Source organism: Blastococcus mobilis (genome assembly GCF_900188025.1).
Classification (GTDB): Bacteria; Actinomycetota; Actinomycetes; order Mycobacteriales; family Geodermatophilaceae; genus Blastococcus_B; species Blastococcus_B mobilis.
Genome location: NZ_FZNO01000017.1, coordinates 1 through 115,343 on the forward strand (window position 1 = coordinate 1; position 115,343 = coordinate 115,343).

The 115,343-nt window shown below is 72.4% G+C and carries 107 protein-coding genes and 2 pseudogenes (1 of these 109 running past the window's edge); 53 read left to right on the top strand and 56 right to left on the bottom strand.

From position 1 onward, the window contains the following. The first annotated feature begins 266 nt into the window (after positions 1–266). Entirely contained in the window at positions 267–1,133 is an 867-nt protein-coding gene (locus CHB94_RS15205) for an IS3 family transposase (RefSeq protein WP_089337420.1), read from the top strand. On the opposite strand, the gene CHB94_RS15210 is transcribed toward CHB94_RS15205, so the two are convergent. The 10 genes from CHB94_RS15210 to CHB94_RS15255 form a co-directional block, all read right to left on the bottom strand. Beyond that, on the bottom strand, positions 1,103–1,441 hold the full coding sequence (locus CHB94_RS15210) for a tyrosine-type recombinase/integrase (RefSeq protein ID WP_217899323.1): 339 nt from the start codon (positions 1,439–1,441) through the stop codon (positions 1,103–1,105). The two genes, CHB94_RS15205 and CHB94_RS15210, sit on opposite strands and share 31 nt — an antisense overlap. Before the next feature lie 178 nt (positions 1,442–1,619). Continuing rightward, a complete protein-coding gene (locus CHB94_RS15215; RefSeq protein ID WP_089337421.1) occupies positions 1,620–2,966 on the bottom strand; it encodes a glutamine synthetase family protein in 1,347 nt (448 codons plus the stop codon). Then, entirely contained in the window at positions 2,963–4,726 is a 1,764-nt protein-coding gene (locus CHB94_RS15220; protein WP_089337422.1) for an IucA/IucC family protein, read from the bottom strand. Before CHB94_RS15220 ends, CHB94_RS15215 begins: the two co-directional genes overlap by 4 nt. After that, on the bottom strand, positions 4,710–5,963 hold the full coding sequence (locus CHB94_RS15225; RefSeq protein WP_089337423.1) for an MFS transporter: 1,254 nt from the start codon (positions 5,961–5,963) through the stop codon (positions 4,710–4,712). Before CHB94_RS15225 ends, CHB94_RS15220 begins: the two co-directional genes overlap by 17 nt. After that, complete coding sequence (locus CHB94_RS15230) at positions 5,960–7,240, bottom strand: lysine N(6)-hydroxylase/L-ornithine N(5)-oxygenase family protein (protein WP_089337424.1); 1,281 nt, start codon at positions 7,238–7,240, stop codon at positions 5,960–5,962. The genes CHB94_RS15225 and CHB94_RS15230 overlap by 4 nt, the downstream gene beginning before the upstream one ends. 74 nt (positions 7,241–7,314) lie before the next feature. Then, positions 7,315–9,021: an IucA/IucC family protein gene (locus CHB94_RS15235; protein ID WP_217899324.1), complete on the bottom strand. Its 1,707-nt coding sequence runs from the start codon at positions 9,019–9,021 to the stop codon at positions 7,315–7,317. Further along, a complete protein-coding gene (locus CHB94_RS15240) occupies positions 9,018–10,430 on the bottom strand; it encodes a pyridoxal phosphate-dependent decarboxylase family protein (protein ID WP_089337425.1) in 1,413 nt (470 codons plus the stop codon). The genes CHB94_RS15235 and CHB94_RS15240 overlap by 4 nt, the downstream gene beginning before the upstream one ends. Beyond that, positions 10,427–11,809: a diaminobutyrate--2-oxoglutarate transaminase family protein gene (locus tag CHB94_RS15245; RefSeq protein WP_089337426.1), complete on the bottom strand. Its 1,383-nt coding sequence runs from the start codon at positions 11,807–11,809 to the stop codon at positions 10,427–10,429. The genes CHB94_RS15240 and CHB94_RS15245 overlap by 4 nt, the downstream gene beginning before the upstream one ends. Next, the gene (locus CHB94_RS15250; protein WP_217899325.1) at positions 11,806–13,116 is read right to left on the bottom strand and encodes an alanine racemase; all 1,311 of its coding nucleotides are present in this window, start codon (positions 13,114–13,116) and stop codon (positions 11,806–11,808) included. Before CHB94_RS15250 ends, CHB94_RS15245 begins: the two co-directional genes overlap by 4 nt. A 204-nt stretch (positions 13,117–13,320) precedes the next feature. Continuing rightward, entirely contained in the window at positions 13,321–14,259 is a 939-nt protein-coding gene (locus tag CHB94_RS15255) for an ABC transporter substrate-binding protein (RefSeq protein ID WP_089337427.1), read from the bottom strand. A gap of 267 nt (positions 14,260–14,526) precedes the next feature. Between CHB94_RS15255 and CHB94_RS15260 the strand changes: the two genes are divergently transcribed. Next, entirely contained in the window at positions 14,527–15,270 is a 744-nt protein-coding gene (locus CHB94_RS15260; RefSeq protein ID WP_089337428.1) for an MFS transporter, read from the top strand. Positions 15,271–15,372: 102 nt separating this feature from the next. Here the strand turns inward: CHB94_RS15260 and CHB94_RS26215 are convergent, their stop codons facing one another. The 6 genes from CHB94_RS26215 to CHB94_RS15275 form a co-directional block, all read right to left on the bottom strand. Beyond that, positions 15,373–15,579, bottom strand: a complete 207-nt coding sequence (locus tag CHB94_RS26215) for a relaxase domain-containing protein (RefSeq protein WP_254920674.1) — start codon at positions 15,577–15,579, stop codon at positions 15,373–15,375. Then, positions 15,576–15,962, bottom strand: a complete 387-nt coding sequence (locus tag CHB94_RS26220) for a hypothetical protein (RefSeq protein ID WP_254920675.1) — start codon at positions 15,960–15,962, stop codon at positions 15,576–15,578. Before CHB94_RS26220 ends, CHB94_RS26215 begins: the two co-directional genes overlap by 4 nt. Next, positions 15,959–16,108 (bottom strand): hypothetical protein, encoded by a 150-nt coding sequence (locus CHB94_RS26225; RefSeq protein WP_254920676.1) that lies wholly within the window; start codon positions 16,106–16,108, stop codon positions 15,959–15,961. The genes CHB94_RS26220 and CHB94_RS26225 overlap by 4 nt, the downstream gene beginning before the upstream one ends. Before the next feature lie 319 nt (positions 16,109–16,427). Next, on the bottom strand, positions 16,428–17,192 hold the full coding sequence (locus CHB94_RS15270) for an esterase/lipase family protein (RefSeq protein ID WP_089337429.1): 765 nt from the start codon (positions 17,190–17,192) through the stop codon (positions 16,428–16,430). An 81-nt stretch (positions 17,193–17,273) separates the two neighbouring features. Continuing rightward, positions 17,274–17,447: a hypothetical protein gene (locus CHB94_RS25245; protein WP_176445577.1), complete on the bottom strand. Its 174-nt coding sequence runs from the start codon at positions 17,445–17,447 to the stop codon at positions 17,274–17,276. A 252-nt stretch (positions 17,448–17,699) separates the two neighbouring features. Next, positions 17,700–20,099: a bifunctional diguanylate cyclase/phosphodiesterase gene (locus CHB94_RS15275; RefSeq protein ID WP_176445578.1), complete on the bottom strand. Its 2,400-nt coding sequence runs from the start codon at positions 20,097–20,099 to the stop codon at positions 17,700–17,702. A gap of 538 nt (positions 20,100–20,637) precedes the next feature. On the opposite strand from CHB94_RS15275, the gene CHB94_RS25250 reads away from it, so the two are divergent. The 5 genes from CHB94_RS25250 to CHB94_RS15290 all read left to right on the top strand — a co-directional run bounded on the left by CHB94_RS25250 (position 20,638) and on the right by CHB94_RS15290 (position 24,376). After that, positions 20,638–21,006 (top strand): hypothetical protein, encoded by a 369-nt coding sequence (locus CHB94_RS25250; RefSeq protein WP_176445579.1) that lies wholly within the window; start codon positions 20,638–20,640, stop codon positions 21,004–21,006. A gap of 59 nt (positions 21,007–21,065) precedes the next feature. Then, a complete protein-coding gene (locus CHB94_RS25255) occupies positions 21,066–21,755 on the top strand; it encodes a signal peptidase I (RefSeq protein WP_176445580.1) in 690 nt (229 codons plus the stop codon). Further along, the gene (locus tag CHB94_RS25260; RefSeq protein ID WP_176445581.1) at positions 21,653–22,615 is read left to right on the top strand and encodes a hypothetical protein; all 963 of its coding nucleotides are present in this window, start codon (positions 21,653–21,655) and stop codon (positions 22,613–22,615) included. The genes CHB94_RS25255 and CHB94_RS25260 overlap by 103 nt, the downstream gene beginning before the upstream one ends. 528 nt (positions 22,616–23,143) lie before the next feature. After that, positions 23,144–23,764, top strand: coding sequence for a hypothetical protein (locus CHB94_RS15285; protein ID WP_089337431.1), 621 nt, complete (start codon positions 23,144–23,146; stop codon positions 23,762–23,764). Positions 23,765–23,887: 123 nt separating this feature from the next. Continuing rightward, positions 23,888–24,376, top strand: coding sequence for a DUF4396 domain-containing protein (locus CHB94_RS15290; RefSeq protein ID WP_217899326.1), 489 nt, complete (start codon positions 23,888–23,890; stop codon positions 24,374–24,376). A 17-nt stretch (positions 24,377–24,393) separates the two neighbouring features. On the opposite strand, the gene CHB94_RS25265 is transcribed toward CHB94_RS15290, so the two are convergent. The 9 genes from CHB94_RS25265 to CHB94_RS15320 all read right to left on the bottom strand — a co-directional run bounded on the left by CHB94_RS25265 (position 24,394) and on the right by CHB94_RS15320 (position 31,168). Then, positions 24,394–24,555: a hypothetical protein gene (locus CHB94_RS25265; RefSeq protein ID WP_176445582.1), complete on the bottom strand. Its 162-nt coding sequence runs from the start codon at positions 24,553–24,555 to the stop codon at positions 24,394–24,396. 69 nt (positions 24,556–24,624) lie between these two features. Then, positions 24,625–25,413 (bottom strand): poly(3-hydroxyalkanoate) depolymerase, encoded by a 789-nt coding sequence (phaZ, locus tag CHB94_RS15295; RefSeq protein ID WP_089337432.1) that lies wholly within the window; start codon positions 25,411–25,413, stop codon positions 24,625–24,627. A 43-nt stretch (positions 25,414–25,456) separates the two neighbouring features. Further along, positions 25,457–27,232, bottom strand: a complete 1,776-nt coding sequence (locus CHB94_RS15300) for a PHA/PHB synthase family protein (protein WP_089337433.1) — start codon at positions 27,230–27,232, stop codon at positions 25,457–25,459. A 122-nt stretch (positions 27,233–27,354) separates the two neighbouring features. Beyond that, positions 27,355–28,002, bottom strand: coding sequence for a phosphatase PAP2 family protein (locus tag CHB94_RS15305; protein ID WP_089337434.1), 648 nt, complete (start codon positions 28,000–28,002; stop codon positions 27,355–27,357). After that, a complete protein-coding gene (locus CHB94_RS15310; RefSeq protein WP_254920677.1) occupies positions 28,002–28,802 on the bottom strand; it encodes a lysylphosphatidylglycerol synthase transmembrane domain-containing protein in 801 nt (266 codons plus the stop codon). Before CHB94_RS15310 ends, CHB94_RS15305 begins: the two co-directional genes overlap by 1 nt. Further along, positions 28,757–29,110: a hypothetical protein gene (locus CHB94_RS26230; RefSeq protein WP_254920678.1), complete on the bottom strand. Its 354-nt coding sequence runs from the start codon at positions 29,108–29,110 to the stop codon at positions 28,757–28,759. Before CHB94_RS26230 ends, CHB94_RS15310 begins: the two co-directional genes overlap by 46 nt. Continuing rightward, positions 29,107–29,721, bottom strand: coding sequence for a hypothetical protein (locus CHB94_RS15315; protein ID WP_254920679.1), 615 nt, complete (start codon positions 29,719–29,721; stop codon positions 29,107–29,109). The genes CHB94_RS26230 and CHB94_RS15315 overlap by 4 nt, the downstream gene beginning before the upstream one ends. After that, positions 29,718–30,158 carry a BUD32 family EKC/KEOPS complex subunit gene (locus CHB94_RS26235; protein WP_254920680.1) on the bottom strand — a complete coding sequence of 147 codons (441 nt, stop codon included), beginning with the start codon at positions 30,156–30,158 and terminating at the stop codon, positions 29,718–29,720. Before CHB94_RS26235 ends, CHB94_RS15315 begins: the two co-directional genes overlap by 4 nt. Then, the gene (locus CHB94_RS15320) at positions 30,098–31,168 is read right to left on the bottom strand and encodes a phosphatase PAP2 family protein (protein ID WP_254920681.1); all 1,071 of its coding nucleotides are present in this window, start codon (positions 31,166–31,168) and stop codon (positions 30,098–30,100) included. The genes CHB94_RS26235 and CHB94_RS15320 overlap by 61 nt, the downstream gene beginning before the upstream one ends. A gap of 287 nt (positions 31,169–31,455) precedes the next feature. Here CHB94_RS15320 and CHB94_RS15325 point away from each other — a divergent pair, with 287 nt between their 5' ends. Continuing rightward, positions 31,456–32,355: an ABC transporter substrate-binding protein gene (locus CHB94_RS15325; protein ID WP_089337435.1), complete on the top strand. Its 900-nt coding sequence runs from the start codon at positions 31,456–31,458 to the stop codon at positions 32,353–32,355. 166 nt (positions 32,356–32,521) lie between these two features. Here the strand turns inward: CHB94_RS15325 and CHB94_RS15330 are convergent, their stop codons facing one another. Then, positions 32,522–33,706 (bottom strand): acyl-CoA dehydrogenase family protein, encoded by a 1,185-nt coding sequence (locus tag CHB94_RS15330; RefSeq protein WP_089337436.1) that lies wholly within the window; start codon positions 33,704–33,706, stop codon positions 32,522–32,524. A gap of 128 nt (positions 33,707–33,834) precedes the next feature. On the opposite strand from CHB94_RS15330, the gene CHB94_RS15335 reads away from it, so the two are divergent. Beyond that, positions 33,835–34,542 (top strand): hemerythrin domain-containing protein, encoded by a 708-nt coding sequence (locus CHB94_RS15335; protein ID WP_089337437.1) that lies wholly within the window; start codon positions 33,835–33,837, stop codon positions 34,540–34,542. 123 nt (positions 34,543–34,665) lie between these two features. Here the strand turns inward: CHB94_RS15335 and CHB94_RS15340 are convergent, their stop codons facing one another. Together CHB94_RS15340 and CHB94_RS15345 are read right to left on the bottom strand one after the other, a co-directional pair. Continuing rightward, positions 34,666–35,718 carry a YihY/virulence factor BrkB family protein gene (locus CHB94_RS15340; RefSeq protein ID WP_089337438.1) on the bottom strand — a complete coding sequence of 351 codons (1,053 nt, stop codon included), beginning with the start codon at positions 35,716–35,718 and terminating at the stop codon, positions 34,666–34,668. 83 nt (positions 35,719–35,801) lie between these two features. Next, positions 35,802–37,307: an MFS transporter gene (locus CHB94_RS15345; RefSeq protein ID WP_254920682.1), complete on the bottom strand. Its 1,506-nt coding sequence runs from the start codon at positions 37,305–37,307 to the stop codon at positions 35,802–35,804. A gap of 198 nt (positions 37,308–37,505) precedes the next feature. Between CHB94_RS15345 and CHB94_RS25270 the strand changes: the two genes are divergently transcribed. Next, positions 37,506–37,670 (top strand): hypothetical protein, encoded by a 165-nt coding sequence (locus tag CHB94_RS25270; RefSeq protein ID WP_176445584.1) that lies wholly within the window; start codon positions 37,506–37,508, stop codon positions 37,668–37,670. Positions 37,671–37,747: 77 nt separating this feature from the next. On the opposite strand, the gene CHB94_RS15350 is transcribed toward CHB94_RS25270, so the two are convergent. Continuing rightward, entirely contained in the window at positions 37,748–39,544 is a 1,797-nt protein-coding gene (locus CHB94_RS15350; RefSeq protein WP_089337440.1) for an acyl-CoA dehydrogenase, read from the bottom strand. Between the two features lie 375 nt (positions 39,545–39,919). Between CHB94_RS15350 and CHB94_RS15355 the strand changes: the two genes are divergently transcribed. Then, positions 39,920–41,845 (top strand): putative bifunctional diguanylate cyclase/phosphodiesterase, encoded by a 1,926-nt coding sequence (locus tag CHB94_RS15355; protein WP_176445585.1) that lies wholly within the window; start codon positions 39,920–39,922, stop codon positions 41,843–41,845. Positions 41,846–41,929: 84 nt separating this feature from the next. Here the strand turns inward: CHB94_RS15355 and CHB94_RS15360 are convergent, their stop codons facing one another. Further along, the gene (locus tag CHB94_RS15360) at positions 41,930–43,726 is read right to left on the bottom strand and encodes an MDR family MFS transporter (protein ID WP_089337442.1); all 1,797 of its coding nucleotides are present in this window, start codon (positions 43,724–43,726) and stop codon (positions 41,930–41,932) included. Next, complete coding sequence (locus CHB94_RS15365) at positions 43,723–44,241, bottom strand: MarR family winged helix-turn-helix transcriptional regulator (RefSeq protein WP_089337443.1); 519 nt, start codon at positions 44,239–44,241, stop codon at positions 43,723–43,725. The genes CHB94_RS15360 and CHB94_RS15365 overlap by 4 nt, the downstream gene beginning before the upstream one ends. A 174-nt stretch (positions 44,242–44,415) precedes the next feature. Here CHB94_RS15365 and hrpA point away from each other — a divergent pair, with 174 nt between their 5' ends. Further along, complete coding sequence (gene hrpA, locus CHB94_RS15370; protein WP_089337444.1) at positions 44,416–48,372, top strand: ATP-dependent RNA helicase HrpA; 3,957 nt, start codon at positions 44,416–44,418, stop codon at positions 48,370–48,372. A 36-nt stretch (positions 48,373–48,408) separates the two neighbouring features. Here hrpA and CHB94_RS15375 read toward each other — a convergent pair whose 3' ends face one another. Then, positions 48,409–49,026, bottom strand: coding sequence for a TetR/AcrR family transcriptional regulator (locus CHB94_RS15375; RefSeq protein WP_176445586.1), 618 nt, complete (start codon positions 49,024–49,026; stop codon positions 48,409–48,411). Positions 49,027–49,412: 386 nt separating this feature from the next. Here CHB94_RS15375 and CHB94_RS15380 point away from each other — a divergent pair, with 386 nt between their 5' ends. From CHB94_RS15380 to CHB94_RS15460, 17 genes are all read left to right on the top strand, one after another. Beyond that, positions 49,413–51,011, top strand: coding sequence for an ABC transporter substrate-binding protein (locus CHB94_RS15380; protein WP_141137516.1), 1,599 nt, complete (start codon positions 49,413–49,415; stop codon positions 51,009–51,011). 114 nt (positions 51,012–51,125) lie between these two features. Continuing rightward, positions 51,126–52,076 carry an ABC transporter permease gene (locus CHB94_RS15385; RefSeq protein WP_089337447.1) on the top strand — a complete coding sequence of 317 codons (951 nt, stop codon included), beginning with the start codon at positions 51,126–51,128 and terminating at the stop codon, positions 52,074–52,076. Next, on the top strand, positions 52,073–52,987 hold the full coding sequence (locus CHB94_RS15390; protein ID WP_089337448.1) for an ABC transporter permease: 915 nt from the start codon (positions 52,073–52,075) through the stop codon (positions 52,985–52,987). Before CHB94_RS15385 ends, CHB94_RS15390 begins: the two co-directional genes overlap by 4 nt. Before the next feature lie 17 nt (positions 52,988–53,004). Beyond that, complete coding sequence (locus CHB94_RS15395) at positions 53,005–54,054, top strand: ABC transporter ATP-binding protein (protein WP_089337449.1); 1,050 nt, start codon at positions 53,005–53,007, stop codon at positions 54,052–54,054. Beyond that, positions 54,051–55,103: an ABC transporter ATP-binding protein gene (locus tag CHB94_RS15400; protein ID WP_176445587.1), complete on the top strand. Its 1,053-nt coding sequence runs from the start codon at positions 54,051–54,053 to the stop codon at positions 55,101–55,103. Before CHB94_RS15395 ends, CHB94_RS15400 begins: the two co-directional genes overlap by 4 nt. A gap of 76 nt (positions 55,104–55,179) precedes the next feature. Then, positions 55,180–55,938: an SDR family NAD(P)-dependent oxidoreductase gene (locus CHB94_RS15405; RefSeq protein WP_089337451.1), complete on the top strand. Its 759-nt coding sequence runs from the start codon at positions 55,180–55,182 to the stop codon at positions 55,936–55,938. Between the two features lie 40 nt (positions 55,939–55,978). Continuing rightward, positions 55,979–56,968 (top strand): zinc-binding dehydrogenase, encoded by a 990-nt coding sequence (locus CHB94_RS15410; RefSeq protein ID WP_089337452.1) that lies wholly within the window; start codon positions 55,979–55,981, stop codon positions 56,966–56,968. Next, on the top strand, positions 56,965–59,106 hold the full coding sequence (locus CHB94_RS15415) for an acetate--CoA ligase family protein (RefSeq protein ID WP_089337453.1): 2,142 nt from the start codon (positions 56,965–56,967) through the stop codon (positions 59,104–59,106). Before CHB94_RS15410 ends, CHB94_RS15415 begins: the two co-directional genes overlap by 4 nt. A gap of 12 nt (positions 59,107–59,118) precedes the next feature. Further along, a complete protein-coding gene (locus CHB94_RS15420) occupies positions 59,119–60,294 on the top strand; it encodes an acyl-CoA dehydrogenase family protein (protein WP_089337454.1) in 1,176 nt (391 codons plus the stop codon). Continuing rightward, positions 60,291–61,340 carry an acyl-CoA dehydrogenase family protein gene (locus tag CHB94_RS15425; RefSeq protein ID WP_089337455.1) on the top strand — a complete coding sequence of 350 codons (1,050 nt, stop codon included), beginning with the start codon at positions 60,291–60,293 and terminating at the stop codon, positions 61,338–61,340. The genes CHB94_RS15420 and CHB94_RS15425 overlap by 4 nt, the downstream gene beginning before the upstream one ends. A 33-nt stretch (positions 61,341–61,373) precedes the next feature. Beyond that, positions 61,374–62,165: an enoyl-CoA hydratase/isomerase family protein gene (locus CHB94_RS15430; RefSeq protein WP_089337456.1), complete on the top strand. Its 792-nt coding sequence runs from the start codon at positions 61,374–61,376 to the stop codon at positions 62,163–62,165. Between the two features lie 89 nt (positions 62,166–62,254). Continuing rightward, complete coding sequence (locus tag CHB94_RS15435) at positions 62,255–63,100, top strand: enoyl-CoA hydratase-related protein (protein ID WP_089337457.1); 846 nt, start codon at positions 62,255–62,257, stop codon at positions 63,098–63,100. Beyond that, positions 63,097–63,870, top strand: a complete 774-nt coding sequence (locus CHB94_RS15440; RefSeq protein WP_089337458.1) for an SDR family NAD(P)-dependent oxidoreductase — start codon at positions 63,097–63,099, stop codon at positions 63,868–63,870. The genes CHB94_RS15435 and CHB94_RS15440 overlap by 4 nt, the downstream gene beginning before the upstream one ends. Before the next feature lie 52 nt (positions 63,871–63,922). Then, positions 63,923–64,921: an alcohol dehydrogenase catalytic domain-containing protein gene (locus CHB94_RS15445; protein ID WP_089337459.1), complete on the top strand. Its 999-nt coding sequence runs from the start codon at positions 63,923–63,925 to the stop codon at positions 64,919–64,921. Continuing rightward, complete coding sequence (locus tag CHB94_RS15450) at positions 64,914–65,933, top strand: MBL fold metallo-hydrolase (RefSeq protein WP_089337460.1); 1,020 nt, start codon at positions 64,914–64,916, stop codon at positions 65,931–65,933. The genes CHB94_RS15445 and CHB94_RS15450 overlap by 8 nt, the downstream gene beginning before the upstream one ends. Positions 65,934–65,989: 56 nt before the next feature. Further along, on the top strand, positions 65,990–67,231 hold the full coding sequence (locus CHB94_RS15455; protein WP_176445588.1) for an MFS transporter: 1,242 nt from the start codon (positions 65,990–65,992) through the stop codon (positions 67,229–67,231). Beyond that, a complete protein-coding gene (locus CHB94_RS15460; RefSeq protein WP_089337462.1) occupies positions 67,231–68,943 on the top strand; it encodes a thiamine pyrophosphate-binding protein in 1,713 nt (570 codons plus the stop codon). The genes CHB94_RS15455 and CHB94_RS15460 overlap by 1 nt, the downstream gene beginning before the upstream one ends. Positions 68,944–68,982: 39 nt before the next feature. Here the strand turns inward: CHB94_RS15460 and CHB94_RS15465 are convergent, their stop codons facing one another. Continuing rightward, the gene (locus tag CHB94_RS15465; RefSeq protein ID WP_141137517.1) at positions 68,983–69,384 is read right to left on the bottom strand and encodes a VOC family protein; all 402 of its coding nucleotides are present in this window, start codon (positions 69,382–69,384) and stop codon (positions 68,983–68,985) included. 292 nt (positions 69,385–69,676) lie between these two features. Between CHB94_RS15465 and CHB94_RS25275 the strand changes: the two genes are divergently transcribed. Both CHB94_RS25275 and CHB94_RS15475 read left to right on the top strand, forming a co-directional pair. Then, positions 69,677–69,847, top strand: coding sequence for a hypothetical protein (locus tag CHB94_RS25275; protein WP_176445589.1), 171 nt, complete (start codon positions 69,677–69,679; stop codon positions 69,845–69,847). A 73-nt stretch (positions 69,848–69,920) separates the two neighbouring features. Then, positions 69,921–71,270, top strand: a complete 1,350-nt coding sequence (locus CHB94_RS15475; protein ID WP_089337464.1) for a cytochrome P450 — start codon at positions 69,921–69,923, stop codon at positions 71,268–71,270. Between the two features lie 103 nt (positions 71,271–71,373). Here the strand turns inward: CHB94_RS15475 and CHB94_RS15480 are convergent, their stop codons facing one another. The 7 genes from CHB94_RS15480 to CHB94_RS15510 form a co-directional block, all read right to left on the bottom strand. Beyond that, on the bottom strand, positions 71,374–72,099 hold the full coding sequence (locus tag CHB94_RS15480) for a GntR family transcriptional regulator (protein ID WP_089337465.1): 726 nt from the start codon (positions 72,097–72,099) through the stop codon (positions 71,374–71,376). Between the two features lie 9 nt (positions 72,100–72,108). Then, positions 72,109–73,161 carry a proline racemase family protein gene (locus tag CHB94_RS15485; protein ID WP_254920683.1) on the bottom strand — a complete coding sequence of 351 codons (1,053 nt, stop codon included), beginning with the start codon at positions 73,159–73,161 and terminating at the stop codon, positions 72,109–72,111. Further along, entirely contained in the window at positions 73,158–73,886 is a 729-nt protein-coding gene (locus CHB94_RS15490) for an ABC transporter ATP-binding protein (protein WP_089337467.1), read from the bottom strand. The genes CHB94_RS15485 and CHB94_RS15490 overlap by 4 nt, the downstream gene beginning before the upstream one ends. Beyond that, the gene (locus CHB94_RS15495; protein ID WP_089337468.1) at positions 73,879–74,715 is read right to left on the bottom strand and encodes an ABC transporter ATP-binding protein; all 837 of its coding nucleotides are present in this window, start codon (positions 74,713–74,715) and stop codon (positions 73,879–73,881) included. The genes CHB94_RS15490 and CHB94_RS15495 overlap by 8 nt, the downstream gene beginning before the upstream one ends. Beyond that, positions 74,703–75,734: a branched-chain amino acid ABC transporter permease gene (locus CHB94_RS15500; RefSeq protein WP_089337469.1), complete on the bottom strand. Its 1,032-nt coding sequence runs from the start codon at positions 75,732–75,734 to the stop codon at positions 74,703–74,705. The genes CHB94_RS15495 and CHB94_RS15500 overlap by 13 nt, the downstream gene beginning before the upstream one ends. Then, on the bottom strand, positions 75,734–76,627 hold the full coding sequence (locus tag CHB94_RS15505) for a branched-chain amino acid ABC transporter permease (RefSeq protein WP_089337470.1): 894 nt from the start codon (positions 76,625–76,627) through the stop codon (positions 75,734–75,736). The genes CHB94_RS15500 and CHB94_RS15505 overlap by 1 nt, the downstream gene beginning before the upstream one ends. A 64-nt stretch (positions 76,628–76,691) precedes the next feature. After that, entirely contained in the window at positions 76,692–77,870 is a 1,179-nt protein-coding gene (locus tag CHB94_RS15510) for a branched-chain amino acid ABC transporter substrate-binding protein (RefSeq protein WP_089337471.1), read from the bottom strand. A gap of 217 nt (positions 77,871–78,087) precedes the next feature. Here CHB94_RS15510 and CHB94_RS15515 point away from each other — a divergent pair, with 217 nt between their 5' ends. Genes CHB94_RS15515 through CHB94_RS15555 form a run of 9 tightly spaced genes read left to right on the top strand, consistent with a single transcriptional unit; the run spans position 78,088 to position 86,938 of the window. Next, positions 78,088–79,014, top strand: a complete 927-nt coding sequence (locus CHB94_RS15515) for a dihydrodipicolinate synthase family protein (RefSeq protein ID WP_089337472.1) — start codon at positions 78,088–78,090, stop codon at positions 79,012–79,014. A gap of 3 nt (positions 79,015–79,017) precedes the next feature. Then, positions 79,018–80,022: a proline racemase family protein gene (locus CHB94_RS15520; RefSeq protein ID WP_089337473.1), complete on the top strand. Its 1,005-nt coding sequence runs from the start codon at positions 79,018–79,020 to the stop codon at positions 80,020–80,022. Between the two features lie 28 nt (positions 80,023–80,050). Continuing rightward, positions 80,051–81,451 (top strand): aldehyde dehydrogenase family protein, encoded by a 1,401-nt coding sequence (locus CHB94_RS15525; protein WP_089337474.1) that lies wholly within the window; start codon positions 80,051–80,053, stop codon positions 81,449–81,451. Further along, positions 81,448–82,731, top strand: coding sequence for an aconitase X (locus CHB94_RS15530; RefSeq protein ID WP_089337475.1), 1,284 nt, complete (start codon positions 81,448–81,450; stop codon positions 82,729–82,731). Before CHB94_RS15525 ends, CHB94_RS15530 begins: the two co-directional genes overlap by 4 nt. Next, positions 82,712–83,170 (top strand): aconitase X swivel domain-containing protein, encoded by a 459-nt coding sequence (locus tag CHB94_RS15535; RefSeq protein WP_089337476.1) that lies wholly within the window; start codon positions 82,712–82,714, stop codon positions 83,168–83,170. The genes CHB94_RS15530 and CHB94_RS15535 overlap by 20 nt, the downstream gene beginning before the upstream one ends. Further along, entirely contained in the window at positions 83,167–84,102 is a 936-nt protein-coding gene (locus CHB94_RS15540; protein ID WP_217899328.1) for an ornithine cyclodeaminase family protein, read from the top strand. Before CHB94_RS15535 ends, CHB94_RS15540 begins: the two co-directional genes overlap by 4 nt. Further along, the gene (locus tag CHB94_RS15545; protein WP_089337478.1) at positions 84,095–85,255 is read left to right on the top strand and encodes an NAD(P)/FAD-dependent oxidoreductase; all 1,161 of its coding nucleotides are present in this window, start codon (positions 84,095–84,097) and stop codon (positions 85,253–85,255) included. Before CHB94_RS15540 ends, CHB94_RS15545 begins: the two co-directional genes overlap by 8 nt. Then, the gene (locus CHB94_RS15550) at positions 85,252–85,527 is read left to right on the top strand and encodes a (2Fe-2S)-binding protein (protein ID WP_089337479.1); all 276 of its coding nucleotides are present in this window, start codon (positions 85,252–85,254) and stop codon (positions 85,525–85,527) included. The genes CHB94_RS15545 and CHB94_RS15550 overlap by 4 nt, the downstream gene beginning before the upstream one ends. Next, positions 85,508–86,938, top strand: a complete 1,431-nt coding sequence (locus tag CHB94_RS15555; RefSeq protein ID WP_089337480.1) for an FAD/NAD(P)-dependent oxidoreductase — start codon at positions 85,508–85,510, stop codon at positions 86,936–86,938. Before CHB94_RS15550 ends, CHB94_RS15555 begins: the two co-directional genes overlap by 20 nt. 8 nt (positions 86,939–86,946) lie before the next feature. Here CHB94_RS15555 and CHB94_RS15560 read toward each other — a convergent pair whose 3' ends face one another. The 7 genes from CHB94_RS15560 to CHB94_RS15590 form a co-directional block, all read right to left on the bottom strand. Continuing rightward, a complete protein-coding gene (locus CHB94_RS15560) occupies positions 86,947–88,317 on the bottom strand; it encodes a sulfate adenylyltransferase subunit 1 (protein ID WP_089337481.1) in 1,371 nt (456 codons plus the stop codon). Next, positions 88,317–89,225, bottom strand: a complete 909-nt coding sequence (cysD, locus tag CHB94_RS15565; protein WP_089337482.1) for a sulfate adenylyltransferase subunit CysD — start codon at positions 89,223–89,225, stop codon at positions 88,317–88,319. The genes CHB94_RS15560 and cysD overlap by 1 nt, the downstream gene beginning before the upstream one ends. Positions 89,226–89,387: 162 nt before the next feature. Next, positions 89,388–90,125: an inositol monophosphatase family protein gene (locus CHB94_RS15570; protein ID WP_089337483.1), complete on the bottom strand. Its 738-nt coding sequence runs from the start codon at positions 90,123–90,125 to the stop codon at positions 89,388–89,390. A 4-nt stretch (positions 90,126–90,129) separates the two neighbouring features. Further along, a complete protein-coding gene (locus CHB94_RS15575; protein WP_089337484.1) occupies positions 90,130–90,858 on the bottom strand; it encodes a PaaI family thioesterase in 729 nt (242 codons plus the stop codon). 21 nt (positions 90,859–90,879) lie between these two features. Then, positions 90,880–92,412: a sensor histidine kinase gene (locus tag CHB94_RS15580; protein ID WP_089337485.1), complete on the bottom strand. Its 1,533-nt coding sequence runs from the start codon at positions 92,410–92,412 to the stop codon at positions 90,880–90,882. A 43-nt stretch (positions 92,413–92,455) separates the two neighbouring features. Further along, positions 92,456–93,181, bottom strand: a complete 726-nt coding sequence (locus CHB94_RS15585) for a response regulator transcription factor (RefSeq protein WP_438264943.1) — start codon at positions 93,179–93,181, stop codon at positions 92,456–92,458. A gap of 100 nt (positions 93,182–93,281) precedes the next feature. Next, positions 93,282–94,067 carry a siderophore-interacting protein gene (locus CHB94_RS15590; protein ID WP_089337486.1) on the bottom strand — a complete coding sequence of 262 codons (786 nt, stop codon included), beginning with the start codon at positions 94,065–94,067 and terminating at the stop codon, positions 93,282–93,284. 299 nt (positions 94,068–94,366) lie between these two features. On the opposite strand from CHB94_RS15590, the gene CHB94_RS15595 reads away from it, so the two are divergent. Together CHB94_RS15595 and CHB94_RS15600 are read left to right on the top strand one after the other, a co-directional pair. Further along, the gene (locus CHB94_RS15595; RefSeq protein WP_089337487.1) at positions 94,367–94,588 is read left to right on the top strand and encodes a hypervirulence associated TUDOR domain-containing protein; all 222 of its coding nucleotides are present in this window, start codon (positions 94,367–94,369) and stop codon (positions 94,586–94,588) included. A 78-nt stretch (positions 94,589–94,666) separates the two neighbouring features. Further along, positions 94,667–95,098 carry a DUF2795 domain-containing protein gene (locus CHB94_RS15600; protein WP_089337488.1) on the top strand — a complete coding sequence of 144 codons (432 nt, stop codon included), beginning with the start codon at positions 94,667–94,669 and terminating at the stop codon, positions 95,096–95,098. A 28-nt stretch (positions 95,099–95,126) separates the two neighbouring features. On the opposite strand, the gene CHB94_RS15605 is transcribed toward CHB94_RS15600, so the two are convergent. Beyond that, positions 95,127–96,065, bottom strand: coding sequence for a hypothetical protein (locus tag CHB94_RS15605; RefSeq protein WP_254920684.1), 939 nt, complete (start codon positions 96,063–96,065; stop codon positions 95,127–95,129). 234 nt (positions 96,066–96,299) lie between these two features. On the opposite strand from CHB94_RS15605, the gene CHB94_RS15610 reads away from it, so the two are divergent. Then, positions 96,300–98,246 (top strand): LCP family protein, encoded by a 1,947-nt coding sequence (locus CHB94_RS15610; protein WP_089337489.1) that lies wholly within the window; start codon positions 96,300–96,302, stop codon positions 98,244–98,246. Positions 98,247–98,315: 69 nt separating this feature from the next. Further along, entirely contained in the window at positions 98,316–98,555 is a 240-nt protein-coding gene (locus CHB94_RS15615; RefSeq protein ID WP_089337490.1) for a hypothetical protein, read from the top strand. Positions 98,556–98,560: 5 nt separating this feature from the next. On the opposite strand, the gene pstB is transcribed toward CHB94_RS15615, so the two are convergent. From pstB to pstS, 4 genes are all read right to left on the bottom strand, one after another. After that, positions 98,561–99,340, bottom strand: coding sequence for a phosphate ABC transporter ATP-binding protein PstB (gene pstB / locus CHB94_RS15620; RefSeq protein ID WP_089337491.1), 780 nt, complete (start codon positions 99,338–99,340; stop codon positions 98,561–98,563). A gap of 24 nt (positions 99,341–99,364) precedes the next feature. After that, positions 99,365–100,438, bottom strand: a complete 1,074-nt coding sequence (pstA, locus tag CHB94_RS15625) for a phosphate ABC transporter permease PstA (RefSeq protein WP_089337492.1) — start codon at positions 100,436–100,438, stop codon at positions 99,365–99,367. After that, positions 100,438–101,388 carry a phosphate ABC transporter permease subunit PstC gene (gene pstC / locus CHB94_RS15630; protein WP_217899330.1) on the bottom strand — a complete coding sequence of 317 codons (951 nt, stop codon included), beginning with the start codon at positions 101,386–101,388 and terminating at the stop codon, positions 100,438–100,440. The genes pstA and pstC overlap by 1 nt, the downstream gene beginning before the upstream one ends. Positions 101,389–101,517: 129 nt before the next feature. Then, entirely contained in the window at positions 101,518–102,627 is a 1,110-nt protein-coding gene (gene pstS, locus CHB94_RS15635) for a phosphate ABC transporter substrate-binding protein PstS (protein ID WP_089337509.1), read from the bottom strand. 582 nt (positions 102,628–103,209) lie between these two features. Here pstS and CHB94_RS26760 point away from each other — a divergent pair. Together CHB94_RS26760 and CHB94_RS15645 are read left to right on the top strand one after the other, a co-directional pair. Then, positions 103,210–103,467, top strand: a pseudogene (locus tag CHB94_RS26760) (CHAD domain-containing protein); the annotation flags it as partial. Between the two features lie 143 nt (positions 103,468–103,610). Then, on the top strand, positions 103,611–104,126 hold the full coding sequence (locus tag CHB94_RS15645; protein WP_089337494.1) for a hypothetical protein: 516 nt from the start codon (positions 103,611–103,613) through the stop codon (positions 104,124–104,126). Between the two features lie 79 nt (positions 104,127–104,205). Here CHB94_RS15645 and ppk2 read toward each other — a convergent pair whose 3' ends face one another. Beyond that, on the bottom strand, positions 104,206–105,168 hold the full coding sequence (gene ppk2 / locus CHB94_RS15650; RefSeq protein ID WP_254920685.1) for a polyphosphate kinase 2: 963 nt from the start codon (positions 105,166–105,168) through the stop codon (positions 104,206–104,208). A 246-nt stretch (positions 105,169–105,414) separates the two neighbouring features. Here ppk2 and CHB94_RS15655 point away from each other — a divergent pair, with 246 nt between their 5' ends. Further along, on the top strand, positions 105,415–105,747 hold the full coding sequence (locus CHB94_RS15655) for a hypothetical protein (RefSeq protein ID WP_089337495.1): 333 nt from the start codon (positions 105,415–105,417) through the stop codon (positions 105,745–105,747). Between the two features lie 104 nt (positions 105,748–105,851). On the opposite strand, the gene CHB94_RS15660 is transcribed toward CHB94_RS15655, so the two are convergent. Then, positions 105,852–106,493 (bottom strand): flavodoxin domain-containing protein, encoded by a 642-nt coding sequence (locus tag CHB94_RS15660; protein ID WP_089337496.1) that lies wholly within the window; start codon positions 106,491–106,493, stop codon positions 105,852–105,854. A 201-nt stretch (positions 106,494–106,694) separates the two neighbouring features. Between CHB94_RS15660 and CHB94_RS15665 the strand changes: the two genes are divergently transcribed. The 6 genes and pseudogenes from CHB94_RS15665 to CHB94_RS15690 all read left to right on the top strand — a co-directional run bounded on the left by CHB94_RS15665 (position 106,695) and on the right by CHB94_RS15690 (position 113,464). Then, positions 106,695–108,185, top strand: coding sequence for a PhoX family protein (locus tag CHB94_RS15665; RefSeq protein ID WP_089337497.1), 1,491 nt, complete (start codon positions 106,695–106,697; stop codon positions 108,183–108,185). A gap of 91 nt (positions 108,186–108,276) precedes the next feature. Further along, positions 108,277–108,555, top strand: coding sequence for a twin-arginine translocase TatA/TatE family subunit (locus CHB94_RS15670; RefSeq protein ID WP_089337511.1), 279 nt, complete (start codon positions 108,277–108,279; stop codon positions 108,553–108,555). A gap of 55 nt (positions 108,556–108,610) precedes the next feature. Further along, entirely contained in the window at positions 108,611–108,871 is a 261-nt protein-coding gene (tatA, locus tag CHB94_RS15675; protein ID WP_089337498.1) for a Sec-independent protein translocase subunit TatA, read from the top strand. A 16-nt stretch (positions 108,872–108,887) separates the two neighbouring features. Next, positions 108,888–109,784, top strand: a complete 897-nt coding sequence (gene tatC / locus CHB94_RS15680; protein WP_254920686.1) for a twin-arginine translocase subunit TatC — start codon at positions 108,888–108,890, stop codon at positions 109,782–109,784. A gap of 677 nt (positions 109,785–110,461) precedes the next feature. Further along, the gene (ltrA, locus tag CHB94_RS15685; protein ID WP_217899331.1) at positions 110,462–111,586 is read left to right on the top strand and encodes a group II intron reverse transcriptase/maturase; all 1,125 of its coding nucleotides are present in this window, start codon (positions 110,462–110,464) and stop codon (positions 111,584–111,586) included. Between the two features lie 467 nt (positions 111,587–112,053). Continuing rightward, positions 112,054–113,464: pseudogene (locus CHB94_RS15690) on the top strand (IS1380 family transposase). A 279-nt stretch (positions 113,465–113,743) separates the two neighbouring features. Here CHB94_RS15690 and CHB94_RS15695 read toward each other — a convergent pair. Beyond that, the gene (locus CHB94_RS15695) at positions 113,744–114,802 is read right to left on the bottom strand and encodes a hypothetical protein (RefSeq protein WP_089337499.1); all 1,059 of its coding nucleotides are present in this window, start codon (positions 114,800–114,802) and stop codon (positions 113,744–113,746) included. A 402-nt stretch (positions 114,803–115,204) separates the two neighbouring features. Beyond that, positions 115,205–115,343: part of a transposase coding region (locus CHB94_RS15700; RefSeq protein WP_254920687.1), annotated on the bottom strand (this coding region is incomplete at its 5' end). 213 nt of the annotated region lie beyond the right edge of the window; the window shows 139 of its 352 annotated nt.

Genomic DNA, 115,343 nt, shown 5'->3' on the forward strand with positions numbered 1-115,343 from the left:
TCGTCTGGATCAGATGACAAGAGCCGTGTGACGGGAGACTGTCACGCACGGTTCTGTGGGAGCCCGGGGGTGCAATTCCCCCGGGCTACCCGACTCAACATCTGGCGGCGCGATAACCCGGAGCCGGTTCCGGACTTGAGCCCTGTGGAGCGCGCCCGCGTGAAAGAAATGGAAGACGAGATCCGCCGGCTGCGGATGGAGAACGAGTTCCTGAAAAAAGCGGCGGCCTTCTTCGCGCGGACGCAGCCGTAGCCGAGCGCTGCGCTGTGATCGATGCGGAGAAGGCCAACTATCCGATCGCGTTCATGTGTCGGCTGCTGCGGGTGCCGCGGTCGAGCTTCTACGCCTGGGCCGGCCGGGTGGAGACCCCGACGCAGGCGCGCCGCCGCGCGCTGGCTGTCGAGGTGACCGCGGAGTTCGAGGCTTCCCGGCAGACCTCGGGGTGCCGGCGGATCACCGCCGCGCTCAACCGGCGGGGCATCGAGTGCTCGGTCGGGCTCGTCGCGGGCATGATGCGGGAGCTGGGCCTGGCCGCGGTCCAGCCGCGCGCCTACAAGCGCACAACGCTGCCCGGAACCGCGCCGCAGCCGGCACCGGACCTGATCGCTCGGGAGTTCACCGCGCCCGCGCCGGGACAGCGGCTGGTCTCCGACATCACCTACCTGCGCACCGGTGAAGGCTGGCTGTACCTGGCCACCGTGATCGACCTGGCCACCCGGATGGTCGTGGGCTGGCAGACCGCCGCGCACATGCGCACCGCCCTGGTCACCGACGCCCTGCAGATGGCCATCGACGCCGGCCACGTCACCGATGGTGCGATCTTTCATTCCGATCGCGGAACGCAATATACGTCCGCCGAGTTCGACGCCTTCACCATCAAGAACGGCATCCGTCGGAGCCTGGGGCGAACCGGCGTGTGCTGGGACAACGCCGCGGCTGAGTCATTCTTCGCCACCTTGAAGAACGAGATGTACTACCGACAGACATTTGCCACCCGGGCGCGGGCCCGCTTCGCTGTCGCCGAATACATCGAGGTCTTCCACAACCGCCGGCGGCTGCACTCCACCCTCGGCTACCGCACCCCGTTCGAAGCCCTCACCGACTACCGCACCGCGGCGACCGTCGCGGCGTGATCGACCGAGGACCTGTCCAAGATCCTTGACACAGCCCAGTAGACGTCCATCGTCATGCTGGCGCGCTTGTGTCCGAGCTGGTTGGCGACCTCGCGAGGTGAGGTGTTCGGGTCCGCGTCCATCCACGTCGCCGCCGTCTTTCGGAACGTGTGCCCCACCGCCCCGTCGAAGCCGGCCACGTCGAGAAGCTTGCGGACGTGCTTGGTCGTGTTCGACGTGTCGCGCAGCTTTCCCGTGGCCGAGCAGAACACGACGTCCCACTCGTTCGGCACCGCGTTGACCTCTCGGTCCAGGAGGCGGGAGACCAACCACGGCGGCTCTCCGTGCCTGACAGAACGGAGACGTGCGACGGTGGTGATCTTGATATCTCCGGGCCAGCCGGGTTGGGACGACGCCGTTCGCATGGCAATGAGAACCAACGCTGCCGTCCTGGGGGCGGCCTGTCATGCGGGCGACACAAGGAGGTACAGCATCGGACCGTGAGTGTCACCGACGTTCGAAGCCTCGAGCCCGTTCCCACTCGGTGACGGTCCGCGAGTACGCGGTCCACTCAGCGCGTGCGGCCGCGATGAGGGCGTCGACGACGCCGTCCCCGAGGCCCTTGCGTGCGATCTCACTGCGGTCGAGGAGATCGGCGGCCTCGGCCAGGGAGGTCGGCAACGTCGGCGCCTCCGGACCGGGCGCGCCCTGCACCGAGTCGGCCAGCGGCACGTCTGCCTCGATGCCGTGCCGGGCGGCGAGGAGCACGGCGGCCAGGGCCAAGTGGGGGTCGGCGTCGCCACCCGGGACGCGGTGCTCGATGCGCAGAGACGGGCCGGAACCGACCAGGCGCAGCGCGGCCAGCCGGTTGTCCCGTCCCCACGCCACCGAGGTGGGGGCGAAGGCGCCCGGGCTGAGCCGCTTGTAGGCGTTGACCGTGGGGGCGAACAGCAGGATCAGCTCCCGGAGACAGGCGAGCTGGCCGGCGAGGACCCGGCGTAGCAGCGGGGACTCCCCGTGTGCGCCGTCCCCGGCGAGGACGGGCGTGCCGTCGGGGCTGCGGAGGCTGACGTGCAGGTGACAGGAGTTCCCCTCGGCGGCGTCGTACTTGGGCATGAACGTCAGCGCCATGCCCTCCTGCGCGGCGATCTGCTTCGCGGCCGTCTTGTAGAACGCTGCCGCGTCGGCGGCGGCCAGGGCCTCGTCGTAGCGAAAGACGATCTCGTACTGGCCGGGGGCGCACTCCCCACGGGCCGACTCGAGGCGCAGCCCGGCGGCGACGGTCTCCCGGCGCAGCCGGCGGGTGAGCCCGTCCATGCGCTCGAGCCCGACCAGCGCATAATCGACGCCACTACGGGTGGCGGGGGTGAGCCGGGACCATCCCGCCGTCTCCGCGACCGCATAGGACTCGGTGAAGACCCGGAACTCCAGCTCCACCCCGGCCAGCGGGACCAGCCCGTGCGCGGCGAGCGCGTCGACCTGCGTCCGCAGCACCTGCCGCGGCGCGACCTGCACCGGGCTGCCGTCGGGATGGCGGGCGTCGGCGAGCACCAGGACGGTGCCGGGGTCCCAGGGCAGCGGCCGCAGCGTGGCCAGGTCCGGGGCGAGGACCATGTCGCCGTAGCCGGTGCCCTCCGGGTCGAGCTCGGCCGAGGGGGCGGTGACCTCCATGTCGACGTCCGTGGTCAGCAGGTAAGTGCAGGCACCGAACCCGTCGGTCACGGTGCTGTCCAGGAAGTGCCGCGCCGACAGCCGGGTGCCCTGCAGCCGGCCGGCGAGGTCGGGCAGCGCCAGGACGACCTCGTCGACCCGGCCGGCGTCGACGTCGGCGCGCAGCTGGTCGAGCGTGATCACGCCGGCACCTCCGCGGGAACGGCGGCCAGCGGGTTGGGCGCGAAGCCGTGCACGACGTCGGGGGCGGCGTCGCGGTCGGCGCGGTCGTGGAACCCGCCCCCGGTCAGGTGCTCCCGGTTGAGCGCGACCCGCTCGACCTCGGGCGCGAGCAGGCCCAGGTCGTCGAAGGCCTCGGCGAGGTCGGGGTGACCGGCTCGCCACCTGAGCAGGGTCTTCCGTACCAGCGCCCAGAAGGTCTCCTCCGGAACGCCGAGGTGGTCCTCGGCCACGCCGGCCAGGAAGCGGAAGTGCCCGGCGAGGACGGCGCTGGTGATGCTGTGCGCCATCTCCTCCGCCGGCCAGCGCACCAGCACCCCATCGGCCCGCTCGGACAGCCCCGGGTAGTCGCGGCCGGGCAGCAGCGTGACGTCCTCGGCGAAGTCCTTGACCAGCACCCGCACCGGAACGTCGCCGGTGTCGTAGACGACCACGGTGTTCTCCCCGTGCGGGCAGAAGGCCACGCCGTGGCGGGTGAGGCAGATCAGCAGCCCCGGCAGCAGCGCCTCGCACAGCCGGCCGAGCCAGTCCTGCGGGGACAGGCCGGAGCGGGCGACGAGCTCGGTGAGGACCGCCCGGCCGGTCGGGTCGACGTGCAGCAGGGCCGCGAGCGACCGCGCGCGTTCCCCCGGCCGCAGGTGCGCGGCGACCGGCTCGCGCCACACCGCGCCGAGCAGCTCCCGGTAGCGGTAGGGCACGTCGTCCACCTCGTCGAACAGGTCGTGGGAGACGACCACGCTGGCGACCTCGCCGAGCAGCCCCAGCCCGGTGGCCCGCAACTCGGGGTCCCCGGCCGGGAGGGTCGCCAGCCAGGCGCTGACGTCGGGGGCGGCCGCGGTCGCGCGGGTCCCGAGCCCCCGCCACACCAGGGTGTTGCGCATCAGCAGCGGCGTCTTGACGTCCCGGTGGCCGGGCGCCACCAGCGTGCGCACCGACTGGACCGGCCGGTAGTCCGTCGGGCCCTCGCCGAGCGGCACCAGCCGCCGGTCGGCCAGGTACCGGGCGAACAGGGTGCGCACGACCGTCTCGTCCTGGTACGGGTGCACGGGCAGCCAGACGTAGGCGGCCGGGTCGGGAACGCGGTCGGCGAGCGTGGCGGTGAACGCCTGCCGGGTGGCCGGGTCGAGCTCCTCGGCGAGCAGCCGCGCGTGGTCGAGCCCGGGCACCCCCTGGAAGCCGGCGACGGAGGGGTGCGCGGCGTACCACCGGAGCCGGACGGTGCCGCGGGACTCGGGTGCGTACCGGTCCAGGTCGGCGGCGTCGAACCCCAGCCGGCCCTTGTTGAGCACCAGCACCGGGTGGCCGGTCAGGTGCTGCTCCAGCTCGGCGTAGGGCAGGTCGGCCAGCGCCGCAGCGGGTCGGCCGTCGGCGAGCAGCCGCGCCTCGGCGGCGTGCGTCGCGGTCAGCTCGCGTACCACCTCGGCGGTCGTCGGACCGTCGAGGCCGAGCACCGGGCGGGCGTCGAGCAGGAAGCGCATCGGGTCCAGCGCCGGCCTGTCGCCCCGGACGACGCTGCCGGGGTCGACCCGCCAGGTGCCGAAACCGCCCCGGCGGGCGCGGAACCGGTGGACCGGCGCACCCGGGAGCTCCAGCCGCCAGCTCCCCGGTCCGTCGGGGACCGGGCTGAGCAGCTGTTCGTAGGACAGCTCGGCCAGCGCCTTGGCCACCAGGCGCCGGCCGGCGTCCTGCCAGGTCGGGTCGGCGATGTCAGCGGGCGGGTTCATCCAGGACCTCCGGGACGGGGACGAGTGCGGGTGCGGCGGGAGTGGGGGAGGGGACGGCGGGCGGAGGGGTGGCGTCCCGCAGCAGCGGAGACACCAGGGCGGCCGCCGCCATGAGGACCGCGGCGGCCGCCAGCGGTGCGGGCAGCGCGACCGCCGCGGTGGTGGTGGCGAGCAGCGGAGCGGCCAGCAGGGCGCCGGAGCGGGCGGTCTCCACGGCGGTGAAGCCGGGCCCGTCGGTGCCGACGGCGGCGAACACCCGCAGGTCCAGGGCGACCGCCAGCAGCCCGAGGCCCAGGCCGAAGACCACCCTGCCGGCGGTGAGCGCGGTCAGCCCGGCATGGCCGAGGGTGGCGCTGAGCGCCTGCAGCCCAAGCCCGCCGGCCGCCAGTGCCGCGCTGGCCGGCAGCAGCCGGCGGCCCCAGCGCCTGGCCAGCGGCCGGGCCGCCGGGAGGACGGCGAGCCCGGCCACGGCCGGCAGGAGGAACAGGACGGCGGCCGCGGTCAGCGAGCCGCCGCCGCGGAGCACGAGCTCGGTGAAGAAGGGGCGGGGGACGGCGGTGCCGAGGTCGACCAGGACGGCCAGCGCGGCCACGCCGAGCAGCGCCCCGGCCGGCAGCCGCCGCCGGACGCCGCCCTCCGCGGGTCCGGTGCCGGCCTCGTCGCCCGGAACGGGGACCGCGGACCGGTACCGGGCGACCACCCGCCACACGGCGACGGCGAGGACGAGGTCGGCGACCGCGAAGGCCGCCAGCCCGGCCCGGGGCTGCGGCAGGGCCACCACACCGGCGCCGACGAGCGTGGCCAGGACGGAGGCGGTGTGGAAGACCGCGGCGTACACGACGACCCCCGACAGCCGGTCGCCGTCCCGCCCGCGGTCGGCCACCGCCACCAGCGCCGGGTAGGCCAGCACCATGGAGCTGCCGGTGGCCACGACCCCGGCGGACAGGGCGGTGAACAGCGTGAGGGACGGCGCCAGCGCGAGCCCGAGGTCGAACACCGCCGAGCCGAGCAGCCCGGCCACGAGCAGGTGCGGCAGCGGCCAGCGGCGGGCCGCGAGCCCCCACAGCGGCAGGGCCGCCAGCCCGGCGACCCGGCAGACGGTGAGGTAGGTGCCGGTGGCGGCGAGCTCCTCCACGCCGAAGAGGGTGCGCAGCAGCAGCGGCCAGTACGGCGTCAGCGCCGTCTCGGCGACCAGTTGCAGTGCGACGACCAGCGCCAGGACGACCCGGGCCCTCACGGCGCGCCGAAGGTGGTGAACGCCCCCTGCTGCGGGACGTCGACCAGCGGTCGCCCCGTGACCGCGCCCAGGATGGTCGCGCTGCGCCAGGCGCCCAGCCCCAGGTCGGGTGCTCCGACCCCGTGAGTGTGGGTCTCGGCGTTCTGCACGTAGAGCCCGCCGGGGCAGCGCAGGGCCACCCGGTGGTCGGCGTCGACCCGGTACCGGCCCCGCCCGTCGAGGTCCAGCATGGGCAGCAGCGGGTCGAGCAGGGCCGGCCGTCGGGCGGCGTAGCCGGTCGCCAGCACCACGGCGTCGGTGGGCACGGAGAAGGTGCGGTCCTGCTGCACCTGACGGCAGTCGAGCACGTAGCCGTCCCCCTCGGCGCGGGCCGACTCCACGGCGACGGCCGGCTGCAGGACCGCGTCGGCCTGCCGGCCCCCCACGGTGCGCTCGTAGAGCAGGTCGTAGAGCTCGGCGATCGTGGCGGCGCTGATGCCCTTGTACAGCTGCCACTGCGCCGGCAGCAGCGTGTCCCGCGTCGGCTCGGGCAGCCCGTGGAAGTAGGCGGTGTAGTCCGGCGTGAAGTGCTCCAGGCCGAGCTTGGAGTACTCCATGGGCGCGAAGGCCGGCGTGCGGGTCAGCCAGCGCAGCTGCGCCCCGGTCTCCGGTTGGGCGCGCAGCAGGTCGAGGAAGACCTCCGCGCCGGACTGCCCGGACCCCACGACGGTCACCGAGCCGGCCTCGAGCAGGGATGGCCGGGCGTCGAGGTACTGGCCGGCGTGCACCACGCGCTTGCCCAGCAGGTTCGCGAACGGCGCCGGGACGACCGGCTCGGTGCCCACGCCGAGGACGACGGTGCGGGCGCGCAGGGTGCTGCGGCGGGACGTCGCGGTGTCGGTGACCGTGGCGACGAAGGCCTCGCCGTCCCACTCCACGGCGTCCACCCGCCGGCCGAACCGGCAGCTGGGCAGCGACTCGGCGACCCAGCGCAGGTAGTCGTCGTACTCCACGCGCGGCACCTGGAACCGTTCGGCGAGGTAGAAGCGGAACAGTCGGCCGTGGGCCCGGAGGTAGGCCAGGTAGGACCACGGGCTGGTCGGATCCACCAGGGTGACCAGGTCGGCGAGGAAGGGCACCTGCAGGGTCGCCCCCTCCAGGAGCAGCCCCGGGTGCCAGGACATGGCGGGCCGCTGGTCGAGGAAGACGGCGTCGAGGTCCTCGACCCCGTCGGCGAGGGCGGCCAGCGACAGGCCGAAGGGCCCCAGGCCGATCCCGAGCAGGTCGTGCGTGGTCACGGGGATCTCCTCGCTGGCGCTCGTCGTCCCCGTGCCCGGGGGTGCTGTGTCTCTGGGTGCCCTCGCGAGCTCGGTCACCTCTGCACCTCTCCCAGCGGGTTGGGGATCTGCACGTAGACGGACTGGGCGGCGACCGGGCCGTCGAGCTCGTCGCGGCCGTCGACGCCGGTGAGCAGGTTGGCCTTGACCGGCAGCCGGTCGGCCTCCAGCAGCAGCGCGGCGGCCGGGGACGGGAAGGGCCTGGCCAAGTGGTCGCGCAGCACGTCGGCGAGCACGCCGAGCAGGTCCGTCTCGTCGGCGAGCCCCGCGCCGGCGAGGGCGGCGGCGCAGCCGATCAGGTTGTTGACCCCCAGGTAGTAGACGACCCGGTCGGTGACCAGCGCGTCGTCGAACACCAGGCCGGTCTCCCCGGCGATCCCGGGCAGCAGGTCCTCCAGCTCCGGGGCCCGGGAGGCGGCGGCGTACCAGCCCTGGTTGTCCCGGTACCAGCCGCGGTCGGGCAGCCCGTCGCCGTCGAGCCCGACGAGCACGTTCTGCAGGTGCGCCTCCAGGCCGATGCCCCAGCGGCCGTGCAGCCACAGCAGGGGCGCGGCGACGGCGTCGAGCCACCGGCGGTACCAGAGCTCCGCCGCCCGCGGCACCGGCTGGCCGGTCCGGGCCGCGAGCGCGTGCACCAGGTCGGCGGCCGGCGGGCGGCCCCGGTCGGGGCGGGCGTCGAGGAGGGCGCCGGCGCAGGACACCCGGTCGGCCGCCCGGAACGGCTGCTCGCGGACCACGGTGTCCAGCCCGACCGGTCCATCGGGTCCGTCGACCCCCACCCAGGCCGGGTCGCGGATCAGCCCGAAGCCCGGGTGCGCCGCGGCCAGCGCGGCGCCGAGGCCGCCGTCCACCAGTTCGGCGGTGCGGACGCCGAGCCGCAGCTCACCGCGCAGGTTCTCCCGGCGGCTGTTGGTGACCCGCAGTCCGAGGCTGAGCTTGAGCATCACCGGCGCGTCCGGGCGGGCGACGGTGCGCAGCGAGGAGGTGGCCCACCACGGGGGCCCGGCCGGCCCCAGGTCGACCAGGTCCCCGCGTTCCAGCAGGGCCGCCGCGCCGGGCCGCGCCGCCAGCCGGGCCGCCTGCCACGGGTGCGCGGGGACCGGGAGGAACCCGGCCGGCACCTCGAGGTCGCCGGCCAGCTCGCGGAGCAGCGTGGGGACGTCGCCGGCGGCGCTGCCGGTCGCGACGACCTCCCGCCGTGCGGCGAACCAGTGCAGCGGGAACCGCCCGCGGGTCTCGGGTGCGTAGGTGGCGTCCTCGGCGTCGGGCAGTCCGTCGCGGCTCTTGGTCATCGGGTGCCAGGGGTGCCCGGCCAGCAGTCCCTGCTCGGCGGCCAGCCACGGCGGCAGGCCGGCCGGCGGCTCGGGGTCCGTGGCCCGCAGCAGCGCGTACCCCGCGGCCCGGTGGGCGGACTCGGTGATCCGGGTCCGGGCGTCCTGGCCGTGGCCGGCGGGCAGTCCGGTGCGGGCGGCGGCCTCGGCGGTGAGCCACCCGGCGACCGCGTCGACGTCGAGGGGGGCGCCGTCGGGCGTGGTGACCGCGCCCAGGTCGTGCCGTCCGCTGGGGGAGCGGCGGAGGACGTCCACCACGAGGGCCCGCCCGGTGGCCGGGAGGTCCACGCGGACCGGGCCGGGACCGGGCACCGGGGTGCCGGTCTCCCGCAGCCAGCAGCGCACCAGCACGTCGAGGGCGCCGGCCCGGGCCTGCTGGGCGGGGGAGATCAGGGTCGGGGCGGCGGTCACGCGGCGGCCTCCTCGGCGGAGCCGGCGGCGAGGACCAGGTCGAGCAGCGCGTCGACGCCGGCCGGGGTAGCCGCCGGGTTGAGCAGGGTGAGTTTGAGGTGCACCCGCCCGTCCAGCTCGGTCCGGCCCACGACCGCGCGCCCCTCGCGCAGCAGCCGGCGACGCAGGCCGCCGTTGACCGCGTCACCGCCGCGGTGGCGGAACACCACGGTGCTCAGCACCGGGGCCGCGGCGAGCTCCAGTCGGGGTTCGGCCTGCACCCGCGCCGCGGCGTACGCGGCCAGGTCGCAGCAGGCGTCGACCATCGCGCCGAGACCGGTCCGCCCGAGCGCCCGCAGCGTGACGGCGATCTTCAGGACGTCGGCGCGGCGCGTCGTGCGCAGTGACCGGCCGAGCAGGCTGGGGTACCCGGCCGCCTCGTCGTCCGCCGGGTTGAGGTAGGCCGCCCGCCGGGCCAGCGGGGCGAACGCGGCCGCGTCCCGGGTGAGCAGCACCCCCGCGGCGGCCGGCTGCCAGCCGAACTTGTGCAGGTCCAGGGAGACGCTGTCGGCCTGCTCGAGGCCGGCCAGCAGGTGCCGGCGGCGGCCGGAGAACAGCAGACCCCCGCCGTAGGCGGCGTCGACGTGCAGCCACCCGGCGTGGCGGCGGACCAGCGCGGCCACGGCCGGGAGCGGGTCGATCGTCCCCAGGTCGGTGGTGCCGGCCGTGGCGACCACGACGGGGCGCTCGCCTGCGGGTGCATCGCGCAGCAGCGCGGCCAGCGCGGCGAGGTCCAGGGCCCGGTCGGCCGCCGACGGCACCGCGACGACGGCCGGCAGCCCCAGCAGGTGTGCCGCCCGCTCCACGGAGAAGTGCGCGGCCGCACCGGCGTACAGCCGAACCGGTCCCGGGGCGGCGTCGCGGGCCAGCAGCAGGGCGGTGTAGGTCGACCCCGTCCCGCCGGTGGTCACCACCCCGCCGCCACCGGGCAGGCCGGCCAGCTCGGCGAGCGCGGCGACGACCCGATCCTCGAGCACCGTGGCGGCGGGCGCCTGGTCCCAGCTGTCCAGCGACTGGTTCAGCGCGCTGGCGGCCAGGTCGGCCGCGACCGCGACCGGCAGCGGCGGGCAGTGCAGGTGGGCCGCGCACCGGGGGTCGGCCGGGTCGGCGGCGCCCGCGGCGACGGTGCTCACCAGCCCGACGAGGGCGGCCCGCTCACCGATCCCGTCCTGCGGCAGGACGCCACCGGTCAGCGCCGCGTCGACGTCCGCGGTCACCTGCCGGGGGTCGCCGGCGGGGACCGGTCCACCCCGTGCCTCCCGTCCGGCGGCGAGCGCGTCGAGCGAGAGCGCCACCAGGTCGGCCAGGTCGTGCCGGCCGGAGCCGCGGAGCCCGTCGGGGGCCGGTCGACCGGGGACGACGGCGGTCATGCCCGGTGCTCCCGCTCGGCGGCGGTCAGGGCGGCGTCGAGGCGGTCGAGGACCGCGCCGGCCTCCTCGTCGGTCATCACCAGCGGCGGCAGCAGCCGGACGACGCTGTCGTGCCGCCCGCCCAGCTCGACGATCAGCCCGCGCCGCAGGCACTCCGCACGGACCGCCACGGCCAGCCCCGGAGCGGCCGGCCGGGCGCCGCAGGCGTCCGGCGCGCCGTCCGGCTCGACCAGCTCGATGCCGTTCATCAGCCCCCGGCCGCGCACCTCGCCGATCGAGGGGTGCGCGCTCGCCAGGGTCGTCAGCCCGGCCCGCAGGCGCCGGCCGAGTGCGTCGGCCCGCTCGGGCAGCCGCTCGGCGAGCACGTGCCGCAGCGTGGCGGCACCGGCCGCCATCGCCAGGGTGGTGCCGCGGAAGGTGCCGGTGTGCGCGCCGGGTGCCCAGGTGTCGAGGTGGTCGGCGTACACCACCACCGCCAGCGGGAGGCTCCCGCCGATCGCCTTGGACAGGACCATGACGTCCGGCTCGACCCCGGCGGCGTCGATCGCCCACATGGTCCCGGTGCGGCCCACGCCGGTCTGCACCTCGTCGACGACCAGCGGAATGCCCCGCTCGGCGGTGATCCGCCGCATCTCCCTCAGCCACGGCAGCGGGGCGGGGACGACGCCGCCCTCGCCCTGCACCGCCTCCAGGATCATCGCGGCGGGCGGCACGATGCCGCCGTTGGGGTCGTCGAGCAGCCGCTCGACGTAGCGCGCCGACACCTCCCCGGAGGAGTCCCCCAGCCCGAACGGGCAGCGGTAGGCGTGCGGGTAGGGCAGCCGGGCCGCCTCGGCGGCCACGCCGGTCATCGGCTCCTTGACCGCCACCCCGCCGGAGGCGGCCAGGGCGCCGGCGGTCATCCCGTGGTAGGCCCCGGTGAACGCCGCCACGCCGCTGCGGCCGGTGGCCGTGCGGGCGAGCTTGAGCGCGGCCTCGACGGCGTCGGTGCCGGCCGGCCCGCAGAAGTGCACCCTGGCGCGCCCGGCCAGCCCGGGCGGCAGCGCGGCGAAGAGCGCGTCGGTGAACTCGTCCTTCTCCGGGGTGGCGATGTCGAGGGCGTGCCAGGGCGCGCCCCGCTCGATGACCCGCTGCACCGCCTCGACGACGACCGGGTGGTTGTGGCCGAGCGCCAGCGTCCCGGCGCCCGACAGGCAGTCGAGGTAGCGGCGGCCGTCCGCGCCGGTCACCGTCATGCCCCGGGCGTGCACCGGCACGATGCGGAAGGTCCGGGCGTAGGTGCGGGCGGCGGACTCGCGGGCCGCCTGCCGGGCGAGCACGCCGACGGGGTCGGGGGGCGCGGTGCGGTCACGGGTGGTGCGGTCGACGGCGAGGCTCACGGGACGACCTCCAGGACGGGGGCGAGGACGGGCGGGGCAGGTGGGATGTCGGCTCCCGGAACGACGACGTCGCGGGTGGCCGGCGGGTGGCCGAGGAAGGACTGCAGGGCGAACTCCCAGCCGTAGGCGCCGGCCTGCGGGATGACCACCAGGTCGCCGGCCCGGACCCGGTTGACGACGACGTCGCGGACCAGGACGTCCTCAGGCGTGCACAGCTCCCCGACGACCGTCACGGGGACGTCGCGGAGCTCGGGACGCGGCAGGGCGGACGGCCAGTCCTCGACCGGGAGCACGGTGAGGGCGAAGGGGAAGTCCTCGGTGCCGGGCAGGGCGAAGCCACCGATGCCGCCGCGCACGAGGACGTACGCGGTCCCGTAGGAGTGCTTGACGTCGACGACCTCGGCGGCGTACCAGCCGCAGTCGGCGACCAGCCAGCGGCCGGGTTCCAGGGCGACCTCCACGCCGGCCGGGGGAGTGAGCCGGTGCAGCTCCTCGCCGAGGAGGTCGACGTCGAGCGGGTCCTCCCCGCCGTAGGCGACGCCCAGCCCACCACCGACGTCGACCCACCGCAGGTCCACCCCGTGCTGCCGCGCAGTCCGCGCCGCCCAGTCCAGGCACCAGCCGACATAGGCGGCGTGCGCCCGGGCGTCGCGGTTGCCGCAGACGGCGTGCACGTGGAAGCCGGCGACATCCAGGCCGGGCAGCGAGCGGGCGAGGGCGAGCACCTCGGGGACGTCGGGCTCGGGGACGCCGAAGGGAGCCGGGCGCCCGCCCATGGCCAGGGTGCCGCGCACCCCGACCGCGGCAGGGTTGACCCGCAGCCCGACCCGCACGGTCCGACCCCGGGCCTGGGCCACCGCGGACAGCCGGACCAGCTCGAGGGGGCTCTCGACGTGCACGACCTCGGTGCCGGCGTCGAGCAGGGCGTCCAGCAGGGCCGGGGCCTTGGCCGGTCCGGCGGCCAGCAGCCGGGGGGACCGGCCGGCGGCGAGCAGCGCGGCCCGGGCGGCGTCGGCCTCGGCGCGCGAGGCGACCTCGAAGCCGTCCACGCCGCCGGACCCGGCCAGCGCGGCGAGCACCGCCGGGAAGCCGTTGGCCTTCGCCGCGAAGAACAGCGACGCCCACGGTGGCAGGACCGCGCGGAGGGCGCGGGCGCGGGCTGCGGCGACCCGTGGGTCGTAGACGTAGCCGCTGACCGTCTCGGCGCGGGTCCGGGCGTGCAGCAGGTGGCGGATGGCGGGGGGGAGGGCGGTGGGCGGCAGGACGTGAGCGCAGTCGGTGCCGGCGGCCGAGGGAGGGGACAGCAACGGACCTCCAGGGAGCTAATTAGGTAAGGCTCACCTTAGTTGCTCCCCTCACTCGATGTGCAAGCGGGGTCACCGACGCGTCACGGCCGCCGGGTGCTGCCGCGTGCCCCCGGGTGGACGCCGGAGCCACCACCCGGGCATGGCGGCGTCACCCACCCCGGCGGACCGTGGCCGGCCGGGGCGGGTGGCGCCGCGGAAGTGCGGTCAGAGGCAGTGGGACCCGGCCAGGGTCGTCTCGACGTCCTCGAGGACGACCTCGGCGCCGAGCAGGCCGATGCCGAGCATCCACTCGTCGTCGTCGACCTCGAAGGCGCAGTCGGGGACCGCCTCGAGGAACTCCCAGACGGCGGTGACGCCACCCTTGGTGGTCGCGCCCGGGTCGCCGTAGGCGGTGGAGAAGACGACGTCGGCATCGGCCTGGCCGATCTCCTCCGCACTGACGTAGGCCATGGAGTACTCGTCGTAGGAAAGCTGCGGCAGGGCGAACCCGACGTCGGTCAGCACGCTTCCGGAGAACGTCTCGGGCCCGTAGATCCGCGTCTCCTCGGGCAGGAAGCGCACGATCGAGGCGGTCGCTCCCTCGGCGCCGACCGCCTCGCCGACCTGGTCGGCCCGCGCGTCGTACCCGGCCAGCGCTTCCGCGCCCTCCTCGGCCCGGTTCAGGGCGTCCGCGGTCGTCGTGAACATTGCCCGCCAGCCCTCCGTGTAGTCGGTGAGGACGGTGGGGGCGATCTGGCTGAGTTGCTCGTAGATCGCCTCGTGGCGGACGCTCGAGGACAGGATCAGGTCCGGCTGCAGCGCCGCGATCGCCTCGAGGTCGGGCTCCTCGATCGTCCCCACGACCTCGATGCCCTCGGTCCGGTCATCCAGGTACTCGGGGAAACCTGTGGCGACGTCGGACTGCACCGAGCCGACCGGAGTGATGTCCAGGGACAGCGCGGTGTCGAGGTGTGGGGTGTCGAGGGTGACGACCCGCTGGGGGTCGACCGGCACCTCCGTGGTCCCCAGGACGTGGTCGACCGACCGGGTCTCCACCGAACCGGACTCCTGTGCGGATGCCTCCTCGGTGTCGTCCGCGGAGGAGCCGCACGAACTGAGGGCCATCGCAGCGACGACGGCGGTGATGAGTGATCGCAGGCGCACGGGGCGCACTTCCTTTCAGCAGGCGGCAGGCGCGGACCGGCCGCATCGATCGAGCAGAACTCAGCCCCACGTCCGGCGGTCCAACGGGAGGCTGAGGACTGGAGACTGCTGAGTTGTATTAGGTAAGGCTTCCCTCAGTCAAATACCGGTAGATTCACGGCGAGCACCGAGCGGACCGGCAAGGCGGTACGCAGCCCGGCGAAGTCGACCCTGCTGGCGCACGCCGCCGGTCCGGTCGGGGTCGGCGCGTTCGCCGGACCGCTGGCCGTGGCCGGCGTCGCGGTACTCACCGGGGTGCTGTGGCCCGCGCTGGCTGTCCTCGCTGTCCCCGGAGTTGCCTCGGTCGCGCTGCTGCTGTGGCTGCGCCGACGGATCGGCGACCCGCTGCGCGAGGAGATCCGCGCGGCCGGCCCGCAGCCGCGCACGTCGCTGCTGCGGGCCGGCCGGGAGCTGCCGCGACCGTTCTGGCTGTTCGCCGCCTCGGCGGGGCTGGCCACCGCCGGGCTGGTCACGTTCGGGGTGATCTCCTCCCACCTCGTGACGGCCGGTCTCATCCCGACCGCGGCGGTGCCGGTCCTGTACGCCGCGGCGATGGCCGCCGAGGCGGTCGTTGCGCTCGTCGTTGGCTGGGGGCACGACCGGTGGGGCGGCAAGGTCCTCGTCGTCCTCCCCGTGCTGGTGGCCGCCGTGCCGGCGCCGGCGTTCTCCAGCGTGTGGACCGTCGCCGTGGCCGGCGTGCTGATCTGGAGCTTCGCGACCGGTCTGCAGGACTTCACCGTCAAGGCACTGGTCGCCCGCCTGGTCCCGGCCGGACGGCGGGCCACCGCCTTCGGCATGTTCGCCACGGTGCAGGGCGCGGCCGCGGTTGCCGGCAGCGCGCTGGCCGGCGCTCTGTCCACCCGTTCGGTGCCCGCGCTGGTTGCCGTCGTCGTCCTACTGCAACTGGCCGCCCTGGCCCTACTCCTCCGCACGCTGCGGACCCCGGCAGCTCGAGCGACCAGTCCGGTCTGAGCGGCCGAAGCCGCCGTTCACGGCACCTGCCCATCCGTCTGCACCTAGCCTGCGCGATGCATGTCGCGGGGCACGACGGCTGCAGACCACATGACCGGCCGTTTATCGGTTCCAACTGGCGCCCCCGGACGGCCAGTGAGAGCAGGGCCGTAGCGACAGCTGCCGCACCCCACCGGCGCCCAGCCGGGTGAAACAGGCGTGCCGCTCCAGCGAAGTCACCGTGTCGGCGACCGCGGCGGCGTGCGCGGCCTCGATCTGCTCGGCCACCTCCCGCGGCGCCAGCGCCCACAGCGCCGAGACCGACTTCACCGGCGAAACGTCGGGTCATAGCCCGCCACCGCGCTCGTCGCCGGACGCGACACCCGGGCCAGGAAGTCCGACAGCTCCCGGGCGTTGGCTGGTGGGCGGCCGTGCTCCTCGGCGAACATGGCCGCGGCCAGCTCGCCGCGGATCCGCGCCCGCTCTCCGACCGGACGCGGTGCGCCGGGCGGCTGGCCGCGGGCGGCGGTGACCGCGGCGAACTCGCGCGCACACCGCGCCCGGAACCCGTCGGCGGCTGGCGGGAAGACCGGAAACGGCTGACCCGGCGCTCCGGCCGCCCGCGCCCGCTCGGGGGCCCGCCCGGCGGCCAGTGCCTCCCGCTCCAGCCGGTCGGCGTCCGGATGGCGCCCGGCGCCGAACAGCGCCGTCATCTGCTCCTCACCGACCGGTCCCCGGCCGCCATCCCGTCCAGGCCGGCCAGGCCGCCACCGGCCCACCGGCCGGCCGACTCCCCCCGCTGGGCGTAGTAGTCACCCAACCCGGCACGGCCCCGGTCGGTGGCGTCGAACGCCGCCACCTGCCGCGTCAGCTACGTGTACGCGTCCCCCAACACCTGTTCGCTGCGCCCTGCGAGTTGACCTCGGGGGTGTCTGACAGGTCGGGAGAGCGAGACCTCTCACGTAGGCGCGCGCTTTCTGACCACCATCGGGCTGTGTTCGGCGTCGCTCGCGCGCACGCCAGCCATTGGTCCCGTAAGCGGCTTGACCAGTGCAGATGTACTCCGGCGGACCGCAGAGCACCCGCGGCCGATGGCTGGGTTATTTCGGCATCGGTCGCCCGGCTCGGGTGTCCCAAGCGGCCCACCTGGCGACGACCTCGAACTGGGCCTGCCTGTGTCATCGACGGCGGGGGAAGAGCAGGCTCAGTCCGAGCGGGGGGCGGAATGGTGTCCAGGCACCCTCGGCCATCCCCAGCCGGTCGGCCAGCAGCCACAGAACCGCCGGGTTGTAGGCAAGGCCGAGGTGGCTGCCGCGTACTTCCACGTTCTCCCGCCGAGAGCGGACCTCGTACCGACACGACGACCAGTGCACGATGCCGTCGGCCCGCGTGTAGACCGACGTCGCGGGCACGCGCAGGGAGCCGCGCTCGGCCCAGGGCCGGGGCAGCGCTGCCGCCCCGCGGAGAAGGCGGGTGCCGCCGTCGACGATCCCCGACGCTGTGCGGAGCCAGGGCGCCGATCGCACCACCGGCGTGCCGAGGGTGACGAGTCCGCGGACGCTGCCCGGCGCGGCTCTGGCCAGTTCCTGTGCGTAGAGCCCGCCGAGACTCCAGCCGACCAGGCTGACCCGCCGTCTGGAGGTTCGGTGCAACCGCTCAAGTTGCGCGCGCAACGTGTCGACGACGCGGCCCGTCGGGCCCCGGTTGATGCCCAGGCTCCAGCCGGACACGTTGTGGCCAAGGGCGCGGAGCGCGGTGCGGAGCACCATGGTGGCCGGGTCGCCGGTCATCAGCCCCGGCAGCACCAGCACCGGGTGGCCGTCACCGCGGCGGGCAGCCGCGAGCAACGGCCAGGCAGCCGCCAGGGCGGCGACGTCCAGACCCGCCCGCGGCGGCTCGGTGAGGAGCAAAGCTCGTGAGGGGTAGCGCTTGACGGCAGGCACCTGAACAGCATCCCTGGCGCGGAACGTTCCAACCCGGCAGGCCGTGCACAGCAGACCTCGACCACCTCGGTAAGGGGCCGGTCACGCGACCGCCTGCGCGGGCTCCAGGACCATGACCCGCCACAGACCGGTGCGGTGCAGCAGCTCCTCGGTGGAGCGGGCGGCGACGCGCAGCACCACGGCACCGCCGCGGGACCGGCAGATGCGGTGTGCCCACAGCAGGACGGCGACGACGGCGTCCGGCAGGCGCTGCACCCGGGAAGGCGCAGGCGTTCTCCCGGTCTAGGTCCTCACTGCTGGCCGCCGGCGGTGAACAGGACATGCGCGATGAAGAACTCCTTCCGAATCTGCCCGCTCAGAAGCAACTCGGCGACCACGTCCCGTCCTGCCATACCGCCACGGGCTCGGGGTTGCCGGAAGGGCTACCGACGGGCTACGGGGAGATCTTTGCCATGCAGCTACCTTGAGCGACTGTTGTCTTGTGCGGCGTAAGGCGCTTGAAGGGGCTCAGGCCTGACCGTGGAGGCGCCGCTCGAGGTTCGGCGAGGCGCCGGCCGAGAGCTGGGGACCGGCGCCACGGCTCGCGCCGGGCTGAGCGCTGGGACGTATGGCGGCGCCGGGCGAGTCCGGCTTCCGGCGCTCCGGTCCGGCATAACCGGCTGGGTGTACGAAGGTGCCGGCAGGGGCCGGTCGGCCGAGGTGGTAGCCCTGCCCGTAAGGAACGCTCAGTGCCTGCAGCGCCGCCAGCTCCTCGGCAGTCTCGATGCCTTCGGCGACGACGTGCGCGCCGATCTGGTCGGCGAAGGTGGTGAGCGCGGCGGCGAGCGCGGCGCGGACGGGATCCCGACCGACGTCGCAGACCAGGGACCGGTCCAGCTTGATCAGATCGGGTGCCAGGGCGAGGACGTGCCGCAGACTGGCGTAGCCGGCTCCGGCGTCGTCGACCGCGAGCCGCAATCCGGCCGAGCGGGCGGGGGCCAGGCGCCGTAGCAGGGCGTCGTAGTCCTCGACCGCCGTGTGTTCGGTGAGTTCCAGGACCAGCCGGTCGACCGGCGCGCTCTCGAGCCGGTCGAGGAACCGGTCCGTCATGACCGTGGCGGGGGAGACGTTGACCGACAGGAACCCGCCGGTGTCCGGGGCGTGCTCGAGGGCCCGCGACAGCGCGGTGAGCTCCAGGTCCAGCTCTAGGCCCACGGCGGCGGCGCCGAACCAGTAGTCCGGGCCGTGCCCGCTGCTGGGGAACCGGCTCAGGGCCTCCACGCCCACCAGGTGGGAGGAGCCGAGCTCCACGATCGGCTGGTAGACCGGCGACGGGTCCCCGGCGGCGTACATGGCATCGAGCAGGGCGCGGGTGTGGCGGCGGGCGTCGGCCTGGACCTCGTCGGCCTCGACGATCTCGGCGACGGCGGCCGCGATGACCCGCAGCACGCCGGCGTCTCGTTCGGTGAGGCGCTCGTCGGGGTCGCGGGCCAGCACGCACAGGCTGCCCCACAGCGCGCCGTTGCGTCGGTGCACCGGGACACCCACGTAGGCCCGCAGCCCCCACTCCACGACCCCGGGCAGCTCGGCCGTCAGCGGGTGGCCGGCGGAATCGGGAACGACACTGCCGATCCGTCCGCTGACCATGAGGTCGCAGTGGGTGCGGTCGCGACGCTGGACGAAGCGCGCGGTCACCGGCAGGTCGACGGTCTTGACGGTGTTGTGGATCAGCCACTCCCCGCCGCGGAACTCACCGAGGAGCGCCACGTCCATGCGCAGCTGCTCGCGGGCGAGCTCCAGCAGCGCGTCAATGCTGCCGTTGCGGGTCAGAGCTGTCGGGACGGCGTGCTCCCCGGTTCCCGGCTCCTCGTCGGCCTCTCCGGCCGACGGTCGAAGGGGGTGTGTGTCTCCTCGGGCATCCGTGGCGCTGCGGGCCGCTTTGATCGCCACCCGGGACGGCGCGGCGCCGTGCCTGGCCCCCTCGGCGTCCCGCCAGGTCTGCTCGATGGACGTGCCCGCGCGCCGGCTGGCGGCGCCCACCGCAGCGGTCACCCCTGCACTCGCCAGCGCCACGCGAACCCGCTCGACGAAGGCGCTCAGCGCCGCGCCGCCCATCCCCGGCAGGAGCACGGCGAACACGTGGTCGCCCACGCGGGCCAGCAGATCGCCGCCCTGGATCTGCAGGACCAGGGCATCGGCGGCGCGGGCGAGCAGCTGTTCGGCGACGTGACTGCCCTGGGCGGCGATGACGTCGTCCAGTCCCCGCACCTCCACGGAGACCACGCTGACCGGCGTTCCGTACCGGCCGGCGCGTACCTGCTCCGTCCGAACCGCGGCCTCCCATGCCGCTCGATCGCGGACCCCGGTCAGGGCGTCGGTCCCGGCATGCGGCGCGGTTCGCTCGGCGTCGCGGGCAGCCTCCGCCAGGCGGAGCTCGTGACGTAGCAGCGTGCCGATCAGGCCGGCGCAGATCTGCACACTCCGGACGTGCGTGGCCAGCTCCGGCCCCCGGGGCGCGCGTCCGACCGCGACGAGGCTGCCCAGCGGTCGGCCGCCGTCACCTGGAATCCGCACCGCCAGCAGGGCGCGGAAGGGCGCAGCCTCGGCGCCGGGGCCCGCGGTGGACGAAGCGTCCACGACCCCTGCAGGCAGCCGTGTGAGGTCGCCGCAGACGGTGGGGGTGTCCCGGTCCACGAGCTGCCACCAGGTACGGAGCCAGGCAAGGGCGGCGTCGGTCGTGACCGCGAGGTCCCCGACGGCGAACGTGGCGAGCGGGTCGGGCTCGTCGGAGTCGGAGCGGACCACCATCCACAGGTCCAGCCCGACTCGGTACTGCAGGTCCTGGAGCGCGGCCTGGACGGCGGACTCGAAGTCCGTCATCACCGGGGCGCCCGAGGACGCATCGCCAGTGGTCCCCCATGCGGTCATGACAAGGAGCATCGGCGGTGTGCTGCGATCCTGGAAATCGCCGCCTGAGGCAGTACCCCGCAAGAGGGAGGGGTGACCCCTCCTCGGCTCGCCGGTTCGCCGCGACATGCCCAGCCCGGGAGCGCCCGGTCCCGTCGGGACAGGGCGAGGGCCTGGGTGGTGAGTCCTGGCGAGCCACGGTCGGCGGGCTACCTCCTCGCCGGCGCGATCGGCGACCCGGGGCGCACGACCGCCCGCCCCCGGGTCAGCCGCGGATGCGGACCGGTCCGTCACGCAGCGTGGTCATGTTGCGCGGAATGTCCGGTCGGCGGCAGGCCGGTGGCCTGGATGCACGCGGATCGATGACCCACTGTGACGAAACCGTATTCCCTGAACCGCCGAAACCGCTAGATCTAGCGGTTCGGCTCCGATCGCTCAAGCACATGTTGTGTTCGGTCGATGTCCTTCGTGTCAGCGACAGGGGTTCCGCGGAGGGGCCCACGAGACCACGGCGGCCACGAGAGTCGGCCGGGCTCCCGAACGAGAAGGAATACTCACCATGCGCAAGATCACTGTTGCCGGCGTGCTCGCTGTCGGCGCGATCGCCCTCGCCGCCGGCTCGGCCTCGACGGCCAGCAACACCGTGCCGAGCAGCGTCGCCGGCTACGGCACCTCGACCGTCTCCGGCGCCACGGCCGAGAGCCTGGAGTACACGCTGAGCGCCGACGGCACCACGATCACCGACGCCGCCCTGGTCTTCACCGGCAACCTCACCGGCCAGACGGTCGAGGCCGGCTTCGGCAGCAACGCGCTGACGGCGTGCAGCGTCGGCACCTACGACTCGGTGAACAACGAGACCCCGGTGACCTGCGCCGGCTTCAGCCAGGCCACGAGCACCTCCTCCACGTTCAACGTCGCCGTCGTCTGATGACCGCGGGTGCTGCGGGCGGTCCAGGAGGAGCCCGCAGCGCCCGCCTTCGTCCTTCCATGCGCACCCGTCAACCCGCCGCCTGGCTGCTCGCCGCCGTCCTCACCGTGGCGGCGTGGGTGGTCCTGGCCCCGCCGTCCATCGGCGGCCAGACCAGCTACGTCGTCACGCGCGGGGAGAGCATGCGGCCTGACTTCCGCACCGGTGACCTGGCGCTGGTGCGGGAGGCTCCCCGCTACGCCGTCGGCGACGTGATCGCGTACCGCAGCCCGACCCTCGACGTCGTGGTCCTGCACCGGATCGTCGCCGCCGAGCCCGGCGGCTTCCGCACCCGGGGGGACAACAACGACTGGACCGATCCCGACCTCGTCCCGGCGGCCCAGGTGATCGGTCGGCTCTGGTTGCACGTCCCCCAGGTCGGCTCCGTGCTCACCGCCACCCGCTCGGCCGTCCCCGTGCTCCTCGCCGGCGCGGCCGCCACCGTCCTCATGGTCCCGGCCGGCCCGGCCCGCCGCAGACGACACCCCGCCAGAAAGGTCCCCTCGTGCACCGGGCTCCCCGCCGCTCCCGCCCATCCCCGCTCCTCGCCGCCGGCGCCGTGGCCCTCGTCGCCGGCACTGCGCTGCTCGCCCTCGGCTCCCGCGCCGTGGTCGACCCCGGGGCACCGGACGCCGGTGCCCTCACCCACCACGTCGACGTCAGCTACGCCGCCACCGCAGACCCGGCCGTGTACCAGGACGGGCAGCTGATCACCGGGGACCCCGTCTTCGTCCAGCTGAACCCCAGCGTTGATGTCCACGTGCGCTACGAGGTCTCCGGGGAAGGAGCCGGGAAGGCGGAGGGCGTCCTCGGCCTGAACGCGCGGCTGAGCGCCGGCAACGGCTGGCAGCGCGTCGTGCCGCTCGACCCCGGCCAGGACTTCCAAGGCGCCGGCGCCGGCCTGCGGGCCTCTCTCGACCTCGTCGCGCTCCGGGACGTGATCACCGCCGCCGAGCAGCGCACCGGCGTCGCCGAGGGCAGCTACCGGCTCGAACTGGAGCCCACCGTGGACGGTACCGTCGACGGGACGGCGATCGAGCTCACCTCGCCGGTTGCCTTCCGGCTCCAGGGCGGGCAGCTGGTGCTCGACGTCGCCGACCACCCCCGCGGGGAACCGGTCACCGGCACCTCCACGCAGGCGAGCCCTGGAGCCCCGCAGCAGACGCCGCGGCTGCAGCTGGCCGGCGCCAGCCTGGACGCCGGGACGGTCCAGCTCGCCGGATGGGGGTGTCTCGCGCTCGCCGCGGTACTGGGCGGCGTCGGCCTCCTCGGACGACGGGACCCCTGGTCCCGGCTGGGTCGGCCCGTGCTCACGGTGGCCTCCGGCGGCGTGCCCGACGGAACCGTCCGGACCGCCTCCCTCGACGAGCTGCTGGACCTCGCCCGGCGGTACGACCGGCCGGTGCTGCACGTGCCCGGGGCCGAGCAGTCGAACTACCTGGTGGAGGAGGCAGGCGTTTGGTACCTACACGTGACCTCACCCCAGCACTCGAAGCGAGTGCGGTGGTCGGACCGCCCGGGCGGGCTCCCCAGCTGGGTCGCAACCGCCCCAACCGCCTCGCAGGATTAGGACGGAGCTACACGGCCGCGCCGGGTCGCCCTGAGGGTGGGCCGAGGCCGGTGCCATCAGCGCTCAAGAGCAGCGATGAATTGCAACGGCGCTGGCCCGGGAGCCCATGACGGTACCCAGTGGTCCCTAGAGGCCTACCGCAGCTCCTAATCCGCGGGTTGTGGGTTCGATCCCCACGGGGCCCACCGGAACATCTACGCACTCCGGGCGTGTGTTGCTCGGGTGTTGGCGAACACGCCGTGCGCCGAGACCGTGCCGCGACATCATCGACGCCTTCATGGGCCGGCTCACGCTCGGCAGGCGTTGATCCTGTCGACATGTGGGGGCCACATCCGGCGGGTCACCGTGTCCGTTCGGCGCCCTTGCAACGATTCGGGAACGCGGGGAGGGCGAACCCGCGAGCAACCGAGGCTGCGGGGCCGGACCACGTACCTTTCTGCCATCCCCGCTGCCGGTTCCCGGCGGTGCGGCGTGGCCGACGCCCTTCCCCAGCGGCGGCCCCACACGGATGTGGAAACGGTGAGTGGCGTGCGTGGTCTGTCCAGCAGTGAGGTCGTCCTCGACGGCGCGGTCCGACAGGGCTGGTGGTTGGTCGTCGACGAGGCGGCCGGTCCCGGACGGATCGTGGCGGGGCCGTTCCCCGACCGCGCCGAGGCCGGCTGGGCCGTCGATGCGCTCGTGGACGGCGGGCCCGACGACGTCCGGTCGATCTACGGGACCGGGCGTGCCGACGGCGGCGTCGACCGCCGGCCGTCGCCGCACGACTGGGCCTGGCTGGCGCACCTGAGTGCGCAGCTCGATCGCCTCCCCGAGGGCTGGGACGCCGGACTTCCCGACGACGACCCGCTCGGCACCCTCGTGGTCGAGGTCGCCGCGGCGCTGGTGGAGGCGGGGTTGTCCGCGCACGACTCCACCGGGACCGACCAGGTCGGCGGTGTCTGCCTGAGTCCCGAGCCCTCACTGGGCGGCATTGTCGTCACGTGGCGTCAGCACGACCGGATGAGCGTCGAGCAGGTCCACGGCGCCGCGGCGGACGTCATGGTGCAGCAGGCGATGAGCCGTGCCCTGGCCGAGGTGCTCCAGGTTCGTGGCTTCGTGGTGGACGCCTTCGGTGGTGCCAGCGGCCACCTGGTCCGCCTGACGGCCTGACGCCGCCAGGGGCGGTCGACCGACCGACGCACTCTCGCTGGCGGGGCGTCGGAACCCTTGCGGCTGGTACCCCCCAGGGGTATACATACCGCTCGTCGATGTCCGACGAGGGGAGTGATCTCGATGGAGATGCACGAGCACCACGGCGTGGCCCCCGACAGCCCCGAGGGGAAGCGCGAGCTCAACCGGCTGGCGATGAGCGCGACCCTGCACTGCCTCACGGGCTGTGCCATCGGTGAGGTGCTGGGCATGGTCATCGGCACGGCGCTGGGCTGGTCCGACACGGCCACGATCGTCCTGGCCGTCGCGCTGGCCTTCTTCTTCGGCTACTTGCTGACGATCGTGCCGGTGCTGCGCTCGGGTCTGGCCCTGGGAGCGGCACTCGGCGTGGCCTTCGCGGCCGACACCCTGTCGATCACGGTCATGGAGATCGTCGACAACGCCATCATGCTGCTCATCCCGGGCGCGATGGAGGCGGGCGTGACCTCGTGGCTGTTCTGGGGATCCCTGGCCGTGGCCCTGGCCGTGGCCTTCGTCGTCACGGTTCCGGTCAACCGGCTGCTGATCAGGCGCGGCAAGGGGCACGCGGTCATGCACCAGTACCACCACTGAGGCCGACAGCCCCGAGGTCAGGCGGCCCCGCGCACGGTCGGACCGGCGTGGGCGGGCACCGGCGGCACCGGCGGCACCAGCAGGGTGCGCCGGTGCCGCAGCCGCGCCGGCAGGCGGCCGGCGCCCCTGGTCTGCGACGGCGCGGTGCCGACGCGACTCCTGGCGCTCGGCTCGTTCACGGTTCTCCTCGTGGTCGATGGAGAACGGAGCCTTGCGCAGGGGTGTGACAACTCCTCGGGTGTCGGTCGTCAGCCGTCGAGGAACTCCTCGATCACCGGAGCCAGCTCGTCGGGCTCGGTGATCAGCGCGATGTGCCCGCCGTGGTAGAGGTGCAGGCGGACGTCCGGGATCAGCCGTGCCATCACCCGGGCGTTGATCGCCGGGATGATCGGGTCGTCGTCCCCGGCGACCAGCAGTGTAGGCTGCCGGATCAGCTTGAGGAACGGCAGGCTGCTCCAGCCCGTGCTGGCGGCCAGCTGGTAGTAGTAGCCCCGCCTGGGGCCCAGGCGGCTCGCGGAGTGCAGGACGCGCGCGGCTCGCGCGGGATCGCTGCGCATCGTCCCGCCGTAGAGCTCACCGGCGATGCTGCGGACGTACTCGGGGTCGCGGTGCCGTCGCGGGGTCAACATGTGGGCCAGCACCCGCGGATTGGCCGGCACCATGAGGGAGCCGGTCCCGGTGGCGGCCAGGACCAGTCGACGGCACCGCCGCCGGTGCTGGACGGCGAAGTGCTGCGCGAGCCCGCCTCCCCAGGACAGCCCGAGGACGTCGACCGAGTCCTCGAACCCGAGCCGGTCGAGCATCCCGGCCACGACCGGGCTGAGCGTCGCCAGGACGTAGGGCACGACGGGACGGGGGGAGCCGCCCACGCCCGGCACGTCGAACCGGATGACGCTGCGCCGGCGGTCGAGCGCGTCGACGAACGGCTGCAGCACCTCGAGGCTGGCGCCGATCCCGTTCATCAGCAGCAGTGGCGGGACGGACTCGTCCGTTCCGGGCCGCACCGACACGCGCAGCGTCCGACCGGCCGCCGTCACGGTTCGTACGAACTCCCTGCTGCCCCGGGAGGGCGGGACCGCCCTACTTGTCGAAGACATAGGTGCCGGGGGCCTCGCCCAGCTCCTCGAGGTCCCCCGGGGTGGTGGGCGCCGGCACCTCGCCGCCGGACCGCTCGCCGACCCAGGTCATGAAGTCCGGCCACCAGGAACCCTTGACCGTCTCCGCCTGCTCCAGCCACTGCTGCGGGTCCGGCGGGGTGGCCTCGGCGACCTGGAAGGTGGACTTCGGGTTGCCCGGCGGGTTGACCAGCGAGGCGATGTGACCGTTCGTGGACAGGATGAACCGGTTGTCCCCGCCCAGCAGCTGGGTGGAGCGGTAGCAGGCCTGCCAGGGGCAGATGTGGTCGGCGACGCCTGCGGTGACGTAGGAGTCGACGGTCACGGCGGAGAGGTCCACCGGCGAGCCGAGCATCGTGGCCCTGCCGGGCTCGGTGAGCGCGTTCCCGACGGCGATCTCGATGAAGTCGCGGTGCAGAGCGGCGCTCATCCGCACGGTGTCGCCGTTCCAGAAGAGGATGTCGAAGTTCGGTGGTGGCTTGCCCTGCAGGTAGTTGTTGACCCAGTAGTTCCACACCAGGTCGTTGGGGCGCAGCCAGGCGAAGACCTCGGCCAGCTGGGCGCCGTCCAGGTAGCCCTTCTTGCGTGACTTCTCCGTCGCGGCCTTGACCGCCTCCTCGTCCATCAGCGCGGAGAGCGTTCCGGCTCGGGACCAGTCCAGGACGGTGACGGCGTAGCTGGCGGCGGTGACGCGGTCCTGCCGTCCGGTGGCGGCGAGGTGCGCCAGCACCATCGCGAGGATGATGCCGCCGGAGCAGAAGGACTGGAAGGCGACCCGCTCGCTGCCCGTGGCCCGCTCGACGGCGTCCATGGCGTCGAGGATGGCCTGCCCGTAGGTGTCCAGGCCCCACTCGGCGTGCCGCTCGTCGGGGTTGCGCCAGGACATCATGAAGACCTGCTGCCCGCTGCCCACGTAGTGCTCGGCGATGCTCCGGCCGGGCGCGAGGTCGGCGATGTAGAACTTGTTGATCGTCGGCGGCACCATGATCAGCGGTACCTCGCGGACGGTCTCCGTCGTCGGCGTGTACCGGATCAGCTCGAACACCGGCGTCCGGAAGACCACCTTCCCCGGAGTGGCGGCGAGGTCCTCCCCGACGGTGAACGCGTCCGGCTCGACCATCGACGGCACGCGCGGCGGGGTCGCCAGGTCGCGGACCAACCGCTTCACGCCCTGGACGGCGCTGCCGCCGCCGGTGTCGATCGCCGCCTTCAGCGACAGCGGGTTGACCACCGGGAGGTTGCTCGGGGCCAGCGCGTCGACGAGGTTCGTCGCGGTGAACCGGATCCGTTCGTCGTCCTGCCAGTCGAGGTCGGCGTCCTCGATGAGCTCCCATGCGGTACGCGCGGTGGCCAGGTGGGCCTGCATGACCCGGCGCAGCAGGGGGTTGCCGGTCCACGCCGGGTCGGCGAAACGCTTGTCCTTCTTGCCCGGCGCGAGCTCGGAGCTGCCGACGGTGATGCGTCCCAGCTCCCGGGCCAGCTCCCCGGTCCGCTTGACGACCGTGCCCGGCTGACGGGCCAGCGCGGCACCGAGGCGGAGGGCCGTCCCCGCGGGCGGGATGACCCGGCGCAGCGGTCCGCGGGCCGCATCCACGAGCACCATGTCCAGGCCGAGGGCGGCCTCGGTGGCCTCCTCCGGCGGATCGGCCGGACGGCCGGTCGCGGGCTTGGCGCCGCCGTCGGTCTTCGGGGCGGGCGGGTCCGTCTTCCCGGCGGGCGGGTCGGTCGCGGGCTGGGCCATCGACAGGTCTCCTTCGAGCTGCGCTGCTCAGGTGCGCGCGGGGACCGGACGAGCACCGTTCCCCCGGCGCGGATGTGACGTCCCTCACTGAACCACAGCTGCCGGAACACGGCAGTCCGGTCTCAGGGCGTCGGTGCGGTCGGATCGCGCTCGTGCCGGATTGCCATCAGCAGCGCCGGCCAGCCCAGGGCCAGCCCCGCGCCCAGCAGGGCGCCCGCCACGGTGTCGGACAGCCAGTGCGCCCTCAGGTACACCCGGGACAAGGCCATCACCGCGGTGAACACCACCGCACGCACCTCCCACCGCCAGCGGCTCGGCCCTGGACGGGCGAGCACCAGGACGAGCCCCACGGCGGTCACCGCCGTCGCGATCGCGTGCCCGGAGGGGAAGGACGCCGCCGTGGTCTCGATCAGGGCCCCCGGAGGACGGGGGCGGTCGGTGAGGGCTTTCACCGGCCCGATGAACAGCTCGCTGGTGACGACGGCGAGGGTGAAGGCGGCCGCCCGCAGCCAGTGCCGGCGCCAGGCCAGCAGCAGCAGGGCGGCGGCCCGCAGCGGCCAGTTGACCTCCGCGCTCCCGAGCCAGGACAGAGCGGTCGCCACGGCGGTGGCGGGCTCGTTGCGGACCGCCCCGGCGACCCGCCACACCGCGTCGTCCACCGCCTGCACCGCGGGTGCCGTCCAGGGGAGGACGACGAGCAGGCCCACCAGGACCGCGCCGGCCAGCAGTGCGCCGCTGACCAGCAGCCCCCGGCGGATGTCGACGAGCATCAGGCCGTCTCCGGCACCAACTCGGTCCGCGGCGCGGTGTTGGGCTCCCGGCGCCACGACCTGTTGCGCCGCCAGAACACGTAGGTGGCCAGCCCCAGCGGGATGGGGAGCACGTAGGTCAGTGCACGGAACGTGAGCACGCCGGCGGCGACCTGTGCACGGGCACCCCCCGCGGCGGACAGCCCCGTGATCAGGGCCAGTTCGATGACTCCCAGCCCGCCGGGGGTGAAGGGGATCGCGGTCAGCAGGCGGGCGAAGGCGAACACCGCGAGCGCCTCGATCCAGCCCACCTGATCGGAGCTCACCCCGACGAACCGCAGGGCCAGGAGCAGCACGACGAACAGCGAGACGTGGCTGACGAGGGTGGCCAGGGTGATCCAGTGCCAGCGGGCGCGCAGCAGCAGCACCGTGCGGTCGCGGAACTTGACCGTCGCCCGGTCCCAGCTCTGCACGGCAGGCCTGCCGAACGGGCGCAGCACGGCGGAGGCGACCCGGCCGGAGAACGTGCCGAGACGCGCGGCACCGTCCCGGCTGCGCAGCAGCAGCGCGAGCGCTCCGAGGACGGCGACGAGCCCGGCGACCCCGGCGACGCCGGCCAGCAGCCGTCCCGCGCTCGGCTGCCCGGCGAACGCCAGCAGGACCAGAGCGACGACCGGCAGGCCCAGCTTGGCGAAGTTGTTCCAGAGTCCGGAGACCAGCAGCGACACCGACGTCCGGGAGCGGGAGAAGCCCCACGAGGAGTTCATCCCGTAGGTCAGGCCGAGAGCGATCGCCGCACCGCCGACCACGGTGTTGGACACGGCTGTCGTCGTCTCGGTCGAGACGGTGGCCTGCCGGAAGGCAGTCCCGGCATCGTGCTGACCACGACGAACTGGTAGGTGGCCAGGTTCCACACGGCCGCCAGCAGCAGGACGCCGACCTCCGTCCAGCTCATGGCCTTCACCGAGGTCCACACGTCGGAGAGGCTGGTGAACTGCGGCAGGAACCAGAAGAAGACCGCCGCCACCAGCACCACCGACAGGAGTGGGCCGGCCAGACGCCGCCACCGGGGCCGGCGGGCACGCTCGGGCGAGGAGCCGGCCCCCACCCGCGCCGGCGCGGCGGTCACGGCCCGCCTCCGCCGTCCACGGGCGGATCCAGCTGGAGCAGCCCGTCACTCTCCTCGCGCACCAGCTCGCGGAGCTCGTCGCGGGAGACGGCGCCGAAGGCCTGGGTGGCGACCGCCAGCCCTTCGCTGCTGGCCCTGCCGCCGAGGTCGAAGGCCACGGTGATGCAGCCTCCGTCGAACAGGTAGAGCCGCCGCCCGACGAAGTCGGGGCTGACCTGGGAGACCAGCTCCAGCCGCGTCATCTCGGCCCGCTCGCTCCGGACCTTGGTCGCGCCCTCGATGCTGCAGGACTCGGTCAGCCGCACCTCGATGGCGTGGGTGGGGTCGTGGGTGGGACCCAGCCAGAAGCTGGCCGAGTCGTTGCGGGCGTCCAGGTCCCTGAACTTCCACCCCAACGGCATCGTCTTCAGACACGGCACCCACGACGCGGTCGGCACCGACTGCGCCATGAGGACGACCCCGTTGGCCGGGCTGCCGTCGTCGCCTTCCTTGCAGGCGACGAGGTCGCTGTTGACCGGCGCGGGCGTGGCCACCGCTCCGCAGCCGGCGAGCAGCACGGGGGCCAGGACGGCCGCGGTCACCGCCACCCGCCGGCGGCAGGGCCGCCTCACAGCGGGGACCGCAGGAGCAGTGGCACCGTCACCGAGGCCATGACGGCGAGAGCGAACAGGGTGACGATGGTGAGCCCGCACCGTCGCCAGGTCCAGCGCTGGATGCGTACCGGCGGCAGCCGGTAGGGAAGCAGCCGGAGGAAGTCCCCGTGCAGGTCACGGCCCTGCTGGCGGAGCATCCGGCGCAGCTGGGACGGCATGGTGAGGCCGCGGGTCGCCGCGAAGGCCTCGGCGATCTCCTCCTCGGAGAACTGCAGCCTGGCCCGCCGGTAGACCTGCTCGGCGTCCGTGCGCAGCGCCAGGACCAGCATCATGTTGGCCAGGTCGACCGCCTGGCGCCACGGGCTGGGACGTACCTCTGCGAATGCGGAGTCGATCAGGAACAGCGTGCCGTCGCGGACCAGCAGGTTGGCCGGCTTGATGTCGCGGTGCGCCATGCCGATGTCCCACATCCGCCGCACCACCGACAGGCCTGGTCGATGACGGAGTCGTCGATCTCGGCCTCACCGGCCTCCTTCGCGCGGACGATGAACTCGGTCACCAGCAGGTACTCGCGCTCGGGCGTGATCTCCACGATCCCGAGCGGGTGCGGCACGGGCAGCCCGGCGTCGGAGAACAGCCGCAGGATGTAGTCCTCGTACTGCACGAGCCGGCGCACGCTGTGGAACGGCTTCTCGTCCTCGAGCTGTCCGTAGAGCAGCGCGCGGCCGAGTTTGTACCAGCGGTCGGAGCGGACGTGCGTGGCCGCGTAGAGCTTCCCGAAGATGCAGCTCTCGCCGTCCCCGGCCGCCGGATCGGCCTTCACGGTGATCTTCAGCGGGGTGGAGCCGCCTGAGCCGGCGAGCCCGAAGGGCTTGACCTCCGTGGCCAGCACGCCCAGCTGGTCCTGCAGGGCGCGGATGATCGCCGCGCCGCGGTCACCGGACACATCGAGGTGCGCCGGCCGGGCGCGGCTGTAGCGGACCGGGTAGACGCTGTTGGGCGTCAGGAGCCGGAACGCCGCCAGAGGCGCGGCCACCCCCAGCACCACTCCGGCGAGGATGCCGGTGGGGTGGTCCTGAGCCAGGTACAGCCGCGAGGCAGCGGTGACGACCAGCAGGACACAGACGACCCACTTGCCGATGGTCCGCCACCGCCCGGGCGGTATCAGGGTGTAGACCGTGCCCACGAGGAACGTGGCGAGGACGGTCATGGGCAGGGACGGCATCGAGAAGCCCGACCAGTCTCCGATCACCTCCACCTCGTAGGGGCGGGGACGCTGGAGCATGGTCGCCAGCTGCGCGCCGATGTCGACCACGAGAAGGCCCAGCCCCGCCCAGATGAGCAGGTGTCGCCACCGTCGGAAGACGGCCAGCAGCGCCAGGTTGGCCAGCCACAGGACCTGGATGGCCTTCCCGGTGGCCAGCACCCCGGCCACCTCGGCGACCTGACGATGACGACGACCCACGCCGCCAGCACCACCGCGCTGAGGCACAGCCAGAACTTGCCGGAGGCGTTGAGTGCCCGGGGGAGCGGCGGCGGCTCCCCGGACGGACGCCGCCGGCTGCGGACGCGAGCGATCGCCGGGGGAGCGGGTCGCGCGACGTCGACCCCGCGGACCGGTCCGGGAAGCGCCTGCGGCAGCGACGCCATGCTCGCTGATGCTGCACCTGGAACGGCATCGGGACCATCCCCTTCCGCGCTCGACCGGCGCTACGGTGGCCCCCGCTCGCCCCGGCCCGGGAGGAGGGGGTCGTGCGCCCTCGACCAGCCCGGCTCCTCGCGGTGCTGCTGCTCGCGGTACTGACCGCCTGCGGATCCGAGACCTCCGCGCCGCCCGTCCCGACGGGAACCATCCGGTTCGCTTCCTACGACTTCCAGGAGAACCAGATCCTGGTCGAGATCTACGCCCAGGCGGCACGGAGGCGGGAGCTACCCGTATCGGTGCAGCACGGCATCGGTACCCGCGAGGTGGTCGCGCCCGCTCTGCAGCAGGGCGTCGTCGACGTGGTGGTGGACTACCTGGGCACGGCACTGCTCTTCGCGCGTCCCGAGTTCCCGGATCCCCCCGACAGACCCGAGGAGATGCACGCCGTCCTCGCGCGGACCCTGGGCGGGCGCGGCGTCTCCGTTCTCGACGAGGCCCGTGCCGAGGACCAGAACGGCTTCGCCGTGACGCAGGACTTCGCCACGCGAAACGGCGTCAACACGTTGTCCGACCTGGTGCCACTGGCGCCCGAGCTCGTCTTCGGTGGGCCGCCCGAGTGCCCGGAGCGCCCGTTGTGTCTGCTCGGCCTCCAGGACGTCTACGGCCTCGAGTTCGGCGAGGTGCTGCCCATGGCCACCCGGCGTGCCACGGTGGAGGCGCTGCAGTCGGGGGTGATCGACGTCGGCCTGCTGGAGACGACCGACGCCCGGCTCGACGTCGCTCCGGTCGTGCTCCTGGCCGACGACCGTGGACTGCAGCCGCACGAGAACGTCGTCCCGCTGGTCCGTACCGAGGTCGCCGAGCGATGGGGCGGTCGGCTGACCGATGCTCTCGACGAGACGAGCGCGCGGCTCACCACCGACGACCTGCGCCGGCTGAACCGGTGGGTCGAGATCGACGGCATGACGCCCGAGGACGCCGCCGCCCGCTGGTGGGACGGCGGCTGAACCGACTCCGACGATGCCCTCGGTCCGACTCCGCGCCTCGGTCCGCTCCTCGCTCGACCACAACGTCGCCTCCGCGGTCGCTCCGGTCCTCGCTCGCTGGCGCTCGCTGCGATGCTCACTCCCTGTCGGCTCCGGGCATCTCGCTGCGATGCTCCCGCGGCTGTCGTCAGACGATCGCGCCGCGGCCGGTGATGGCCCGCCCGACGATCAGGCTGTTCACCTCACGGGTGCCCTCGTAGGAGTAGATCGCCTCCGCGTCGGCGACGTACCGGCCGACGTTGTGGTCCAGCAGGATGCCGTTGCCGCCCATCAGCTCGCGGGCCCAGCCCACGGTTTCCCGCATCCGCACGGTGCTGAACGCCTTGGCCAGGGACGCCTGCTCGTCGGTCATCTGCCCGGCGTCCTGCAGCTGGGAGAGCCGCATGCACAAGGCCGCGGAGGAGGTGATGTTGCCGAGCATCCGCACCAGCAGGTCCTGCACGAGCTGGAAGCTGGCGATCGGCTTGCCGAACTGGGTGCGCTCGTTGGCGTAGCGGAGCGCGTGCTCGTAGGCCCCGCGCGAGCAGCCGACCGCCGACCACGCCACGCCGGCGCGCGTGGTCTTCAGCACCTTGGCGGTGTCCTTGAAGCTGTTGGCCTCCTGGAGCCGGTTCTCCTCCGGAACGCGCACGTCCTCGAGCGTGATGAGGGCGTTCTGCACGGCGCGCAGGGCGATCTTGTCCTCGAGGTCGACGGCGGAGAAACCGTCGGTCCCCTGCTCCACGACGAAGCCCAGCACGCGCTGGGTGTCGACGTCCTGGGCCCAGATGATCACCAGGTCGGCGAAGCTGCCGTTCCCGATCCACTTCTTCTGGCCGTTGAGGACCCAGGTGTCGCCGTCCCGGCGGGCCGTCGTCCGAAGGCCGCGGGCGACGTCGGAGCCGGATTCGGGCTCGGTGAGACCGAAGGCGCCGATGGTCTCCATCCGGGCCAGGGCCGGGAGCCACCGCTCCTTCTGCTCCTCGGAGGCGCACAGGTGCATCGACCCCATGACGAGGCCGCCGTGCACACCCATGAAGGTCGACACCGAGGGGTCGCCCCGGGACAGCTCCATCGAGATCATCCCGTCGAGCAGCGCGGACTTCCCCGGAGAGCCGTAGCCGGAGAACTGCGTGCCGGCGATGCCCAGCTTCGCCAGCCCCGGGATGACCTGCCGGGGGAACTCCGCCCGGGTCCAGTACTCGTTGATGATCGGCTGGACCTCGGTGTTCATGAAGTCGCGAACCCGGTGGAGCAGCGCCCGGTCCTCGTCGTCGAGGAGCGCCTCGAGGTCGTAGAAGTCCGACGTGACGGCCTTGGGATCGGCGTTCATGGGCACTGCCTCTCTGCAGCGGGGGGCGTCCGGCCCCTACCCCGTGACGCCGGTCACTCAACCGGACGAATGGCCGGACCGTCCGGTGGGCAGGAGTCGCGCCCGACCCAGACCTCGGAGGTGTCGCAGTGCCCCGATCCATCGCCCACCAGACCGTCGAGGAGCTGGGCGGGCCCGGCAGCGTCCTGGCCCGGCAGCGCGCGGACCACGTCGAGCTCGACCGCCTCCTGAACGAGCTCGACGGCAGCACCGGCACCGACCAGGAGGAGGTGCTCGGGCGCATCGACCGGCTGGTCTTCAGCCATGCCTTCGCCGAGGAGACCGTGCTCTGGCCGGTGCTGCGCCGGGTCCTCCCCGACGGCGATGCATTGACCCTGCAGGTGGAGAAGGAGCACCAGGAGGTCAACGAGCTGGTCAGTGCGCTCGAGGCCGATGGGCTCGACGACCCGCGCCGGCCGGCCCGGCTGGCCCGCCTGGTCGAGGTGCTCCGCGAGGACGTCCGGGACGAGGAGGACGTGCTCTTCCCGCGACTGCAGGAGGCGGTGACGGTCGAGGAGCTCCGGCGGCTGGGCCGGCGCTGGGAGCTGATGCGGCGGCTCTCGCCGACCCGTCCGCATCCCACGGTGTCCCGCCGTCCGCCGGGCAACGCCCTCTCCGGGCTGCCACTGACCGTGCTGGACCGCACCCGCGACCTGGTCGACGCCGGTGTCCGCCGCGCCCCGGAGCGGCTCGTGCCGGCGGGGAAGGCGGTCAGCCGGGGATTGGCCGGACTCGCCGCTCTCGTGGAGCGAGTGCCCCTGTCGAGAACCGGCGACCGGCCCCCGACGAGTCGATGACACGGCGACCCGCCGGGCCGCACCGCGGCCAGGGACCGTCCCCGGGTCTTGCTGAGCCCACCTGCGATCCCGCGTCGGGAGCCTTCGGCCCCGCGACGCGGGATCGCAGTACGGGTCCGTTCGTCAGGTCGTCTGCTTGTCCTTGGGCTCGCCGCGGGCGTCGAGCTGGATCTCCTTCTCGGCCCTCGGGACGCCCTCCTTCAGCTCCCTGGTCCGCTCGACCTCGGCGTCCAGCTCGATGCCGAACAGCAGCGCGAGGTTGATCAGCCAGAACCAGATCAGGAAGACCACCACGCCGGCCAGCGCGCCGTAGGTCTTGTTGTAGCTGCCGAAGTTGGCGACGTAGAGGGCGAACGCGCCGGAGGCGACGATCGCCACCACGATCGCCACACCGGCGCCGGGGCTCACCCACTTGAAGCCGCGCAGCTTCGCGTTCGGCGTCGAGTAGTAGAGGACGGCGATCATCAACGCCAGGACGACCAGCATCACCGGCCACTTGGCGACGTTCCAGATCGTCAGTGCGGTCTCGCCGATCCCGATGGCGCGCCCGATGGCGTCGACGACCGGCCCGCTGAGCACGAGCATCGAGACGATGAGGGTCGCGAAGAGGATGCCGATCAGGGTCACCAGCAGCTGCAGCGGCTTGAGCTTCCAGATCTTGCGGCCTTCCGGCGTCTCGTAGACGACGTTCGCGGCCCGGGTGAAGGCGCCGACGTAGCCCGAGGCCGACCAGACGGCGCCGGCGAGACCGAGGACGAGGCCGAGCCCGACCGGTGCGGTGTTGCCGGCGAGCTGCTCGATCACCGGGTTGAGGGTCCTGGCGGCCGACGCCGGCACGACCGCGGTGAGCGCGTCGGTGAGGGTCCGCGGGTCGGTCAGCAGGCCGACGATGGACAGCAGCGCGATCAGGGCCGGGAACAGCGCGAGGACGCCGTAGTACGTGAGCGAGGCGGCCCAGTCGGTGAGGTTGTCCTCGCTGAACTCCTTCACCGTGCGCTTGATCGTTCCGCCCGTGGTGGGCGTGGGATCCGCGCCGACGGGGGCGTAGTCGGCGCGGGTTCCGCTGATCTCGTCCGTCTCGGGCGCGGGGTCGCCCGCAGCGGCGGTGTCGGCCGCGCGGTTGCCCTGGAACTGCGTCTCCGCGGTGCGGTCGTTCGAGCCCCTGGCTCGATCCATGTGGTCCTCCGGTCAAGCGATGGGACGTCAGGCTCCCGGTTCCCCGGACGAACCCGTTCCATGCCGGACGCGCCCGTAACGGTTCAGCGGATGCCGGACACCGGCGACCACTCGCCGGCGCGGGCGGTCGCGCCCTCCACGTCGGTCAGCGGGTCGGGTCGGCGGCTCGTGCCTCCGCGCCGGTCGGCGAACAGGCCGACGACGGCCAGGACCACGACCGCCAGGGTCGCGACCGCCCCGATGAGCGCCACGTGCGTGAAGACGCTCGCCCGAGGGAACCCGGTCGCGGGATCGAGGCCGGCCGCGATCAGCGCCACCGCGACGGTGCTGCCGAGGGCCTGCCCGACCGACCGGGCGATGGAGTTCACCGCGTTCGCCACGCCGGTCTCCTCCGCACGCACGGTCTGCACGACCAGCGCCGGGAGGGCGGCGTAGGCGACGGTCACCGACAGCTGGGTGAGCAGCCCGGCCACCACGACCAGCCACGGCTGCCCACGGAGGAACGCCAGCAGGAGGAAGCCGCCGACCCCGAGTGCGGCGCCGGCCAGGAGCGTCGGGAGCGCACCCAGCCGGGTCACCACCCGGCCGGCGAGCGGGGCGATGAGGATCCCGGCGATGCCACCGGGCAGCAGGTAGATCACCGCTGCCTCCAGCATCGAGGCGCCGAAGCCGTACCCGGTGACCTCTCGGGGCGCCTGGACGTACTGCAGAACGGCGAGGAAGGAGGCGAACAACGCGACCCCGGTCATGAGCCCGGCGATGTTCGGAACGATGGTGCGACGGTCGGCGAGCATCGCGGGCCGCACGAGCGGTTGCGCCGTCCGGCGTTGCAGGAGGATCCAGGCGACGAGCACCAGCACCGAGCCGGCCAGGCAGCCCAGGGTCGCCGGCGAGCTCCAGCCCCACGCGTTGCCCTGCGAGACGGGCAGCAGGAGGAGGACGAGACCGGCGGCCAGCACGAGCGCCCCCCACCAGTCGACCCGGCCGGAGGCCGACGGGGCGCGGTGCGGCAGCAGCCGCGCCGTCAGGACCAGGGAGAGCACGGTGACCGCGAGACCGAGCCAGAACGGCCGCCGGTAGTCACCGTTCTCGCCGACCAGCAGGCCGGTGGCCACGAGCCCGGCCACACCGCCGACGGCCAGCGTGCTGCTCACCACCGACATGGCCACGCCGAGCCTCGCCTCGGGCAGCTCGCGGCGCAGCACGCTGATCGACAGGGGGAACAGGCCGTAGGAGGCGCCCTGCAGGACCCTGCCGAGCAGCAGCAGGGGCAGGGACGACGTGACGATGGACAGGAGGGTGCCGACGGCGACCGCGACCAGGATGCCGAGGATCACCGGCCGCTCTCCCCGCAGGTCGCCCAGGCGCCCCAGGACGGGGGTGAGCACCGCGGCCGCCAGGAGGTTGGCCGTCAGCACCCAGCCGGCGGCACCGGGGGAGACGCCGAGCTGGTCCTCGATGGTTCCCAGGACAGGGATTACGAGGCTCTGCAGGAGCGACAAGGTCGTGACGCCGAGGCCGAGGGCCAGGACCAGCACCCCGGCCGGGACAGCCGTGCCCGCGGCAGCTCCAGCGGGACGCACGGGCACGCCGTCGATCAGACCATGCGGCCGGATCGCCCAGGTCAGCCCGCACGGCGACCGATCCGTGTGAACCTGATCACACTCCGTCAGGTGAAGTAGGCGACATGACGATTGAGACCCCGGTTGTCGGGGGACAGAGTCCCCCGACGACGTGCTCCGCCTCTGTCCCGGCGGGGCACACGAACAGCTTGGGGGAGAACGAAGATGATGTTGTGGCCGGCCGTGACCCTGCTCGGGTTCCTGGTCCTGACGGCCCTGGTCATCGCGATGGGCACGCAGTCCACCGCTCGCTACGAGCGAGAGCGCGAGGAACGGAGCACCAACTCGCGGCACGCCGCGGCCGAGGCGGTGGGCGCAGTCCGCGCCTGAGCAAGGACCCCGCTGCCCCCCGCCGCTCGCAAGCTCGCCGCGGGGCCCTGCACCCGGCCCTGTCCGGGGGTCCTGTTTCAGAGCCAGGACGGCGGGGTGTCGAGGACCGTGCGGTCCAGCGACTCCAGCAGGTCGAAGCCGCGGTGCACCCGGGGCAGTTCCCAGCGCCAGAAGAACCGGGCCGCCTGGCGCTTGCCCTGGTGGAAGTCCGAGTCCGACGCGCCGGTGGCCAGCGCCTGCTCCAGCCACAACCATGCGACGACGAGGTGCCCCGCGGCCTCCAGGTAGACGTGCGAGTTGGCCAGCGTGACCTCGGGGTCGCCCGCACTCCAGAGCGTGGCGGTGACCGAGCCCAGCCGGGCGACCGCGGCGTCGAGGTCGGCGGCGAAGGCCGCCCATTCCGTGCCCGCGGCCCGGCTGATCGTGGCGGCGATCGTCTCACCGAGCAGTGCCAGCCCGGCGCCGCCCTGCATGACGACCTTGCGCCCGAGCAGGTCGAGGGACTGGATGCCCTGGGTGCCCTCGTGGATCGGGTTGAGCCGGTTGTCCCGGTAGAACTGCTCGACCGGGTAGTCGCGGGTGTAGCCGTAGCCGCCGTGGACCTGGATGGCGAGGTCGTCGGCCACGGGACCCCACTGCGAGGGCCACGCCTTCGCGATGGGGGTCAGCACGTCCAGCAGGAGGTGGGCGCGGGCGCGGTCGTCGGGGGAGTCCGCGGTCTGCTCCTCGTCCACCAGGCGCGCGCAGTACAGGCCCAGTGCCAGCCCGCCCTCGACGTAGCTCTTGGCGGTCAGCAGCATCCGCCGCACGTCGGCGTGCTCGATGATCGGGACCGGCGGCGACGAGGGGTCCTTCGCTCCGGCCGTCCGCCCCTGGGTGCGTGTGCGGGCGTACTCGAGCGCGTGCAGGTAACCGGTGTAGCCGAGCACGGTCGCACCCATGCCGACGCCGATCCGCGCCTCGTTCATCATGTGGAACATGTAGGTCAGGCCGCGGTGGGCCTCGCCGACCAGGTAGCCGACGGCGCCGGCCCGACCGCCGGGGGTGTGCACCCCCTCGCCGAAGTTCAGCAGGGTGTTCGTCGTCCCGCGGTAGCCCATCTTGTGGTTGAGCCCGGCGAGGACGACGTCGTTGCGCTCGCCGAGTGAGCCGTCCTCGTTCACCAGGAACTTCGGCACGATGAACAGCGAGATGCCCTTCACGCCGGGCGGCCCGCCGGGGATCTTGGCCAGCACCAGGTGGACGATGTTCTCGCTCAGCTCGTGGTCGCCACCGGAGATCCACATCTTGTTGCCGGTCAGCCGGTACGTGCCGTCGTCCTGTGGCTCCGCCCTCGTAGTGATGTCGGCCAGCGACGATCCGGCCTGGGGCTCCGACAGGGCCATCGTGCCGAACCAGCGACCCTCGAGCTCGGGCCGGACGTAGGTGTCGATCTGCTCCTGGCTGCCGTGGGCGAGCAGCAGCCGGGCGTTGCCCATGGTGAGGAACGGGTAGGCCGAGGTGCCAACGTTGGCCGCCTTGAACCAGGCGAACACCGCCTGTCCCACGGTGTGCGGCAGCTGCATGCCGCCGTACTCCTCGTCGAAGGACCCCGCCATCAGCCCGGCGTCGGTGAAGACCCGCAGTGCCCGCGCCACCTCCGGGATCATCTCGACCTTGCCGTCGACCATCCGGGGCTCGTTCTCGTCGGCCTTGCGGTTGTGCGGCGCGAAGTGGTCGGTGGCGATCTCCTCCGCGAGGTCCAGGACCGCGTCGAACGTCTGGCGGGAGTGCTCGGTGAACCGCGGGCGTTTGGTCAGCGACTCGACGTCCAGCCACTCGTGGAGCAGGAAGTCCAGGTCGCGACGGGACAGGATCAACGACGACGAGCGCACGACGCCTCCAGGGGAACGGACGGGTCCCCGGGCGCCTCGCCCGGTCTCGCCACAGTAGGGCGTGCACGGGCGCGAACGGGCTGCCCGCCGGAAACCGCCCTACGATTCCGGACGGTGCGGTCTCGCGGACGGGGCGCTGGAGGCCACCGAACACGGGAGGAGACCGCCGGTGGCGAACGTCCCGGGTCGCCCGCCGCCGGGGACCGACGCGCGATGGCGCACTCGGGTGACCGAGGCCTTGGCGTCGATCAGCGACGCGGTCTACTTCCTCGACGCCGACGACCGGTTCACCTGGGCAATGCCGCGGCGGAGCGGCTGCTCGCCCGTCCGGCGGCGGACCTGGTGGGCCGGACGGTGTGGGAGGTCTTCCCGGACGTGCGCGGCACCGACTTGGAGGCCGCGTACTGCAAGGCCCGGGCGACAGGGCTGGCCCAGGAGGTGGACCTCTTCTCCAGGCTGCTCGACCGGTGGTTCGGGGGAGCGGTGCACTCCGGCCGGGGCGACGAGCTGGTCGTCTTCTTCCGCGACGTGCACGAACGGCGCACCCTCGACGAGGAGCGGGCGGCGGAGTCCTCTCTCATCCGGGCGGTCCTCAACGCGCTACCGGCCCGCACGGCCATCCTCGAGGCCGACGGGACCATCCTCACCACCAATGCTTCCTGGAACGCGGACCCGGGGCCCGCGGGGCGCCTGTCCGCCGGCGAACGGTGCGTCAACTACCTCGAGGCCTGCCGGGCCGCAGCCGCGACCGGTGACCGGGATGCCCAGGCAGCGGTCAGCGGGCTGGAGGCGGTGTTCTCCGGGCGCGCGCCGTCCTTCTCCCTGGACTACGCCCGGGCCGTGCCCGGCGGACGGTCCCGGGGGGAGACCTGGTGGCACATGCAGGCCTTCCCCGTGGACGACCGGCGGCGGGTCGTGGTCACGCACACCGACATCACCGACCGGGTCACCGCAGAGCAGCGTGCGGCCTGGCAGGCCCGGCACGACCACCTGACCTCGTTGCCCAACCGGGTGGCGCTGCACGAGGCGATCACCGAGGCGCTGGCCGAGGACGACGGCGCCGGGCGGGTGACCGTGCTGTACATGGACGTCGACGGCTTCAAGCAGGTCAACGATTCCCTCGGCCACTCGACCGGTGACCTGTTGCTGCGTGAGCTGGCCTACCGGCTGGCGCACCGCACCCGCCCGACCGACGTCGTCGGCCGGCTGGGTGGGGACGAATTCGTGGTGGTCGCTCGCGACTGCGACGCCGAGGGTGGGGAGGCCCTGGCGCGGCGGTTCCACGGCGTCTTCGATGAACCGTTCGAGCTGGCGGGCACCCGGCTGCCGCTCACCGTCAGCATCGGCATCGCCACCTCGGATCCTGCCCACGCCGGTCCGGAGGACCTCCTCCGCGACGCCGACGCCGCGATGTACGCCGCGAAGGCCAGCGGGCCCCACCGGTACCTCGTCTTCACCCCGGCCCTGCGCACGGTGCTCGAGGATCGCTGGCAGATCGCCAGTCGGCTGCGTGAGGCGGCCGCGAACGGTGAGTTCGCGGTGCGCTGGCAGCCGGTGGTGGACCTGCGCAGCGGCGAGGTCACCGGGGCCGAGGCGTTGCTGCGGTGGAACCATCCGCAGCGGGGGCTGATCCCGCCGGAGGAGTTCATCCCCGTCGCGGAGGAGAACGGGCTGATCGTGCCGATCACCCGCTGGCTGCTGCAGGTCACCACCGCCCAGGCCACGGCCTGGGCGCGAGAGGGACTGGACCTGGCGATCGCGGTCAACATCAGCGCCGTGCACCTGGCGTCGGGCACGCTGGTCGACGACGTGCTGGGCGCGGTCGGCGACAACGGGCTCCGGACGACGGGACTGACGGTCGAGCTGACCGAGACCAGCATCGCCCGTGACCCGGAGCAGGCCGTGGAGCAGTTCTCGGTCCTGCGCAAGCACGGGATCCGCGTCGCCATCGACGACTTCGGGAGCGGCTACAGCTCCCTCTCGGCGGTGGCCTCGTTGCCCGTCGACGTCCTGAAGGTGGACCGCGCCCTGGTGGCGGGCGCGCCACCGAAGCGGCTGGCCGCCCCGGAGGCGATCCTCCGTGCGGTCTCCGCCCTCGGATCGGCCCTGGGTCTGCAGGTCCTCGCCGAGGGAGTGGAGACCGTCGAGCAGGTCGACCGCGCCCGCCGGGTCGGGTGCGCGTTCGCCCAGGGATATCAGCTCTCCCGGCCGCTGGCCGCCGAGCACCTGAGCGGGTTGCTGGAGGACAGTCGTCGACGGACCGGCCGGCAGCTGCTCCCCCCACCGAGCGCGCCGGCCTGACGGTCGTTCCTCCCGCGGGCGGGCGGGACATGCCGGAGGCCCCGACCCGCGGGTGCGGGGAGGGGCCTCCGGATCCGTGCGGGGTCAGGCGCGGGGGGTGGCGCCCCCGCTCCGCGTGCCGTCGGTGGTGCTGGGCGCAGCTGTCGGCGGCGCCGAGGTCGGCGCCGCGGCGACGATCGCGCCGGCCGCCTGCCGGCCCGCCATGTCCGCTGCGCTGCCGGGCTCACTCGTCGCCGTCCCGTCGGCCTCCTGTCGCGCCTGGATGCCGGACTTGGTGCTCAGCGCCAGCTGTGGCAGGAACAGGAACACGAAGAACCCGATCGCCACGACGCCCGCCGCGATGAGGAACACCAGGTCGATCGTGTCGGCGAAGCCGACCTTGAACGGCAGGGCCAGCTGGGCCGGCAGCTCCTGGATGAACGAGGTGTCGGACAGGTCGGGCGCCGCGCCGCCGAGCTGGTCGAACTGCGGGGCGAGGCCCGGATCGGCCCGCACGGTGTCCTGGACGGCGTTCCCGATGTCCTGCGGCAGGCGGGTGAACAGGATCGACAGGAACGCTGCCGTCCCGATCGTGCCGCCCATCTGCCGGAAGAAGGTCACCGACGAGGTGGCCACGCCCATTTCGCGGGGGGAGACGGCGTTCTGGACGGCGAGGATCACCGGCTGGAAGTTGAAGCCGAGGCCGAGGCCCAGCAGCACCATGAACGGCACCAGGGCCCAGACCGAGGTGTCGGCGCCGACGATGAACGACATCGAGGCCAGCGCGGTGACCATCAGCGCGATGCCGACCAGCGGGAAGACCTTGTACTTGCCGGTCTTCGAGATCGCGATGCCGGAGCCCATCGCGCCGACCATGATCCCGGCGACGAGCGGGATCATCTGGAGGCCGGCGACCGTGGCGCTCGAGCCCTTGACGATCTGCAGGTACTGGGGCAGCAGGAGCAGGCCGCCGAACATGCCGGCGCCCATGACGATGCTGCCGATGCCGCTGACGGTGAAGCTGCGGTTCCGGAACAGCCGCAGCGGCAGCAGTGCCTCGTCGCGGTACGCCCGCTCGGCGAGGATGAACAGCACGAAGCCGATGGCGCCGATGGCGTAGCAGGTCAGGGCGCGGCCGGAGTCCCAGCCCCAGATGCGGCCCTGCTCGGCGACGATCAGCAGCGGCACCAGGAACGTGATCAGCGCCAGGGCGCCCGGCCAGTCGATGCGGTGGTCCCGGCGCTCGTGCGGCAGGTGCAGCACTCGGGAGACGGCGACGAACGCCAGCGCGCCCAGCGGCACGTTGATCCAGAAGATCCACCGCCACCCGTCCAGACCCAGGATCGACTCCTGGCCGGCGAGGAACCCGCCGATGACCGGGCCGAGCACGCTCGACGTGCCGAAGACGGCCATGAAGTAGCCCTGGTACCGGGAGCGCTCCCGCGGCGGGACGATGTCGCCGATGATCGCCAGCGCCAGGGACATCAGGCCACCCGCGCCGATGCCCTGCAGCGCCCGGAACGCGGCCAGCTGGTACATGGTGTCGGCGATCCCGCAGAGCGCCGAGCCGAGGACGAAGACGGCGATGGCGAACAGGTAGAACGGTCGCCGGCCGTAGATGTCGGAGAGCTTTCCGTAGAGCGGGGTGGCGATTGTCGAGGTGATCAGGAAGGCCGTCGTCGCCCATGCCTGCAGGTCGTAGCCCTGCAGGTCGTCGGCGATGATCCGGATCGCCGTCGCGACGACGGTCTGGTCCAGCGCCGCCAGGAACATCGCCACCATGAGGCCGACGAGGATCGTGACGATCTGGCGGTGCGTGAAACCGCCGCTGGCGTCCGGCGCCGCGGCGGCCGCGCGGGCGTCCCGGCGGCCCGCCGCGCTGGTACGGGTGGACTGGCTCATCGGATCTCTCTCGCTGGGGGGACGAGGGCGGCGCCGGGGGTGGCGGGCGCCTCGGGGGTGCCGGGCAGGGTGGCTGCGATGTCGTCGAGCAGGCGGCCGAAGAGGGTGGTCAGCGTGGCGAGGTCGGCGTCGTCCCAGCCGGCGGTGACCCGCGCGAGGTGGGCCTCGCGCTCCCGCCGCAGGCTCTCCAGGACGGAGTGACCGGCGTCGGTGACCACCAGTCGGCTGGCGCGGCCGTCGGTCTCGTCCGCGACGCGGCGGACCAGCCCTTCCTCCACGAGGGCGGCGACATGCCGGCTGACCGTGGAGGGGTCGGCGTGCACCAGTTCGGCCAGTGCGCCCTGGCGCAGGGGGCCCAGCCGCACCAGGGGGTACAGCAGCACCAGCGCGGCGCGGTCGCGGGCGTCGGTCCGGGCCATCTGGGTCTTCACCGTCTGGATCAGGCGGATGAATTGCGGAAGCTGCTCCGACAGGGTGCGCACCTGGGCGAGCCGGTCGTTCGGCGTCTCGTTCATCGCCGCCGCACCTCCGGGGATCGGGAATGACTTGCACTGTACAACCGGTTGCACGAGGCAAGCAACAAGTTGCGCCCGACACGGGGTGTGATCCGGACGCCAGCCGACCGGTCCACGAACGGCGGAGTGCGATCCTGGAGTGCCCCCGACCGCCGAGAGAACGAGAGTTCGTCCGTGAGTGCCCCGACCGACGACCTGCGGGAACGGCTGTCGGCGCTCACGATCCTCGACGAGCACCGGCTGCGCCGTCGTCTGGACGGTCTGCGCCGCACGCGAGACGCGCAGGCCCGTGCGCGGCAGCGGGAGCGCATCGCTGCGGACGTCGCCGCCGCGGAGGAACGGATGGCTCGCCGCTCGGCCGCCGTGCCGGCGATCCGGTTCCCCGACGAGCTGCCGGTCAGTCAGCGACGGGACGACATCGCCGCCGCGCTGCGGGACCACCAGGTGGTGGTCGTCGCCGGCGAGACCGGCTCCGGCAAGACGACGCAGCTGCCCAAGATCGCCCTGGAGCTCGGTCGTGGGGTCCGCGGTCGCATCGGGCACACCCAGCCCCGCCGGATCGCCGCGCGCAGCGTGGCCGAGCGGATCGCCGAGGAGCTCGAGTCCCCGCTGGGCGAGGTCGTGGGCTTCAAGATGCGCTTCGCCGACCACGTCTCCGACAGCACCCTGGTCAAGCTCATGACCGACGGCGTGCTGCTGGCCGAGATCGCGCAGGACCGGCTGCTGCGGCAGTACGACACGATCATCCTCGACGAGGCACACGAGCGGAGCCTCAACATCGACTTCCTGCTGGGCTACCTCGCCCAGCTGCTGCCGAAGCGGCCGGACCTCAAGCTCGTGATCACGTCGGCGACCATCGACGTCGAACGGGTGGCGGCCCACTTCAGCGGCGCGCCGGTCGTCGAGGTCAGCGGGCGGACGTACCCGGTCGAGGTCCGCTACCGCCCGGTGGTGGACCCGGACGATCCGGATGCCGACCCGGACCGCGACCAGGTGAGCGCGATCGTCGACGCCGTCGACGAGCTCGTCGCCGAGGGCCCGGGCGACATCCTGGTCTTCCTGGCGGGGGAGCGGGAGATCCGGGACACCCAGGACGCCCTGGCCGAACGCGGCCTGCCCCGTACGGAGATCGTCCCGCTCTACTCGCGGCTCTCGGCGGCCGACCAGCACAAGGTCTTCGCGCCGCACACCGGACGGCGCGTCGTCCTGGCCACGAACGTCGCCGAGACATCCCTGACCGTTCCCGGCATCCGCTACGTGATCGATCCCGGGACCGCTCGGATCTCCCGGTACAGCCATCGCACGAAGGTGCAGCGGCTGCCCATCGAACCGGTCAGTCAGGCCTCGGCCCGTCAGCGATCGGGGCGCTGCGGCCGGCTGGGCCCGGGCATCGCCGTCCGGCTCTACACCGAGGCCGATTTCGAGGCCCGGCCGGAGTTCACCGACCCCGAGATCCTGCGCACCAACCTGGCGTCCGTGCTGCTGCAGATGGCGGCTCTCGACCTGGGTGACGTCGCCGACTTCCCGTTCGTCGACCCGCCGGACCGGCGGGCGGTCGCCGACGGTCTGGCGCTGCTCGAGGAGCTGCACGCCCTGGACCAGCACGGGAAGCTCACCGCCACCGGCCGCGCCCTGGCTGCGCTGCCGCTGGACCCGCGCATGGCCCGCATGGTGGTCGAGGCCGACAAGCTCGGCGTGCTGGACGAGGTGCTCGTCATCGCGGCCGGCCTGACGATCCAGGACCCCCGCGAGCGGCCGAGCGAGCACCAGCAGGCCGCCGACCAGTTGCACGCCCGGTTCGCCGACGAGAACTCCGACTTCCTCGCCCTGCTCAACCTGTGGCGCTATCTGGGCGAGCAGCAGGAGACGCTGAGCGGCAACCAGTTCCGTCGCACCGTCAAGCGCGAGTTCCTGCACTACCTGCGCATCCGGGAATGGCAGGACCTGCACGGCCAGCTCCGTGGCACCGCCCGCCGGCTGGGCATGACGGTCGGTGAGCCGGCGACCGAGCCCGACGAGCGCGGCATCCATGCGGCGCTGCTCGCGGGGCTGCTGTCCCACGTCGGCATGCAGATGGAGACCCCGAAGGGCCAGAGTGGCCACAATGGCCGCTCCGGGGCGGATCGGCGGGGGAGTCGCGAGTACCTGGGCACGCGCAACACCAGGTTCGTGATCGCGCCCGGCACCCCGCTGGCGAAGAAGCCGCCGCGCTGGGTCGTGGCCGCCGAGCTCGTCGAGACCAGCCGGCTCTTCGCCCGCACGGTCGCTCGCATCGACCCGGAGACGGTCGAGAAGCTCGCCGCGCACCTGGTCAAGCGGCAGTACTCCGAACCGCGCTGGGACGCCACGCGCGGTTCGGTGGTCGCCACCGAGCGCGTCACCCTCTACGGGCTGCCCCTGGTGGTCGGCCGGCGGGTGCAGTACGGCTCGATCGACCCGGTGGTCTCGCGGGAGCTCTTCATCCGGCACGCGCTCGTCGAGGGGGAGTGGACGACCCACCACCGCTTCTGGGCCGACAACCAGCGGGCCATCCAACAGGTCGCCGCGCTGGAGGAACGCGCCCGGCGGCGGGACATCCGCGTCGACGAGGAGACGCTGTTCGAGCTCTACGACGCGCGCATCCCCGCCGACGTCGTCTCCACCCGGCACTTCGACCGCTGGTGGAAGGCAGCCCGGCGGGACCGGCCGGACCTGCTGACGTTCACGGCGGAGATGCTCACCAACGCTGCCGCCGCGGGACAGGTGCGCGCCGAGGACTATCCCGACGAGGTGCACCTCTCGCAGGGGCTGACCCTGCCGCTGACCTACGCCTTCGCGCCGGGGGCGGCCGAGGACGGGGTCACCGTCGACGTCCCCCTCGCCGTTCTCGACGGGGTCGCGGCGCAGACGTCCGGGGAGTCGCTGGCCTTCACCGTGCCGGGGCTGCGCGAGGAGCTGGTGACCGCGTTGCTGCGGACGCTGCCCAAGCAGCTGCGCCGCGGCCTGGTGCCGATCCCGGACCGGGTGCGCGAGGTGCTGCCGAACATCGACCCCGGCGAGCCGTTGCTCCCGGCGCTGGAGCGTGAGCTGCGCCGGGCGACCGCGGTGACCATCCCGCCCGACGCCTGGGCCCCCGACCAGGTGCCCGACCACCTGCGGGCGACCTTCCGGGTGCTCGACGACCAGCGGCGGCCCCTGGCGACGGGCAAGGACCTGGCCGCGCTGCGTGCGCAGGTGGCGCCGAAGGCGCGGGCGAGCCTGGCGCGGGCCGCCTCGGACCTGGAGCGCACGGGTCTGACGTCGTGGGACATCGGCACCCTTCCGCGCACCGTCGATGTGCGGCGGGGGGCACACCTGGTCACGGCGTTCCCCGCCCTGGTCGACGAGGGCGCGACCGTCGGCGTCCGCGTCCTGCCCACCCAGGCGGAGGCCGAGCGGCTGAGCCGACGAGGCGCACGGCGGCTGCTGGTCCTCGTCGCCGGCTCACCGGTCAAGGCCGTGGTGAAGTCGCTGTCCCCCCGGTCACGGCTGGCGCTGCAGTTCAACCCCGACGGCGAGATCCCCGACCTCGTCGCCGACTGCGTCGACGCCGCAGCCGACGAGCTCATCGCGGCGGCCGGCGGGCCCCCGCGGGACGAGGCGGCGTTCACCGCCCTGGTGGCGACAGCGAAGGCGGAGCTGCACCGATTGACCGTCGACGCGGTGCAGAAGGTCGAGGACGTGCTCACCCAGGCCCGGGAGGTGGCGGTCGCGATCGGTGCCGCGCCGGCGCGCCGGGTGCCCGAGGCGGCCGTGGCCGACCTGCGTCGCCAGATGACCGGCCTGCTGCACCGCGGGTTCGTGGCCACGACCGGACGCCGCCGGCTGCCCGACGTCGTCCGCTACCTGCGGGCGATGGCCTACCGGCTGGAGAAGCTGCCGGCGAACGCGGCGCGCGACGAGCTCTGGATGCGCCAGGTCGCGGCGGTCACGGCGGAGTACGAGCAGCTGCGGGCCCAGGTGCCCGCTACCGGGGCCCCCGACGACCCGGTGATGCGCGTCCGCTGGATGATCGAGGAGCTGCGGGTGGGGCTGTTCGCCCAGGGGATCGGCACCCCCCGCCCGGTCTCCGAGCAGCGGGTCTACAAGGCGATCGACCAGCTCATCGCCTGACGGCGAACCGCCCCGACGCACCGGCCTGGCCGGCACTCAGGGCCACTGCTCGCTCAGTTCTGGGAGCGGCTCAGACGACGGCAGCGGGGGAGGCGGGCCGGCAGCTTCCGTCCCGTCGTGCTGCACCCCGCGCATGAAGAGGTCCCAGAGGAAGTACGCCGTCTCGCGCGGGCTGAGTTCGCCATTCACGTGAAACCACTTGTACGCCCAGTTAACCATTCCGAACAGGGCGAACGCCGTCAGCCTGGGGTCTACCGGACGCAATTCCCCAGCGGCGACGCCTGCGGTGATCGTGTCCTCGATAAGTCGCCGGTAGCGGATGCGGTTCTCCCGCATCTGGGCGCGCCGATCGGGCCCTAGTTCCCGATGGTGCTCGAAGAACATGCGCAGAGTTCCGGGCTTCTCCGCCAAGACCTCCATGTGGTCCACGACGGCCTCGAGCAGCACCTGACTAGGGCGCAGGCCCAACTCCATCCGCCGGATCTGGCGTTGGATCAACGGCTGGATGAAGCTCAGGTGGATTTCGAAGAGGATTTCTTCCTTGGACTTGAAGTAGTGGTAGAGCGACGGTTTGGCTAGGCCGGCGCGCTCCGCCAGCCGCTCCATCGAGGTCTGGTGATAACCCTCGGCTTCGAAGAGTGAAGCCGCGAGCACGATGAGCTCCTCCCGACGCCCTCCCTTGACGGGGGGGTTGTCGGTAGCGGTCCCGATCAGTGGGGACTCAGGCACAGTCACGATCTCCGCCGACCTTTCTCCGGGATGTGATGCAAAGGCGGATGCCTGCGTCTCTACGTGCCATGGTCCCGCCTGCACGCCCGACCGTCCAGTCGGGCCACCCCCGGGGTGAGCACCTGGATCAGTGCCCGAGCGCCCGACTGAGGCGTCGGACGAGCCATAGGTGCTCTCTATCTGGCCTGACTACCTGCTGTTATGGGCCTCATGCGCTCGATTGGAACCCTTGACATGTCTGTGATCCACCCGACAGAGTGCCCTCACCCGACCGGTCGGTCGGGCACGGCCAGCCGTCGAAGGAGTCGGACGTGCGCCTCAGGTCCAAGTTCGGGGTAACCCTGCTCGCTGCCGCTATGGCGGTCACCGCCTGCGGCGGAAGCGGCGGTGGGGACGAAGGGGGAGACAGCGCCGGGGACGCCGTGGCGGCGAACCCAGAAGCCGAGCTGATCTTCTTCGACGCCTCGGGCAACGAGACGTTGGATCCTGCGCACCCGCAGAACAACAGCAGCCTCTCCTACGAGTCGCTGCTGGCGATCTACGACCGGTTGATCCACCTGACCGACGAGGGTGAGCCGATCCCCGGCCTGGCCGAGGAGTGGGCGTACAACGACGACCTCACCCAGTTCACGATGACCCTGCGCGAGGGGGCCACGTTCCACGACGGGACGCCGGTCGATGCTGCGGCCGTGGTCGCCAACTTCGACCGGTCGAAGGGGTTGACCGAGCCCATCGGCGCCACCATGCAGAACACGCTGGACCTCATGGCCTCCTACGAGGCGACCGACGAGCGCACCGTCGTCATCCAGCTGTCCGAGCCCTCCGGCCAGATGGAGTACTGGCTGTCTGCCAACGGCGGCATGATGATCAGCCCCGAGGCGCTCACGCCCGGCGCCTACGGCGTCAACCTCGAGGCTATCGGCGCCGGCCCGTATGCGCTGGAGTCCTTCGAGTCCAACGTCGTCACCAAGATGGTCCGCTACGAGGACTACTGGGGCGGGACGGAAGGTCGACCGGCCAGGTTCGAGAACCACTACGTAACCGACGGGCAGGCGCGCCTCAACGCCGTCCGCTCCGGCGAGGCCAACCTCGCGATCCTCGACGCGAGTCAGATCCCTGAGGCGGAGGGCGCCGGCCTCGACGTCCAGATCAACCAGCAGCTGAGCCTCTGGAACATCTACACCAACCTGGCCGGACCGGACATCGGTGACCTGCGCGTGCGCCAGGCGATCATGCACGCGATCGACCGGCAGAGTCTGGTGGACGCCCTGACGTTCGGTAGTGGCGCGCCCGCCCAGCAGCTGTTCCCCGAGGGACACCCGGTCTGGATCGAGGAGCTCGACGAGGCCTACCCGTACGACCCCGACAAGGCCCGTGAGCTGCTGGCCGAAGCGGGAAAGTCGGGCGGCGTCGACATCGATTTCGTTCTGCTGAACAACACCGAGTACCGGCAGCTGGCCGAGGCACTCCAGCAGATGCTGGCCGAGGTCGACATCCGGCTGACCTTCGAGGTGGTCGACATCTCGCAGGCCGGCGTCTTCTACCGGGACCCCAACGACCTCCACGGCGAGGTCATGATGGCCCGCTGGGGTGGTCGCCCCGACCCGCTGCAGACCTTCCAGGAGGTCACCAGCTCGCAGGGGACGTACACCCCGGGCGGGGTCGCCAGCCCGCGGATCGACGAACTGGTGGAGCAGGCCTCGGCGCTCACGCCGGACAACCCGGAGCGGCTCGAGGTCATCCGCGAGCTCAACCGCGAGGTGATCGAGCAGGCCGCGACCTTCCCGATCATGATCCGGTCGAACGTGTTCGCCTACTCGCCGGGCTGCGTCCAGAACCTCACGCCGTACCTGCCGGCCGGTGACGACCGGATGAACGACGTGACGATCAGCCAGGACTGCGCTGCCTGATCCGTGCAACGCACCCCGGCGCGCGCGCCACCGAGTGGTGGGGCGGCGGCCCCTGGTCACCGCCCCACCAGCCGGCCACTCGAAATCCGTTCCCGGACCTCCTGAGGAGGACACGTGGGCTTCTTGCGCTTCGTTGCAAAACGGGTTCTCTACACGCTGCCGGTGCTCGCCATCGTCGCGCTGCTGACTTTCCTGATGCTGGAACTGACGCCCGGTGACCCAGCGGTGGTCGTCGCAGGCGCCGATGCCTCGCCCGAGGCCATCGCCGCCGCCCGGGAGTCCCTCGGCCTGGACCAGCCCCTGCCTCAGCGGTTCGCCGACTACGTCGGCAACGTGGTCACTGGAGACCTGGGGGAGTCTTTCACCAGCGGCGTGCCGGTGCTGGAGACGATCGTCTCGCGGTTGCCCGTCTCGATGTCCCTGACCCTGGGGGCTCTGGTCATCGGCCTGGTCATCGCCATCCCCGCCGGCATCTTTGCGGCGGTGAAGTCGGGCAGCTGGCTCGACCGGTTCACCATCTTCAACACCTCTGTGGGCATGGCCTCGCCGGAGTTCTTCGTCGGGCTCATCCTGATCCTGGTCTTCTCGCTGACGCTGGGCTGGTTCCCGGCGACGGGCTACGTGCCGTTCGCCGACGACCCCGTCGAGTGGGCGAACCGGCTGGTCCTCCCCGCGCTCACCCTCGGCGTCGGGGTCGCGGCCGAGGTCACCAGGCACGTCCGGGCCTCGATGCGGGACGTCCTCCAGCGGGACTACATCCAGACGGCCCGCGCGAAGGGCCTGTCGACGGCGTCGGTCATCGGCAAGCACGGCCTGAAGAACGCCGCGCTGCCGGTCGTGACCGTGCTGGGACTGCAGGTGCGCCGGCTGCTGGCCGGCACGGTCATCGTCGAACAGATCTTCGCGATGAACGGAATCGGCACGCTCGCCGTGCGTGCCGTCTTCCACCGCGATCTGCCCATGCTCCTGGGCATCGCGCTCGTGACGGCCGTGATCGTCCTGGTGGTCAACCTGCTCGTCGACCTCTCCTACGGCTACCTCGACCCGAAGGTGCGCGCAGCATGACCTCACGCCCCGAGCTGCAGGCCGAGGTCCTCCAGCCGACCGGAACCCTCCCGGACGAGGTGGAGGCGCCGGCGAACGCGAGCACCTTCCTCCGCCGGTTCCGGCGCAACAAGGTCGGCGTCATCGCCCTGGGCGTCCTGGTGTTCCTGATCCTCGTCGCGGTGTTCGCGCCGTGGATCTCGCCGCACGAGCCCAACCAGGGCGAACTGTCGCGAGCGCTGGAGGGCCCGAGCGGGGAGTACTGGTTCGGGACCGACGACCTGGGGCGCGACGTCCTGAGCCGGCTCATCCACGCCAGTCGGGTGTCGCTCCTCGCGGCCGCGCTGGCTACCGGCGTCGCGCTGCTGATCGGACTTCCGCTCGGCCTGATCAGCGGCTACTTCGGCGGCTGGATCGACAACGTGATCATGCGGTTCAACGACGCGTTGATGAGCTTCCCGGCCCTGATCCTCGCCGTCGTGATCGTAGGTCTGCTCGGCCCGAGCCTGACCAACGCGATGTTGGCGATCGGCATCGTCTATGCCCCACGGATCATGCGGGTGGTCCGCGGCAGCGCCCTCTCGGTGCGCGAGGAGGTCTACGTCCTCAGCGCCAAGGCGACCGGCTGCGGAGCGCCCCGGATCATCGGCCGGCACGTTCTGCCGAACATCCTGTCCCCGCTGGTCGTGCAGACGACGATCATGCTCGGTCTGGCGATCCTCTCCGAGGCGGGCCTGAGCTTCCTCGGGCTCGGTGTGCAGCCCCCCACGGCGAGCTGGGGCTCGATCCTCGGCCGCGCGTTCCCGTACATGAGCCGCACCCCGACGACGGTGATCGTCGCCGGCGTGACCATCTCGGTCGCAGTTCTCGCCTTCAACCTGCTCGGCGACGCCTTCCGCGACTCCCTCGGCCGCGAGCGGCGGGACCAGTGAGGACGGAGACCACTCCCGTGACCACCGCATCCAAGCAGGCCCCCCTGCTCCAGGTCGAGGACCTCACGGTCCAGTTCCCTACCCCCGACGGGCTGATCACGGTCGTCGACCGGGTCTCGTTCACCCTCGACGCCAACCGCGTGCTCTGCATCGTCGGTGAGTCGGGCTCCGGCAAGAGCGTCACCGCGCTGTCGCTGGTCGGTCTGGTGCAGTCCCGCGGCGGACGGATCTCCGCCGGGTCGGTCCGGTTCGCCGGCGAGGAGCTCGTCGGACGGGCAGAGAAGTCGCTCAACACCGTCCGCGGGCGCGACATCGGCTTCATCTTCCAGGAGCCCATGTCCAGCCTGAACCCGGCGTTCACCGTGGGGGACCAGATCGCCGAGGTGGTGCGCCGGCACCGCAAGGCCAGCCGCCGGCATGCCTGGGCCCGGGCCGTCGAGATGCTCGACCGCGTTGGCATCGCCTCGGCCGCCCAGCGGGCGAAGGACTATCCGCACCACTTCTCCGGCGGCATGCGCCAGCGGGTGATGATCGCCCTGGCCTTGGCGTGTGACCCGAAGCTGCTCATCGCCGACGAGCCCACCACGGCGCTGGACGTGACCATCCAGGCGCGGACCCTCGAACTGCTCAAGACCCTGCAGCGCGAGCAGGACATGGGGGTCCTGTTCATCACCCACGACCTGGGGGTGGTCGCGGACATCGCCGACGACGTCGTCGTCATGTACGCGTCGCAGGTCGTGGAGCAGGCGCCGGTGCGCGAGCTGTTCCGCCGCCCCCAGCACCCGTACACCGCCGGCCTGCTCGCGGCCATGCCGCAGTCGGCCCTGGAGAACAACACGCCGCTGGTCGGCATCCCCGGCGTCGTGCCACAGCCCCATCGACTGCCGTCCGGCTGCAGGTTCCACCCCCGATGCGCGCACGCCCAGCCTGGACGCTGCACGACCGACCCGATCCAGCTGCGGCTGCTCGACAGGGGCCTCGTGCGCTGTGTCCGGGCCGAGGAGCTCCGCGACCCGTCCGCCGCGCAGGCGGAGCCGGCACCGATCGAGGGAGTGACAGCCCAGTGACGACGACATCCGAGTCACGCGTGCCCAAGCTCCGGGTCGAGGACCTCGAGGTCACCTTCGACGTGGGTCGCGGCCGGAAGCTCCACGCTGTCGACGGCGTCTCGTTCCACGTCGACGAGGGGGAGACCCTCGGCCTGGTGGGCGAGTCGGGCAGCGGCAAATCCACGACGGGCATGGCGGTGCTGCGGTTGGCCGAGCCCACCTCCGGGCGGGTCTACCTCGGTGACACCGAGGTGACCGGCCTGCGTTCCCGGCAGCTCCGCCCGCTGCGCAAGCGGATGCAGATCGTGTTCCAGGACCCGTACTCGTCCCTGGACCCGTCGATGACGATCGGGCAGCAGCTCGACGAGCCCCTGAAGGTGCACACGTCGCTGTCGAAAGCCGAGCGCCGCGCGCGCGTCGACGAGGCCCTGGACACGGTGAAGCTGAGCCGCCGCTACACCTCCCGGTACCCCAACGAGTTCTCCGGCGGTCAGCGGCAGCGCATCGCGATCGCGCGGGCGATGATACTGGACCCCGAGCTGGTCGTCTGCGACGAGCCGGTCAGCGCGCTCGACGTCTCCACGCAGAGTCAGATCGTCAACCTGCTCCTGGGCATCCAGGAGCAGTCGCGGACGTCGTTCCTGTTCATCGCCCACGACCTGGCGGTCGTCCGCCTGGTGAGCGCCCGCACCGCGGTCATGTACCTGGGGCAGCTGGTGGAGACCGGGCCGAGTGCCCGGGTCTACGACGCCCCGGCCCATCCGTACACCGCCGCGCTGAACTCGGCGATCCCGATTCCGGACCCCGACCGTCAGCGCACGCGGGACCGGATCGTCCTCGGCGGCGACCAGCCCAGTCCGCTGACGCCCCCCAGCGGGTGCCGGTTCCGCACCCGGTGCCCCTTTGCCATGGAGGTCTGCGCCGAGGAGGCGCCACCCCAGTACCCCATCGACGGCGGCGGCTACGCGGCATGCCACCTGCACACCCACGGCCCGCAGCTGCGCGGCGCGTCGGTGCTGCCGCTGATCCACGGCGACCACCTGACCACGCCCCTGGTGTCGCGATGACCGGCCACCCGGGCCTCACCCGCCCACGTACGCGAACGGCCGTCACCGACGCGGCCGCCGAACGAGAGGAAGGCGCATGACGCTCGAGGGACAGGTGGCCATCGTCACCGGAGGGGCCGGCGGGATCGGCTCCGCCATCGCCAAGGTGCTGGCCGAGGACGGCGCCCGGGTCGTGTGCGTCGACCGCAACCAGGAAGCACTCGACGAGCTCACCAGGCGCGCCCGTGAGTGGGGCGACGATGTCGCGGGGCGCATCGAGGGTGCGGTCGTGGACATCCGTGACTTCGAGGCCGTCGCCACCTGCGTCAAGTCGGTGATGAAGCAGCACGGCCGCATCGACGTCCTCGTGAACAACGCGGGCACGACCGGGCCGGCCCGCCCGATGTGGGAGACCCCGGTCGACTACTGGCACGACATGTTCCAGGTGCACGTTCACGGGACCTTCTACTTCATGCGCGAGGTCCTCCCGCACATGATCGAGCGGGGCTACGGCCGGGTCGTGAACATCGCCAGCGTCGCCGGCAAGGAGGGCAACCCGAACTCCTCGGCCTACTCCGCGGCCAAGGCCGCCGTGATCGGCCTGACCAAGTCGGGGGGCAAGGAGCTGGCCAAGACCGGCGTCCTGGTCAACGTCGTGACCCCCGGGGTCATCGAGACCCGGATCGTCGAGCAGGTCACGCCGTCCCATCACGAGTACCTGCTCTCCAAGATCCCGATGGGCCGGGCCGGCCAGCCCTCCGAGGTGGCCGAGCTCGTGCGCTTCGCGACGTCGCCGCGGGTCAGCTTCACGACCGGCTCGGTCTTCGACATCAGCGGCGGCCGGACCACCTACTGATGCCCGACCCACGGAAGCCCCGTCGTCGAGAGGTGGTCCCATGCGCGCGGTCCTGGTGAAGGAGTTCGGCGGGCCCGAGGTCCTGCGGGTCGGCACGGCCGACCTGCGGCCGATGGGGGAGGACGACGTCCACGTCCGGGTCGCCTACGCCGGCGTGAACTTCCTGGACCTGCACCACCGGTCCGGCGCCTACGAGCGGCCGCTCCCGTTCGTGCCCGGTCGGGAGGGCGCCGGGACGGTGCTCGCCTGCGGGGCCGCCGTGACCCACCTGTCGCCGGGGGACCGGGTCGCCTTCGCCATGCACGACGACGGCACCTACGGGGAGGAGGCGGTCCTCCCGGCGAGGAAGGTCGCCCGCGTCCCTGACGACGTCGACATGCGCACGGCCGCCGCCGTCATGCTCCAGGGCCTCACCGCCCTGTCCCTGGTGGCCGTCGAGGCACGGATCTCGCCCGGCCAGACCGTGCTCGTCCACTCCGCGGCGGGAGGTACCGGATCGCTGATCGTCCAGGTGGCCCGGCACGCCGGCGCCCGGGTCCTCGGGCTGGCTTCCACGGAGGAGAAGGTCGCCGCTGCGCTGCGGGCCGGGGCCTCCGCGGCCGGCACGTACCCGGAGGGCGGCTTCGCCCCGTGGGTGCGCGAGCAGACCGACGGCCGGGGGGTCGACGTGGTGTTCGACGCCGTCGGGGGACCGACCTTCGCCGGCGACCTGGACTCCCTCGCCGTCCGGGGCCGACTGATCGTGTACGGCCGGTCGGGCGGGCCTTTCCCACCGTTGGACCCTGCCCGGCTCGCGAACGGCTGTCTCAGCCTCACCTACTCGCGGCTGAGCTACTACACCGGCACGTTCGCGGACTTCCAGGAACGCGCCGCAGCACTGTTCGACCTCGTCTCCAGAGGCGCCGTGGCACCCCTCGAGCTGACCGTCATGCCGCTCGCCGAGGCTTCCGTCGCCCACGCCGCACTCGCCGCTCGGACGTCGCTGGGCAAGCACGTCCTCGACCTCGCAGAGGAATCTGCCACCCCATGAACTCCGCCTCCTACGAAGCGTTCATGCAGCCGCGCAGCGTCGCCATCATCGGAGCCTCCGACGACGGGCAGAAGACCGGCGGCCGGACCCTGCGCTACCTCGACAAGTACGGCTACGAGGGCGAGGTCCACCCGATCAACCCGCGCCGCCCCACGGTGCAGGGCAAGCAGGCCTACCCGGACCTCACCGCGGTGGGCCGCCCGGTCGACCTCGCCGTCATAGTCACCCCGGCCGAGCACTCGGTCGCCGCGCTCGAGTCGTGCGTGGCCGCAGAGGTGCCCGCCGTGATCATGATCTCCTCCGGCTTCGCGGAGCTGAACGCCGAGGGCGCGCAGCGCCAGCGGGAGCTCGAGGCCGTCCTGCGGGGGTCGTCCACCCGCGTGCTCGGCCCGAACTGCGTCGGCCTGGTCAGCGTCCGCTCCAGGCTGGCCGCCACGATCAACACGGGCATGGACCAGGACCGGTTCGACCTGCGCGACGGCGGGATCGCCTTCCTCACCCAGAGCGGCGCGATGGGCGCGTTCGTCTTCAACATGTCCCAGACCCGCCGGGTGGGCCTCGGTTCCCTGATCAGCACGGGCAACGAGATGGACATCAGCTTCCCCGAGATGATGCACGCCCTCCTGGACGACCCGAAGGTCACCGGCGTCGCCGGCTACATCGAGGGCATCCGGGACGGCGAGGCCTTCGCCGGTGCGCTGCGGCACGCCCAGGAGGTCGGCAAGCCCCTGGCGTTCCTCAAGGTGGGGCGCTCACCGCTGGGTGTCGAGGCGATCGCCTCGCACACCGGGGCCCTGGCGGGGACGGACGCGGTCTACACCGGTGTGTTCGAGCAGTACGGCGTCACCCGGATCTGGGGAGTCGAGGCGCTGGCCGACTGGGCCCAGATGGTCGACCTGGCGCGGCCGCCCGCCGGCAACCGGCTGTCGGTGACCACCACGTCGGGCGGCGGCGGGGTGCTCGTCGCCGACCACTGCACGGACCTGGGCATCAGCATGGCCACCTGGGAGGGGGAGTGGCAGCAGAAGCTGGCCGGCGCGCTGCCCGAGTACCTCTCCGCCCGGAACCCCATCGACATGGCCGGCACCGGGGGCAGCTCCGAGGCGCTGCGCGAGGTGCTTGCGCTCATGGGCGAGCACCCGGGCACGGACGTCGCCATGGTCCTCATCGGGAACCTGGACAAGGAGGAGGACCCGCTCATCGAGGTGCTCGACGAGGCCCACCGGTCCATGGACAAGCCGCTCGTCGTGGTCTGGGTCGGCGGCAGCGGCCGCCCTGTCGTGGAGCTGACCTCCCGCGGCGTCCCCGCGTACACCGATCCCGGGCGGGCGCTCCAGGCGCTGTCCGGGCTGATGGCGGCCCACCGGGCCGCCGGCCGGCCGCCGGCCGCCGCTCCGCCGGTCGACACGGGGCGCCGCGCGCAGGCCCGGGCCCTCCTGGCGGAGGCGCGGCAGGCGGGTCTCGGCGTGCTGGACGAGTTCCGGGCCAAGAAGCTGCTGGGCCTCTACGGCGTGCCGGTCGTGCAGGAAGCCGTCGCCCAGGACCCCGACCACGCCGCCGCGGAGGCGGCCTGGCTGGGCTTCCCGGTCGCGGTCAAGCTGCTCGCCGACGACGTCGCGCACAAGAGCGAGCTCGGCGGGGTGCTCCTGGGGCTCTCGTCCGCCGACGAGGTGAGCGTCGCCGCGAAGGACATGCTCGCCCGGCTGCCGCGCGAGGTGGCCGAGGGCGCCCGCCTGCTGGTGCAGCCGATGGTGGCCCCCGGCCTGGAGATGCTCCTCGGGATCAAGCGCGACGAGGCCTTCGGACCGGTGCTGGTCCTCGGGCTGGGTGGCACCTGGACGGAGGTGCTCGAGGACGTGCAGCTGCGCCTCCCGCCGGTCTCGCCCGAGGACGTGACCGACGCGCTGAGCCGGCTCCGCTCGGCCCGCCTCCTCGGCCCCTTCCGCGGAGCGCCGGCGCGCGACCAGGAAGCGGTCGTCGCAGCGGCCCAGGCCCTGGCCGAGCTCGCCCTGGAACTCGGCGACGAGATCGCCGAGCTCGACATCAACCCCCTGATCGTCGGTGCCCGGGGCGACGGGGCGTGCGCCGTCGACGCCGTCGTCATCCCGCGGGCCGCCGCCGTGCCGTCCGACCACTGAAGGAGCGCATCCATGACCACTGCGGCTCGACAGGAGACCAGGGCGCTGGCGGAGTGGCGCGCGGAGATCCGCGCCTGGCTCGAGGCCAACGTCCCGGAGGGCGGCCTGCCCGACCCGGAGTCCGGCGACATCCTCGACGCGCACCGCGCCTGGGAGCGCACGCTGTTCGAGGCGGGCTACGCGGCGCTGCACTGGCCCGTGGAGTACGGCGGCAAGGGGGCCGACCTCGACGCGAGGATCGTCTTCCAGGAGGAGTACGAGCGCGCCGGCGCGCCCCCGAGGATGAACCTGGGCGGGCTGATGCTCGCCGGCCCGACGATCATGAAGTACGGCACGCCGGAGCAGAAGGAGTTCTGGCTGCCGGCCATCCTCAGCTGCGAACACCTGTGGTGTCAGGGCTTCAGCGAGCCGGGCGCGGGCAGTGACCTGGCCAACCTCCGCACGTCCGCCGTGCTCGACGGGGACGAGCTGGTCATCAACGGTCAGAAGATCTGGACCTCCGGTGGCATGCACGCCGACTGGATGTTCGGCATGGTCCGCACGGGCGATCCGCAGTCGGGGCACCGAGGGATCACCTACGTGATGATCGACATGCGGACGCCCGGCATCGACGTCCGCCCGATCAAGCAGATCAACGGCCAGACCGGGTTCTCCGAGGTCTTCTTCACCGACGTGCGGGTCCCGGTGGCCAACGTCATGGGCGAGCTGAACGGTGGCTGGCAGGTCGCCATGGAGGCGCTCGGGCACGAGCGGGGCGCCGGACGTCGCACCTACGTCAAGTTCCTCAACGACCTCGCGCAGCTGCGCGAGTTCGTCACGTCGCTCGGGCAGGCCGACGACGTCGGCGTCCGCGAGGACCTCGGCCGGCTCCTCACGGCGGTCAGCGTGTACCGCCACCACGTGGGCCGCACGGTCGCCGACTCCATGCGGGGCCACGACGGGCCGGAGGCCAGCTACAACAAGCTGTATTGGTCCGAGATGACCGCGCAGATCCACGAGGTGGGGATGCGCGTGCTGGCCGCCCGCGCCGAGCTGCAGGACGACGAAAAGTCCCTGCCCGGCGCGAAGCAGTGGCAGGACAACTACTGGTTCTCCCGCGCCACCCGGATCTTCGCTGGGACCAACCAGATCCAGAAGAACATCATCTCCGAGCGCGTGCTCGGCCTCCCCAAGGAGCCGCGTCGATGACGTACGCCTTCACCGCCGAGCAGGAGGATCTGCGCCGGACCGCCCGCGACCTCTTCGGGCGCACCTGCACCCCCGGGGACGTCCGGGCCGCGTGGGAGCCGGACGCGGACCAGGACCGGTCCCGCTGGCGCAGGATGGCCGACCTCGGCTTCCTCGGCGCCAACGTGCCCACCGAGTTCGGGGGGTCGGGCCTCGGTGACGCCGAGCTGACCGTGCTCCTGGAGGAGGCGGGCTACGCCGCGCTCCCGGAGCCGCTGCTGGAGACGGCGGCGATCGTCGTCCCGATCCTGCGGGAGCACGGCTCGCCCGAGCAGCGCGAGACCTGGTTGCCCCGCATCGCATCGGGTGAGGTCCTGGCAACCGCCCAGCTGATGGACGCGCCCGCAGCGCCCTACGGGACGGTCGCCGACCTGGCGCTGCTCGAGCTCGACGACGGCCTCCACCTCGTGCCCGGCGACCGGCTCACCCGCGAACCGGCCCCCTCGATGGACGGCGCCCGGCACACCGCGGCGTTGCGGGGGGTCCCGGACGCCGGGACGCGACTGCCCGACGCCGCACGGGTCGACGCCCGATCGCGCGGCGCGGCCGCGGCAGCCGCCGTCCTCAACGGCGTGACCCGTCGGCTGCTGGACATGACGGTCGCCTACGCCAAGGAGCGGGAGCAGTTCGGCCGGCCGATCGGCTCCTTCCAGGCCGTCAAGCATCTCCTCGCGGAGGTCGCCCTCGAGGTGGAGACGGCGCGCCCGGCTGCCTGGTACGCCCTCACCGCGGTGGCCGAGGGGCACGCCGACGCCGGCCTGGCGAGCAGCGCGGCGAAGGCGGCGGCCAACGCAGCCGCCACGACGGCGAGCTACCACACGCTGCAGGTGCACGGCGGCATCGGCTTCACCTGGGAGCACGACTTGCACCTGTGGCTCAAGCGCGGCAAGGCGCTCGAGTTCGCGTACGGCTCCCTCCGCCACCACCACCGCGTTCTCGGCGACGCCGTCGTCACCTGCCCCGACCTCATGGCGACCTTCGGGCCGGCCCTGAGCGCCGCGTCCTGACCCGCCCCGCCCATACCCGAGCAAGGAGTTCCCATGATCGAGTCCACCGAGCAGATCGACGTCACGTACGAGGGCGACGTCGTCGTCGTCAGCATCAACCGCCCCGAGCGGCTCAACGCGATCGCGCCGGAGACCAGCGACCAGCTCCGGGAGACGCTCCTGAGGCTCGACGACGACGACGACTCCCGGGTCGCGATCCTGACCGGGGCGGGCCGCGGGTTCTGCGCCGGCGGCGACGTCAAGAGCATGACCGACCGGCACAAGCCGGGTGTGGCGCCGAAGAAGGTGTACTCGCAGGGGCGGCACCTGATGAACGCCTTCGTGTCGGTCGAGAAGCCGATCATCGCGATGGTCAACGGCCCGGCAGCCGGGCTCGGCGCCACGCTGGCGCTGTTCTGCGACATGGTCGTCATGGCCGACGAGGCGTCTATCGGCGACCGGCACGTCAACGTCGGCCTGGTCGCTGGTGACGGCGGGGCGGTGATGTGGCCGCTGCTCGTGGGCCCCCTGCTCGCCAAGGAGATGATGATCACCGGCCGGATGCTCAGCGGGCGGGAGGCCGCCGACATGGGGCTGGTCAACCGCTCCGTGCCCTTGGAGCAGCTCCGCAAGGAGACCATGGACCTCGCCCGCGAGATCGCCGCGCTGCCGCCCTACGCGGTCCGCGCGACCAAGACGTCGGTCAACCGCTACGTCGCGTGGATGACCAATCTCGTCCTCGAGCCGTCCCTGGCCTGGGAGAAGATCTCGATGATGAGCGAGGACCACCAGGAGGCCCTCGCCGCCCGCCGGGAGAAGCGCGCGGGCGTCTACACCGGCCAGTAGCCCGGCCGCCCGGGGCCGGCGCGGCGCTCCCGTTCGCCGCGCGGCGGGACCAGATCCATCCCCCTGTCACCACGTGCAAGGAGCAGTTGATGACGGCTGTCCACAGCGTCTCCGTCGCTCGCCCCGTCGACGGCGTCGCCCTGATCGAGATGGGCGAACCCGGGTCGCTCAACCTGTGGGATACCGACCTCGAGCTCGGGCTGCTCGATGCGCTCGACGAGCTCGGGGCCGACCCCGGCACGAGGGCGATCGGGCTGGTCAGCCGCGGACGGGCCTTCTGCGGTGGTGCCGACCTCTCCCGCGTGCGGGCGCTGCTGGCGGCTGACCGGCCGGCCGCGGAGGTGGCCGACGACGTTCTCGAGCGCCGGATCACGCGGGCGCTCGACACCCCCACGCCGGTCGTCGCCGGAATCCACGGGGCCTGCGTGGGGATCGGGCTGGCCCTCGCCCTCGCGTGCGACATCCGGGTGGCGGCGACCGACGCCCGCTTCCGGGCCGCGTTCCCCGAGCGCGGGCTCATCGCCGAGCACGGCACCTCGTGGCTTCTGCCGCGCATCGTGGGACTCGGTGACGCCCTCGACATGCTGCTCAGCAGCCGCACGGTGGATGCCGAGGAGGCCCACGCGATGCGGCTGGTCAGCCGGCTGGTGGAGCCGGACGACCTCCGGGCGGGGGTCCTCCAGGTGCTCACCCGCATCGCCGGGACCGTTTCCCCGCGGTCGGCGGCCGTCATCAAGGAACAGGTCTACGCCGACCAGGGCCGCCCGGTGGAGCCGGCGCTCCGCGCGGCGGCGAACGAGATGGCTGCCGCCTTCCGTGCGCCCGACGCCACCGAGGGCGTGCGCAGCTTCCTGGAGAAGCGGCCCGCGCAGTTCCCGCCGTACCCGCCGGCCACCGGGCCCGCACCCACCGTCGAGAAGGAGAACCGATCATGACCGAGGCAACGGACACCCGGCGGGTGGCCATCGTCACCGGAGGCTGCCAGGGGATCGGGCAGGGCATCGCCCTGCGCCTGGCCCAGGACGGCATGACCGTCGTGGCATGGGACCTCGAGGACGTCGTCCGCGCGAACAAGGGCCTCGAGGACCTCGCCGCCACCGGGAGCATCCACCTGATGGCCGTCGACGTCGGCTCCGCCGAGCAGGTCAGCGACGGCGTCGAACGGGTGGTCGCCGAGCACGGGTCGGTGGACGTCCTGGTCAACAACGCGGCCATCTCCCCCAAGGCCGACGGAGCCCGCGTCCCGCCGCACGAGACCAGCCTGGACGAGTGGGAGCGGGTGGTCCGGGTGAACCTGACGGGACCGTTCCTGGCCTGCCGCGCGGTCATCCCGCACATGCAGCGGCGGGGCTGGGGCCGCATCGTCAACATGTCGTCCAAGGCGGGCCGGTCCGGCGCCATGCTCGCGGGCCTGCCGTACGGGGTCACGAAGACCGGCATCAACGGACTGACCCGCACCCTCGCTCCGGCCGTGGCCCCGATGGGGATCACGATCAACTCCATCGCCCCGGGACGCATCCGGACGCCGATGGCCGCCGGCGTCTCCGACGAGGTGAACGCCCGGCTGATCGCCGCCACTCCGGTCGGACGGTTCGGCGAGCCGGAGGACATCGCCGCGCTCGTGTCCTACCTGTGCAGGGACGAGGCCGGTTTCCTGACCGGCGACACGATCGACATCAACGGTGGGGCCTACATGGCTCCCTGAGCGATTCGGCAGTCCCTCAGCTCACCGGGTCGACGACGGGTGGTTTTCGACGATGCAGGCGATCGTGTTCGAAGGTGCGGGCGGCAACGAGGTTCTCCGCGTGGTCGAGCGTGCGGTCCCGGAGCCCGGGCCGGGCGAGGTCCTCGTCCGGGTGCGGCGGGTGGGGCTCAATCCCGCCGACATCGCCCAGCGCGAGGGGCGCTACCCCCCGCCGGCCGGAGCGCCCACCGACATCGGCGGCATCGAGGTGGCCGGCACCGTGGAGCGCTGCGGCCCGGGGGTGGTGCGCTGGCGGACCGGTGACCGGGTGTTCGGCCTGGTCGACGGCGGGGGCTTCGCCGAGCGCGTCCTCGCTCTGGATCGGTGCCTGGCCCCGGTCCCGGACGAGATGGGAGACGACGAGGCGGCGGCCGCCCCGGAGGCCTTCATCACCGCGCACGACGCGCTGCGGACCGTGGGCAGGCTCCGACCAGGCGACCGGGTGCTCGTGAACGGGGCCAACGGCGCGGTCGGTGCGGCCGCGCTCCAGCTCGTGGCGGCGTTCGGCGGGTTCGCCGTGGGCACGAGCCGCTCGTCGGCGGGGCTGGAGTTCATCCGCTCGCTGGGTGCCGGCGCCGTTCCGCAGGACGACCTGCTGCACGGCGACCCCGAGCGACTCGGTCTCTTCGACCTGGTGATCGAACTCGTCGGCGGCGCGAACCTCGCCCGGTTGCCCCTCGTACTGGCGCCGCGGGGCCGGATCGTGATAGTGGGCGTCCCGGCCGGCGACGAGATGAGCCTGTCGGTCCGGTCGCTCATGCGGCTGCGGGCCTCGCTGACCGGCACCAACCTCCGGAACCGTCCTCCGGAGGAGAAGGCGCTGGCCGTCCAGGCCTTCGCCCACGAGGTGGTCCCGCTCCTCGCCGGGCGGCTGGTCGCCCACCTCGAGGCGTGCTTCCCGCACACCGAGGCCGCCGCGGCGTTCGACCACCTCGCCTCCTCGGGCAAGCGCGGGAAGGTCCTCCTCTCCTTCCCGGACGAGGGCTCCTCGGACGGCGACGGCGATGACTGAGCGCACCGTGCCCGAGCCCTGCGAGGTGGTGCCGGGGGTGTGGAGCGTGCCGCTACCGTTCCCCAACCCGCTCCGGTACACCTTGTCCTACGTGATCGAGGCCGACGCCGGCCTGGTGCTGGTCGACGCCGGCTGGGACTCCGACGAGTGCTGGGGTGCCCTCCAGGCCGGGCTGGCCACCGCCGGCGCCTCGCTCGCCGACCTGACCGGGGTGGCGATCACCCACATCCACCCCGACCACTACGGCCTGGCCGAGCGGCTGCGCCAACGGACGTCGGCCTGGATCGGCATGCATCCCCTCGAGGCGGATCGGATCCCGTGCACCGACGAGGAGATCGCGGCGGTGCTCGAGGACATGGTGAGCTGGCTGCACGCCCTCGGCGCCCCGCCGGACGAGGTGCAGGCGCTGCGTGACCACGGGCCCACGATCGCGGCGACGACGCCCCGGATCCGGCCGGACCGCCTCCTCCGGGACGGGCAGCAGGTGCCGGGCCGACCGACCATGACGGCCGTTCACACGCCGGGCCACACCGTCGGGCACCTGTGCTTCGTCGACGAAGCACGACGGATGGCCTTCACGGGAGACCACGTGCTGCCCCGCGTGACGCCGAACATCTCCCAGCGGCCGCAGCAGGGGGAGGACCCGCTCGGGCACTACCGCAGGTCGATCGCCAAGCTCCGGGGCTCCGGTGCGGTCCTCGGCCTGCCCGGTCACGAGTGGCCGATCGACGACCTGGACGCACGGATCGACGTCCTGTCCGAGCATCACCACGAGCGACTGGACCAGGTCGAGGCCGTCCTGCGCGCGGGTGCCTCGACGGTCTGGGAGGTCGCGACCACGATCTCCTGGTCCCGCCCATGGAGCGACCTGCGCGGTCTCCAGCGCCGGTCCGCACTGGGGGAGGCGCACAGCCACCTCGAGCGGCTGGTGCGCGAGGGCCGGGCGCACGTCCGGCCGGGCACTCCGGACCGGTGGTCGGCGGCCGAGCGCGTCCACGAGTCAGCGAGGTGAGCGCGTCCAGCGATCCAGAAACCCGCCACGGGCGTGCGGGGTCTCCGGGGCGAACCGTGCTCGGTTTCGCTCTGGTCACGGTGGCGACGTTCCTCATGGTCTCGGGGGTCGCCCTGCTCGCCCCTGGACTGCCGCTCCTGGGCGAGAGCCGGGGTCTCACGGTGGCGGAGTCGAGCTGGATCCTCAGCGCCTTCGCGCTCGGCCGGCTGCTCTTCTCCATCCCCGGCGGGCTGCTCGTCGATCGGCTCGGCTTCGCGCGCGCCGCGTCCGTCGGTTGCCTGCTGACGCTGGGCGGGGCGGTGACCGCCGGCCTGGGACCACCCCTGTGGGGACTGCTGGCCGCCCAGGCCGTCCAGGGCGCGGGGTCGGCCGTCCACAACACCGCCGTCCTGTCGTCGATCATCGCGGCGCTGCCCGACGGGCGGATGGCCCGATTCCTCTCGCTGCACCAGGGCGTCGTCCTCCTGGGCGTCTCGCTCTCCCCGGTGATGGGCGGCGTCGCCGTCACTGCGTGGGGGGTCAGCGGCCCCTTCTGGTTCTACGCCGGCACCACGGCCCTGTCGCTGGTGCTCTCGATCGTCGCCATCGTGGTGATGCCGGGGCTCGCCCGGCCACACGCGAGGGCCGCCCCGGTCGCGGGCGGTCGGCCGCTCGGCCGGCTGATGACCAACCGGTCGTTCGTCATCAGCCTGTGCGTGACCTTCGTGCTGTTCTGGATGGTCGCCGGGCTGCGCAACACCGCGGTTCCCGTCCTCGCCCAGGGGGAGCTCGGGTACACCGCGCTGCTCGTGGGCTTCCTCCTGGGCGCCGCCGCGGTGGCGAACGGCGTCTGCCTGTTCGTGGCCGGCCCCGCCGCCGACCGGTTCGGCCGACGGCCAGTCCTGCTCGCCGGCACCGCGGTGCTCTGCGCCGGCCTCGTGAGCCTGATCGTCGGCACCGTGCCGGCGACGTGGATCGGCGTGACCGCGCTCGGCATCGGGATGGGCCTGGCGGGCGCGGCGCTGCCGGCGATCCTGGCGGACGTTGCCGATCCCAGCATCCGGGGCGTCGCCGTCGGCATTCACCGGACCTCGTCCGGTTTGGGCCTGTTCGTCGGCCCGGTCACCGTGGGACTGCTCCTCCAGAGCATGACCACGGCGACCACGTTCGCCGTCGGCGCCGGGGCCCTCGCCCTCAGCGTCGTCGCCGTCCTCTTCGTTCGGGAGACGCTGGTCCGTCCGGCGCCCGGGACGACGTCCGCAGCCCCGACCGTCCCCCTCAACCCCCTCCCACGACACCAACGACAGGAAGTGACCTGATGCACGTCGGACAGCGCGTGGTCGATCTACTGGTGGAGGCCGGCATCCGTTCGGCCTTCGGAGTGCCGGGCGGGCAGACCTCGCCCCTCTACAACGGAATGGCCGTCCGACGGGACGCCATCCGGCACGTGCTGATGCGCGACGAGCGCAGTGCCGTCTTCGCCGCCGATGCCTACGCCCGCACCACCGGGCGGGCCGGAGCCTGCGACGCCACCGTCGGTCCGGGCGCGACCAACCTGGTCTCGGGCCTCGTCGAGGCCCGGAGCTCCTCGATCCCGCTGATCGCGATCGTCGCCGACATCCCGCGGGCGTGGGAGCACCGGCGACACCTGGGGTCGGCGTCCCAGGGGTTCGAGCAGCGGGCTTTCCTCGAGCCCTGCGTGAAGTGGTTCGGCCACGTCGGGGTTCCGGAAGCCATCGACGACGTCGTCGGCCAGGCCCTGCGGGTCGCGACGTCGAACCGGCCGGGCCCGGTGGTGGTGGAGATTCCCGACGACGTGTTCTCCGCCGACGCGGTCGAGGCACCGCTGCCGCCGGTGGATGCCCGCTACCCGAGGTTCCGCAGCGCACCTGATCCCGACGCCGTCCGCGACGCTGCCCACGTGATCGGGCGCAGCCGTCGTCCGATGCTGCTCCTGGGGGGCGGGGCGCAGATCGCCGGCGCGGGCACCGAGGCCAGGGCACTCGTGGAGCGGCTGCGGGTGCCGTTCTCGACCACGATCAGCGGCAAGGGCCTCATCGAGGAGACCCACCCCCTCGCCATGGGGATCTCCGGCTCCTTCGGCGTGCCGGTGGCCAACGACCTGCTCGCCGAGTCCGATTGCCTCATCGTGGTGGGGGCCAAGCTCGGACAGGCGGCGACCCTGGGCTGGGACCTGCCGGCCCCCGGGGCCGCCGTCGTCCACCTGGATGTCGACGCGGAGGAGATCGGGCGCAACTCCCCGGCCCTGGGCCTGCACGGGGACGCCGCGCTCGGTCTGCGGGCCCTGCTCGACGCGCTGTCGACGGCCGAGCTGTCCTTCGACTGGGACGTCGGCGACCTGACCCGGAGGGCCGCCGACTGGTGGGACGGCGAGCACGTCCTCGCCCGTCCGCGTGAGGGGGACGCCGTGAAGCCGCAGGACGTCGTCGGTCTGATCGGCGGGCGACTGGGCGAGGCCGACCTGGTCGTGACCGACGCGAGCCTGTCCTCCGGATGGATGGGCTCCGGCTGGCGGGTGGAGCAGCCGGGGCGGCGCATCCTGGCGCCGCGCGGGGTGGCCGGTCTGGGCTGGGGTCTGCCGGCCGCCGTTGGTGCCGCCTTCGGGCTGGCCGACGTCGGGAGCCAGGGCCGCGTCGTCTGCCTGGCCGGCGACGGCGGCTGGGGCTACTCCCTGACCGAGGTGGAGACCCTGGCCCGGTTCGAGATGCCGGTCGTGTCGGTGGTGCTCAACAACTCCGTGCTCGGCTGGAACAAGCACGTCGTGCAACGCCGGTACGCCGGCGACTACGTGTCCCAGGACTTCGGGGACGTCGACTACGCGGCGACGGCGCGGAGCCTCGGGGCGCACGCGGTCCGGGTCGATCGCATCGAGGACGTCGATGCCGCACTCGACGAGGCCTTCGCCGTCCAGGGCAAGCCGTCGGTCGTGGAGGTCGTGTCGTCGGAGTGGGAGACGCCGGTCATCAAACCGATGTCCGGGCAGTCGGCCCCGGCCCGCGCCTCCTACTGAGTGGCAGCCGGGCGCCGGGTTCCGGCGCCCGGCTGTCGGTCACTCGCCGGTGAGCAGTTCCACCCAGTTGCCGTCCGGGTCCTCGATCATCGCGATGGACACCCCGGGGCGCAGCTCCGTGGGAGGGACGACGACCGGGTGCCCGGCCGACTCGGCGGCGGCGACGACCTCGGGGAGGTTGCTCACGCTGATGGTCCAGTAGCGGTACCCGGTGCCGCCCCGGAGACCGCCAGGAGGCGCCTCGGCCGCCGGGGGCTTCCGCGGCGAGATGAGCTTGATGACGCTCGTGCCGCAGCCCAGCCGGTGCATGGTCCCGCCCGGCATGGGCGACTCGCCGAGATCCTTCAGGCCCAGGACGTCCCGGTAGAACGCGAGACAGGCGGCCGGGTCCTTTGTGACGACGCCGAGATCGATTGAATCCTTGGTCAGCTCAACAGTCATGTGGATCACACTATCGCCCTGTCCGACCGGACGGTCGGGACGATTGCGGCCGGAAGGCGCTGGCCGCCCCGGTGGTGCGGCCGTCGGCGTCGTTCTCCTCGCGGGATGCGGATGGTGCAGGCCATCGCCGACCGGTGGGGCGTCGAGGACCACCGCGGCGGGAAGCGGGTCTGGCTGGAGCTCCGTCCCCCGGCGTACTGATCTCCGCGTCGGGCGCCGTGGCTGGTTTGCCGGGGCGGGTGATCGGGGAGGGCGGGGGGAGATCCATCGGCGACAGAGAGGGAACCGCGTGATGAGCCAGCCCACCGGAGACGTGCACGCAGCCGGCGAGGGCCTCTCCGACGAGGAGATGGTCCAGACCGTTGCGGGCCAGACCGACAGCGCGTCGGAGAACGCCGACACGGCCGGCAAGGACTGGAACGGCGACCCGGGCGACGCCCCAGCGCCGACCGACGAGGCCTGAGCCACTCCGACGCCGTCCCGCCCGCCGCCTCGGGGACAGGACGGGACGGCGTCGTCGCTGACAGACTGCGCCGGTGAGCACGGAGACCGCCGCGACCGTCGGCCGGCCGGCGCGCACCCCGGCCGCTGCGCTACGGCCGGCGCGCACCGTCGCCAGGTGGGCGGTCCGGCACGGCCTGCCCGGCGTCCTCCTCGAGCGGGGCGCCCGCCAGGGCGACCTGGTCGGCCGGTTGCTGCGGGACCGGGCGGCCCGCGACGAGCCGTACGCCCTCTACGAGGAACTCCGCGCCCGGGGGCCGGTCTCTCCGGGCAGCATCGGCTTGGTGACGCCCTCGCACGCCGTCGCCTCGGGGATCCTCCGCTCGGACCGCTTCGGAGTCGGGTGGGACCGGTCGGCCGCGCCCCGGCTGATCCGGTGGGCGCTGCGCTTCGGCGACGAGCCGGACGCGACCGGCGTCGCCGAGCCGCCGTCGATGCTCGTCGTCGACCCTCCGGATCACACCCGCTTCCGCCGGCTGGTGAGCCGCGCCTTCACCCCCCGCGCGACCGCCGCGTTCGAGCCGGCGGTGCAGCGCACGGCCGACGCCCTGCTCGACGCCCTCGAATTGCGGGGCGGGCACGTCGACCTCATCGAGACCTACGCCGCCCAGCTGCCGGTCCTGGTCATCGCCGATCTGCTGGGCGTGCCCACCGAGCGGCGCGAGGACTTCCTGCGCTGGGGCGCGGCGGCCGCGGCGACTCTGGACCCCGGTCTGTCTTTCCGCCGGTACCTGACCGCGGAACGTGCGCTGCGGGCCATGCACGGCTTCCTGCGCGAGCACTTCGCGCGACTGCGTCGCGAGCCTGGCGACGACCTGGTCAGCCTGCTCGTCGGGTTGCCGGACGACGAGGCGCTGACCGAACGCGAGCTCCACGCCACCGTGATGCTGCTGCTCGGCGCCGGCTTCGAGACGACCGTGAACCTCCTCGGCAACGCCGTGGTGCTCCTCGACGCCCATCGCGATCAGTGGGACGCGCTGGTCGCCGACCCGTCGGGCTGGGACGGCGCGGTGGAGGAGGTGCTGCGCCACGACAGCCCGGTGCAGATCACCGGCCGGACCGCCAAGGAGGGCGTGACCCTGGCCGGCCGCGGTGTGCGGCCCGGTACGCGGGTCACCGTGCTGCTCGGCGCCGCGAACCGTGACCCCGACGTCTTCGCCGACCCCGCCCGGTTCGACATCGGCCGGGCCAATGCCCGCGAGCACCTGGCGTTCTCCGCCGGCATCCACTACTGCGTCGGCGCGGGCCTCGCCCGGCTGGAGGGCGTGATCGGGCTGCGGACGCTGGCCGAGCGGTTCCCCGTGCTACGGGTCAGCGGCCGGCCGGTGCGGCGCGATCTGCAGACGCTGCGCGGGTTCGAGCACCTGCCGGTGACGCTGCGCTGAGCAGGGCACTGCGCTCTGATCGAACCACGTGATCAGAAGCAGCGGCCCACGGCACCGCCGCAGGCCACATCCAGCCGTCGCCGACGTCCTGGAGGGGGCGAGCTCAGGCCGTCGGCTCCTTTTGTCCGGCCCACGCGCCACGGACATGCCGGATGTGCCGACGCATCAGGTCACCGGCAGCCTCCGATCGCCCCTCCAGGACGAGATCGACGATCTCCTCGTGCTCGCGGGCCGACTGGGCCAGCTCGCCTCGTTCGGCGAGCTGCTGAAGACCGTAGAGGCGGCTACGGGCGCGGAGGTTGGCCACGAGGTCGACGAGATGCCGGTTGCCGGTGAGGTCGAGCAACGCCAGATGGAACCTCCGGTCGGCTTCCACGTAGGCGATGAGGTCGCCCTTCTCGGCGAGTCGCTCGATCGCGCGCGCCAGCGGGCGTAGCGCCTCTGCCCGAGGACGCATCCGGTCGTCCATCGCCGAGGCGACGTCGACGACGGCGGGCACCTCGATGAGCGACCGCAGGTACGTGATCTCGTCCAGGTCCTGCTCGCTGAGCTCGGCGACCCGGAACCCCTTGTTCCGGACGGGCTCGACCAGCCCCTCGCCGGCGAGGTCCAGCATGGCTTCCCGGACCGGTGTCGCGGAGACGCCGAACTTCTGGGCGAGCGCGGGCGCGGAGTACACGACGCCGGGACGCATCTCACCGGTGACGAGGGCGGCGCGAAGTGCCACTGCGATCTCCTGCCGCAGGTTGCGCCGTTGGCCGAACTGCGGGAGCGACAGGCTGGCGGCGGCGGACTCCGCTGAGCCGTCCGTGCCGACGTCCGCGTCCAAGTCGGCCTCCTATCTCAACGTGAAGCCGAGACCGACGGGGTCATCGGGCTCGAGGACGAATACGTGTTCTCCGGTGCGGTACGCGGCGCCTTGGACCTCGGAGACGACCGCAGCGCGCGAGCCTACTGTGGCCGGTTCCACCACCCGCCCCACGAAACGGGTGCCGACGACGGACTCGTGCAGCAGGACGTCTGCGGGCCCCAGCGTTCCGTCGTCGGCGAGCAGAGCCAGCCGCGCCGAGGTGCCCGACCCGCACGGCGAACGGTCGACCTCCCCGTCGGCGAAGACGGTCACGTTGCGCTGCCTCACCCCACCGTCCTCTCGACCGAGATCCTCGTAGATGATGGTCCCGTAGATGCCGTCCAGCCGTGGATCCCCGGGATGCCGCGCCCAGTCGGTGCCCTGGAGTGCCCACTTGATCTGCCGCCCCGCGGCCAGCAGGTCGGCGTAGTGCGCGGGTCGGACCTCCAGGCCCAGTGCCGAGGCAGGGACCGAGGCGTAGATCGCGCCGCCGTAGCTGAGATCCACCCGCACCGTTCCCCCGGGGGTCTGCACCTCGACGTCCCGACCCAGGACGTAGGCGGGCACGTTGCGGAACGCGACGTGCTGCACCTGTCCGGCCGAGCACGTCACCCGGGCGGTCACCCGGCCGGACGGGACGTCGATCACCACGTCGGTGTCGCCGTCTGGTGACGCGTCCACCAGACCGCTCTGCACCGCCCAGGTGCCGAGCGCGATCGTGCCGTGGCCGCAGGCGGTCGAGTAGCCGTCCTTGTGCCAGAAGAGGACGCCGAAGTGGGCCCCGGGATCGTCGGGCGGCACGATGAAGCCGCCGTACATGTCCGCGTGTCCCCGGGGCTCGTTGACCAGGAGTCGCCGCACGACGTCGATCGCCGGATCGGCCTGGGCCGCGGCCCGCCGCTCCAGCACGGAGCCGCCCGGGATGGCCGGCAGGCCCTCGGTGACGATGCGGAACGGCTCGCCGGCCGTGTGGTAGTCCGACGTGGTGACCCGCGCGGGAAGCGCGTCCGCCCGGAGGGGTGTCGGTCGGCCGGTCATCATGCGCCCAGGTAGGCGTCGATGACCCGACTGTCGGCAGCGAGCTCCTTCGCCGGTCCCTCCAGGGTGATCTCGCCGTTCTCCACCACGTAGGCCCGATGCGCGATCCGCAGTGCCGCTCGGGCGTTCTGCTCCACGAGCAGGACCGAGGTGCCGGACTCGTTGATGCGCTGCACCAGATCCATGATCTGCGCGACGATCAGCGGGGCCAGGCCCATCGACGGTTCGTCGAGCATGAGCAGCCGGGGGCCGGCCACGAGGGCCCTTCCCACCGCGAGCATCTGCTGCTCGCCGCCGGAGAGAGTGCCGCCCTGTTGGGTCCGGCGTTCGGCGAGGCGGGGAAGGCGCTCGTACACCTCCTCGATGCGCTGGTCCACGACCTTCTCGTCCTTGACCAGGTATCCGCCCAGCTGGAGGTTCTCGTGGATGGTCAGGCGCGAGAAGATCCGCCGTCCCTCGGGCACGTGGACGACGCCCGCGCCCACGATCTCCCACGGCTTGGCCGTCGTGACGTCCGTGCCGAAGGCCTGGATGCGGCCGGATCTGGCCGGCACCACCCCGGACACCGACGCCAGGGTGGTCGTCTTGCCTGCCCCGTTGTTCCCCAGCAGGGCGACGATCTCCCCCTCGTCGACGTGGATGGACAACTCGCGCAGGGCGTGCACCCGGCCGTAGTACACGTCCAGGCCGTCGATCTGCAGAGCCCGGCCGGTCGAGGACTCAGTCATGGGGCACCTCCGTCTCGTCCGCGTGGCTCTCCTCGTCCTTGCCGAGGTAGGCCTCCAGCACGGCCGGGTTCCGGCGGACCTCCTCCGGAGTGCCGTCGGCGATCTGCTTGCCGAAATTGAGCACGACGATCCGCCGGGAGACCTGCATGACCAGCCCCATGTCGTGCTCGATCAGCACCAGCGCCGTGCCCAGGGCGCTGATCCTCCGCAGCAGGTCCAGCAGCTCCAGCTTCTCGCCGTGGTTCAGGCCGGCCGCCGGCTCGTCGAGGAGCAGCAACCTGGGGCCGAGTGCCAGGGCACGGGCGATCTCCACCCGGCGCTGCTCGCCGTAGGGCAGGTTGCGCGCAGGCCCACCCCGATCCCCGCGCAGGCCGACGAAGTCCAGCCAGTGGTTGGCCTCCTCGGTGGCCTGCCGCTCCGACCGGCGGAACCGGGGGGTGTGCAGCAGGGCATCGAAAGCGTTCTGCTTCATCCGCATGTGCATGCCCGCGCGCACGTTGTCCAGGACGGTGAGCTCGCCGAACAGCCGCAGGTTCTGGAACGTCCGCGAGACGCCACGGGCCGCGATCGCGGACGGCCGCGCCCCGGTGATGTCGTTCCCCTCGACCAGCACCTTCCCGCCCGTCGGCTTGTAGAAGCCGGTGATGCAGTTGAACGCACTGGTCTTGCCCGCACCGTTGGGTCCGATCACCGACAGGATGTCGCCGTCGTGGGCCGAGAACGAGAGCCCGTCGACGGCCTTGATCCCGCCGAAGTCCAGGTGCAGGTCCTGCACGTCCAGCAGTGGCCCCGCGGACAGGGTCCCCGGTGCGTCCGCTACGCCTGCCATGCGTCCTCCTTCTGAACTTCGGGACGTCGGGCCGGGGTTCGTTCCGACGCCTGTGACGGCCAGAGGCCCTGGGGCCGGAAGATCATCACCACGATGAGCAGCACCCCGAACACGAAGAACCGGTAGTCGGCGGCGTCGCGCAGGAGCTCCGGCAGCACGCTGACGAAGACCGCTCCGAGGACGACGCCCGGCGTCGAACCCATGCCGCCGAGGACGACAGCGAGCAGGATCAGCGCCGACCACAGGAAGGTGAAGCTCTGTGGCGAGATCGCCGACAGCTGGGCGCCGAACAGGATGCCGGCCAGCCCGCCCCAGACCGCCCCCGCGATGTACGCCGCCAGTTTCAGCTTGTAGGTGTGGATGCCCATCGCCTCGGCGGCGTCCTCGTCCTCCCGGATGAACCGCCAGGCCCGGCCCATGCGGCTGCGGCCGAGACGGGCAGCCCCGACGACGGCCAGCGCGACGATCACGACGACGGCGTAGTAGAAGGCGACCGGGCTGCTGAGGTCCAGCCCGAAGAGCTCGAGGCCGGGGATGCCGTAGATGCCCGACGGGCCCCCGGTGATGTCCAGGTTGTTGGCCGTGATCCGGATGATCTCCCCGAAGCCCAGGGTGACGATCGCCAGGTAGTCGCTGCGCAGCCGCAGGGTGGGTCCGCCGATGATGACGCCGGCGAGGACCGCGGCGGCCAGTACGACGGGCACGGTGGCCAGCAGGGACCAGCCGTAGGTGGTCGCCAGGACGCCGCTGACGTAGGCCCCGATGGCGAAGAACGCCGCGTAGCCCAGGTCGAGCAGTCCGCAGTAGCCCACGACGATGTTGAGCCCGACGGCGAGCATCACGAACAGTGCCGCGGACGTCAGTACCGACAGCGAGTAGTTCGAGGCGTCCACGAACGGGGCCAGCAGGGCCACCGCGAGCCCGATCCATCCCAGCCGGCGCTCACCGAGGAGTCGGTTGAGAACGCGGGCGCGCGGGGTGTCGGCGCTGGTCGGCGCCTTCTTCCGGTTCCAGGTCATCAGACACGCTCCGTCACGCGTTCGCCGAGCAGTCCGGTCGGGCGCAGGGTCAGGAAGAGGATCAGGAAGCTGAAGGCGAAGACGTCCCGCCACTCACCGCCCAGCCAGGCGGTGCCGAAGGCCTCGAGCATCCCCAGGACGAGGCCGCCGAGCATGGCGCCCTTGATGTTGCCGATGCCACCGATCACCGCGGCCGTGAACGCCTTCAGCCCGATGATGAAGCCCATCAGGAAGTCGATCTTCCCGTAGTACGCCCCGGCCATGACCCCGGCGGCCCCCGCGAGGGCCGAGCCGATGAAGAACGTCCGGGCGATGACGGCATTGACGTTGATGCCCATGTAGAGGGACGCCTTCGGGTCCTGGGCGATGGCCCGCATCGCTCGGCCCGTGCCGGTTCCCATGATCAGCCACTGCAGGCCGAGCATCAGCAGGACCGCGATCACCACGAGGGCGAGCTGCTGGACGGTGACGCGGGCGCCCAGGAGGTGGACCGTGGTGCCCTCGAGCCGGACCGGGTAGACCTCCGGGTTGGGTCCGGCGACCAGCCGCATGCCGTACTCGAGGGCGAAGGACGCCCCGACGGCGGTGATCAGGACCGAGAGCCGGGGTGCCGAGCGCAGCGGCCGGTAGGCCACCCGTTCCAGGATCAGCCCGGCCGTTCCGGTCGCCAGCATGGCGATCAGCAGGACGACGAGGAGTGCGAGGAAGCCGGCCGACGTGGCCAGCGCACCGGCCATGGTGAGCATCGCGAAGCCGGCGAAGGCTCCGAGCATGTAGATGTCGCCGTGGGCGAAGTTCAGCAGCTTGATGATGCCGTACACCATGCTGTAGCCCAGTGCGACCAGTGCGTAGAAGGAACCGACGAACAGCCCGTTCCAGATCAGTTGCGACATCGGTCCGCTCTCTCGAGGAAGAAGTGGCCGGCGCGCCCTGGAGGGCGCCGGCCACGTCGGCTTGTCAGTCCAGTGCGTCCTCGAGCGCGAACTTCCCGTCCTGGACCGACAGGATCAGGAAGCCGCCACTGCTGAGGGTGTGCTCCTCGGTGAACTTCAGCGGGCCCGAGAACAGCTCCAGGCCGTCGATGCCCTCCAGTGCGGCGATCACGTCCTCGGTGTCCGTCGAGCCGGCCTCGCGCACCGCCTCGGCCGCCACCCGGACAGCGTCGTAGGACTGCGTCGAGTAGGGGCCCGGCTCGGCGTCGAACTTCTCGCGGTAGTCCGCGATCCAGTCCTCGGCACCGGGGATGGTGTCGGGCGTCTGCGTCATGGTGGCGAAGACGCCCTCGGCGTTCTCCGGTCCGGCGATCTCGACCAGCTGCTGGTCGACCGAGCCGTCGGCCACCATGATCGGGCCGGTGTAACCCGCCTGACGCAGCTGACGGACGAGCAGCCCGCCTTCTTGGTAGTAGCCGGTCCAGTAGACGAAGTCCGGGTCGGACTGCACCACGGCGTTGACGTTCGCGCTGTAGTCGCTCTCTCCGGCCGTCACCGACTCGTGGAGGACGACCTCGGGTCCCGAACCCTCCTCCAGGAGTTCCGCGGTCCGCTCCGCGATGTCGGTGGAGTAGCTGGTGTTGTCGTCGACGAGGGCCACCCGGGTCGCGTTCTGCCCGGTCATGTACTCGACCGCGGCATCGGCCTGCTGCGTGCCGGTGCCGTTGATCAGGAACACGTTCGACAGCCCCTGCTCCACGAGCTCCGTGGAGTTCGCGGCCGGGATGATCATGGGGACGCCGGCCTTCTCGAAGATCGGCAGCGTCGGCAGCGTCGCGCCCGAGCAGTAGCCGCCGATGGAGATGTCGATGCCGTCGGTGACCAGCTTGTTGGCCGCCGCCGTGGCGGTGCGCGGATCGCATGCGCCGTCCTCGACGACGAGCTCCAGCTCGCGCCCGTCGATGCCGCCGTCGGCGTTGATCTCGTCGATGGCCAGCTGTGCGCCGTTCTGCATGTACGGGCCGATGGCGGCGCTGCTGCCGGACAGCGGCGTGATCATGCCCAGGACGATGGGCTCGTCCGAGCCGCCCCCTTCCTCGCCGGAGGAGAGCAGGCCGCCTCCGCAGCCGGTCAGGACGATCGAGGCGGCGAACACGCCGAGGTAGGCGGAACGGCTGCGGGGCCGACGGGACGGCAGTGTCATGAGCGGCTTCCCTCTCTCTGGAGCGACGGCTGAGGCACGGCGCTGGTCGGGGTGCGAGATGTAACGTGTGATGTATTACAGAACCAGACCCCGCGCGCTCTGGGAAGACTCGACCAGCACTCCACCCGGGCTGTCACCAAACTGAGATCTTCCGCACGTCGAGACGCAGTAATATGGTACATATTACTGCTCGACCCTCGAAGAGAAGGCCATCGCCATGACGTCGCATCCCTCCCCTGCCCCCTCCGCAGCCGAGCCCACCCAGCCCTGGCACGGCGTGCTGGTCGCCACCGCGCTGCCCTTCCGGGACGACCTCTCGGTGGACTTCGACGCCTACGGGGAGCACGTCCGCTGGCTCGCCGAGAACGGCGTCCAGGGCGTCACGCCGAACGGCTCGCTGGGGGAGTACCAGGTGCTCACGCCCGAGGAGCGCGCGCGCGTGGTGCAGGTCGCCGTCGATGCCTCACCGGAGGGCTTCGTCGTGATGCCGGGTGTCGGGGCCTACGGGGCGCTGGAGTCCCGTCGCTGGACGGAGCAGGCGGCCGAGGCCGGCGCGCAGGTCGTCATGGCGTTGCCACCCAACGCCTACCGCGCCGACGAGCGCGCCGTGGTGGAGCACTTCCGGGAGATCAACAAGGTCGGGCTCCCGGTCACGGCCTACAACAACCCCATCGACACGAAGGTCGACCTGACGCCGAAGCTCCTCGCGCGGCTGCACGACGAGGGCCTCATCGTCGCCGTCAAGGAGTTCAGCGGTGACGTGCGCCGGGCCTACGAGATGGCCGAACTGGCCCCCGGGCTGGAGGTCATGATCGGCACCGACGACGTCGTCCTCGAGGTCGGCCTCGCCGGCGCGAAGGGGTGGGTCGCCGGCTACACGAACGCCTTCCCGCAGGCCACGGTGCGGCTCTACGAGGCATCCGTCGCGCAGGACCTCGAGACGGCGGTGCCGCTCTACCGGCTGATGCACCCGCTGCTGCGCTGGGACTCCAAGACTGAGTTCGTCCAGGCGATCAAGCTCTCGATGGACATCGTGGGCCGCACGGGCGGGCCCTGCCGACCGCCGCGGCAGCCCCTCCTGCCGGAGCAGGAGAAGGCCGTCCGCGAGGCCACCGAGGCGGCCCTGGCTGCCGGGCTGTCCTGAGCCATGCGCGCCCGCCGACTGCTGCACGCCGTCGATTCGCACACCGAGGGCATGCCCACCCGGGTGATCACCGGCGGGGTGGGCACCCTGCCCGGCGCGACCATGATGGAGCGGCGCCGCTGGTTCCTGGAGAACAGCGATGAGCTGCGCACGCTCCTGATGTACGAGCCGCGAGGCCACGCGTCGATGTCCGGCGCGATCCTCCAGCCGCCGACGCGACCCGACGCCGACTGGGGTGTCCTCTACATCGAGGTCTCGGGCTGCCTGCCGATGTGTGGGCACGGCACCATCGGTGTCGCCACGGTCCTCGTCGAGACCGGCATGGTCCCGGTCACCGAGCCGACGACCACGATCCGCCTGGACACCCCCGCCGGGCTGGTCGTCGCCGAGGTCGAGGTGGAGGACGGCGCCGCGCGCTCGGTGACGCTGCGCAACGTGCCGTCCTACAGCCATGCGCTCGATGCCTCGGTCACGGTGCCGGGCCTCGGCGAGGTGCGCTACGACCTGGCGTACGGCGGCAACTTCTACGCGATGATCGAACTGGAGGAGCTCGGGCTGCCCTTCGACCGCGCGGAGAAGCAGCGCCTCCTCGACGCGGGGCTGGCGATCATGGCGGCGATCAACGAGCAGGCGGAGCCGGTGCACGTGACCGACCCGGCGATCTCCGGATGCCATCACGTGCAGCTGATCGCGCCCGGCTCCGACGGCCGCCATTCCCGGCACGCCATGGCCATCCATCCGGGATGGTTCGACCGCAGCCCCTGCGGCACCGGCACCAGCGCACGGATGGCCCAGTTGCACGCCCGCGGTCAGCTGGGGCTGCACACCGACTTCGTCAACGAGTCCTTCATCGGCACCCGGTTCATCGGTCGGCTGGTCGAGGAGACCACTCTCGCGAACGGTGTGACGGCGGTGGTGCCCACCATCAACGGGCGTGCCTGGGTGACCGGCACCGCGCAGTACGTGCTGGATCCCACCGATCCGTTCCCCGCCGGCTTCCTTCTCTGACCCGAGCTGTGACCCGAGGAGTTCTACCGTGATCCGCAGTTTCTCGCCCCAGGCGCCCGGCGACCTCGTCCTGGAGGTGCCTTCCACCACCCCTGGCGAGGTACGGAGCGCCGTGGGGGTGGCACGCGCCGCTCAGCGGGAGTGGGGCCGGGGGCCGGCGGCGGCACGGGCGAACGCGCTGGCCGGAGCCGCCGACGCGGTGGCCGGGGCCGCGGCCGAGCTCGCCGACCTGATGGTCCGCGAGGTCGGCAAGCCGCTCGCCGAGGCGCGGGGCGAGGTCGCGCGGGGGGTGGCCATCCTGCGCTACTACGCGCAGCAGGTGTTCGACCCGGTCGGCGCCGTGCACGAGCCCTCGCTGAGCGGGCTGCTCTACAGCCGTCGCCGTCCACTGGGCGTCGCCGGACTCATCACGCCGTGGAACTTCCCGCTCGCCATCCCGCTGTGGAAGGCGGCGCCGGCGCTGGCCTTCGGCAACGCCGTCGTCCTCAAGCCTGCGCCGCAGGCGACCGCCGTGGCTGTCCGGCTGGCCGAACTGCTGGCCACGGCGGTTCCCGAGGGGCTGTTCACGGTCGTTCCCGGAGAGGGCGAGACCGGCCGGGCTCTCGTGGGCAGCGCCGACGTCGTCTCCTTCACCGGGTCCACCGGGGTCGGCCGCAGGGTGGCCGCCGCCGCCGTCGACCGGGGGGTGCCCGTGCAGGCGGAGATGGGCGGGCAGAACCCGGCGATCGTGCTGCCGGACGCCGACCTGGCCGCCACCGCCGGGCAGATCGCGGCCGCGGCCATGGGCTTCGCCGGCCAGAAGTGCACGGCCACCAAGCGCGTCGTCGTCGTCGGCGACCCGGCGCCGTTCCGCGACGCGCTGGTGGCTGCCGTCGAGGCGATGGTGGTGGGGGATCCCGCTGACGCGGCGACCGCGGTCGGGCCGCTCATCGAGGAGAACGCGCGGGACCGGGTGACGGATGCGGCCGGCGCGGCCGTCGCCGCCGGGGGCCGGCTCCTGACCGGCGGTCGGAGGCTCGATCGCGACGGCTGGTTCATCGGGCCGGCCGTGCTCGACCAGGTCCCGCTGGACCACCCGCTCTCCTGCGAGGAGGTGTTCGGGCCGATCACCACGCTGCACACCGCCGACACCCTGGACGAGGCCGTCCACGTGGCCAACCGGGTGGAGCAGGGACTGGCGGCCGGCGTCTACACCCGGGACCTCTCGGTTGCGCTGGCCGTCTCCGACGCCCTGGAAGCGGGGCTGGTGAAGGTCAACGCTCCCACCACCGGGGTGGACTTCTACCTGCCCTTCGGCGGAGAGAAGGCCTCCAGCGTGGGGATGCGCGAGCAGGGCAAGGCAGCGCAGGATTTCTACACGTCGCTGCACACGGTCACGCTGGCGCCCAGCCCGGGGCCACTGCCCTTCGGTGGCGACGGCGCCCGATGACGTCTGCGGCGCCCGACCTGACCGCCGAGGAGCAGGGCATGCTCGCCGGCGACCAGGGCCCGGCGGTCGCGCTGTGCATGCGGCTGATCGTGGGGGTGGCACGCGCCGGGGGCGCCGAACGTCTGGTCCCGATCGAGTCGGCCCACGGTGACGGCTGCCTCTACCACGGTGCGGCCGGTCTGGAGTTCACCGAACGACTGGTGGAGCTCGGCGGGCGGGTACGGGTCCGTACGACGCTCAACGTGGGGTCCCTGGACCTGCTGCACCCGGGAATGGTGCGCGCCGATCCCGAGCTGGCGGGCAACGGGCGGCGGCTGATGGACGCCCACGTGGCGTTGGGCTGCGAGCCCACCTGGTCGTGCGCGCCCTACCAGACCGGGCACCGGCCGGCACAGGGCAGCCACGTCGCCTGGGCCGAGTCCAACGCCATCGCGTTCGTGAACTCGGTGCTCGGCGCCCGCACCGACCGCTACGGAGACTTCCTGGACCTCGCCGCAGCGGTCACCGGCCGGGTGCCGTTCGCCGGGCTGCACCGCCGGGAGGCGCGCACGGCCGAGCTGGTCCTCGATCTCTCGGGCGTCTCCCCGGCCATGCTCGAGCACGACGCGGTGTGGCCGGCGATCGGCGCGCTGCTCGGGGACGTGGCGGGCACGCGGGTCGCGGCACTCACCGGACTGCCGGGGGACCTGGACGACGGCGGCCGGACCGAGGACCGGCTCAAGGCGCTGGGCGCCACGGCCGCGTCGGCGGGGGGCGTGGCGCTGTTCCACGTCGTCGGCGTCACCCCGGAAGCGCCGACCCTCGGCGCCGCCGTGCGGCCCGGTGCGCCGCTACTGCCGGTCAGCACCGCCGAGCTGCGTCAGGCCCGGGACCGGTTGACCACGGTGACCGCGGGCCGGCTGGACGCGGTGAGCCTCGGAACCCCGCACTTCTCCCTCGCCGAGTTCGCCCAGCTCGCAGCTGAACTGGAGGCGGGGCCGCCCTTCGCCGACTCCGTGGCCGTGTACGTCTCCACCAGCCGCGGTGTGCTGCAGCAGGCGCAGGCACTCGGCTACGCCGGGACGGTGCAGCGAGCGGGTGGCCGGATCGTCACCGACACGTGCACCTACGTCACTCCCGTCCTCGACCCGGGCGTGCGCACGGTGATGACCAACTCGGGGAAGTGGGCCTGGTACGCCCCGGCCAACCTCGGCATCGACACGGTGCTCGGCAGCCTCGCCGAGTGCGTCGCCTCCGCCCGGCTGGGAGAGGTGGTGCGCGATGAGCACGTCTGGGTCTGACTACTCCCCCGGTGTGCTGACCGGACGGTCTCTGCATCCGGGCCACGCCTCCGGTGCGGTGCTGCGACTGGACGCACCGCTGTCGTTCTGGGGTGGCGTGGACCACGACGGACGGGTCGTGGACCACCATCACCCCCAGCACGGGGCCAGCGTGACCGGGCGGGTCCTCGCGATGCCGTCGGGCCGGGGGTCCAGCTCCTCGGCCGCGGTCCTGGCCGAGCTGATCCGATCCGGCCGGGCCCCGGCCGCGCTGCTGCTCGCCGCGCGCGACGGCATCCTCGTGGTCGGCGCACTGGTCGCGTGGGAGATCTACGACATCTCGATGCCGATCGCGGAGCTCGCCCCTGACCAGCTGGCAGAGCTGCCCGACGGCGGGCACGCCGCCGTCGTCGCCGGGGAAGCGGCGGGCCCGGCCACCGTCACCGTGGAGGGACCTTGAGCACGACCATGCCGTACCTGGACGAGGCGACGGTGTTCCGGCTGGCCCCCTGGCCGGACGCCGTCGCCGCCATCGAGCGCGTCCTGCTGGACGGCCTCGATCCGGCCGACGCGCCCCCGCGGTCGTTCGCGGACGTGGCCCACGGCCAGCTGCTCCTCATGCCGGGCACGACGCCCACCGGCGTCGGGGTGAAGCTGGCCACCGTGGCGCCGGGCAATCCCGACCGCGGCCTGCCGCGGATCCAGGCGCTGTACGTCCTCTACGACCCGGCCACCCTCACCATCACGGCCCTGCTGGACGGCACCGCGCTGACCACCCTGCGCACGCCGGCGGTGTCCGCGGTGGCCGTCGATCACCTCGCCGACCCGGCGGCGCACCGGATGGTGGTGTTCGGCTCGGGCCCGCAGGCGTGGGGGCACGTGGCGGCGATCCGCGCCGTACGGCCCATCGACGAGGTAGTCGTCGTGGCGCGGCAGCGGGCCGGAGCGGAGCGGCTCGTGGGGCGGCTGACCACCGCCGGCCTGGTCGCACGCGTAGGAGCGGCTCAGGACGTGGCGAGGGCCGACGTCGTGGTCTGCGCGACGACCGCGCGGACGCCGCTCTTCGACGGAGGCATGCTTCCGTCCCACGCGTGTGTCGTGGCGGTGGGATCCCACGAACCGGAGGCCCGCGAACTGGACGCGGTGGCGCTGAGGCGTGCCGGCCGGGTGGTGGTGGAGGACGTCGCGGTCGCCTTGCGGGAGGCCGGCGACGTGATCCAGGCGGTGGCGTCAGGCGACGTGTCGCAGGCAGACCTGCTGGCTCTGCGAAACGTGGTCCGGATGTCGCCGGACGGCCGGGGCGCCGTCTTCAAGAGCGTCGGCATGGGGTGGCAGGACCTCGCCGTGGCCGAACTGGTCCACCGGCGGTGGCTGGAGCGCTCCGATGGCTGAGCCGGGGTCGGACGTGGTGGTGGTCGGCGCCGGCATCATCGGTGCCGCGTGTGCCTTCTTCGGTGCGCGTGCCGGCCTGTCGATCACCGTCCTGGACCGTGGCTCCGTCGGCGGAGGAACCACCAGCCGGTGCGAGGGCAACATCCTGGTCTCGGACAAGGGCCCCGGTCCCGAGCTCGACCTGGCACTGGCCTCGCGGTCGCTGTGGCTGGACCTGGCCGCCGAGCACGGAGCGGAGCGCTACGAGCTGGAGGAGAAGGGCGGACTGGTCGTCGCGACGAGCGAGGCCGGACTGTCCTCCCTCCGGAGCTTCGCCGCCGGCCAAGGGACCGGCGGGGTGATCGCCGAGCCGGTTGCCTCCGAACGCCTGCGCGACCACGAACCCAACCTCGCGGCCGGGCTGCCGGGCGGGGCGTTCTACCCGCAGGACATGCAGGTGCAGCCGGTCCTGGCGGCCGCGTCGCTGCTGGCCGCCGCCCGCGACCTCGGTGCGCGCGTCGTCACCGGGGAGGAGGTCACCGGCGCACTGCGGGGTGCCGACGGGCGGATCACGGCCGTGCGCACGGCTCGGACGACCTACCCGACCGCGGCCGTGGTCAACGCGGCGGGGACGTGGGGCGCGGTGGTCGGGGAGCGGCTCGGCGGCACGGTCCCGGTGCTGCCCCGTCGGGGCTTCATCCTCGTGACCGAGCCGCTGCCGCGGGTGGTCCGGCACAAGGTGTACTCGGCGGACTACGTCGACAACGTCGCCTCCGGCGACGCAGGGCTGGAGACCTCCGCCGTCGTCGAGGGAACCCGTGGCGGGACGGTGCTGATCGGAGCGAGCCGTGAACGGGTGGGTTTCGACGAGACCCTGTCCGTGGAGGTGCTGCGCCGTCTCGCGGCGCAAGCGGTCCGCCTGTTCCCCTTCCTGGCGCAGGTGCGGCTGATGCGTAGCTACCGCGGGTTCCGTCCGTACTGCCCCGACCACCTGCCGGTCATCGGGTCCGACCGGAGGGTGCCCGGTCTGCTCCATGCCTGCGGGCACGAGGGGGCCGGGATCGGCCTGGCGCCGGCGACGGGACGGCTGGTGGCCGACCTGCTGACCGGCGCCCCACCGCAGCTGGACCCCGCTGCCTTCGATCCGATGCGGTTCGTCCTGGAGGACGCGTGACCGAGCAGAGCTTCACCTTCGACGGGCGCCCCGTGGCCTTCCGGTCGGGTCAGAGCCTCGGGGCGGCGCTGACGGCGGCGGGAGTCCGCTCGTGGCGAACCACCAGGGCGGACGGCCGCCCGCGCGGGCTGTTCTGCGGGATCGGCGTCTGCTTCGACTGCCTGCTGGTGGTGGACGGGCGGCCGAACGAACGGGCCTGCCTCCAGCCGGCGGCAGCAGGCATGCAGGTCGAGAGCCAGGAGGGGACGGGCCATGGGCACCTCGAGGTCTGACCGGGTGCACGACGTCGTCGTCGTGGGTGCCGGTCCGGCCGGGCTGGCCGCCGCCGGGCGCGCCGCGGCGCTCGGTGCCGATGTCGCGCTGGTGGACGGCGCCGCGGTGCCCGGCGGCCAGTACTGGCGGCAGCCGGCCGACGACGCGCTGGCGGGATCGGTCGCCTCCCTGCACCACGGGCTCGCCAGGTATCGGCGGCTCGTCGAGCGGGTGCGCGGGATCGAGGCGGCCGGTGGCTGGTTCCCCCGGCACCAGGTGTGGACGGTGACTCGTGAGGAGGGCACGTTCGTCGTCCTCGCGATCACCGGGACCGGCGCCGAGGAACGCGAGGTGGGCATCCGCGGCCGCCGGCTGGTACTGGCGCCCGGCGCCTACGACCGCCAGGTGCCCTTCCCCGGATGGGACCTACCCGGGGTCATGACCGCCGGCGGGGTGCAGGCCCTCCTGAAGGGACACGCCGTGACGGCGGGCCGGCGCGTCGTCGTCGCCGGGACGGGTCCGTTCCTGCTCCCGGTGGCGGCCGGGCTGGCCGAGTCGGGCGCCACGGTCGCCGGTGTCCACGAGGCGGCGTCCCCGCTCGCCTGGGGCCGGCACATCGGCGCCGTCGTGCGCAACGTCGCCAAGCTCGGGGAGGGCGCCGGGTACGTCCGCACCCTGGCACGGCACCGGGTGCCGGTGCGCACGAGGAGCGTGGTGGTGGCCGCTCACGGGGAGCAGGTCCTCGAGCGCCTCACCGTCGCCCGACTCGCCGCTGACGGCAGCGTGCTGCCGGGCAGCCGGACCACCGTGGCAGCCGACGTCCTGGCGGTCGGGTGGGGCTTCACGCCGCAGCTGGAGCTCCCGATGGCCCTGGGCTGCGCCACCCGCGTCGACGTGGACGGTTCGCTGGTCTGCACGGTCGACGACCAGCAGCGCAGTTCCGTGGAGGGAGTCTTCGTCGCCGGGGAGGCGTGCGGGATCGGCGGAGCCGATCTCGCGGTGGTCGAGGGCGAGATCGCCGGCGCCGCGGCGGCCGGGACACCCCTGACCGACCGCCGCCTGCTGCGGCGCCGGCTCGCGCTGCGCCGCTTCGCCGCCGCCATGCACGCCGCGCACCCGGTGCCCACGGGCTGGATCGACCGGCTGACCGAGGACACGGTGGTCTGCCGGTGCGAGGAGGTGACCGTCGGCCGCTTGCGGTCGGCGCTCCCGCTCGGGGCGGACGACGCACGCTCGGCGAAGCTGCTCGCCCGCCCCGGGATGGGGTGGTGCCAGGGCCGCGTCTGCGGATACGCCGTCTCGTGCGTGATGTCCGCGTGGACGGGGGTGCCTCCCTCGCCCGTCTCCATCGCGGCACGCTCGGTCGCCAGCCCGCTGCGGCTGGGCACGGTCGCAGCGACGGAGGACCCGTCCAGTGCGGCGGAGAGCTGACTCCCGGTTCAGCCGGCCGCGGTGAGCATCCCGGCGCCGACGGTGGCGTTGGTGGCCTCGTCGATCAGGATGAAGCGGCCGGTGACGCGGTTGCGCGCGTAGTCGTCGACGAACAGCGGCTGGGTGGTCCGGATCCGGACCCGGCCGATGTCGTTGAGCCCGAGCTCGCCGGCGTCCGGGTCCCGGTGCAGCGTGTTCACGTCGAGCCGGTACTGCAGCTCCTTGACCATTCCGCGCACCGTGCGGGTCGTGTGCTTGACGGCGATGCGCTGACGGGGCCGGAGCGGCTCGTCGGTCATCCAGCAGACGAGTGCGTCGAGGTCCTGGGTGACCTGCGGGGCGTTGGCCGGGCGGCAGACGAGGTCGCCCCGGGAGACGTCGAGGTCGTCGGTCAGCCGGATGCTCACCGCCATGGGCGCGTACGCCTCCTCGACCGGGCCCCGCGGCCCGTCGATGCCGGCGATCGTCGTCGTCAGCCCGCTGGGTAGCACCTGGACCTCGTCGCCGGGCCGCAGCACGCCACTGGCGACCGTGCCCGCGTAGCCCCGGTAGTCGTGGTGGGCGTCCGACTGGGGCCGGACGACGTACTGGACGGGGAAGCGGGCGTCGACGAGGTTGCGGTCGCTGGCCACGTACACGTGCTCGAGGTGGTGCAGCAGCGAGGAGCCCTCGTACCAGGGGGTGTTCGCCGACCGGCTGACGACGTTGTCGCCGTGCAGGGCCGAGATCGGGACGACGGTGAGATCGGGGACGTTCAGCTTGACGGCGAAGGCGGTGAACTCGTCCCGGATGGCCTCGTAGGTCTCCTCCGACCAGCCGACCAGGTCCATCTTGTTGACCGCGACGACGAGGTGCGGCACCCGCAGCAGGGAGGCGAGGAAGGCGTGCCGGCGGCTCTGCTCGAGCATTCCCTTCCGGGCGTCGACCAGCACGACCGCGAGGTCCGCGGTCGAGGCGCCGGTGACCATGTTGCGCGTGTACTGCACGTGCCCGGGGGTGTCGGCGAGGATGAACGTGCGCCGCGGGGTGCTGAAGTACCGGTAGGCGACGTCGATGGTGATGCCCTGCTCGCGCTCGGCACGCAGGCCGTCGGTGAGCAGCGCGAGGTCGACGTAGTCGCCCTTGCTGGCCCGCTCCACCGCCTCGTACTGGTCCTCGAAGACGGCCTTGCTGTCGTAGAGCAGCCGGCCGATGAGCGTGCTCTTGCCGTCGTCCACGGAGCCCGCCGTGGCGATGCGCAGGATGTCCTTGCGCGCCACCGCGAGGTCGTGCGCCTGCTCGGCGACGGGCGAGTGGACGTCGATCGGCGGCTCGGGGTGGATGCCGGGCCGGGCGGCGCCCGCCGCGTGGGTCCCGGTCGTGCTCTCCGGAGCGACCATCAGAAGTACCCCTCCTTCTTCCGGTCCTCCATGGCGGCGTCGCTGACCTTGTCGTCGCCGCGGGTGGCGCCGCGCTCGGTCATGCGGGTCACCGCGATCTCGGCGATGACCTCCTCGACGGTGGCGGCCTGCGACAGCACGGCGGCGGTCAGGTTCGCGTCGCCCACGGTGCGGTAGCGGACGGTCTCGCGGCGCACCTGCTCACCGTCGCGCGGGCGGATGAACTCGTTGACCGCGTAGAGCATCCCCTGCCGCTCGACGACGTCGCGCTCCTGCGCGAGGTACAGCGGCGGGATCGCGATGTCCTCGCGGGAGATGTACTGCCAGATGTCGAGCTCGGTCCAGTTCGACAGCGGGAAGACGCGGATCGACTCGCCGAGGTGGATCCGGCCGTTGTAGAGGTCCCAGATCTCGGGGCGCTGGTTCTTCGGGTCCCACTGGCCGAACTCGTCGCGGAAGGAGAACACCCGCTCCTTGGCCCGCGCCTTGTCCTCGTCCCGGCGGGCACCGCCGAACAGCGCGGTGAAGCCGTGCTCCTCGACCGCGTCGAGCAGCACCGGGGTCTGGATCCGGTTGCGGGAGCCGTTGGGCTCCTCCTTCACCGTGCCGGCGGCGATCGCGTCGGGCACCGACGCGACGATCAGCTCGACGCCGAGCTCGGCGACCCGCTTGTCGCGAAACTCCAGCACGTCGGGGAAGTTCAGTCCGGTGTCCACGTGCATGACCGGGAAGGGGATGCGGGCCGGCGCGAACGCCTTGCGGGCCAGCTCCAGCATCACGATGGAGTCCTTGCCGCCCGAGAAGAGCAGCACGGGCCGTTCGAGTTCGGCGACGACCTCGCGGATGACGTGGATCGACTCCGCCTCCAGCGTCTCCAGCTGACTCAGCCGGTAGTCAGGGGTGATCACGAGGCTCCCTCGCCGGCGTTGGGAGGCGTCGTGCCCTGGGGTGCTCGGTTCGTGGATGAGCTCGCGAGCTCGCTCATTGCGCAGCGCTCCGGGGATCGACGGCAGGACTCGGCCATGACGACCAACTCCATCGGTCTGGTGTGGATTCCCGACCAGTGTCCGCTATGACGCAGACCGCACCGCGGCCAGGACCCGTGTGGCCAGTTCCGGGCGGCACACCACCAGGTCGGGCAGCCGCGGATCGGAGGCGTTGTAGACCAGCGGCGAGCCGTCCAGTCGGCAGGTGGTCAGCCCGGCCGCGCGGGCGACGGCGACGGGCGCGGCGGAGTCCCACTGGTACATGCCGCCGGCGTGCACGTAGGCGTCGACCTCGCCCCGGACCACCGCGACCGTCTTGTAGCCGGCCGAGCCCAGCGGCACCAGCTGCCCTCCGAGGGCCGCGGCGACCGTGTCGGCCTCAGCCGGCGGGCGGGTCCGGCTGACCGCGACCCGGACCGGTCCGTCACCGGTGGGCGGAAGGGCCGGCGCGGGGTCGGTCAGCAACACCTCGCCCAGCGCCGGCAGCGCCACGGCCGCGGCGGCGAGCTCGCCCGCGACCCAGAGTGCGACGTGCACCGCCCAGTCCTGCCGCCCCGGCTCGCCGTACTCGCGGGTGCCGTCGAGCGGGTCGACGATCCAGACCCGGTCGACCGCCAGCCGTCGCCGGTCGTCGACGGCCTCCTCGCTGAAGACGACGTCGTCCGGTCGCTCGGCCGCCAGGACCTCCAGGATCGCCTGCTGCGCCGCGGCGTCGCCGGCATCACCGAGCGGGCGCCCGGTGAGCTCCCCGCCACGCAGCCGCAGCAGGACGCCGGCGGCCGCGCGGGCGGCGCGCTCGGCGACCGTGACGTCCGCGGGCACCTCGTCAGTCCTGTTCGAGGGCGGTGGCGTCGCTGGGACGGCGGGGTGGGCTGTGCCTCCCGGAGGCGTCCGTGATCGCGCCGAAATAGGCCTCGAGCTTCTCCGTGCGGGGCATGACGAAGACCCCGCGCGCCTCGACGAGGCTCCGGTCCGGGGCCTCGGCCAGGGCGATGGTTCCGGTGATCACGGACTTGCGGCCGGTGTTCTCCGCGACCCGGGCGTGGAACACCAGCTTCGTCTCGAGGGGCAGCGGGCCGCGGTAGTCGAGCTCCAGATGGGCGGTCATGCCCCAGAGGCCCGCCGCCGCGGCGGCGGAGCCGAGCAGCTGGTCCATGAGCAGTGCGCTCATGCCGCCGTGCACGAAGCTGGGCGGCCCCTCGTAGGCCACGCCCAGGGTGGCCTCGCCGACGACGCCGTCCCCCTCGCGACGGACGACCAGGGGCGGGGCCAGCGCGCTGCCGGCGCCGGTCACGGGATTGAAGACCCGGCGGCCGGTCGTGAGGTCGTCGAGGGCGGGCAGCTGGGAGGCCGGCCGGCGGGCGACGGCGAGTCGCTCGGTCACCTGGCGGACCAGCTCGGCGGCGGCACGGACCTCGGCGGCGGGGACCGTCGTGGTCACCGAGACCTCGATCAGCTCGCGCAGCGCCCTCCCGAGGTCGGCCGCGGCGGCGAGCGGTTCGGCGTCGGGGATGGTCGCGCCGCCGTTCGGCGTCCCCGTGTCGTCGTTGGTCACGTCCGGATCGTGACAGGACGGCTAGACCGCCTCCTCGGCACCCCCGTCGGACGGGGCCCGTGGCGGGCCGGACCGGGGCAGCCGGACGGTGACCACCACCCCCTCGCCCGGCGCCGTGGCGAGCTCCACCGAGCCGCCGTGCGCGGCCACCAGCGAGGAGACGATGGCCAGGCCGAGCCCGGTGCCGCCGGCGCTCCGGGTGCGCGAGGCGTCCGCCCGGTAGAAGCGCTCGAACGCCCGCCCGGCGTCGGCCGGAGCCATGCCCGGGCCCTCGTCGGCCACCTTCAGGACGAGCACGTCCGGGTCGTCGGCCGCCTGGGCGACCGTCACGGTCACGCGGGCGTCCGGTGGAGTGTGGGTCAGCGCATTGGTGACCAGGTTGCCGACCACCTGGCGCAGCCTGCCCTCGTCCCCCGTCACGACGGGCACGTCGGCGAGCGACTCGTCCAGGTGCAGGGAGATCGGCCGCTCCGGCTGGACCGCCTTCGCGTCGTGCACGGCGTCGCCGGCGACGGCGGCGAGATCGACCGGCGAGAAGGTGAGCGGGCGCTGCTGGTCCATCCGGGCCAGCAGCAGGAGGTCCTCCACCAGCAGCCCCATGCGGGCACCCTCGGCCTCGATGCGCTCCATCAGCCGCCGCACGTCCTCCTCGGAGCGCACCGCGCCCTGGCGGTAGAGCTCGGCGAAGCCGCGGATGGAGGTCAGGGGAGTGCGCAGCTCGTGGCTGGCGTCGGCGACGAAGCGGCGCATCCGGTTCTCGGAGCCGCGGGCCTGCTCCTCGGAGGCCTGCTGGGCGCGGAAGGCGGTCTCGATGCGCGACAGCATCCCGTTGATGGCGAGGGAGAGACGCCCCACCTCGGTGCGTTCGTCGCCCACCGGGACTCGACGGGAGAGGTCGCCCCCGGCGATGGCCCGTGCGGTCTGCTCCACCTCGGTCAGCGGACGAAGACTGTTGCGGACCAGCACGTACCCGGCCGCGCCCAGCAGGGTCAGGACGATCAGCCCGACCACCAGCTCGATGGCCACCAACCGGTGGATGACCTTCTCGTCGCCCTCGAGGTCGACGGCGATCAGCCCGGTGTAGCCGCGGGGGAGCTCCACCGTGGCCATCCGCCAGCTCGTGGTCCGGTCCTGCGAGGCCACGGTGAATGCCCGCAGGTGGCCCTCGACCCCGTCCCGGTGGAGTCGGTCGCCGATCCGCGAGGTGTCCGGCATCCGTCCGATGTCCCTCGTCGGCCCCCAGATGACCGTTGCCTCCTCCGCACCGGGCGCGAGGCAGCCGAGGTAGTCGTTGGACGGCACGCCGCCGGTGCCGTCGTCGCACGGGCCCAGCAGCCGCCACGGGTCACCCGCGAGGTTCTGTGCCGCGACGCGGAGCTGGGCGTCCTGCTGCTCGATGAGGTAGGTGCGCAGCAGCGACGTCGCCGCCAGGCCGGTGGCCGCCAGACCCACGGCCACCAGGGCGACCAGCAGGGCGACGAGGGTGACCCGGAGCGGGACCCGTGATCCCCGGTGGACCGCGGTGCCGACCGGTGGGTCGACGGGAGGCCTCACGTCGTCACCGGTGCGCGACCGCGGGCCGCCGGCGCTCCTCGCGTCACGATCCGCGCGGCAGCCGGAGGGTGTAACCGACCCCGCGGATGGTGTGCAGCAGACGCGGCTCGGTGGTGTCCACCTTGCGGCGCAGGTAGGAGATGTAGGACTCGACGACGTTGGCCTCGCCGTTGAAGTCGTAGTTCCACACGTGGTCGAGGATCTGCGCCTTCGACAGGACGCGGCCGGCGTTGGCCATGAGGTACCGGAGCAGCTTGAACTCGGTGGGCGACAGGCTGATCACCGTGCCGGCCTTGATGACCTCGTGGCTCTCCTCGTCGAGCTCGATGTCGGCGAAGGTCAGCCGGGGTGCCTCCGCCGCCTGCTGCGCACCGGCGGTGCGCCGCAGGACCGCCCGGATGCGAGCGATCACCTCGTCCAGGCTGAAGGGCTTGGTGACGTAGTCGTCGCCACCCAGGGTCAACCCGGACACCTTGTCCTCCGCGGCGTCGCGGGCGGTGAGGAAGAGGACCGGCGTGTGCCGGCCGGACTGGCGCAGCCGGCGGACGACGCCGAAGCCGTCCAGCCCGGGCATCATGACGTCGAGGACCAGCAGGTCCGGCCGGAAGGACTCGGCCAGCGCGAGCGCCTGCTGCCCGTCGGCGGCGGTGGCGACCTCGAACCCGGCGTACCGCAGGCTCGCCGACAGCAGCTCGCGGATGTTGGGCTCGTCGTCCACGACGAGGAGCCGGGCCTCCGGAGTGCTGCGGGTGTTCGCGATACCGGCCACGGTTCCTCCGGTCGGGCGAGCGGGTGCCGTCGTCATATCCCGAGGATGGCGTCCCCCGCTTCGGTCGGTCTGGACGCTACCTGTGAACTCGCTGGGGCCGTCAGCCCGCGGGGGACATCGCGCGGCCGCGGCGCCAGTAGCCGATGGCGTGGTGCTGTGCCCGGCTGAGCCCCCAGCGGCCGCGGAGGTCCGCCCGGATGGCCCGGACGGCGCCGGACTCGGCCGCCACCCACGCGAAGACGTCGTCACCGTCGGGACGGTCGAGGGTCGCCACCGCATCGGCGAGCAGGGTGCTGTCGCCCGGGGCCGTGCCCCCACGGTGCAGCCAGCGGACGGTGACCCCGGCAGGCGCCGGTAGTGGCTGCTCCTCCTCGGGACCTGCGACCTCGACGAGCGCGACGCCGACGGTGGCCGGAGACGCCTCCGCCAGGATCCGGCTGATCGCCGGCAGTGCGGTCTCGTCGCCGGCCAGCAGCAGGTGCCCGGCGGGCCGCTCCCCGAGCATGCCGGCGCCCGCCACGGCCAGTGAGGCCCCCGGTACGGCCCCCGCGGCCCAGGTGGCCGCCGGACCGTCGCCGTGCAGCACGAAGTCGATCTCGACCAGTCCGGCGAGCGGGTCCTGCCGGCGGGCCGTGTAGCTGCGCAGGCTCACCCCGTGCGCGCCGTCCGGCCACACGATGCGGCCGTCCTTGGCGACCCGTGGCCAGCGCGGCGCCGCATCGCCTACCCGGGGGACCAGCAGGGAGATCGTCGGACCGGCGGCCGCGACGGCCGCCTCGGTGCCCGAGAGGGTCACCCGGCGGACCGAGGGAGTCACGTCCGCGACGGAGACGACGGTCAGGACGTCGACCGGGCGCAGGCCGTCCGAGGCGGGTCCGATGGTCACGAGAGTCCAGCCTAAACGGGCCGACCCGGCCGACTCCGGGGGAATGGAGTCGACCGGGCCGGCGATCGAGGACGGATTTCGATGGTCACGCTGCGTGGTCGCGAGGCGGCTCGGACCAGCGGCGATACGGATCGGTGCCCGTCGGGGTCCACGCTACGTGACGAACGGCCTCGTGCCACGGCTCCTACGAGTGAGGTCTGTTCCCGATCGGGTGAACCTGGGCCGGCGACGGGCGATGTGTGTGCGGTGGCACCGCCGGGCACGGCACGGGCAGCACGGTCCACGACAGGAGGACGGACATGGCCGAGGCATCGGACGACGAATTCTCGACGGGTGACCGGGTCACCTGGAAAAGCCATGGGAGCGAGGCGGGGGGCACGGTCGAACGGAAGATCACCTCGGACACCGAGGCTTCCGGGCGGACCGTCCGCGCCAGTGAGGACGAGCCGCAGTACGAGGTGCGCAGCGAGAAGAGCGGTCGCACCGCCGTGCACCGGCCCGAGGCGCTGCACGAGAAGTGACGAGCTCGGCCGCCCGTCCCTGACCGGGACTGCACCGATGGCCCGGCACCGGCCGGGCCCGACACCGAAGGAGACACAGTGACCGAGTCCGGAGACCAGTTCGCCGGAACGTCCGCGCGCAGCACGAAGCACAGCCCGCGGGTCGACGAGGAGCTCGAGCACGAGATCCAGGGCATGTTGAAGGCCGAGCGCGCGACGCGATCGGAGGAGTGGCGCGAGGTGGAGCCGGTTGCCGAAGGCGACCCGGACATCACCGCCGATCCGGCCGGGACGCTGGTGGGCGGAGTGCCGGTGGGCATGACCGAGGACGCCGTCGTCGCCCGCGCCGAGCTCGCCCGCTGGCTGACCCGGGAACCCTTCCCGGGGACGCGCGACGACCTCGTGGAGGCCGCACGCGACCACCGTGCCCCCGACGCGGTCGTCGCCGAACTCGAGCGGTTGCCCGAAGGGGAGACCTTCGAGCGGATCGGGGACGTGGCTCGGGCCCTCGGGTACCCGACCGAGACCTGAGGGAGGGCAGGCTCGGGCGGGCGTCGGCTCAGGTGCCGGCGCCCGCCCGCGCCTCGTCCTCCCGGGCGTCGTCCTCGGCGATCTCCTCCGCCCCGCGGCGACGGAAGAGCCGGGAGCCAGGGAAGCCCTTCACGAGCTGCCGCATGTCCTGGACGGTGTCCACCAGGTCGTGGACGTCGGTGCCGACGGTCCCGAGGGTCTGCAGCACCGGCAGGATGTCCTCGTCGAGGTGCGTCACCAGGCGCGGCAACCGATCGATCAGCGTGACCAGCGCCTCGACCTCGGAGGGATCGAAGGTCGCCGCCAGCCGCTGGATCGACGGGGCGAGCGCGGCGAGTGCCGGCTGGTAGTCCCCGAGCAGCGGCTCCATGCGTCCGACGAGTCCCTCGGTCTGCGTGACGATGCCGTCCGCACGGGACGTCGTCCTACCCACCAGCTCGATGGCCTCGTCGGCCTTGGCCTGGGTGCGGCTGACGCCTGTGATCGCTTCGTCGGCTTTGGCCTGGGTGCGGCTGACGCCTGTGATCGCTTCGTCGGCTTTGGCCTGGGTGCGGCTGACGCCTGTGATCGCTTCGTCGGCTTTGGCTTGGGTGCGGCTGACGCCTGTGATCGCTTCGTCGGCTTTGGCTTGGGTGCGGCTGACGCCTGTGATCGCTTCGTCGGCTTTGGCTTGGGTGCGGCTGACGCCTGTGATCGCTTCGTCGGCTTTGGCTTGGGTGCGGCTGACGCCTGTGATCGCTTCGTCGGCTTTGGCTTGGGTGCGGCTGACGCTCGCGATGGCCTCGTCGGCACGAGCGCGGGTGGCCTCCACGCGGGAGATCTCCTCGTCGACGCGGTCGACGACGGAGTCCACACGGTCGACGACGGAGTCCACACGGTCGAGCAGCCCCGACACCCGGCCGAGCAGTGCCTCCATGTGACCCACCGCGGCCCCCACCCGGGGCAGCAGGTCCAGCGCGTCGGCCACGCCGTCGCGCACACCCCCGACGGCGTGGAGGAGATCGGAGGGACCCGGCACCGAGGGCAGTCTCACCCGGGCCACGCTACGCAGCTGACCGACAGCGCACTATTCGGTTGTGCCGGTCCCGGCTGCTGGACGGTCCCGGTGCCGCGCGTCCGGCGCTGTCCCCGTCCCTCCCCCCCGTATCGTCGCCAGCAGGCATCGACGGGCAGGGACGACGACAAGAGGGTGTCGACACCGGTGGGGGAACAGCCGACGCGGGACGCGGATGGATCAGGCGTCCCCCGTGGCGTTCCCGAACGGACCCGCCGCGGCCGGGAGGCCGAGCAGGGTGCCGGTGCGCCGGTCACCGTCGAGCAGTTGCTCGCCCGCCAGGGCAGCGCCGTCGGCCGACGCCGGGCGGCCCGTCGCGTGGAGCACCCCGCACTCAGCGCGCCGGACGACGTGCCCCCCGCCGTCCGCAACGGGCTGCCCCCCGTGCCGGACGGTGGGGCGGCCGCGCGCCGCGCTGGGCTGCCCCCGGTGCCTGCCGCCGCGCAGTCCACGGCCCAGGCCGGGCTGCCCCCGGTCCCCGTGCCCGCCCGCCCGCCGGCGTCCTGGGAGCCCGACAGTCGCCCCTCCCGCCGGAGCGGTCCCGTCCCCCCGTTGCCGGGTCGCTTCCCACCCCCGGAACAGGCCGACCGCGACCGGCCCCGCCGACGCCGTCCAGCACCGGAACGCCCACCGGCCGGCCCCGGTCGGCGACGGCTGACCCGGGCCCTGCTGGCGCTCGGTGCGGTCGTGGGCGTGGTGCTGCTGTACCACCTGGGTCTCTACTTCTACGTGGACCAGAAGATCGACCGGATCGACGCCCTGGCCGTCGACGGGCCGGAGATCCTGGCGCCCGCGCTGCAGGCCGGTGACGAGACCTACCTGGTCGTCGGCAGCGGCGTGCCTGGGCAGACCGGCGCGGCGTCGATCGCCACGCTGCTGGCGTCGGTGTCGGCCGAGGGCGACCGCGCCGTGCTGGTCAGCTTCCCGCCCACGGCGCTGGTGGACACCCCCACGTGCCGCACCCCGGACGGCTCCCTGCGCAGCCCCGCCACGGAGGCATTCGCGACGTCGCTGCTCGAGGGCGGCCCCGCGTGCATGGTCCGGGCCGTCCAGCAGCTGTCCGGTCTGCGTATCGACCACTACCTGGGCGTCGACCTCGCCGGCCTGCCGGGGATGGTCGATGCACTCGGCGGCGTCCCGGTCTGTGTCGTCCCGTCGCAGGCGACGGCGGCCGCCGCAACACCCCTGCCCGCCGGTTTCTCCGAGCTCACCGGCGCGGCCGCGGCCGGGTACCTGCAGCCAGGGGACAGCGGTACGGACGTCACCGGGACCGCCGTCGCCGAGCGGGCGCAACGCCTGCTCACCTCCACGCTCCGGGCGGCCATGTCGACGAGCACGCTGGTCGATCCGCTGGCCCTGAACGGCTTCCTCAACCGGGCCGCCGAGGCCCTCACCGTCGACCAGCAGACGACGCTCGGCGACCTCCAGGGGCTGGCCGGCAGCCTCGGTGACCTGTCCGGCGACGCGGTGCAGCGAGCGAGCCTGCCGGTGGCGGAGGTGGGCTACGTGCCGGCCGGCACGGACCAGGCCTACGTGCTGCTCGACGGAGCAGGTACCCGCGAGTTGTTCGACGCCGTCATCGAGGGCACGGCGGTCCCCGAGGAGTTCACGATCGGCCCGGAGGAGTCGACCGCGCCGGCCGACGAGACGCCTGCCGAGGACGCTCCACCCGCTCCGGAGGTGGCACAGCCGGGTGTTCCCGGTGGAGGCACGGCGCTGACCGTGCCGCCGTCGTCGGTGGAGGTCGACGTGCTCAACGGGACCGGGACGGCGGGTCTGGCCCGCACCGTCGCAGATCTCATGCAGGAGCAGGGCTTCACGGTCGGCGCCGTGGGCAACGAGTCCGGAACGGTGAGCGAGAGCGTCGTCCGGTACGGCCCCGACGTCCTGGAGCAGGCCCGGACCGTGGCCGCCGCGGTGCCCGGTGCGGTGCTGCAGCCCAGCGACGCCATCGGCGACACGGTGCAGCTGGTCATCGGCCCCGGTTACTCGACGGTGGTGCCGGTGACGATCGGCGGGCCGGTGGTCGAGGACGTGCCGGCCGACACCATGGTGGCGCCGGAGGCGAGCGAGCCCACGCCGGTCAGCTGCTGAGCGGGGAAGGGACCCGCTCCGTTCATCCGCGCGTCGTCTGAAGGGCACGTGGCGGGGTAGGGGCGGGTCATGTCGATGATGCCGCCCCCGTTCAGTGCCGATCCGTCCGACGAGGGGATCCCCGCAGCCGATCCGGGAGCCGGCGCTCCGCCGCCGTCACAGGGCTTCGGCATCGGCGGCGAGGAGCCGGACGTGCTGCCCGGCGATGACCCGCAGCCGGACGAGGCCGGCGCGGCCGACCGCGCGGACACGGGTACGCCGTTCCGGACGCCCGACCCGCGAGAGATCGGGCCGGACACCCCGCGCTGAGCGGCTCAGCCGAAGCGGCCGGAGATGTAGTCCTCCGTCGCGCGCTCGTCGGGGTTGCTGAAGATCTTCTCGGTCGGGTTGAACTCGATGAGCCGGCCGGGCTGGCCGACCCCGTTGAGGTTGAAGAACCCGGTCTGCTCGCTCACCCGCGCCGCCTGCTGCATGTTGTGCGTGACGATCACGATCGTGTACTTGTCCTTGAGCTCGGTCATCAGGTCCTCGATCGCCAGCGTGGAGATCGGGTCCAGTGCCGAGCAGGGCTCGTCCATCAGCAGGACGTCGGGCTCGACCGCGATCGCGCGGGCGATGCACAGCCGCTGCTGCTGGCCGCCGGACAAGCCTGAGCCGGGCCGGTCGAGCCGGTCCTTGACCTCGTTCCAGAGGTTGGCGCCGCGCAGCGACCGCTCGACGAGGTCGTCGAGCTCGCTCTTCTTCATCTTCTTGTTGTTCAGCCGGAGGCCGGCCGCGACGTTGTCGTAGATCGACATCGTCGGGAACGGGTTGGGCCGCTGGAAGACCATGCCGATCTGCCGGCGGACGTCGACCGGGTCGACGTCGGCGCCGTAGAGGTCCTGGCCGTCCATGACGACCTTGCCCTCGACCCGGGCGCCCGGCAGCACCTCGTGCATCCGGTTGAGCGAGCGCAGGAAGGTGGACTTGCCGCACCCCGACGGGCCGATGAGCGCGGTGACGCTGCGCGGCTCGATGGAGACGGTGACGCCCTCCACCGCGCGGAAGTTGCCGTAGTAGATGTTCAGGTCCGAGACGTCGATGCGCTTGGCCACGACAGGTTCTCCAGGGTTCCCCGGTCAGCGACCGGTCTTGGGGGCGAAGAAGCGACTGATCAAGCGGGCGACGAGGTTCAGGCCCATGACCAGGATGATCAGGAGGAGCGCCGCTGTCCACGCGCGGTCGATCGCGAACTGGGGCGGGACGCCGGGCTGGGTGAGCTGGTAGTACGCGTACACCGGCAGCGTGGCCATGCGGCCGTCGAACGGGTCGAAGTTCGTCGCGTTGGTGATGCCGACGGTGACCAGCAAGGGTGCGGTCTCGCCGACCACGCGGGCGATCGCCAGCGTGATGCCGGTGCCGAGGCCGGCGATCGCGGTCGGGATCACGACCTTCACGATCGTGCGCCACTTCGGCACGCCGAGGGCGTACGAGGCCTCGCGCAACTCGTTCGGCACGAGTTTGAGGACCTCCTCGGCCGAGCGGACGACGACCGGGATCATCAGCACCGACAGGGCGACCGCGCCGACGATGCCGAGCCGGATGCCGGGACCGAGGAACGAGGCGAACAGCGCGTAGGCGAACAGGCCCGCGACGATCGACGGGATGCCGGTCATCACGTCCACCATGAAGGTGATCGACCGCTTCAGCCGTCCGGTGCCGTACTCGACGAGGTAGATCGCGGTCATCAGCCCGATCGGCACCGAGATGAGCGTGGTCAGGCCGGTGACGATCAGCGTGCCCATGAGCGCGTGGTAGGCGCCGCCGCCCTCGCCCACGACCCCGACGAGGGAGGAACTGAAGAATTCGCCGTCCAGGCGCTCGAGGCCCTGGCTGAGGACTTCGATGACGAGCGAGATCAGCGGCACCATCGCGATGCCGAAAGCGCTCACCACCAGGCAGGTGACCAGCCGGTCGATGGCCCGGCGGGAGCCTTCCACGCGGCGGGACGCCACGTACAGGGCGATCGTCCCCAGGACGACGGTGTAGATCACGAACGTCGCGGGGTTGAGCGAGGTGAGCAGCCCGAGCAGGACGGCGGCACCGGCACCGGCCGCGAAGCAGGCGTACGGAGCCCAGCGGGGGAGCCGTCCGGCGCGGGGGATGCCGGTGGGTGCCGGCGCGTCCGGCGGGGCAGCCGTCGTCTGGCTCATCAGTTGGCTCCGGAGAAGTCGGCGCGGCGGTTGACGATCCAGCGCGCCAGCGTGTTGACCAGCAGCGTGATCAGGAACAGGGCGAGGCCACTGGCGATGAGCGTGTTGACGTCGAGGCCGGAGGACTCGGGGAACTCCAGCGCGATGTTGGCCGCGATCGTGGACGGGTTGCCACTGCTGATCAGGTTGAACGTGATCCCGCCGGACACGGAGAGCACCAGGGCGATGGCCATCGTCTCGCCGAGGGCGCGGCCCAGGCCGAGCATCGCGCCGCCGATGACGCCGGAGCGTCCGTAGGGAAGGACCGCCATGCGGATCATCTCCCAGCGCGTGGCGCCGAGGGCGAGGGCCGCCTCCCGGTGCAGCGCCGGTGTCTGGCCGAACACCTCACGAGCGAGCGCGCTGATGATGGGGAGGATCATGATCGCGAGAACCAGCCCGGCGGTGAGCATCGTGCGGCCGGTGGTCGAGACGGGCCCCGCGAACAGCGGGATGAACCCGAGGTTCTCCTCCAGCCACTCGTAGAACGGCACCATCTGGGGCGCCAGCCACGCGATGCCCCAGAAGCCGTACACGATGCTCGGGATCGCGGCGAGCAGGTCGACGACGTAGCCCAGTGGCTGGGCGATGCGCCGCGGGGCGTAGAAGGTGATGAACAGGGCGATCGCGACGGCCAGCGGGGTGGCGACGAGCAGGGCGATGAGAGCCGACAGCAGCGTCCCGAAGATCAGCGGCGCGATGTAGGCGGCCAGGCCGCCCTCGCCCGGCACGTCCTCCGGGGACGCCGTGATCGCCGGGAGCGACTCGACGACGAGGAAGGCCCCGACGCCGGCCAGGACGATGAGGATCAGGATGCCCGCGATGCGGGCGCCGCCCGAGAAGACCCGGTCGCCGATGCGGCGGACGGGGCGCTGCACGGGCGGCTCCGTGGGGGCGCTGGTGGTCGTCACCGCTGCTCCATCTGCTGTGTGCGGAGAAGGGCTGCCGGGGCGTTCGTACGGTGCCGGCGCCCGTGCGACAGCCCGGGACGTCGCGGGACGTCCCGGGCTGCCGCGAGGGAGTGCGAGATCACCGGGCGGTCAGGCCGCTGCCGTGATCGCGTCGATGGCGGTCTGGGCCTGCTCGCGCAGACCCTCGGAGATCGGCGCCGAACCAGAGGCCTCGGCCGCGGCCTGCTGGCCCTCCTCGCTGACGACGTAGGACATGAAGTCCTTGACGAGGTCGGCGGTTTCCTGGTCCTCGTACTCGACGCAGCCGACGTGGTAGCTGATCAGCACGATCGGGTACTCACCCGAGCCGGTGGTGTCGCGGTTGAGGTCGACGGCGAAGCTGTACTCGGGCCGGTCCTCCACGCGGTCCGAGTTCTCGACCACGGCAGCCGCTGCCTCCGGAGAGGGAGCGACGAACTCCTCCCCGACACCGATGTTGGCGACGCCGAGGTCACCGGCCTGGCTCAGGTCGGCATACCCGATGGTGCCCTGACCACCGCTGACCGCGCTCACCACGCCGGAGGTGCCCTGCGCGGCCTCGCCACCGGCCACCGGCCAGTCACCGCTGACCTCGTGCGGCCACGCCTCGCCGGCCGCGGCCGACAGGTACTCGACGAAGTTCTCCGTGGTGCCGGACTCGTCGCTGCGGTTCACCGGGGTGATCGCCTGGTCGGGCAGCGTCGCGTCCGGGTTGTCCGCCGCGATCGCGGGGTCGTTCCAGTTGGTGATCTGCTGGTTGAAGATGCCGGCCAGCGTCTCGGGCGACAGGTTGAGCTCGTCGACGCCGTCGAGGTTGTAGATCACCGCGATCGGCGAGATGTAGTTCGGCAGCTCGAAGACACCCGAACTGCCGCAGCGCTCCTCGGCCTGCGCAAGCTCCTCGTCGTCGAGGTAGGCGTCGGTGCCGGCGAAGTCGGTGCCACCCGCCAGGAACTGCTCACGGCCACCGCCCGAGCCGACCGGGTCGTAGTTCACCGTGACGTCGGGCTGGACCGAGGAGTAGCCGGCGATGAATCCCTGCATCGCGGCCTGCATCGCGCTGGACCCGGCGCCGACGAGGGTGCCGCTCAGGCCGCCACTCTCACCGCCGCCCCCACCGGCGTTGTCCGCCTCGTTCGAGGCGCCGCACGCGCTGAGCGCGAGGGTGCCGGCGAGCGCCACGGACAGCGTGGTGGCGCGGCTCTTGGTGCTGAGCTTCAACACAATGCCTCTCGACAGTGCCCGGATCGCTTCCGGGCGTGGTTGGACCGACGAGAAGGAAGCTAGGCAGCGCGGGTGGCCGGTCCCCCGATGCTCGGTGAACGGATGGTGAACGCGTACTGAGGCCTTGCGCACACCGGGTGGGACAGGTCACATCGGGACGGTGAATGGCGGCGTGGCGCTCTTTCCATAACGGTCCGATAACGGTAAAGGACGGCGGGTCGGGCGGCCGCGCGACCGGCTGGACCGTTCTCCCCGGTGATGCGGTGTCGCGCCGTGACCGCCGGGTTCCGCCGACGCCAGGAGGCGGTTGCGACGTGCACCGGAACGGCGGGTGAAGGGTGCCGGTCCGCGGCAGGCCGCGCGCCGAGGAGGGCAGCGCGCGGTCGGCGCACCGGCGGTACGACGCGGCCGGCATCCGGCGGTCCCGGCCGGAACCGGTACCCGTGCCGAGGTCCGGCTCCGGCTGGGGCGTTCGTCGAAGTCCGTGCCGGCGAGGTTGCGACAGACGGTCGGGGCGGGCAGCTCTGCCGGCGTTGAGCGGGAGGAACTGCTCCACGGCGCCCGCAGGCGGCCAAGCAGGCCCGCTCCGCGAGCGAGTCGGTGGCCCGCGTCCTCGGAGAGGACGCCGATGCCGTCGCGGAGGCGATGGAGGCGGTCCAGGAGGCGCTGGGTGGGCACCAGGACTCCGTGCTCATCCGCGAGCGGTTGCGTGACCTGGCTTGCACACCACCAGCAGCGGTGCCGCGTTCCTGTACGGGCGCGCGCACGCGCTCGGGGAGGTGCGGGCACAGCAAGTGGAGCGGGCTCGTACGCCGCCTGGAGTGCCGGGGGGCGTGAGCCCCTGCACCGCTGGCTGCGCTGTACCTCGACGCGTTCGGTGTTGGAGTGCAGATCGCGTTCTGTGCGTCGGAGCTCCTCCGGGCGTTCACGTGCGGCGCGGACGCTCGGGCCTGCACCAGCCACCGAGCGCAGGAGGAGACATGACGGCACCGGCGAACACCAGCAAGCCCGTCTCGCAGGCGACGAACGCGAAGGGGCGCCGCGACGGCGAGTCCGGCGGGGGGCAGGACGAGCGCAGCGAGGCGGGGGCCGAGGGCTTCGCGGAGCTGGCCGAGACCAGGGAGGCCGCAGACGAGGATGCGCGGCGGCTCGCCGCCTCCGACGTGCTGGCCGAGGCGCGGGACGGCGGTCCCGTCGGCGACGAGCGCGTCCAGGAGCTCCGGCGGTCAGCCCGGGTGGAGTTGCTCACCGAGCTGCGTAGGCAGGAGCAGCAGCAGGCGCGCGAGCAGTTGGCGTGGGCGACCCGCCGCGGTGAGGACGCCGTCACGGGCATGGTCGAAGGGGTGGCGGTCGTCGTGCGGAATGTCGTGCCGGCTGCGCTGCTGCGTCCGGAGGAGGTCATCGAGACCACCTACGCCCTGGCCGATCAGGGCCTGCGGCTCACCCGTCGCCTGGCGCTGACGGTGGTCAGCAGCATCCGGAGCCTGACCGCCTGATGCTCTGACGGTCCAGCGGACCCTGACGACACGTGCGCCCCGGCTGCCCGTCCCCGACGAGCGGCCGGGGCGCTCCGCGTCAACGGGTCAGCGGCTCGGCGGCGATGGGGTCGTCGTCCAGGACGTCGGCGGCCGATCCGACGATCAGCGGATCGGGGACGCCGACGATCTCAGGGTCCTTGTCGGTGTAGTCCAGGCGGGACAGGACGTGTCGCATCGCCTCGAGTCGACCGCGCTTCTTGTCGTTGCTCTTGATCACCGTCCAGGGCGCGTCGGCGGTGTCCGTGTGCAGGAACATCGTCTCCTTCGCCTCGGTGTACTCGTCCCATTTGTCGAGGGACGCCAGGTCGGTGGGGGAGAGCTTCCACTGCCGGACGGGGTCGATCTGCCGCACGATGAACCGGCTGCGCTGCTCTCCGCGCGACACCGAGAACCAGAGCTTGATCAGGTGGATGTCGCTCTGCACCAGCATCTTCTCGAACAGGGGGGCCTGCCGGAGGAACCGTTCGTACTCCTCGGTGGTCGCGTAGCCCATCACCCTCTCGACGCCGGCCCGGTTGTACCAGGACCGGTCGAACAGCACGATCTCTCCGCCGGCGGGGAGGTGCTGGACGTAGCGCTGGAAGTACCACTGGGTCCGCTCGCGCTCCGAGGGCTTGTCCAGCGCCACCACCCGGGCGCCGCGCGGGTTGAGGTGCTGGGTGAACCGCTTGATGGTGCCGCCCTTGCCGGCTGCGTCACGACCCTCGAAGACGATCACGAGCTTCTGACCTGTCTCCTTGACCCAACCCTGCAGTTTCAGCAGCTCGATCTGCAGTCGCCTCTTGGCGACCTCGTATTCCCGGCGCTGCATCCGCTCCGGGTACGGATAGCCCTCCCGCCAGGTCTCCACCCGTTGCCCGTCCGGACCGAGCAGGTCCCGGTCGTCGTCCCAGTCCTCGTCGGAACTCTCGTCGGGCAGCGCCGCGAGCCGCCACTGGCGGAGGTCGATGCGTTCGCCCTGCTGCCCCTCGCAGGCACGGAAACGGGGAGGCTGGGTCACGCTGGCAGTCCTTTCCATCCAGTCTGCTGCGGGCTCGCCGGAGCCGAAGAACCGGTGCCGCTCGTCCGGCAGCCGCCTGCTCGGCACGAGCCCGGGAACCCCCGATGATCCTCCAGGGCAGTACGGCGGCTGGCGCGACCGTGGCGAGAACGCCCGTCTGTCCGGCAGCAGACCGGTCGGTGAACAGCTGCCGCACGGTGCCCTGTGGGCCGATTACGGGAAGGGCCGGCTGCCGAGTAGCTGACCGTGGAGATGCTCGTGGGAGGGGTACTGCTGCTGGTGGCCGTGCTGCTTGCCGTCGTGGCGGGGGCCGTGATGACCGTCGACGAGGGGGCCGCACCGGAATCTCGTGGTGACCGGTCCGGCGCCGAGGATGACAGGGCTGTGACAGTGCTGGTCGTGGCGTCGCTGGCCGTGGCCGCCGGAACGACGGGAGCCGCCCTGCTGAGCCCCAGCTGGCTCTGGCTCAGCGGGCTCGCGCCGTTCCTGGTTCCCGTCGTCGCGGTGCTACCGCCGCTTCTCGTGGGGGCGCACACGGCTCGTCGTCGAGCCCGGCGGCAACGGCGGACCAGGACATGACCGGGAGCCGCGCCGGCCGATCGAAGAATGCCCCTGACCCAGAAGAATAACTTTGCTGCCCACCGTTACGACGCCCGTACGTGGCTGCTCATGGCGGTCACGGCTCACGCCACCTCGTGCCGAGTCGTTCGGGTCCGCGCCGCAGCGAGACCGGACGCGATCTCCTCGGCCCACGCAGAGACTGCCGCCCAGTCGCGGTGGTCGCCCGCCGGCGCCGGCCTTCCAGTCAGGAGCCGGCGCTCGACGGCGGATAGCAGACGACCCTCCAGCCGGCCGGGAAAGAACCGGTGGTCGCGCGAGCCGATCGATGCACCCACCCGCCGGCCGTCATCGCCGTCGATCGATGTGTCGACGGCTTGGTCCGCCACCCCGCTGGAGAACAGCCACGTCGGCCGCCGACCGAGGGCCCCAGCGGTGGCCTCGGCGTATCTGACGGCCGGCGTCAGCCATCGACGGCCGTAGACGGGGCTGCCGAGGACGACCGCGTCGAAGGCGGCCGGGTCGGGGTGCTGCTGCACCGGCGCGAGATGCACCGACAGCGCGCACTGCCCGGCCGCGTCGGTCATGGGCAGCTGCCGGGCGAGGGCGGCGGCGATCTCTCTCGTGGCCCCGTGCCGGCTGGCGAAGACGACCAGGACGCGCGTGCCACCTCCATGCGCCCGGCCGGTGGACGCAGGGTGTTCAGGCACCCCTGGCGCGGTGGCGGTGCAGGACTGTCCCGTGGGGGTGAGGAGTGGGGCGGTCATCGTGCTCCCTGTGTCGATCGGGCCCTGCGCCGGACGGTAAGGAGCCGGAACGGCTCTCACGTGAACGCCGCTGGAACACCGTGCCGCACGCGGAGACGAGCGTTTCCCGGAGCTTCGTGCGACGGCCGACTGCCGGACTCTCGCGCTCCTTAGCGTCGGAGCGGTCCGTCCCAGACAAGACCCTCGCAAGGAGAGCGCTTCGTGACATCCTCCCTTGATCGCCGGAAGTTCCTGCAGCGCGGCGCCGTCGTCACGGCCGGCACCCTGCTGGCCGGCGGTACGCATGCCTTGACCGCGCACGGGGCCCTCGCCGCCCCCGGCCGCCGTGGTCAGCAGGTGCAGGCGCCGGACAACGGCGGTTACGGCCCGCTCCAGCCCACGTCCGACAAGACCACCGGCCTGCCCCTGCTGCATCTGCCCGCTGGCTTCGAGTACGCGTCGTTCGGGCACAACGCGGTGTACGCGACGCGGCTGAATGCCGAGCGGCAGCTCAACCTGCCCACCCACGGCAGCGACGGCCGGCCCACCCCGGGCCGCCACGACGGCATGGCCGCCTTCCCCACCTCCACCGACGGCATCGTCCGCCTCGTGCGCAACCACGAGCAGGGCTACTCACCCACCGATGTGCGGCAGGACCCCGACGAGATCCACGGCGCGTACAACCAGTACAACAGCACGGTCATCGGGGACCCCGAGGACGCCTACGACCCGCGGGCGGCCGGTGGCACCACCACGCTGACCTTCGACACGCGGTCGCTGCGGTTGCTCGACAGCTTCATCAGCCTGGGCGGCACGTCGGTCAACTGCGCGGGCGGGCCCACCCCGTGGGGCACGTGGCTCAGCTGCGAGGAGACGGTGAACGGCCCCGAGAACAACCCGTCGTTCACGCGGAAGCACGGGTACGTCTTCGAGGTGCCGGCCGACGGCGGACCGGTCGACGACCCCCAGCCGTACACCGCGATGGGCCGGTTCGTGCACGAGGCGGTGGCCGTCGACCCGGCCACCGGCATCGTCTACGAGACCGAGGACAGCGGGAACACCTCGGGCTTCTACCGCTTCATCCCGAACGAGCCGGGCAACCTCGGCGCCGGCGGGCAGCTGCAGATGCTCGCGGTGAAGACCCAGCCGCAGCTGAAGACCTACGAGGGCCACAGCGACCGGGTCGGCAACCCGATGCCGGTCGAGTGGGTCACCATCGACGACCCGGACCCCGAGGTCATCACCAGCGAGTCGGTCTTCAACCAGGGCTGGGCCAAGGGCGGCGCCGCCTTCGCCCGGCTGGAGGGCTGCTGGTACGACGGCGGCAGCATCTTCTTCAACGCGACCAGCGGCGGCGACGCCCGCTGCGGCCAGGTGTGGGAGTACCGGCCGCGGGGCCGCTCCGGCGGGCAGCTGATCCTGGTGTTCGAGTCGCCCTCGCCCGAGCTCCTCGACGCCCCCGACAACATCACCGTCAGCCCCCGGGGCGGCCTGGTGCTGTGCGAGGACGGCGGCGGCGACCAGTACGTCCGCGGCCTCAACGAGCGGGGCGAGATCTTCGACTTCGCGCGGAACAGCATCGTGGGCCCGGAGGCCAACAACGAGTTCGCCGGCGCCTGCTTCAGCCCCGACGGCGAGGTCATGTTCGTCAATATCCAGACCCCGGGGGTCAGCTTCGCGATCCGCGGCCCGTGGGAGAAGGGCGCGCTCTGACCCGAGCGACCCTCTGCCCAGGTGTCCCCGGTGCCACCCGGCGCCGGGGACACCCGCGGGACCACCGACGCCCGACCGCGATGGAGTGGCCGTGTTCAACTCGATCGGCTGGGGCGAGATCGTCGTGCTCGCACTGGCCGCACTGTTCATCTTCGGACCTGAGCGTCTGCCGGACCTGGCCCGCGAGTCCGCGTCCGGCCTGAAACGCCTGCGTGGGGCCATGACGGGCGTGCGGAGCACGCTCGACGAGAGCCTCGGGGAGGACCTCGGTCGGCTGAGCGATCTCGATCTCCGCCAGTACCAGCCCCGCGAGCTGGTGCGCCGGCACCTTCTGGGCGACGACGCCCCCGGTGGGCGACCCGTCCGCTGACCCCCGCCATCCGACCAACCCCTGACCACGGACCACGGACCACGAGGAGAACCTGATGAACCTGGGACCGCTCGAGATCGGCCTGATCGTGCTGGCCATCCTTCTGCTCTTCGGCTACAAGAAGTTGCCCGACGCTTCCCGCTCGCTCGGCCGCTCGCTCCGCATCTTCAAGGGCGAGATGAAGGGCATGAAGGACGACGACCGCCGCGAGGCCCAGGAGCCGGCCGCACTGCACGGTGAGGTCGTGGCGCCGCCGGTGGGCGCCCCCGAGAGCAGGCCCGAGGCGCGGACGGTGCTGCCCGACGCCGCCCGCTGACCCCGTCGTGGGAACCGTGAGGATCGGCCGCCTTCGTCGGCGACGGGAGATCCGCGACCCGCAGGGCAGCATGTCCCTCGTCGAGCACCTCACCGAGCTGCGCAACCGGGTCGGCGTCTCGCTGCTGTACGTGCTCGCCGGGACCGCACTGGCGTTCTGGTGGTACGACCACGGGCTCGGCGAATTCATCAGGGCGCCCTACTGCAGCCTCCCTGACGAGCTTCGCTACGGCGGAAGTGAAGGCGGCTGCGAGCTCCTGGTCACCGACGTGTTCGGTGGCGCCCTCATCCGTCTGAAGATCAGCGCGATCGTGGGCGTCGTCCTCTCGGCGCCGTTCTGGCTCTTTCAGCTGTGGCGCTTCCTCACCCCCGGACTGCGGCGAGCGGAGAAGCGTTACGGCGTCGCCTTCGTGGCCGGCTCGACTACCTTGTTCGCTCTCGGTGCCGCGCTGGCCTATGCCTCGCTCGCCACCGGGCTCCGCCTCCTGCTGGGCCTGGCCGGTGAGGGAGTCCTGATCGCCCTGACTGCGCAGGACTACATCGGCTTCGTCATCTCGCTGCTGTTGGCATTCGGGCTGTCCTTCGAGCTGCCTCTGATCGCCGTGGCGCTGAATCTCGTCGGCGTCCTCTCGCACGCCGCGCTCTCGGGTGCCCGTCGCTGGATCTTCTTCCTGACGGTGCTCTTCGCGGCGTTCGTCACCCCGACCCAGGATCCGTTCACGATGCTCGTGATGGCAGCACCGATGATCGTGCTGTTCGAGCTCGCCATCCAGATGGCCCGCGTCATCGACCGCCGGCGGGCCCAGCGGACGGCGATCGACTCGTTCCACGACGTGGACGACGACGAGCCCTCGCCGCTCGAGGTCGCACCGTCCCGGCTGGAGGACGAGGACCGCAGCACGGTTCCGAGGTGACGGCGGTACAGCTGCTAGCCCGGGGATTTCGTGCGCCCAGCAGAACAGGGGGTGACCTCGTGAGGTGACGAGGTGATCGTCGTGTTCGTGCTCGTCGTCGCTTGCCGGTGGAAGTCCGGTCCGGGTAGCTGCCAGGAGGCCCGGTAGCAGACTGGCGGCTCGGTCTGGAAACGGGCCGGGTCGGAGCCCAGTGTCGAAAGCCCTGCAAGGGGGAGCGACTGGACGGTCCGCAGCATCACGCGAAGTCTGCAGCGTCGTTAGAGGTCCTGCCCAGGAGGGTGGGAGCAGGGGGAGCCGAGCCGCTGAAATCACGGCGAAGGCCACGGACGCGGTGAAGATCCTGGATCGCAGCCGTCAGGAACCCTCCGGCGTATGGGGCGTGGAACGTTCAGATAGTGACGGCGGGAACTGGGGAGGCCCTCCCCGGCCCGGTGACCTGCGAGCTTGTCACCGGAGCGGCACGCCCTATAACCGGTTCACGCCGGGAAGTGGGTGGTGCGCCGGGTGGGCGTCGGAGGCGGCCGTAGTACCGATTGAGCCGAGCGGACAACACAACCGCCGGTGAGGGAAGGGCCGCCGCTTCGTCGAGGCGTTGTGCTCGTCAAGGAGGTGGCCCGGTGAGTGCCGTTTCGGCTAGACCCGCCGCGCAGGAGTCCACTTCGGACTCGGTCCGTGCCTTGCAGCACACGCTTTACCGGGCGGCCAAGGCCGATCCCGGGCGTCGGTTCCACGCGCTGGCAGACAAGGTCTATCGCAGAGACGTTCTGCAGCGGGCGTGGGTCCAGGTGCGCCGCAACAGCGGCGCGGCAGGTATCGACGGCAAGACCATCGCCGAGGTCGAGCAGTACGGGGTGTCCCGGTTGCTCGACGAGCTGGCCACCGACCTGAAGGAGGGCAGGTGGCGTCCGCAACCGGCGCGCCGGGTGTTCATTCCCAAGCCCGGCGGCCGAGAGCGGCGCCCGCTGTCGATCCCGACGGTGGGAGACCGGGTCGTGCAGGCAGCGGCGAAGATCGTGCTCGAGCCGATCTTCGAGGCCGACATGCTCGACTGCTCGTTCGGGTTCCGACCCAGGCGGGCAGCGCACGACGCCCTGCAGGTACTCATCGATGAGTCCTGGCGGGGCCGCCGGTGGGTGGTCGAGACGGACATCGCCAACTGCTTCGAGGCGATTCCGCACGAGAAGTTGATGCAGGCTGTTGCCGAACGCGTCTGTGACCAGGCCGTGGTGAAGCTGCTGCGCGTGATGCTGCGCGCGGGGGTCATGCACGACGGTGAGGTCCGGCGTCCGGTCACCGGCACGCCGCAGGGCGGGGTGCTCTCCCCGCTGCTGGCCAACGTCTACCTGCACCGGCTGGACCGGGCATGGGACGAGCGGCAGCACGGTGTGCTGGTCCGGTACGCCGATGACGTGGTGGTGATGTGCGTGTCACGCGCCCAGGCCGAGGCCGCGCTCGCGCGGCTGAGAGCCCTGCTGGCCGACCTCGGCCTGGAGCCGAAGGCGGCCAAGACCCGCATCGTGCAGCTGACCGTCGGCGGTGAGGGGCTGGACTTCCTCGGTTTCCACCACCGGCTGGTCGAAAGCGACGGGCGGCGCACCGGCAAGCACGTCACCTTCCTGGCCCGCTGGCCCACGAGCAAGGCCATGCAGCACGCCCGCGACCGGATTCGGGAACTCACCGACCGGTCCAAGCTGCTGCTACCCGTCGAAGTGATCGTGGCGAACGTCAACCGGTTCGTCCGCGGCTGGGCCGCGTACTTCCGATACGGCAACTCGTCCCGGCACTTCGACAAGATCAGGTGATACCTGCGGATGCGGCTGGCGCTGGTGATCAGCAAGCGCCATCGCCGCAGCCGAGCCTTCGGATGGTCGGTGATCGCCTACTCCTCGACCAACCAGCTCGGCCTGATCAACCTTGACGGAACCGTCGCCGCACCCAGACCCTTCCGGGCCTGGCGGGTGACACCGAATGCCGGCGGTGAACGACGTCGGTAAGCCGTGTGCGGGAGAACCGCACGCACGGTTTGACGGGCGGGAGCTGGAAACGGAGCAGCCCGGCCACGGACACGGCGAAGAACGACCCGGCGGGAAACCGCCCCGGTCATCGTGGCACCGAGTCCTACCGCCGGAAAGCTGCCACCGCGCCAGCTCCCGACCCTCCACGCCGCGTGATCGGTTGAGGCTGATCGGGAACGCGAAAGCTGCTCCTGACCTGCGAGGATCTGGGTTGTCTAGGTCCTGATCAACGCGGAGCCGGGAGCACCTTTCTGGTGAAGAAGACTACTGGGCTCTACCCGCCTCTGGTCGTCGACGGGCACGGCGCGAGCGTGGTGCCGAACGCCGGCGCGGTACTGCTGCTGCGTACCGCCGAGACGGTCGGTCTGACCTCGGCCCTGACCCAAGCGCTGGGGCCGTGGCAGCGGCCGTTGGCTCGGCATCGACCGGGCAAGGTGCTGCTGGACCTGGCCGTCGCCTTGGCGATCGGCGGGGACTGCCTGGCCGACATCGGCCAGTTGCGCGCCGCACCGGAGCTGTTCGGCCCGGTGGCGTCGGACCCGACGGTGTCCCGGCTGGTCGACACCCTCGCCGCGGACGCCCCGGCCGCGCTGGCGGCGATCGCCGCCGCCCGCGCCGCTGCCCGGGAGAAAGCCTGGCGGCTGGCCGGTCAACACGCCCCTGGGCACGGCGCGAACGCCTCGGCACCGCTGGTGATCGACGTCGACGCCACCCTGGTCACCGCGCACTCGGAGAAGGAAGCCGCGGCGCCGACGTTCAAGCGCGGGTTCGGACACCATCCGCTGTGGGCGTTCGTCGATCACGGGGCCGAGGGCACCGGTGAGCCGCTGGCGTTCCTGCTGCGCGCGGGCAACGCCGGATCCAACACCGTGGCCGACCACAAGGCGGTCATCCGGGCCGCGCTCGCGCAGCTGCCGGGCGGGCATTCCCGGGGCAAGAAGGTGCTGGTCCGCATCGACGGTGCCGGCGGCACCCACGAGCTGCTGGCCTGGCTGACCCGCCGCCGGCTGTCCTACTCGGTCGGGTTCTCCCTGCCCGGCGACCTGGCCTCGATCCAGCAGACGCTGGCCAACATCCCCGACACCGCGTGGGAGCCGGCCTACGACGCCGACGGCCAGCCCCGCGCGGGGGCGTTCGTCGCCGAGGCCACTGAGCTGTTCGACCTCTCGACCTGGCCGCCGGGCATGCGGTTGATCGTGCGCAAGGAGCGCCCACATCCGGGCGCGCAGCTGCGGATCACCGACGTCGACGGCATGCGGATCACCGCGTTCGTCACCAACACCACCCGGGGCCAGCTGGCCGACCTCGAGCTGCAGCACCGCCGCCGCGCCCGCGCCGAGGACCGCATCCGCTGCGCCAAGGACACCGGGCTTTCCAACCTGCCGCTGCACGACTTCGCGCAGAACCAGATCTGGTGCGCCGTGGTCGCCTGCCTGCGATCTGCTCACCTGGATGCAGACCCTCGCCCTGACCGGTCACCAAGCCCGCCGCTGGGAACCCAAACGGCTGCGCCTGCGGCTGTTCTCCATCCCGGCCCGGCACGCCCGCACCAGCCGCCGCCGGCTGCTGCACCTCGCCGCGACGGCCCCGTTCACCGAGCTCGCCCTCGACGCGCTCAACGCCCTGGCCCGGCGGATCAGCCCGCCACAGGCCGCCTCCGGCTGATCCGCCGGCCACCCGTCCCGACGACCCGCGGAACCGGCCGGCGAGTGGAACCGGCGCCCACCCGAGCGACCTCGGGCGAACCGTCACACCCACATGCCAACCTCACGCCCACGCGGGGCAAGAACCCCGACGACGAGCTAAATGATCATGCCTATGAAAGATCCGGGCTAGGCGTTATGCCACACTATTCACGCAACCCGGAGCTCGCTATTAACGGTAGTGGATGCCCCTCCTCGATCAAGTCGACCGCGAAGCCGGGATGGAGTTCGCCGTTGAAGCTTAGGTCATCTCACTCAACTGCAATTGGTAGCGACAAGCGTATTCACCAGGCCCACGGAATCGGACAACTGAAGATGAACTCGTTTGGGAGCCTCTGAACATGGATTGCCGCGAGGGAATTAGCGCTTCGATTGTCTTCGGAATAAAGGCCACATCGTCCCACAGATGCAGGATCTTATCGATGATCTTGTCGACGGCGTAGCCCACAGCCAACCCGATCAGCGCCCCAACCGGCCCGCCCACCGCGGCACCTACGGCACCTGCCAGCAACGCGGTCAGGCTCTGCTTCGCCTCCTCGGCCACCTTCGCCACTATCTTATTGATGATTTCCTGCATGCCATTGCCGTCGCGCTCTACGAGCAAGAGCGTTATGAATATATTGCGAGGAAAAGTCAGTCCGCCCCGCATGCTGTATCCGAGGATCGACTTCGGCGGTTTGAAATCCCTCACGTCGCCGTCGTCCCAACTCCCGCCGAGATCTACCGGTGAAACCTTGTTGGTGCGACCATCAGTGTCTAGAAGAGCGCCACCAATGCTGATCTCATCTGAGCCCTTCTCCGTGCCGAACAAGCCGTTGGTCTCGTCGATGCACGCGACCCTGATGAACTGCAAGCTGAGCTTGTCCCACGTTATCGCTCCGGCATCGCCATCCGGCCGGGCGCCCTTGGCAGCGGCAGCGAGTTTGTCGTTGAAGTCCGCCAACCTCTTGAGTTCATCCCCGCCGAACTTGACGGTCGGCGCCACCGCTGGCGTGGTGATGGCGCTGCGTATGTCCACGCCGAGGAGACGCTCGGCTCGCCTGGAGAATCTGGCCGACGTGAGAACCGCGTCGGCCTTCGACTCCGCTCGCGTCTTGGTGATCGCTGGAAACTGCTTGAACCGCTGGTCTAGCAGCTCCTCGACGGAGCCCCCGGGCCACTTCTGCGGTCGCTGAGGGTCATGGGCGGCAGCGACCTGGAGGGCAGCCGTTTCCCACTTCAAAACAATGGGCTGCATAGCCTTCGCCAATTCCTCCGGGATTGCTGACGTGTCGACGACACGGAAAGTTATGTCAGACATGGCGACTCTTCCCTTGGGAGGTGGCCTGGAAAGCGCGGGCCGGAAACAACGATCCTCTGGCGCGCTGCCCGCGCAAGGCCTTTCAGTGCGGCGGCCAAACAATCCCGCCGAGGGTGCTAGCGGTCCGTCGCAGTTAGACAGGAAGTGCCGGGATCCCTGTCACCAGCAGCGGCCTCATCAGGCCCATTCCCTTTGTTGGCCGAACCAACGCGCAAGACGTCATCATGTGGCTAGCCTGGATCTTTCATAGGCATGATCATTTAGCTCGTCGTCGGGGTTCTTGCCCCGCGTGGGCGTGAGGTTGGCATGTGGGTGTGACGGTTCGCCCGAGGTCGCTCCGGTGGGGCGCCGGTTCCACTCGCCGGCCGGTTCCGCGGGTCGTCGGGACGGGTGGCCGGCGGATCAGCCGGAGGTGGCCTGTGGCGGGCTGATCCGCCGGGCCAGGGCGTTGAGCGCGTCGAGGGCGAGCTCGGTGAACGGGGCCGTCGCGGCGAGGTGCAGCAGCCGGCGGCGGCTGGTGCGGGCGTGCCGGGCCGGGATG

Bases quoted from the DNA above. Each gene is read 5' to 3' on its own strand.
- CHB94_RS15440 (WP_089337458.1), top strand. From the start codon at position 63,097: ATGACCGAGGCAACGGACACCCGGCGGGTGGCCATCGTCACCGGAGGC.
- CHB94_RS15500 (WP_089337469.1), bottom strand. From the start codon at position 75,734: ATGACCTGGAACCGGAAGAAGGCGCCGACCAGCGCCGACACCCCGCGC.
- CHB94_RS15410 (WP_089337452.1), top strand. From the start codon at position 55,979: ATGCGCGCGGTCCTGGTGAAGGAGTTCGGCGGGCCCGAGGTCCTGCGG.
- CHB94_RS15290 (WP_217899326.1), top strand. From the start codon at position 23,888: ATGGAGATGCACGAGCACCACGGCGTGGCCCCCGACAGCCCCGAGGGG.
- CHB94_RS15505 (WP_089337470.1), bottom strand. From the start codon at position 76,627: ATGTCGCAACTGATCTGGAACGGGCTGTTCGTCGGTTCCTTCTACGCA.
- CHB94_RS25270 (WP_176445584.1), top strand. From the start codon at position 37,506: ATGATGTTGTGGCCGGCCGTGACCCTGCTCGGGTTCCTGGTCCTGACG.
- pstA (WP_089337492.1), bottom strand. From the start codon at position 100,438: ATGAGCCAGACGACGGCTGCCCCGCCGGACGCGCCGGCACCCACCGGC.
- CHB94_RS15445 (WP_089337459.1), top strand. From the start codon at position 63,923: ATGCAGGCGATCGTGTTCGAAGGTGCGGGCGGCAACGAGGTTCTCCGC.
- CHB94_RS15695 (WP_089337499.1), bottom strand. From the start codon at position 114,802: ATGTCTGACATAACTTTCCGTGTCGTCGACACGTCAGCAATCCCGGAG.
- CHB94_RS15425 (WP_089337455.1), top strand. From the start codon at position 60,291: ATGACGTACGCCTTCACCGCCGAGCAGGAGGATCTGCGCCGGACCGCC.
- CHB94_RS15465 (WP_141137517.1), bottom strand. From the start codon at position 69,384: ATGACTGTTGAGCTGACCAAGGATTCAATCGATCTCGGCGTCGTCACA.
- CHB94_RS15535 (WP_089337476.1), top strand. From the start codon at position 82,712: ATGAGCACGTCTGGGTCTGACTACTCCCCCGGTGTGCTGACCGGACGG.
- CHB94_RS15330 (WP_089337436.1), bottom strand. From the start codon at position 33,706: ATGAACGCCGATCCCAAGGCCGTCACGTCGGACTTCTACGACCTCGAG.
- CHB94_RS15545 (WP_089337478.1), top strand. From the start codon at position 84,095: ATGGCTGAGCCGGGGTCGGACGTGGTGGTGGTCGGCGCCGGCATCATC.
- CHB94_RS15435 (WP_089337457.1), top strand. From the start codon at position 62,255: ATGACGGCTGTCCACAGCGTCTCCGTCGCTCGCCCCGTCGACGGCGTC.
- CHB94_RS15240 (WP_089337425.1), bottom strand. From the start codon at position 10,430: ATGACCGCCGTCGTCCCCGGTCGACCGGCCCCCGACGGGCTCCGCGGC.
- CHB94_RS15490 (WP_089337467.1), bottom strand. From the start codon at position 73,886: ATGACTGAGTCCTCGACCGGCCGGGCTCTGCAGATCGACGGCCTGGAC.
- CHB94_RS15220 (WP_089337422.1), bottom strand. From the start codon at position 4,726: ATGAACCCGCCCGCTGACATCGCCGACCCGACCTGGCAGGACGCCGGC.
- CHB94_RS15415 (WP_089337453.1), top strand. From the start codon at position 56,965: ATGAACTCCGCCTCCTACGAAGCGTTCATGCAGCCGCGCAGCGTCGCC.
- CHB94_RS15340 (WP_089337438.1), bottom strand. From the start codon at position 35,718: ATGGATCGAGCCAGGGGCTCGAACGACCGCACCGCGGAGACGCAGTTC.
- CHB94_RS15430 (WP_089337456.1), top strand. From the start codon at position 61,374: ATGATCGAGTCCACCGAGCAGATCGACGTCACGTACGAGGGCGACGTC.
- CHB94_RS25275 (WP_176445589.1), top strand. From the start codon at position 69,677: ATGAGCCAGCCCACCGGAGACGTGCACGCAGCCGGCGAGGGCCTCTCC.
- CHB94_RS15560 (WP_089337481.1), bottom strand. From the start codon at position 88,317: ATGGTCGCTCCGGAGAGCACGACCGGGACCCACGCGGCGGGCGCCGCC.
- CHB94_RS15555 (WP_089337480.1), top strand. From the start codon at position 85,508: ATGGGCACCTCGAGGTCTGACCGGGTGCACGACGTCGTCGTCGTGGGT.
- CHB94_RS15645 (WP_089337494.1), top strand. From the start codon at position 103,611: ATGACGGCACCGGCGAACACCAGCAAGCCCGTCTCGCAGGCGACGAAC.
- tatA (WP_089337498.1), top strand. From the start codon at position 108,611: ATGAACCTGGGACCGCTCGAGATCGGCCTGATCGTGCTGGCCATCCTT.
- CHB94_RS15515 (WP_089337472.1), top strand. From the start codon at position 78,088: ATGACGTCGCATCCCTCCCCTGCCCCCTCCGCAGCCGAGCCCACCCAG.
- CHB94_RS26235 (WP_254920680.1), bottom strand. From the start codon at position 30,158: ATGGCGCACCGCGACATCAAGCCGGCCAACCTGCTGGTCCGCGACGGC.
- CHB94_RS15390 (WP_089337448.1), top strand. From the start codon at position 52,073: ATGACCTCACGCCCCGAGCTGCAGGCCGAGGTCCTCCAGCCGACCGGA.
- CHB94_RS25255 (WP_176445580.1), top strand. From the start codon at position 21,066: ATGCGCACCCGTCAACCCGCCGCCTGGCTGCTCGCCGCCGTCCTCACC.
- CHB94_RS15485 (WP_254920683.1), bottom strand. From the start codon at position 73,161: ATGATGACCGGCCGACCGACACCCCTCCGGGCGGACGCGCTTCCCGCG.
- CHB94_RS15660 (WP_089337496.1), bottom strand. From the start codon at position 106,493: ATGACCGCCCCACTCCTCACCCCCACGGGACAGTCCTGCACCGCCACC.
- CHB94_RS15365 (WP_089337443.1), bottom strand. From the start codon at position 44,241: ATGAACGAGACGCCGAACGACCGGCTCGCCCAGGTGCGCACCCTGTCG.
- CHB94_RS26220 (WP_254920675.1), bottom strand. From the start codon at position 15,962: ATGACGGCGCTGTTCGGCGCCGGGCGCCATCCGGACGCCGACCGGCTG.
- CHB94_RS25250 (WP_176445579.1), top strand. From the start codon at position 20,638: ATGCGCAAGATCACTGTTGCCGGCGTGCTCGCTGTCGGCGCGATCGCC.
- CHB94_RS15460 (WP_089337462.1), top strand. From the start codon at position 67,231: ATGCACGTCGGACAGCGCGTGGTCGATCTACTGGTGGAGGCCGGCATC.
- CHB94_RS15420 (WP_089337454.1), top strand. From the start codon at position 59,119: ATGACCACTGCGGCTCGACAGGAGACCAGGGCGCTGGCGGAGTGGCGC.
- CHB94_RS15275 (WP_176445578.1), bottom strand. From the start codon at position 20,099: ATGACCGCATGGGGGACCACTGGCGATGCGTCCTCGGGCGCCCCGGTG.
- CHB94_RS15450 (WP_089337460.1), top strand. From the start codon at position 64,914: ATGACTGAGCGCACCGTGCCCGAGCCCTGCGAGGTGGTGCCGGGGGTG.
- CHB94_RS15305 (WP_089337434.1), bottom strand. From the start codon at position 28,002: ATGCTCGTCGACATCCGCCGGGGGCTGCTGGTCAGCGGCGCACTGCTG.
- CHB94_RS15405 (WP_089337451.1), top strand. From the start codon at position 55,180: ATGACGCTCGAGGGACAGGTGGCCATCGTCACCGGAGGGGCCGGCGGG.
- CHB94_RS15595 (WP_089337487.1), top strand. From the start codon at position 94,367: ATGGCCGAGGCATCGGACGACGAATTCTCGACGGGTGACCGGGTCACC.
- CHB94_RS15530 (WP_089337475.1), top strand. From the start codon at position 81,448: ATGACGTCTGCGGCGCCCGACCTGACCGCCGAGGAGCAGGGCATGCTC.
- CHB94_RS15510 (WP_089337471.1), bottom strand. From the start codon at position 77,870: ATGACACTGCCGTCCCGTCGGCCCCGCAGCCGTTCCGCCTACCTCGGC.
- CHB94_RS15615 (WP_089337490.1), top strand. From the start codon at position 98,316: ATGTCGATGATGCCGCCCCCGTTCAGTGCCGATCCGTCCGACGAGGGG.
- CHB94_RS15300 (WP_089337433.1), bottom strand. From the start codon at position 27,232: ATGGCCCAGCCCGCGACCGACCCGCCCGCCGGGAAGACGGACCCGCCC.
- CHB94_RS15360 (WP_089337442.1), bottom strand. From the start codon at position 43,726: ATGAGCCAGTCCACCCGTACCAGCGCGGCGGGCCGCCGGGACGCCCGC.
- CHB94_RS15520 (WP_089337473.1), top strand. From the start codon at position 79,018: ATGCGCGCCCGCCGACTGCTGCACGCCGTCGATTCGCACACCGAGGGC.
- CHB94_RS15495 (WP_089337468.1), bottom strand. From the start codon at position 74,715: ATGGCAGGCGTAGCGGACGCACCGGGGACCCTGTCCGCGGGGCCACTG.